This is a genomic window from Shewanella sp. DAU305 (assembly GCF_026802235.1).
GTDB classification, from domain to species: Bacteria; Pseudomonadota; Gammaproteobacteria; order Enterobacterales; family Shewanellaceae; genus Shewanella; species Shewanella baltica.
The window spans coordinates 288,358-403,700 of sequence record NZ_CP113808.1 but is presented as its reverse complement, the minus strand read 5'-3'; the positions used below and the strand labels follow the sequence as shown (position 1 = coordinate 403,700).

At 47.8% G+C, this 115,343-nt stretch carries 97 protein-coding genes and 1 pseudogene (2 of these 98 only partly in view); 43 read left to right on the top strand and 55 right to left on the bottom strand.

The features are described from left to right. A protein-coding gene (locus tag OX890_RS01690; RefSeq protein ID WP_126493317.1) for a sensor histidine kinase crosses the window boundary here: on the top strand, positions 1–86 show its end. It extends 2,068 nt beyond the left edge of the window; the window shows 86 of its 2,154 coding nt (coding positions 2,069–2,154); the start codon falls outside the window, past its left edge; the stop codon is at positions 84–86. 348 nt (positions 87–434) lie between these two features. Here OX890_RS01690 and OX890_RS01685 read toward each other — a convergent pair whose 3' ends face one another. Together OX890_RS01685 and OX890_RS01680 are read right to left on the bottom strand one after the other, a co-directional pair. Next, positions 435–893, bottom strand: a complete 459-nt coding sequence (locus tag OX890_RS01685; protein WP_259577625.1) for a GNAT family N-acetyltransferase — start codon at positions 891–893, stop codon at positions 435–437. A 100-nt stretch (positions 894–993) separates the two neighbouring features. Beyond that, entirely contained in the window at positions 994–1,653 is a 660-nt protein-coding gene (locus tag OX890_RS01680; protein ID WP_006079405.1) for a 7-cyano-7-deazaguanine/7-aminomethyl-7-deazaguanine transporter, read from the bottom strand. Between the two features lie 215 nt (positions 1,654–1,868). On the opposite strand from OX890_RS01680, the gene OX890_RS01675 reads away from it, so the two are divergent. Continuing rightward, on the top strand, positions 1,869–2,609 hold the full coding sequence (locus OX890_RS01675) for a transporter substrate-binding domain-containing protein (RefSeq protein WP_268650009.1): 741 nt from the start codon (positions 1,869–1,871) through the stop codon (positions 2,607–2,609). A gap of 12 nt (positions 2,610–2,621) precedes the next feature. Here the strand turns inward: OX890_RS01675 and OX890_RS01670 are convergent, their stop codons facing one another. Further along, positions 2,622–3,980, bottom strand: a complete 1,359-nt coding sequence (locus tag OX890_RS01670; RefSeq protein ID WP_268650008.1) for an isochorismate synthase — start codon at positions 3,978–3,980, stop codon at positions 2,622–2,624. Between the two features lie 424 nt (positions 3,981–4,404). Here OX890_RS01670 and OX890_RS01665 point away from each other — a divergent pair, with 424 nt between their 5' ends. The 8 genes from OX890_RS01665 to OX890_RS01630 all read left to right on the top strand — a co-directional run bounded on the left by OX890_RS01665 (position 4,405) and on the right by OX890_RS01630 (position 12,449). Beyond that, the gene (locus tag OX890_RS01665; protein WP_268650007.1) at positions 4,405–6,654 is read left to right on the top strand and encodes a TonB-dependent receptor plug domain-containing protein; all 2,250 of its coding nucleotides are present in this window, start codon (positions 4,405–4,407) and stop codon (positions 6,652–6,654) included. A 1-nt stretch (position 6,655) separates the two neighbouring features. Continuing rightward, entirely contained in the window at positions 6,656–8,026 is a 1,371-nt protein-coding gene (locus OX890_RS01660; RefSeq protein WP_115335866.1) for an ATP-binding cassette domain-containing protein, read from the top strand. After that, complete coding sequence (locus tag OX890_RS01655; protein ID WP_268650006.1) at positions 8,016–8,696, top strand: energy-coupling factor transporter transmembrane component T; 681 nt, start codon at positions 8,016–8,018, stop codon at positions 8,694–8,696. Before OX890_RS01660 ends, OX890_RS01655 begins: the two co-directional genes overlap by 11 nt. Further along, on the top strand, positions 8,689–9,231 hold the full coding sequence (locus tag OX890_RS01650) for a core component of ECF transporter (protein ID WP_268650005.1): 543 nt from the start codon (positions 8,689–8,691) through the stop codon (positions 9,229–9,231). The genes OX890_RS01655 and OX890_RS01650 overlap by 8 nt, the downstream gene beginning before the upstream one ends. Before the next feature lie 29 nt (positions 9,232–9,260). Next, entirely contained in the window at positions 9,261–9,998 is a 738-nt protein-coding gene (locus tag OX890_RS01645) for a DNA-binding protein (protein ID WP_268650004.1), read from the top strand. A 38-nt stretch (positions 9,999–10,036) separates the two neighbouring features. Then, positions 10,037–10,276: a hypothetical protein gene (locus OX890_RS01640; RefSeq protein WP_268650002.1), complete on the top strand. Its 240-nt coding sequence runs from the start codon at positions 10,037–10,039 to the stop codon at positions 10,274–10,276. Between the two features lie 234 nt (positions 10,277–10,510). Next, complete coding sequence (locus OX890_RS01635) at positions 10,511–11,701, top strand: HD-GYP domain-containing protein (RefSeq protein ID WP_226060140.1); 1,191 nt, start codon at positions 10,511–10,513, stop codon at positions 11,699–11,701. A gap of 112 nt (positions 11,702–11,813) precedes the next feature. After that, on the top strand, positions 11,814–12,449 hold the full coding sequence (locus tag OX890_RS01630) for a paraquat-inducible protein A (protein ID WP_126493301.1): 636 nt from the start codon (positions 11,814–11,816) through the stop codon (positions 12,447–12,449). A 74-nt stretch (positions 12,450–12,523) separates the two neighbouring features. On the opposite strand, the gene OX890_RS01625 is transcribed toward OX890_RS01630, so the two are convergent. From OX890_RS01625 to OX890_RS01610, 4 genes are read right to left on the bottom strand one after another with little or no spacing between them, the layout of a single operon-like run. Next, positions 12,524–12,829 (bottom strand): DUF3240 family protein, encoded by a 306-nt coding sequence (locus OX890_RS01625; RefSeq protein WP_006079422.1) that lies wholly within the window; start codon positions 12,827–12,829, stop codon positions 12,524–12,526. Further along, positions 12,826–15,879, bottom strand: a complete 3,054-nt coding sequence (locus tag OX890_RS01620; protein WP_268650001.1) for an efflux RND transporter permease subunit — start codon at positions 15,877–15,879, stop codon at positions 12,826–12,828. Before OX890_RS01620 ends, OX890_RS01625 begins: the two co-directional genes overlap by 4 nt. A gap of 1 nt (position 15,880) precedes the next feature. Beyond that, complete coding sequence (locus OX890_RS01615; protein WP_006079425.1) at positions 15,881–16,909, bottom strand: hypothetical protein; 1,029 nt, start codon at positions 16,907–16,909, stop codon at positions 15,881–15,883. Then, positions 16,906–18,129, bottom strand: a complete 1,224-nt coding sequence (locus OX890_RS01610; protein WP_268650000.1) for a metal transporter — start codon at positions 18,127–18,129, stop codon at positions 16,906–16,908. The genes OX890_RS01615 and OX890_RS01610 overlap by 4 nt, the downstream gene beginning before the upstream one ends. 145 nt (positions 18,130–18,274) lie before the next feature. Between OX890_RS01610 and OX890_RS01605 the strand changes: the two genes are divergently transcribed. Then, complete coding sequence (locus OX890_RS01605; protein WP_268649999.1) at positions 18,275–18,820, top strand: helix-turn-helix transcriptional regulator; 546 nt, start codon at positions 18,275–18,277, stop codon at positions 18,818–18,820. A gap of 113 nt (positions 18,821–18,933) precedes the next feature. Next, positions 18,934–19,080 (top strand): hypothetical protein, encoded by a 147-nt coding sequence (locus tag OX890_RS01600; RefSeq protein ID WP_086014207.1) that lies wholly within the window; start codon positions 18,934–18,936, stop codon positions 19,078–19,080. Between the two features lie 22 nt (positions 19,081–19,102). On the opposite strand, the gene OX890_RS01595 is transcribed toward OX890_RS01600, so the two are convergent. Further along, positions 19,103–20,053, bottom strand: coding sequence for a YeiH family protein (locus OX890_RS01595; RefSeq protein WP_268649998.1), 951 nt, complete (start codon positions 20,051–20,053; stop codon positions 19,103–19,105). Positions 20,054–20,341: 288 nt separating this feature from the next. Continuing rightward, positions 20,342–20,905, bottom strand: coding sequence for a malate synthase (locus OX890_RS01590; RefSeq protein WP_268649997.1), 564 nt, complete (start codon positions 20,903–20,905; stop codon positions 20,342–20,344). A gap of 252 nt (positions 20,906–21,157) precedes the next feature. On the opposite strand from OX890_RS01590, the gene OX890_RS01585 reads away from it, so the two are divergent. Further along, positions 21,158–22,690 (top strand): DUF3612 domain-containing protein, encoded by a 1,533-nt coding sequence (locus OX890_RS01585; RefSeq protein ID WP_259523831.1) that lies wholly within the window; start codon positions 21,158–21,160, stop codon positions 22,688–22,690. A 364-nt stretch (positions 22,691–23,054) separates the two neighbouring features. Next, positions 23,055–23,474, top strand: coding sequence for an SH3 domain-containing protein (locus tag OX890_RS01580; RefSeq protein WP_107949993.1), 420 nt, complete (start codon positions 23,055–23,057; stop codon positions 23,472–23,474). 155 nt (positions 23,475–23,629) lie between these two features. Here the strand turns inward: OX890_RS01580 and OX890_RS01575 are convergent, their stop codons facing one another. From OX890_RS01575 to OX890_RS01495, 17 genes are all read right to left on the bottom strand, one after another. Beyond that, entirely contained in the window at positions 23,630–23,956 is a 327-nt protein-coding gene (locus OX890_RS01575; RefSeq protein WP_012090624.1) for a DUF3325 domain-containing protein, read from the bottom strand. Continuing rightward, on the bottom strand, positions 23,953–25,542 hold the full coding sequence (locus tag OX890_RS01570; RefSeq protein ID WP_268649996.1) for a PepSY-associated TM helix domain-containing protein: 1,590 nt from the start codon (positions 25,540–25,542) through the stop codon (positions 23,953–23,955). The genes OX890_RS01575 and OX890_RS01570 overlap by 4 nt, the downstream gene beginning before the upstream one ends. Continuing rightward, positions 25,539–25,907 carry a hypothetical protein gene (locus OX890_RS01565; RefSeq protein ID WP_268649995.1) on the bottom strand — a complete coding sequence of 123 codons (369 nt, stop codon included), beginning with the start codon at positions 25,905–25,907 and terminating at the stop codon, positions 25,539–25,541. The genes OX890_RS01570 and OX890_RS01565 overlap by 4 nt, the downstream gene beginning before the upstream one ends. Beyond that, positions 25,900–29,079 carry an efflux RND transporter permease subunit gene (locus OX890_RS01560; protein ID WP_268649994.1) on the bottom strand — a complete coding sequence of 1,060 codons (3,180 nt, stop codon included), beginning with the start codon at positions 29,077–29,079 and terminating at the stop codon, positions 25,900–25,902. Before OX890_RS01560 ends, OX890_RS01565 begins: the two co-directional genes overlap by 8 nt. Positions 29,080–29,083: 4 nt before the next feature. Next, a complete protein-coding gene (locus tag OX890_RS01555; RefSeq protein WP_268649993.1) occupies positions 29,084–30,133 on the bottom strand; it encodes an efflux RND transporter periplasmic adaptor subunit in 1,050 nt (349 codons plus the stop codon). A 26-nt stretch (positions 30,134–30,159) separates the two neighbouring features. Beyond that, a complete protein-coding gene (locus OX890_RS01550; RefSeq protein ID WP_268649992.1) occupies positions 30,160–30,801 on the bottom strand; it encodes a nickel transporter in 642 nt (213 codons plus the stop codon). Between the two features lie 40 nt (positions 30,802–30,841). Then, positions 30,842–33,028, bottom strand: coding sequence for a TonB-dependent siderophore receptor (locus OX890_RS01545; protein ID WP_268649991.1), 2,187 nt, complete (start codon positions 33,026–33,028; stop codon positions 30,842–30,844). 402 nt (positions 33,029–33,430) lie between these two features. After that, a complete protein-coding gene (locus OX890_RS01540) occupies positions 33,431–34,678 on the bottom strand; it encodes a glutamate-5-semialdehyde dehydrogenase (protein ID WP_012588921.1) in 1,248 nt (415 codons plus the stop codon). Between the two features lie 48 nt (positions 34,679–34,726). Then, positions 34,727–35,827 (bottom strand): glutamate 5-kinase, encoded by a 1,101-nt coding sequence (gene proB, locus OX890_RS01535; protein WP_268649990.1) that lies wholly within the window; start codon positions 35,825–35,827, stop codon positions 34,727–34,729. An 11-nt stretch (positions 35,828–35,838) separates the two neighbouring features. Continuing rightward, positions 35,839–37,335 carry a sodium/proline symporter PutP gene (gene putP / locus OX890_RS01530; protein ID WP_268649989.1) on the bottom strand — a complete coding sequence of 499 codons (1,497 nt, stop codon included), beginning with the start codon at positions 37,333–37,335 and terminating at the stop codon, positions 35,839–35,841. 3 nt (positions 37,336–37,338) lie between these two features. Then, on the bottom strand, positions 37,339–37,515 hold the full coding sequence (locus OX890_RS01525; RefSeq protein ID WP_006079436.1) for a hypothetical protein: 177 nt from the start codon (positions 37,513–37,515) through the stop codon (positions 37,339–37,341). Positions 37,516–37,678: 163 nt separating this feature from the next. Beyond that, entirely contained in the window at positions 37,679–39,751 is a 2,073-nt protein-coding gene (locus OX890_RS01520; protein WP_126493268.1) for an FUSC family protein, read from the bottom strand. A 5-nt stretch (positions 39,752–39,756) separates the two neighbouring features. Continuing rightward, positions 39,757–40,620 carry an efflux RND transporter periplasmic adaptor subunit gene (locus OX890_RS01515; RefSeq protein WP_126493266.1) on the bottom strand — a complete coding sequence of 288 codons (864 nt, stop codon included), beginning with the start codon at positions 40,618–40,620 and terminating at the stop codon, positions 39,757–39,759. A gap of 6 nt (positions 40,621–40,626) precedes the next feature. Continuing rightward, on the bottom strand, positions 40,627–40,827 hold the full coding sequence (locus OX890_RS01510) for a DUF1656 domain-containing protein (RefSeq protein ID WP_006079439.1): 201 nt from the start codon (positions 40,825–40,827) through the stop codon (positions 40,627–40,629). 181 nt (positions 40,828–41,008) lie between these two features. Next, positions 41,009–42,364 (bottom strand): glutathione-disulfide reductase, encoded by a 1,356-nt coding sequence (gene gorA / locus OX890_RS01505; protein WP_126493264.1) that lies wholly within the window; start codon positions 42,362–42,364, stop codon positions 41,009–41,011. 179 nt (positions 42,365–42,543) lie between these two features. Beyond that, complete coding sequence (locus OX890_RS01500) at positions 42,544–43,107, bottom strand: hypothetical protein (protein WP_107402971.1); 564 nt, start codon at positions 43,105–43,107, stop codon at positions 42,544–42,546. Positions 43,108–43,275: 168 nt separating this feature from the next. Continuing rightward, positions 43,276–44,067 carry a hypothetical protein gene (locus OX890_RS01495; protein WP_126493262.1) on the bottom strand — a complete coding sequence of 264 codons (792 nt, stop codon included), beginning with the start codon at positions 44,065–44,067 and terminating at the stop codon, positions 43,276–43,278. A gap of 268 nt (positions 44,068–44,335) precedes the next feature. Between OX890_RS01495 and prlC the strand changes: the two genes are divergently transcribed. Together prlC and OX890_RS01485 are read left to right on the top strand one after the other, a co-directional pair. Next, the gene (gene prlC / locus OX890_RS01490) at positions 44,336–46,375 is read left to right on the top strand and encodes an oligopeptidase A (protein ID WP_268649988.1); all 2,040 of its coding nucleotides are present in this window, start codon (positions 44,336–44,338) and stop codon (positions 46,373–46,375) included. Positions 46,376–46,559: 184 nt separating this feature from the next. After that, a complete protein-coding gene (locus OX890_RS01485; RefSeq protein ID WP_006079446.1) occupies positions 46,560–47,090 on the top strand; it encodes a thioesterase family protein in 531 nt (176 codons plus the stop codon). Positions 47,091–47,115: 25 nt separating this feature from the next. Here OX890_RS01485 and OX890_RS01480 read toward each other — a convergent pair whose 3' ends face one another. Continuing rightward, the gene (locus tag OX890_RS01480; protein WP_259562723.1) at positions 47,116–47,763 is read right to left on the bottom strand and encodes a glutathione S-transferase family protein; all 648 of its coding nucleotides are present in this window, start codon (positions 47,761–47,763) and stop codon (positions 47,116–47,118) included. Positions 47,764–47,970: 207 nt separating this feature from the next. Here OX890_RS01480 and OX890_RS01475 point away from each other — a divergent pair, with 207 nt between their 5' ends. Further along, complete coding sequence (locus tag OX890_RS01475) at positions 47,971–48,660, top strand: DNA-3-methyladenine glycosylase I (RefSeq protein WP_259577588.1); 690 nt, start codon at positions 47,971–47,973, stop codon at positions 48,658–48,660. Positions 48,661–48,793: 133 nt separating this feature from the next. Here the strand turns inward: OX890_RS01475 and OX890_RS01470 are convergent, their stop codons facing one another. Next, entirely contained in the window at positions 48,794–49,540 is a 747-nt protein-coding gene (locus OX890_RS01470; RefSeq protein WP_268649987.1) for a TorF family putative porin, read from the bottom strand. A gap of 898 nt (positions 49,541–50,438) precedes the next feature. On the opposite strand from OX890_RS01470, the gene OX890_RS01465 reads away from it, so the two are divergent. The 4 genes from OX890_RS01465 (at position 50,439) to OX890_RS01450 (ending at position 55,498) form a co-directional block, all read left to right on the top strand. Further along, positions 50,439–51,584, top strand: coding sequence for an efflux RND transporter periplasmic adaptor subunit (locus OX890_RS01465; RefSeq protein WP_268649986.1), 1,146 nt, complete (start codon positions 50,439–50,441; stop codon positions 51,582–51,584). A 9-nt stretch (positions 51,585–51,593) separates the two neighbouring features. Further along, positions 51,594–54,728 carry an efflux RND transporter permease subunit gene (locus OX890_RS01460; RefSeq protein ID WP_268649985.1) on the top strand — a complete coding sequence of 1,045 codons (3,135 nt, stop codon included), beginning with the start codon at positions 51,594–51,596 and terminating at the stop codon, positions 54,726–54,728. A gap of 145 nt (positions 54,729–54,873) precedes the next feature. Then, positions 54,874–55,137, top strand: coding sequence for a hypothetical protein (locus tag OX890_RS01455; protein WP_006079452.1), 264 nt, complete (start codon positions 54,874–54,876; stop codon positions 55,135–55,137). Positions 55,138–55,174: 37 nt separating this feature from the next. Further along, complete coding sequence (locus OX890_RS01450) at positions 55,175–55,498, top strand: hypothetical protein (RefSeq protein WP_268649984.1); 324 nt, start codon at positions 55,175–55,177, stop codon at positions 55,496–55,498. Between the two features lie 74 nt (positions 55,499–55,572). On the opposite strand, the gene OX890_RS01445 is transcribed toward OX890_RS01450, so the two are convergent. Continuing rightward, the gene (locus OX890_RS01445) at positions 55,573–57,195 is read right to left on the bottom strand and encodes an AbgT family transporter (protein ID WP_012588902.1); all 1,623 of its coding nucleotides are present in this window, start codon (positions 57,193–57,195) and stop codon (positions 55,573–55,575) included. A gap of 571 nt (positions 57,196–57,766) precedes the next feature. Between OX890_RS01445 and OX890_RS01440 the strand changes: the two genes are divergently transcribed. From OX890_RS01440 to OX890_RS01430, 3 genes are read left to right on the top strand one after another with little or no spacing between them, the layout of a single operon-like run. Further along, positions 57,767–58,333 carry a LemA family protein gene (locus OX890_RS01440; RefSeq protein WP_006079455.1) on the top strand — a complete coding sequence of 189 codons (567 nt, stop codon included), beginning with the start codon at positions 57,767–57,769 and terminating at the stop codon, positions 58,331–58,333. Between the two features lie 49 nt (positions 58,334–58,382). Then, positions 58,383–59,420: a DUF3137 domain-containing protein gene (locus OX890_RS01435; RefSeq protein ID WP_268649983.1), complete on the top strand. Its 1,038-nt coding sequence runs from the start codon at positions 58,383–58,385 to the stop codon at positions 59,418–59,420. Continuing rightward, positions 59,420–60,175 (top strand): lytic transglycosylase domain-containing protein, encoded by a 756-nt coding sequence (locus OX890_RS01430; protein WP_063882133.1) that lies wholly within the window; start codon positions 59,420–59,422, stop codon positions 60,173–60,175. The genes OX890_RS01435 and OX890_RS01430 overlap by 1 nt, the downstream gene beginning before the upstream one ends. 68 nt (positions 60,176–60,243) lie before the next feature. Here the strand turns inward: OX890_RS01430 and OX890_RS01425 are convergent, their stop codons facing one another. Beyond that, positions 60,244–61,089: a 23S rRNA (adenine(2030)-N(6))-methyltransferase RlmJ gene (locus OX890_RS01425; RefSeq protein WP_006079458.1), complete on the bottom strand. Its 846-nt coding sequence runs from the start codon at positions 61,087–61,089 to the stop codon at positions 60,244–60,246. A gap of 92 nt (positions 61,090–61,181) precedes the next feature. Further along, positions 61,182–63,446, bottom strand: coding sequence for a bifunctional diguanylate cyclase/phosphodiesterase (locus tag OX890_RS01420; RefSeq protein ID WP_268649982.1), 2,265 nt, complete (start codon positions 63,444–63,446; stop codon positions 61,182–61,184). Between the two features lie 267 nt (positions 63,447–63,713). Between OX890_RS01420 and OX890_RS01415 the strand changes: the two genes are divergently transcribed. After that, positions 63,714–64,460 (top strand): class I SAM-dependent methyltransferase, encoded by a 747-nt coding sequence (locus OX890_RS01415; RefSeq protein ID WP_268649981.1) that lies wholly within the window; start codon positions 63,714–63,716, stop codon positions 64,458–64,460. A 108-nt stretch (positions 64,461–64,568) separates the two neighbouring features. On the opposite strand, the gene OX890_RS01410 is transcribed toward OX890_RS01415, so the two are convergent. The 10 genes from OX890_RS01410 to OX890_RS01365 form a co-directional block, all read right to left on the bottom strand. Further along, positions 64,569–65,375: an energy transducer TonB gene (locus OX890_RS01410; protein WP_268649980.1), complete on the bottom strand. Its 807-nt coding sequence runs from the start codon at positions 65,373–65,375 to the stop codon at positions 64,569–64,571. Continuing rightward, complete coding sequence (locus tag OX890_RS01405) at positions 65,372–65,776, bottom strand: ExbD/TolR family protein (protein WP_268649979.1); 405 nt, start codon at positions 65,774–65,776, stop codon at positions 65,372–65,374. The genes OX890_RS01410 and OX890_RS01405 overlap by 4 nt, the downstream gene beginning before the upstream one ends. Further along, on the bottom strand, positions 65,776–66,246 hold the full coding sequence (locus OX890_RS01400) for an ExbD/TolR family protein (protein ID WP_268649978.1): 471 nt from the start codon (positions 66,244–66,246) through the stop codon (positions 65,776–65,778). The genes OX890_RS01405 and OX890_RS01400 overlap by 1 nt, the downstream gene beginning before the upstream one ends. Next, entirely contained in the window at positions 66,230–67,156 is a 927-nt protein-coding gene (locus OX890_RS01395; protein WP_268650585.1) for a MotA/TolQ/ExbB proton channel family protein, read from the bottom strand. Before OX890_RS01395 ends, OX890_RS01400 begins: the two co-directional genes overlap by 17 nt. Positions 67,157–67,164: 8 nt before the next feature. After that, positions 67,165–67,533 carry a DUF3325 domain-containing protein gene (locus OX890_RS01390; RefSeq protein WP_268649977.1) on the bottom strand — a complete coding sequence of 123 codons (369 nt, stop codon included), beginning with the start codon at positions 67,531–67,533 and terminating at the stop codon, positions 67,165–67,167. Positions 67,534–67,553: 20 nt separating this feature from the next. Continuing rightward, positions 67,554–69,233 carry a PepSY-associated TM helix domain-containing protein gene (locus OX890_RS01385; protein WP_268649976.1) on the bottom strand — a complete coding sequence of 560 codons (1,680 nt, stop codon included), beginning with the start codon at positions 69,231–69,233 and terminating at the stop codon, positions 67,554–67,556. Further along, on the bottom strand, positions 69,230–69,592 hold the full coding sequence (locus OX890_RS01380) for a hypothetical protein (protein ID WP_014358124.1): 363 nt from the start codon (positions 69,590–69,592) through the stop codon (positions 69,230–69,232). Before OX890_RS01380 ends, OX890_RS01385 begins: the two co-directional genes overlap by 4 nt. Positions 69,593–69,594: 2 nt before the next feature. Continuing rightward, entirely contained in the window at positions 69,595–71,994 is a 2,400-nt protein-coding gene (locus OX890_RS01375; protein WP_268649975.1) for a TonB-dependent receptor, read from the bottom strand. A 101-nt stretch (positions 71,995–72,095) separates the two neighbouring features. Continuing rightward, entirely contained in the window at positions 72,096–73,085 is a 990-nt protein-coding gene (locus OX890_RS01370; protein WP_268649974.1) for a FecR domain-containing protein, read from the bottom strand. Positions 73,086–73,087: 2 nt separating this feature from the next. Continuing rightward, entirely contained in the window at positions 73,088–73,594 is a 507-nt protein-coding gene (locus tag OX890_RS01365; RefSeq protein ID WP_012090589.1) for a sigma-70 family RNA polymerase sigma factor, read from the bottom strand. Between the two features lie 359 nt (positions 73,595–73,953). Here OX890_RS01365 and OX890_RS01360 point away from each other — a divergent pair, with 359 nt between their 5' ends. The 5 genes and pseudogenes from OX890_RS01360 (at position 73,954) to OX890_RS01340 (ending at position 79,732) form a co-directional block, all read left to right on the top strand. Then, entirely contained in the window at positions 73,954–74,697 is a 744-nt protein-coding gene (locus OX890_RS01360; protein ID WP_259214297.1) for a substrate-binding periplasmic protein, read from the top strand. A 650-nt stretch (positions 74,698–75,347) separates the two neighbouring features. Beyond that, entirely contained in the window at positions 75,348–76,907 is a 1,560-nt protein-coding gene (locus OX890_RS01355; protein WP_063882156.1) for an ABC-F family ATP-binding cassette domain-containing protein, read from the top strand. A gap of 11 nt (positions 76,908–76,918) precedes the next feature. Continuing rightward, positions 76,919–78,073, top strand: coding sequence for an MFS transporter (locus OX890_RS01350; RefSeq protein ID WP_014620492.1), 1,155 nt, complete (start codon positions 76,919–76,921; stop codon positions 78,071–78,073). Positions 78,074–78,140: 67 nt separating this feature from the next. Then, complete coding sequence (locus OX890_RS01345) at positions 78,141–78,827, top strand: class I SAM-dependent methyltransferase (RefSeq protein WP_014358122.1); 687 nt, start codon at positions 78,141–78,143, stop codon at positions 78,825–78,827. Between the two features lie 257 nt (positions 78,828–79,084). Then, a pseudogene (locus OX890_RS01340) lies at positions 79,085–79,732 on the top strand (CatB-related O-acetyltransferase). Positions 79,733–79,778: 46 nt separating this feature from the next. Here OX890_RS01340 and OX890_RS01335 read toward each other — a convergent pair. Next, positions 79,779–80,699, bottom strand: coding sequence for a LysR family transcriptional regulator (locus OX890_RS01335; RefSeq protein WP_268649973.1), 921 nt, complete (start codon positions 80,697–80,699; stop codon positions 79,779–79,781). Positions 80,700–80,883: 184 nt separating this feature from the next. On the opposite strand from OX890_RS01335, the gene OX890_RS01330 reads away from it, so the two are divergent. The 5 genes from OX890_RS01330 to OX890_RS01310 all read left to right on the top strand — a co-directional run bounded on the left by OX890_RS01330 (position 80,884) and on the right by OX890_RS01310 (position 86,218). Beyond that, positions 80,884–81,633 (top strand): 3-oxoacyl-ACP reductase family protein, encoded by a 750-nt coding sequence (locus OX890_RS01330; protein WP_012090585.1) that lies wholly within the window; start codon positions 80,884–80,886, stop codon positions 81,631–81,633. A 196-nt stretch (positions 81,634–81,829) separates the two neighbouring features. Beyond that, positions 81,830–82,258 carry a hypothetical protein gene (locus tag OX890_RS01325; protein ID WP_310473101.1) on the top strand — a complete coding sequence of 143 codons (429 nt, stop codon included), beginning with the start codon at positions 81,830–81,832 and terminating at the stop codon, positions 82,256–82,258. A gap of 278 nt (positions 82,259–82,536) precedes the next feature. Continuing rightward, entirely contained in the window at positions 82,537–84,648 is a 2,112-nt protein-coding gene (locus OX890_RS01320; RefSeq protein ID WP_268649971.1) for a protein-disulfide reductase DsbD family protein, read from the top strand. A gap of 135 nt (positions 84,649–84,783) precedes the next feature. Beyond that, positions 84,784–85,668, top strand: coding sequence for a DsbA family protein (locus tag OX890_RS01315; RefSeq protein ID WP_268649970.1), 885 nt, complete (start codon positions 84,784–84,786; stop codon positions 85,666–85,668). Positions 85,669–85,693: 25 nt separating this feature from the next. Further along, on the top strand, positions 85,694–86,218 hold the full coding sequence (locus tag OX890_RS01310) for a protein disulfide oxidoreductase (RefSeq protein ID WP_268649969.1): 525 nt from the start codon (positions 85,694–85,696) through the stop codon (positions 86,216–86,218). 110 nt (positions 86,219–86,328) lie between these two features. On the opposite strand, the gene cyoE is transcribed toward OX890_RS01310, so the two are convergent. The 6 genes from cyoE to OX890_RS01280 all read right to left on the bottom strand — a co-directional run bounded on the left by cyoE (position 86,329) and on the right by OX890_RS01280 (position 91,900). Next, positions 86,329–87,261 (bottom strand): heme o synthase, encoded by a 933-nt coding sequence (cyoE, locus tag OX890_RS01305; protein ID WP_006079488.1) that lies wholly within the window; start codon positions 87,259–87,261, stop codon positions 86,329–86,331. A gap of 13 nt (positions 87,262–87,274) precedes the next feature. Further along, positions 87,275–87,616 (bottom strand): cytochrome o ubiquinol oxidase subunit IV, encoded by a 342-nt coding sequence (gene cyoD, locus OX890_RS01300; protein ID WP_259566140.1) that lies wholly within the window; start codon positions 87,614–87,616, stop codon positions 87,275–87,277. Continuing rightward, positions 87,616–88,236: a cytochrome o ubiquinol oxidase subunit III gene (gene cyoC, locus OX890_RS01295; protein ID WP_268649968.1), complete on the bottom strand. Its 621-nt coding sequence runs from the start codon at positions 88,234–88,236 to the stop codon at positions 87,616–87,618. The genes cyoD and cyoC overlap by 1 nt, the downstream gene beginning before the upstream one ends. Before the next feature lies 1 nt (position 88,237). Further along, positions 88,238–90,217 carry a cytochrome o ubiquinol oxidase subunit I gene (gene cyoB, locus OX890_RS01290; protein ID WP_006079491.1) on the bottom strand — a complete coding sequence of 660 codons (1,980 nt, stop codon included), beginning with the start codon at positions 90,215–90,217 and terminating at the stop codon, positions 88,238–88,240. 2 nt (positions 90,218–90,219) lie between these two features. Next, entirely contained in the window at positions 90,220–91,323 is a 1,104-nt protein-coding gene (cyoA, locus tag OX890_RS01285; RefSeq protein WP_268649967.1) for a ubiquinol oxidase subunit II, read from the bottom strand. Positions 91,324–91,510: 187 nt separating this feature from the next. Further along, a complete protein-coding gene (locus OX890_RS01280; protein ID WP_006079495.1) occupies positions 91,511–91,900 on the bottom strand; it encodes a hypothetical protein in 390 nt (129 codons plus the stop codon). 598 nt (positions 91,901–92,498) lie between these two features. Here OX890_RS01280 and OX890_RS01275 point away from each other — a divergent pair. Together OX890_RS01275 and OX890_RS01270 are read left to right on the top strand one after the other, a co-directional pair. Further along, complete coding sequence (locus tag OX890_RS01275) at positions 92,499–96,146, top strand: bifunctional diguanylate cyclase/phosphodiesterase (RefSeq protein ID WP_268649966.1); 3,648 nt, start codon at positions 92,499–92,501, stop codon at positions 96,144–96,146. A 97-nt stretch (positions 96,147–96,243) separates the two neighbouring features. Next, a complete protein-coding gene (locus OX890_RS01270) occupies positions 96,244–96,720 on the top strand; it encodes a hypothetical protein (protein ID WP_012588855.1) in 477 nt (158 codons plus the stop codon). 92 nt (positions 96,721–96,812) lie between these two features. Here OX890_RS01270 and OX890_RS01265 read toward each other — a convergent pair whose 3' ends face one another. The 4 genes from OX890_RS01265 to OX890_RS01250 form a co-directional block, all read right to left on the bottom strand. Further along, complete coding sequence (locus OX890_RS01265; RefSeq protein WP_126493216.1) at positions 96,813–98,315, bottom strand: DUF3300 domain-containing protein; 1,503 nt, start codon at positions 98,313–98,315, stop codon at positions 96,813–96,815. 148 nt (positions 98,316–98,463) lie between these two features. Beyond that, positions 98,464–99,828: an ATP-binding protein gene (locus OX890_RS01260; RefSeq protein WP_126493214.1), complete on the bottom strand. Its 1,365-nt coding sequence runs from the start codon at positions 99,826–99,828 to the stop codon at positions 98,464–98,466. Further along, positions 99,821–100,516: a response regulator transcription factor gene (locus tag OX890_RS01255; RefSeq protein WP_268649965.1), complete on the bottom strand. Its 696-nt coding sequence runs from the start codon at positions 100,514–100,516 to the stop codon at positions 99,821–99,823. The genes OX890_RS01260 and OX890_RS01255 overlap by 8 nt, the downstream gene beginning before the upstream one ends. A 2-nt stretch (positions 100,517–100,518) precedes the next feature. Further along, positions 100,519–100,809, bottom strand: a complete 291-nt coding sequence (locus OX890_RS01250; RefSeq protein ID WP_012588852.1) for a PepSY domain-containing protein — start codon at positions 100,807–100,809, stop codon at positions 100,519–100,521. A 358-nt stretch (positions 100,810–101,167) separates the two neighbouring features. On the opposite strand from OX890_RS01250, the gene OX890_RS01245 reads away from it, so the two are divergent. Both OX890_RS01245 and OX890_RS01240 read left to right on the top strand, forming a co-directional pair. Next, the gene (locus OX890_RS01245; RefSeq protein ID WP_268649964.1) at positions 101,168–102,124 is read left to right on the top strand and encodes a choice-of-anchor H family protein; all 957 of its coding nucleotides are present in this window, start codon (positions 101,168–101,170) and stop codon (positions 102,122–102,124) included. A gap of 80 nt (positions 102,125–102,204) precedes the next feature. Then, positions 102,205–102,678 carry a peroxiredoxin gene (locus tag OX890_RS01240; protein WP_006079504.1) on the top strand — a complete coding sequence of 158 codons (474 nt, stop codon included), beginning with the start codon at positions 102,205–102,207 and terminating at the stop codon, positions 102,676–102,678. A 77-nt stretch (positions 102,679–102,755) separates the two neighbouring features. Here the strand turns inward: OX890_RS01240 and OX890_RS01235 are convergent, their stop codons facing one another. From OX890_RS01235 to ompR, 3 genes are all read right to left on the bottom strand, one after another. Continuing rightward, positions 102,756–104,738 carry a methyl-accepting chemotaxis protein gene (locus OX890_RS01235; RefSeq protein WP_268649963.1) on the bottom strand — a complete coding sequence of 661 codons (1,983 nt, stop codon included), beginning with the start codon at positions 104,736–104,738 and terminating at the stop codon, positions 102,756–102,758. Positions 104,739–104,867: 129 nt separating this feature from the next. Further along, complete coding sequence (gene envZ / locus OX890_RS01230) at positions 104,868–106,184, bottom strand: two-component system sensor histidine kinase EnvZ (RefSeq protein WP_259521254.1); 1,317 nt, start codon at positions 106,182–106,184, stop codon at positions 104,868–104,870. A 42-nt stretch (positions 106,185–106,226) separates the two neighbouring features. After that, entirely contained in the window at positions 106,227–106,952 is a 726-nt protein-coding gene (ompR, locus tag OX890_RS01225; protein WP_006079507.1) for an osmolarity response regulator transcription factor OmpR, read from the bottom strand. A 358-nt stretch (positions 106,953–107,310) separates the two neighbouring features. On the opposite strand from ompR, the gene OX890_RS01220 reads away from it, so the two are divergent. The 4 genes from OX890_RS01220 to OX890_RS01205 form a co-directional block, all read left to right on the top strand. Continuing rightward, positions 107,311–112,200, top strand: coding sequence for a PAS domain S-box protein (locus tag OX890_RS01220; protein WP_310473087.1), 4,890 nt, complete (start codon positions 107,311–107,313; stop codon positions 112,198–112,200). Continuing rightward, positions 112,200–113,132 (top strand): diguanylate cyclase, encoded by a 933-nt coding sequence (locus OX890_RS01215; RefSeq protein ID WP_259574041.1) that lies wholly within the window; start codon positions 112,200–112,202, stop codon positions 113,130–113,132. The genes OX890_RS01220 and OX890_RS01215 overlap by 1 nt, the downstream gene beginning before the upstream one ends. 83 nt (positions 113,133–113,215) lie before the next feature. Further along, the gene (gene greB / locus OX890_RS01210) at positions 113,216–113,719 is read left to right on the top strand and encodes a transcription elongation factor GreB (RefSeq protein ID WP_006079584.1); all 504 of its coding nucleotides are present in this window, start codon (positions 113,216–113,218) and stop codon (positions 113,717–113,719) included. A 163-nt stretch (positions 113,720–113,882) separates the two neighbouring features. Continuing rightward, on the top strand, positions 113,883–115,343 hold the 5' portion of the coding sequence (locus OX890_RS01205) for a Tex family protein (RefSeq protein ID WP_107402935.1). 903 nt of this gene lie beyond the right edge of the window; the window shows 1,461 of its 2,364 coding nt (coding positions 1–1,461); its start codon is at positions 113,883–113,885; its stop codon lies off the right edge, out of view.

Here is a 115,343-nt window from a genome sequence, read left to right as displayed (position 1 = left end):
ACCATGAGGCGAAGGAAGATCAGCAAAACAATCCCTACGAGGGCTTACACATTGCGGGCAACTACAGCGATATGTCTGCCGATTAGCTTACCGATGAGTTTTGCCGAGTGAGATATGGCAGCTTGCCGTATTCGATTGATTACGTGACATTTAAATATGGCTGTAGTTGTTAGTTCTACTTTATGTGGCTTTGCATCACCGAATTTTAGGCAAAAAAAAGCCGGATGATGAATCCGGCCACAAAGAGTGTGTGTGAGCAATGTCGTGCTTGCAAACTCAGGAGCTCCGTAACAACGTCGATTACCAGTCATCGTTGTTAAAGATGAGTTTTGGAACGCACGTTAACGATAATCATTCTCAATTGTGTTTGCAAGCTATTTATTGAAAAAATGCACATCTTTACAAATATCGTTTCGCTCTCATCCATTAACGGTTTAGATCGACTTACGTAGATGCAGTTTATGGTCGACTAAGCTTTTAGGATCGGCGTTGAGCTCGGTAATTAAATATTGATTACTGATCAACAAATTTAGCATCGCAGGAAAACGGTTCATCGTTTTCACCTGAATATGGTTATAGCCTTGACGGCGTGCCCAGGTTTCTTGGTATTCGAGTAGACTCTGCGCTAAGCCTAAACGTCTAAAATCGGAGGCAACGCCACCTAACCAGCTATAAAATATAGCCTCTTCTTGCTCGTAACCCAGTTTAAATCCCGCCAGTTCACCTTCCACATACGCGACTAAGATCAAACACTTCTTGCCCTGTAAGCGCTGATTTAACACTTCGCTGGTGAGGGGACGATCGAGTTCAGGGATTTGTTTGCTAAGTTCGATAAGCTGAGTGGCTAACTCGGGAGTCAAACCTGACTCTGCTTTAATTTCGATAGAATACATTGCTTGCTCTCATAAAAAATCAGCCCCACTCGCGCGTTAACAGGAGCAGGGCTGAACTATTAACTGGTCAAATTATAACAGGTCTGGCCAGTTGAGTTAATCAGGAAATTGATTCTTGCGGATTGGTGCGCAAAATCTTGTCTTGTAAGACTTTTAGCAGAACTCCGTAGGCAGGCAGGAAAAGGCCTAAGCTAACGATCAGCTTAAAACCGTAATCGACAGTGGCGATTTCGGGCCAATTGGCCGCCATAAAGCTATCGGAAGAGGCGTAAAAGGCGATACTGAAAAACACTAAGGTATCGACCAGATTACCCACTAAGGTCGATGCTGCAGGCGCGACCCACCAAGAGCGGCTCATTCGCAGACGGGCAAAAACCTTAATATCCATTAACTGGCCAATCAAATAAGCGGCAAAGCTGGCGAAGGCGATTCGGAACACAAAGGTATTCCACTCTGCAAGTGAGTCAGCGCCTTGGAAGCTACCTTGATGGAACACGACTCCCATCACGTAGGAAATCATCAAAGCGGGAACCATAGCTTTGAGTATGATGCTACGTGCGGCTTGTTGGCCAAAAATACGGACAGTGAGATCTGTGGCTAAGTACACGAATGGAAAGCTAAATGCGCCCCAGGTTGTGTGGTAACCAAATAGCTGAAATGGCAATTGTACTAAGTAGTTGCTGACGCAAATAATCAGTATGTGGAATCCTACTAATAGGAATAAGGCGCGGCGAAGCTGCGCTGTGGTTAACATTAACATATGTGGCCTTTTTAGTTGTGTAGGGCGGGGTGAGGGAACCCGCTAATTTTCAATTTATTATGTTTACGACAATATCACCGAACATTACCGATCGCAGCGAGGCGAAATCGGGTCGCCATTATAGTGGTCGAGTTTTAAGATGCAAGCCTGCTGTTTAAATGTACGCATAGAATGAAAACTCTTCTACACTTTGTGTACGTCGAAGGAGGATAGCCATGAGACGATTCTTTGCTATTTTTTGCTTACTTTTAGCCATGTTACCTGTATCCATCTATGCCGCCCAGCCGATTGTCGTCAATGTAGCGACGGCATCGTGGGATGATTTTGCCAATCGTGATGAAACGGGCTATTACTTCGAGTTACTTCAGCGGGTTTTCCCTGAGCCAGAATGGCAACTCAAGGTGCAGTTTATGCCCTTTGCCCGCAGCCTTTATCTGGTTGAACATAATCGTACCGATATCACCCTCAGCGTTTATAAGGGAGATACTAAAAAGGCGCTGTTAACTGAGAATACGGTTGAAGTAGATTCTATCGATGTAGCGGTGACCGCCGAGTTAGCGGCGACTTGGACAGGACTTGAGAGTCTATCCCATAAGAGGGTTCAGGCGATGTTGGCCTATCGATACAATATGCTGACTCCCGTGCCCATGTACTACGAAGAAAGCAGCGATATGCTGACTATGCTCAATAGCTTAAATGCAGGGCGCATAGATGCCGTGCTGGATTATAAATCTAATTTGCTTATGTATGTGCCTAAGCTGAAGGTGCCACAAAATTTTGTGATTATTCAAGGCGTACTCAAGGCTGAAACCTATTTTGCCTTTGCGAATACTGAAAAAGGTCAGATGCTGAAATACCATTTTGACCTTGCACATAAACGTTTAATTGATTCGGGTGAACAGGACAGGCTTTACCTTGAAACGCTTGAAAAACGAAGGGTTGACGGTGAAAAATAGACCTTAGGCTTATTACATTTCGAACAGAATCGACATGATAGTCGCGAGTTTATTTTCAAGCTCTTGCCACTCAGCTTCGGGCTCTGAACCTGCAATAATTCCCGCCCCCGCAAATAGGTTAATCCGACCCGGTTCGATCAACGCGCTGCGGATAGCCACCGAAAACTCACTCTCATATTTATTGAAGTAACCGCAGGCACCTGCGTACCAGCCACGAGTATAACCTTCACGCTGACGAATAAAGTTCAATGCCGAATGTCGCGGCAAGCCACCCACAGCAGGGGTTGGATGCAGCGCTTGCAATAGTTGGAAGTCATTCACGCCCGGCTTTAATTCGGCTCGAATCGCGCGGTGCAAATGCTGAATATGATTCAGTTTAAAGATGGTCGCTAATTCATCGGCACCGACATAATTGCTCAGCGGCGTGAGCATATTCACTATGTGGCTACGAACGAGTTGGTTCTCTACGCTATTCTTGTTGTCTTCTAACAGTGCATTTGCCAGCGCAATATCTTCTTCTTGGCTCAGGCCGCGTATTGTCGTACCTGCTAACGCCTCAGTGAATAATTCTTGCTGACGGCGGCGGAATAAACGCTCCGGTGAGCAAGAGATAAATGTGCGTTCAGGGCTGAATTGAAAGCCAAATTGGAAGCTGTTGGGATTACGTCCCTGCCAGCACGCCAGTACCATCCAAGGATCGATAGGTTCGTTCACTTCGAGCTGGGTTAAACGGGATAACACCACTTTAGGTGTATCTTGATTGAACTTAGGCTCGACCACTTGCTCCACTAAGGTCTTCCAGCGTTCAAAATCAGGCTTGTCACTACGGCCAAGAGGAACGATTTTCTTCGGCGGCGAGAGTGGTTTCGCGGGCATCACAGCTTCGATAGCGGCGATGGCTTTGTCGATTTCGCTATGGTGATCATTCTCGGCAAAATTAAGATTCACTAACAGGCTAAACTTGCTTCCGCTGCGTCTAAATTCAATGCGCGGCAGGATAAAGCGACTATTACCGAACTCTGGCCAAGATTCTATGGTGCGATCGAAGGCAACGCCGCCGTAGTAGCGAATATTTTGATTCGTCGATAAGGCTCGCTGCTCTTGGTAGGCCATGGCCAGTTGTTGATCGTTAATGCCGGTTTCAAATCTGAAGTCTTTACATGCCCCAATCGCCGCTACTTCTTCGATTCTGTCGCGCCCATGCCAGTAGATGCGCGGAAATTGCGTCTGCGATGCCAACCATGAAATTAAAGGCATAGCGACAGTATTAAGCGACAACTGCACTATCGGCTCCGTCGGCGGAACTTGCTTTAATTGAATGAGTTTGTCGATGAGAGACTTAAGGTCTTCAGACAGGGCATGAACGGGCAAATAGAACTCCAAAGTAAAGATAAGGGATGAAGGCGAAAGCTGAAGGTCACTCTGTCAGCGTCAATGAATTCGACTCAGGTTAATGTACTCTTTTTCAAGTCATTACCTTTAGTTGATTCAGCCTGTAAATAAGAATCTTTCGCTCAAATTAAAGGCCAAGGTCTAGAGTGTCAAGATGTAAGCCCCCAGCGTGTGACTTTCGCCATAGTCTCATTTTACGCTGCTAAAAAATGTGACTTGAGTGGGTCTTTTTGTCGGATAAGTCACCCTTGGTGGACATTTTGTCTCTTGGTTACGCCATGCGCTTTCCCTTTGTTTCAATTTGTCGATCTGGGTTGGTTTTTAAACGTTTTCCGGTTGAGACAGAATAATCGCGGTTCACAATAGCGGGCACATCTTAAATTTTCGACGTGACAACAATAATATGATTACCACGAATACCCTCTTTAGAGTGTCATCTTTAGCCTTAGCTATTGGTCTTAGTTTTACTGTTCAAGCCGATGAAATCGCCCGTGATCCGCGACTCAATATCAATGAAGTGATCGTCGTGCATGGTGACGGCGGAGAAGCCAGTGAAATGGCGACGACCCATTGGAGCATTAGTGAAGAAGAGATCCGCGCAACCGGAGCGCAAAGCCTAGATCAAGTCTTAAAGAATGTGCCGGGTGTGTACATTCGCGTCGGTGGCGACGGAACGCCAAGGGTCGATATTCGTGGTTTTAAAACTCGCCATGTGACCTTGTTGGTCAATGGTGTGCCTATGAGCAGCGCCGACGATGGTCAGTTCGACCCAAGTATCATTCCCACAAGCCAAATTGCCTCGGTAGAAGTGTCTGTCGGCCCGACATCTGTGCTTTACGGTCCAAGTGGTGCGGGCGGCGTGATCAACATTATTACTAAACAGGGCAGTACGGTGCCAGCACTGGCGGGGCGCCTCGAAGCGGGCAAAGACAATACATTTAATGGCGATATCAGCGCCGCAGGTTCGGGTGACGATTGGCAAGGTTTGGTCAGTGTCAGTCGGCAGCAAACTGACGGTTTCCCTATGTCGAATGACTTTGAGCCGACACAATACCAAGATGGTGAGCTGCGCGTTAACTCGGATAAAGAAGTCACTAACGTTTATGCCCAAGGCAGTTACTGGTTATCCGACAAGACCCAATTGATTGCCAATATGGCGCTGCGCAGCGGCGAATGGGGAAAACCTGCCCGTGACGGTACTGGCAGCGGCAAGTTGAAATTCGAACGTACCGATGACTATGACGCCCATACTTTCCAACTGGGGTTAGCGCATCAATTTGATGACACTTTCACCCTACGTGGCTTTGGCTATCATAATCAAAGCGATACCTTAGAAGCCTCCTATGCCGATGAAACCTATCAGGCGGTGACGCTGTCGCAAGATGGGCGCTCGGTTGTGCAAGGCGTCAATCTGCAGTTAATCACAGACTTGCATACCGCGGGTTTATTCACGACTTCAGTCATTGCCGAGAAACAAAGCTGGAAGTCAGTCGTCGGTACTTATACGGCTAATACAGGCAGCAATAATGGTGGCACTAACGGTTCTGGCGGCGGAACAGGCACAGGTGGTGGAACAGGCACAGGTGGTGGAACAGGCACAGGCGGCGGAACAGGCACCGGCGGCGGAACAGGCACCGGTGGTGGAACTGGCACAGGCGGTGGAACTGGCACAGGCGGTGGAACTGGCACAGGCGGTGGAACAGGCACAGGTGGTGGAACAGGCACAGGTGGTGGAACAGGCACAGGTGGTGGAACAGGTACAGGTGGTGGAACAGGTACAGGTGGTGGAACTGGCACCGGCGGCGCCGAGAACTTAAATGATTCTGCCTGGTTATATACGGCCGCGGCTGAGTATCAGTACCAATCTGAGCTGCAGTACGGCTTCACCTTAGGTGGCGCTTATCATTCACTCGACACCACAGATAGTACCGATGGCAACTATTCGGCCATGGCCTCCAGTTATTGGCAGGCGGCGCAAGATTCCCGCTTAAGCTTAAGTGTGGCACGTAAAGTGCGTTTCCCGTCTATGGTGAACTTTTATTCGCAGCTATCTGGTAATCGTGATTTAGAAGCCGAAGAGTCTAAGCATGTGGAGCTGGGTTTAGAGCAGAATCTGCCGGCGAGTACCGATTTCTCCCTTTATGGCTATTACACTGATGCGAAAAATTACATCGCCAAGGATGTCGATGGTTTCTACCAAAATATGGGGCGTTATAAGTTCAAAGGGGTAGATTTCCAAATCAATAACCATACGATTGAGCACTTAGATCTGAGCTTCTCTTATAGTTTTCTCGATTCAGAAGAGATAGACGGCGACGATACCTTAGATGCCTTGCAATATCGTCCACGTCACCAGTTACGTTGGCAGATGAGTTACGAGTTTCCCTTCGAGACTCAAGTTCACCTCAACGTGGAGCGTATTTTAGACCAAGTCTATGCGACGCAGGTGAAGGTTGGCGGTCAGACCCAATATCAACAGCAGTCGTTAGATAACTACACCTTAGTGGACGTAAATCTGGTACAGCCATTAATTCGTGACAAGTTAGATGTTTACCTACGTGCGACTAACTTGCTGGATGAAAACTACTACCAGAGTGAAGCTCTGCCACAGGCGGGACGACAGATCTTCATCGGTGTGAACTGGCAGATCTAAGATGAAACTCCTAGCGCTCGAAGGCGTTAGCTTCAACTATGGTAGCCAGTTACCGACTGTATTGCAGGAGGTTAACTTGGCGATTGGCACCGGCCAATGCCATTGCGTGAGCGGTCCTACGGGCTCTGGGAAATCGAGTCTGCTAAACCTACTGGCGGGCGTATTAAATCGCCCGCATGAAGGCGACATCTGGCGTTACCCACAACTGGTTACGGGTCTGGTGATGCAAGACCCGCAAACTCAGCTACTTCGGCAAACCGTTGGCGCCGAAGTGGCTTTCGCCTTAGAAAATCTCGGTATTCCCGCCGAGAAAATGCTACCTAAAGTGCAATTGGCGCTACGGCGTGTGGGTTTGTATCTGCGCCTCGATACCCAAGTCAGCACGCTTTCCCTCGGTCAAAAATATCGTTTAATGATTGCCGCCCAACTGGTGTGCGAGCCGCATTTACTGCTGCTCGATGAGCCTTGGGCACAACTCGATGATCACGGTGTAAGTGAGCTGCTGGTCGTGCTTCACAATCTTATCCAAGATGGCATGGCGCTGGTGTTGGTTGAGCATAACGCCTCGGCCTTCGCTGAGATTATTCAGCATTACTGGCAGTTAGAGGCGGGCAAGCTATCCGAAGGCATCTATACCGTGAACGATGCGCCGCAAATTGAGGCGCCTGCGTGGCGAAATCAGCCTAAGTTTGAGCATTTAGGCAAAGTCTTGGTCAGCGCCGAAGCCTTTGATTTTGGGTTCGATGCTTGTCCTACATTATTTGCGTGTCCGCAGGGATTTCAACTGCAGGCGGGTGAGATAGTGACCTTAGTGGGAGATAACGGCTCAGGTAAAACTAGTTTGTTGAAAACCATAGCTGGCGTACTCAGTTCAAGGCAGCGTCTTCCGCTTAAAGTGCTCGGGCGAAGACCTAAGCTAGGGATTTATGGCGCTGAGCTGGGTCTGCTGATGCAAAGGCCGAGTCGACAATTATTCGAGACCAGCGTGCTGGCCGAAATGCAGTTTAGCCTTAGGCGTTTTGAACTCCCCAAAGAACGCGCGGCGCAGATGTTGGATGAATTGGATTTATTTAGCTTAGCTCAGCTGTCGCCCCACAAATTATCCTACGGCCAACAGCACTTGATTGCCTTAGCGTCACTCGCTTGTTTACGCCCTAAAGTATTGCTTTTGGACGATCCATTGGCGGGGATGGATAAGCATTATTACGGCAAAGTGTGGTACTTGCTGAAGCGGTTAAGCTCGCAAGGTTGCGCTATTTTGCTCAGCAGCCACAGAAGCATTGAACACAGCGCTGTATCACGGCAATTGAGTTTGCGTAATGGTCTATTGGTGGAGGAATTGATTGAAACAGGAGAGCGTTATGTGGGCTAGTTGTCGGCGCCTACGCGCGCTGCGGCATTGGAGTTATGAGCGGCGGGAAACGGCACTTTGTGCGTTGTCGCTGCTATTGGTGTGCGTGCTCTCAGCCTGTGCTTTTGTATTGCCCGCTGCTTTACTCTTGCCATTAGCAGGGCTTAATGGACTGCTTGTTATCCACGGTTTGCTGCGGCGCGGCAGTATTTGGGGCGTGCTAAAGCTAGGTTTAGTGCAATTGAGCATCACTTTGAGTCTGTATTTAATCCTCTATGGCGTTGAACATTTAGCCCAAGGCGCCGTGGTGGTTGCGCGTATTATTTTGGCGACCATTCCCGGGTGGTGGCTGTGTCTTACGGCAGCTCCCGAGCGAATTGGTGAAGTGTTAAGTGCGTTTTTACCGACCAAGTGGGCCTTTGTGGTCGCGGCGTCCTTAAGTTTATTGCCCTATATGGCAGATGAGATCCGCGAGATATATCAGATCCAGTGTCTGCGCGGGGCTCGCATTACACCTAAGGCGCTGCGTAACCCTAAAAATTGGTCCGAGTTGGTGTATTGCGTGTTGTTTCCCGTCTTAATCCAATTGCTTAAATTATCTCGCCAGATGGCCGTTGCAGCGCATAGCCGTCACTTTGGTTTAGCGCAACGGCCAACACATTGGCATTCACCGAGAGACAAAAATGACTAAAAAAATCCCGCTGAGTCTACAAGACTCCTTATTTGTCGGCTTTTGCGCAACCTTGCTGGTGGCATTAACGGGCATGTTAAGGCTTAAGTTGGGCTTGTCTGGACACAGCATGTTCCTGATGAGCTTCTTTTATCTGATCTGTTACGGCGTGTTAGGTCGTTTCGGCAGCATGACGGCATGCGGTGTTATCGCGGGCATAGTGGCTATGGCTTTAGGCGTAGGTAAAGGTGGGCCTATGATTTTACTGAAGTTTGCCTTGCCTGCCATAGCAATGGATCTCGTCGCCTTACTCTTGCCGCTCAGTATGAACTTGCATTGGCGCTGCGTGATCTTAGGCATTGCAGGCTGTATCGCTTGGGCGGGCAAAGTGGCACTCACCAATGTGCTCGCGGGCATGGCGCTGGATGTCGTGATGATTCAATGGGGTTTGAGTGTATTAAAAGGCGGCTTCTTTGCCACTCTGGGCGCCTTGCTTGTACCGCCTGTGCTGACGCGATTAAAAGCCCATGACCTGTTACACCGTGACAAATTTTAAAAACCTTTTTAAAGCTTTAGGAAATGCAGATGAAAAATTGGCTGATTTGTATCGACGATACCGATGATATAGGCACTAAGGGCACGGGCGAAATTGCCGAGGAAATCGCCCATCTGCTCGCCAATATGTCGGGCGGCCATGCTTCCTTTGTGACGCGGCATCAATTGTTTGTGCACCCCGATATTCCTTATACCTCACATAACAGTGCTATGTGTTTTGCGCTGCGCTCGCCACTGACGCAGGTCGAGATCCATCAACATGCCGTTGCGCATTTGGTCGCGGAATCGGCTCCTGCGGCAGACCCTGGCATCGCCATACTCGATGTTGACTCTCACTATGATGCCGCGGCTTTAATGGATTTTGGTCGCAGAGCCAAGGTTGAAGTGATCACGAAAGCGGCGGCCTATGATTTGGCTGAACAACTTAATATTCAGCTGACCGAACATGGCGGCACAGGCCAAGGTGTTATTGGTGCGTTAGCGGGATTAGGACTACGTTTAATGGGCAGCGACGGCCGGGTAAAAGGCCAGATTAAACTTGGCCAATTTGAGGATGCTTCACTCGAACTCAGCGTTGCCGATATCCTCGAACAAACCGGACTTGATGCTGTGATGAGTACGTACAAGTATCGACTTGCGCTTGATGAGCGAGTGCAGCTGAAGGGCAAAGTGAAAGCCGTATACCTTGATCACCAGTTTGTCTTGCTCGTTCATCAAGAGACAGAACAATGGCGCAATGCTGGCAAGCAAGCCCTGCAAGCCTACTAGAGCAAGTTTAGTAAAAGAGTTTAAAAAGAGAGTGCTAAATGGATCTCAACTTAGTCGAACACGCATTTGAATTAAAGGATGACCGCTGGATTTTTAAGGCGGGATTAGCTCAATATCCACAGGCGAGGCAAGTTGCCAAACTGTGCACTCGTTTTATCCCAGATGATGAAGACGAGCAGATCGACGATGAGCTCCGCTCCTGTTACAACTGCCAATATCGCCGCTGGATGGTCGCCGGTTTTGAATGCCTAGCCCTTAGGCATTTATTGAAAAAGTGAGAGTGTGAAAGAGTCTTGCTTGAGCCTTAGGCCCTTATTCCATGGCATTCTGTTTAGGGTATTTTGTTTACCAAGAAAGTCTATGGTGATTTTCTAATGCGCGGCTTAGAATGCCCCTCACGCCTGTTCTATAATAATCAAGAATAACAACAGAACATTTGAGCGTAGGTCGCTTTTATGTCGTATGGTTAAGTTGATATTTTATTCGAGCACATCATCCTTGGGGTTGTAGATATGAGTGAGTCGGCAGAATCAGTTGAGCTTATCAAATTACCTGTGTCGCAATTGACATTAGGTATGTTTGTCAGTGCCATAGACAAAAATGATAAAGGTCAACTTGCTATTGCAAATGCTGGACAAATTAAGCACAAGGATGCGATTTTAAAACTGGCCAAAAGCGGTATTAAATTTGTTTGGGTAGACGCCGAGCGTTCGGCAGAACATTGCGGTTTAAAGAAAAAAGCTACCAACGATAGTCAAACCGACAATCGAAAAGCGCCAGTGAGTCGTGATAAGCAACAAGCTCAAGCTAAGGTCATGCTGACCGAAGCGAAAGATCTTATTCGTAAAGTGTTATCCGAAACCTTCGAAGGTAAAGCCATCGAAGTTGCCCCCTTCGAAGCGTTAGCCGATACCATGATAGAGTCAGTGATGTTGGATGCTGATGCGCTTAAATGTATGTCTGCACTCCGTTCAAAAGATGCCTACCTACTCGAACATTCAGTGAATGTCGCCTTTCTGCTGGTAACCTTTGGTAAATATCTACAGCTGGATCGCGATATGCTGCGGCAAATGGCGGTCGGTGGGATTTTGCACGATATTGGCAAGATTAAAGTCGATAATAAAGTGCTGCACAAGCCGGGTAAACTGACACCAGAAGAGTTCGAACATATGAAGCTGCATCAAGTGTATGCGCTTGAAATTATGAACGAAACTACTGGTCTGTCGCAGATCAGTAAAGATATCTGCTTGATGCACCACGAAAAGTTAGATGGTCGTGGTTATCCAAGGGGCTTGAAAGACGATGAAATCCCTCGTCACGGTCGTATGAGCTGTATCGTCGATATCTTCGATGCGTTAACCGCGACGCGCTGTTACAAAGAGGCCATGAGCCCAGCCGCAGCTTTTAAAATTTTACTCAGTCTGACGCCATTTCACTTAGATCAACAATTGGTCTACGAGTTTATTCGTTGTATCGGTATTTATCCTGTGGGCTCCTTAGTTGAATTATCGGACGGCCGAATTGGTATTGTCTGGGCTTCGAAGGACAGAGATGCACTGCATCCAATCGTAAAGTGCTTTTATTCTTTAAAAGTAAAACGTTACACAGATGTCGCTATGGTGGATTTATTAAAATCTGAGCTGTATATCGAGCGCGGCGTGTCACCGAGTTCATTGGATATCGATCCAACGCCTTTCTATTAATCCTCAAATCTTGTCTCTAATGCCGGTCATCTAAGTCGATGGCTGGTGCGAACGATTGCAGAGCCTGCGCTAAAAACCGTAAACTGAATGTCTTCTCCAGTCTGGCAATGCGATGAACAGTGCTATGAAATCATTATTTCCTATTTTTATCATTCTCTTATCTTTGGCTTTATTAATCCCTGGGGTGACTCAACCTATTTTGAGTATCAGCGGCACTATCGATAAGGCCAAGCTGACCGAGCAGGGCATAGAGCAAGTTGCTCAACGTTTCGATGAAGACTCGGGGCGCGACAGCGCTCGCGGCATGCTGAGTATGGTCAGTGGTTTGCTGGGGCTCAATAGCCTTAAGGGCGAAGTTGAAGTGCTACAGAAAACCCGCAGTATTTGGGGAACGGTAACCGAACTTTATCACTCTGGGAACGGGCTCGTCGCGGGATTAGTGATGTTATTCAGTGTAGTAGTGCCAGCATTAAAGTTGAGTTTAATGCTGGCACAGCAATGTGTTAGCTCGATTGGCCTGAAACTGAGGATTAATGCCGTCGTCAATGCACTCGCTAAGTGGTCGATGGCCGATGTGTTTGTGGTGGCGCTGATCATCACCTTTATGGCGGGGAACGCCTCAGGTGGTATGGGGGAAATGCTAAAAACACAGGCGCAATTTGAAAACGGTTTTTACTTTTTTACCGCTTACTGCATTTTATCGATTTTTAGTGGTTTTTTAGTACGTCGTCCTACGCCAATTTTGTAGCGAGTTTATAAGGCATGCCGACCTTAGCGATAAGGCCGGATGCCGAGATTTAACGCGGTTAATGGTGCAGTGAGTTAGGACAAAGTGCCATTTTGATAAATGGGCATAATCCAATAGCGGCAGGGATTATGTTTGCAGACCAAAGCCAGTGCAGCGAGCAGCGCCGCTTGTTGCGCAGCGGGGTGCATGATTTCGAATTTACAAAACTCCCGATAACCTTCCACTTGTTCCTTGATATTAAAATGGCTGTGTTCACGGCTAAAACCACAAATATTCCCTAGGCTAAAGCCCGATAGAAACTCCAGCTCTATCAAGGTATCGACTATATCGTCCTTAATATCATTTTGGGCGATCAGTACTAACAGTTGTTCTGTGCTCATTTACGTTTCTCCAGCCAAAAATACAGAATTGGCAGTAAATACAGTGTGGTGATGGTTGAAGTGAGCAGACCGCCAATCACCACAATCGCTAAAGGTTTTTGAATTTCAGCCCCAGGGCCCGAGGCAAACACCAGTGGCATAAGACCAAACATCGCCGTAGTCGCCGTCATCAAAATGGGGCGTAAACGCCGCGCCGCACCTTGTTCTACCCGTTCGTGCAGGTTGCTGAACATGTGCTTGGTTTGTTCGTAATAGCTGACCATCACCACGCCATTGAGTACAGCGACGCCGAGTAGGGCGATAAAGCCAACCGAGGCGGGCACTGATAAATATTCCCCTGACAAATACAGGCTAACTATGCCGCCCATCATAGCGAAGGGAACGTTGGCGAGGATTAAGCCCGCTTTGGCAAGCGAGCCAAATGTCGTAAATAAAATCAGGGTGATCAGTGCGATAGCAATGGGGATCACTAGTAGTAAATTGCTGGTGGCCCGCTGTTGGTTTTCAAACTCGCCACCAAAACTCACGCTATAACCACTCGGAAGTTTGATTTCCTGCGCAATTTTAGCGTTGAGCTCTTCTACAAAACTCACGATATCGCGACCTTGCACGTTGGTGGTTATCACTGAAAAGCGATTCCCTTGTTCACGCTCGATAAGGATGGGGCCTTGCTTATAGCTTAAGGTGGCGACATCACTCAGGCGTTTTAAGGAGTGATCTGGCATCACCAGTAACTGATTTTTAAGCTCATTAATGCTACTTAAGTGGCTCTGATTGTTAGCAGTCAGCACGGGTGTGCGCTTTTTACCTTGTAGCACTTCGGTCACGATTACGCCTTCGAGCTGGCTTTTCAGGTAGCGGGCAAACTCCATGGTGCTCATGCCAAAGCCTCGGGCGAGCTCGTTATCTAAGGTGAGGTTGATAAAAGGACTGCCTTCGATCATCGCCATTTTCACATCGATGCTGCCGCTGGTGGCATTAACGAGTTGTTGGATTTGGCTCGTGAGCTGGCCTAAGGTGTCGATATCATTACCAAAGACCTTAATCGCCACGTCGCCAATGCTGCCGGTGAGCATTTCGGACACACGCATTTGTATCGGTTGAGTGAAGTTAAAATTAACGCCGGGATAGTCCAATAACACAATGCGGATCGCATCGATAAGCGCTTCTTTATTGGCAAAGCGCCATTCACTGCGGGGCAAAAGTTCTAAGAATACATCGGTTTCATTGAGCCCCATGGGATCTAAGCCGATTTCATCCGCGCCAGTACGCGCCACCATCTGTTTGATTTCAGGAACTTTAGCCAGCAAGGTTTGCTGAATTTGCTTGTCGATGGCAATCGAAGCTTCGAGTGAAATCGATGGGGACTTCTCCAACTGCAGAATAATGTCGCCCTCATCTAAGGTCGGCATAAAGGTTTTTCCCACTAACCCGAACAAGCCTAAGCTGACGATAAGCAAGCTAAAGGCGATCACTATAAAGCGTTTTTGATGGCTAAACGTGCCCTTGAGGCTGGCCAGATAAAGCTGTTTAAGCTTTTCAATCGCCTTAGGTTCCTTGGCGGCTTTTTCGTTGACGAGGTAAGAGGCGATAACCGGAATGACAGTTAACGACAACACCAGCGCCGATAGCATGGCAAACACGATAGTGACCGCAACAGGGGTAAAGAGTTTGCCTTCGAGCCCGCTCAAAGTCAGCAAGGGCGAGAACACTATCATGACGATCACTGTGCCCGACACCACGGGAATGGCAACGTCCTTGGTCGCGCGAAAAATCAAATGCAGCCGCGGTAATCTCTGCTTAGTAGCGATGAGATTCACCATGTTTTCGACCACGACCACAGATGAATCCACTAACATGCCGATGGCGATAACCAGCCCGCCTAGGCTCATTAAGTTCGCAGAAAGATTGAAGTAATCCATCATCAAAAACGTCATCAGCGCGGCAAGAGGCAGCGAGAGTGACACGACCAATGCGGCGCGCACGTTACCTAAAAACAACGCCAGCAAGATGATCACTAGCACTACGGCTTCGAATAAGGCATTGGAGATGGTATCAATCGCGGTATTGATCAGATTTGCGCGGTCGTAAAAGGTGTTTATCTGGCTGCCTTCTGGCAAGGTTAGGCTGATTTGATCGAGCTTTTCCTTAATGTTTTTGACCACTTGTGCGGTATTGGCGTCTTTCAGGGCGATGATTAAGGCTTCGGCGGTTTCGTTACCGTCTTTCGTGACTGCGCCATAGCGGGCTAAGTGGCCAATTTGAATATCGGCCAAATCCTGCAGTCGATACACTCGGGCATCATCGGCCTTGATCACTAATTGTTTGAGTTCGTCGATATCATCGATGCGACCTTCGGCGCGCACTATGATGGTATCTGTGCCAATGGTGAGCTTACCTGCACCTTCGTTGTGATTATTCTCCACTATCGCCTGTTGCAGTGCCGCAAAGCTCACGCCCGCAGCCGCCATGGCCGCAGGTTTAGGGGTCACACTAAAGCTTTTAGCATAACCACCTAGGATATTCACATCGGCGACACCCGCAACGGTGCGTAACAGTGGGCGGATTTCCCATTCGAGCAACTGCCGTCTTTCCATCAGCGATAGATTGGGATTTTCGAGTGAAAACATAAAGATTTCGCTGAGCGGCGTACTCATTGGCGCTACGCCGCCCGTTACACCTTCAGGAAAACTGTCCCACACGGCGGCGATGCGCTCGCTCACCTGTTGGCGCGCCCAATAGATATCAGTGCCTTCGTCGAAATCGAGGGTGATATCGCTGATGGCGTATTTAGTTGTCGAGCGCAGAATCGATTGATGGGGAATGCCTAACAGTTCGGTTTCAATCGGCACGGTAATTTGCGCTTCGATTTCCTCCGGCGTCATACCGGGCGCCTTGAGGATGATCTTCACTTGGGTGGGCGAAATATCGGGAAAGGCATCCAAGGGAATGGAAAACCAGGCTCGCGCTCCCGCTAACATAATAATCAGCGCCACAATCAGCACAAATAGGCGCTGCGTAAGCGAAAAGCGGATGACTGAGGTCAACATCTTATTCGCCTCCTAGGCCAAGCATTATGCCTTTAACTGCGGCAACCGACTGGGATAACACTTGGATTTGGCTCAGATCTTGATCGCTTTCAACGATATATTGCTCAGGGGTTGAACCGAGAATATCGATCGTAATTGAGGTGAGCGTGTCGGCGGTTTTAGTGAAGACTTGGCTATCTTGCTCCCAACTAAAAACACTATTTTTAGGCAATAAATACACCGCCTTTTGATACTCGGGTATCACAGTGATCTGTTGTCCTAACAGTAAGTTACACTCCTGCGGCACGGGTGATGACCAAGCGGTCACGAAGGCACCTTCGGCGATGGCCGACATGGACTCAATGGCGATATGGCACTGATTGATGTTCACCGCCGAGAGCGAATGTGACTGGCTCATAGGCACGCTGACTTTGACGCGAATACTGTCGCTAGGCACCAGTGAAAATAGCTGTGAACCCGCCATATAAGGTCCATTCACTTGGTTGAGTTTAACGATTCCCGCCACTGGCGTGCCTACCACTAGGGAGTCTGTGGTGGCATCTGTGCTTTTGACTATCTCCATAAAATGCTGCATGTGCTCGTATTCGAGGTGAGTGCTGAAGTAGTCTTGGCTGATCTCGCGCCATTTTTCGGCGCTGATACTGCCATTGTTTAATAAGGGTTTATTACGCTCATAACGGCTTTTTGCCAGTTGATATAAGCTGCCAGCGGCTTCGACTTGGGCAAGGTAGTGGAACACTTCTGGCCCTGTCAGTTTGACTATCGCCTGGCCTTTAGTGACGAGCTGGCCTTGGCCGACGAGGAAGCTGATCTGTTGGATATTCTCCGGCGTGCTGATCCAGTAATCATTACCGGGGAGGATTTCAACCTGCGCGGGCAATGGGCTGCCCTCATAGCTGGCGACTTTCTGTGGTTGCACATAACTCAGGTCTAAATTACCGAGGGAACTAATTGTTAGGGATTCAGCCTGCGCTAACGTGGCTACACTGGCGGATAAACAGAAAAGGCATGCGCCGTACTTGGCCATCATAATGAAATTCCTAAGGCTTGCAGTTGTTGGGAGTGCAGTTGTTGCTGGGCGACTTGGTTCAGTGCCAAGCGGGATTCGGTATCGAGTGCATCCATATAGCGGCGCAGCCAGACTTCGTAGCTAACTTGATTTTGGTCTTTGACCTTGGCCAGCTCTTCAGTAATGGTGCGGCTAAGGTGTAAGGCTTGGGTTAGCAATGTCTGTTGGTCGAGTAAGTTTTGTTGCTGTTGCTCTAGCTTTTTAAGCTGAGTTTTTAGCTCGATATAAGTACGGTCGAGGTTGAGCGTGTGCTCGGTATTGGCTTGTTGCCATTGGGATAATTCGGTTTGCGATAGGGCCGAACCTAAAGTCAGTGGCACAGAAATGGCGATGCCAAGCTGTTGATCATCAACTTGGTTATCGGCGGTATTTTTAGCCGTGAGTGAGACTGTCCAAGGGTCTTTATCCCCCGCTTGCTGGCTCTGGATGATCAGTAGCTGTTGCTGCTTCTGTAGGCTCAATAATTGCCATAATGGATGCTGCGCGAGAATGTCATTGGGTTGGCTGCTGGCTGAAAGCGGCCGTGCCGTTTCGGCGATGTCCTGCGGTATTTGCTCTTGTCCTGTCAGCTGTTGATAGAGGGCAAGCGCCTCAGCCTGTTGCTGATTAAGATCGACCCGCTCCAGTGCAATATCCACCAGTTCGCGTTCTAACAAGAGTATGTGGGCAATCGGCAGTTCGCCCGCATCTGTGAGTTGCTTCTGCTGACTATGGAGCTTGTTGAGTAATTGGCTCTTGCGATCTAGTTGGGCCAGTTTCACTGCTGCAAGACGATGTTCCCACAGGCTTTGTCGCAGTAATCCCGATAAATACAGGCCTTGCAGCGCGACTTGTTGCGCCTGAATGCTTTGGGTGAGTTGTTTAATCTGCTTGTCGCTGCTGTGCAAAGCAGGGGATTTTATTGGCAAATTGAGTGAGAGTTCCTGCTCGTAGCTGTTACCATTATCTAGGCTACCTAAGTGACTCAGGCTAATGCTCGGCAGGCCATTGAGCCAAGCTGAGCTGCTCAAGCTTATTTGTGATTGCGGTAACTGGCCGCCCGATTGAGATAGAGAATGTAATCTAGCTTGGCTGGTGGAGAGTGCTTGAGATAGCTCGGAATTCGCGGCGTGGCACAGGAAACTGCTGCTGACTAAGGTCGCCAACAGACATAACTTGATACAAGACGTACTGACAGACATAGGACGATTCTATGGTAATAAAGTGTGCTGTCAGTGTAGGGATTGGTGGGCGAAAGTCGTGGGGGACATGTATCATAAAACCGTCTATGGTACATATGTCCCATAAATTAATGGGTTGATTTTGCTTTTATTTAGGAGTTTTTCGATGAAGGATCTTGTCATTATTGGTCTGTTGGCCTTGATCATATGCTTTAAGCTTTTTGACATCTCATCCGACATTCAATTGGGCATTCCCCAATGGCATATTGCCCAGGAAGCCATGTTATTAGTGCTCACTGTGATTGGTGCCATGTACTTAAGTTATGACCTTATTCGTCGCTCCCGCGAAGTTAAAGCGTTGGCTAAACGGTTGGAGCATGCGGATAAGAAAATCGACAATATGTCGACGCAAATGCGTTCTGCCAGACAAGAATACAGCCAAGCTGTATCGCAGCAATTCGAGACTTGGGGCTTTACTAAGAGTGAGCAGCAAGTGGCATTTTTATTACTTAAAGGCTTAAGTTTTAAAGAAATTGCCGAAGTTCGCCAGACTAAAGAAAAAACCGTCAGACAACAGGCATCGACCATTTATGGCAAAGCGGCTGTGGATGGACGCCACACTTTCTGTGCTTGGTTTATGGAAGACTTTATTCAAGAACATAATCAAGATCTTGCTGCGAGTGAAGCGGCATCAAGTTCTAAGGCGGCTTAATCTGCGCTGGATTGGCTTAGCTGTTATAGCTATTTGTTATTGAAAATCGATATTTGCTGAGTTTTTAGTTCTAAACAATAATGAGCATCCCCTAAGTTTGCAGGAAGATGCAATTGAAAAACTGGCTGATTATCGTGTTTTGCCTGATTGCCTTGGTCGCTTCGACGCAAACCACAGGACTCGTGCGTTCACTTATCGAATTCTCCGCCTTTGTAGGCGTCCTCTGCTGGGCTTGGCGAATGAAGCCGACGGCAGAGTAGACTGGTTTTCCGCAAATCTTAGCTATTGAAAATAAAGAATATACACTAAAGACGTGATACCAATCGCTGCCCACAGCATCACCCCAAGCAACAAAGGTTTGGGGCCACTCGCCCGCATTTTCTGCACTGTAATTCCTGCACCAATCAAAAACAAACACAGGACTAATGCCCGTTTCGACATCATAAACAAGGCGTCATAAACAGCGTTAAACTGCGGTAACCAATGCGCCACAGCAATGGCTAAACAATAAAAACCGATAAAATACGGCAGGTTAAGTTTGCGCTTATCACCACCAAACAGCATAGCGCTGACCAGTGCGATCGGGATAATCCACAGGGCGCGGGCGAGTTTAATGGTCGTGGCGGTTTTTAAGGCTTCATCGCCATAGGCCGAAGCCGCGCCGACAACCGATGAAGTATCGTGGATGGCGATGGCACTCCACACACCAAAATCGTATTGGCTCATATTGAGCAAGTGACCGAGTGCGGGGAACAAAAACAGCGCGACTGAGTTCAGCACAAACACACAGGCTAACGCAGTGGCGGTTTGATCGTTACGCGCATTGATGGCCGGAGCCACAGCGGCAATGGCGCTGCCACCGCAAATAGCAGTACCAGAGGCGATTAAGTGGCCCGTGACATGATCAAATTTCAGGGCGCGGGTGAGCAAAAACCCTAAGCTGAGGGTGAAAAAGATTGAGCCAACTATCAAGCCGAAGTTGTGGGTGCTCGCCTCTATCGCCGCGTTTAAGTTAATCCCAAATCCTAAGCCAATGATCGAATAAGACAGGAGTTTTTTGGTGAGAGCGGCGATATTCCATTGCACTGGCACCCAGCCAAGGCTGGCTAAGGTAAAACCTAACACTAGCGCCATGGGCGACGAGATAAAAGGCGCGAGGCATAACAAGCCCGCACAGATGAAAACGATGCGATGAGTCTTATTATCTTGCTGTGATGTCGATGAAGAATTCATAACGCCTTAGGCTCGAGCGATTCGGTTTTATCGTTCCAACCATAGATCTTCACATTAAGCGACGGATACAAAATGGCGATCAATGGGGATTGATCATGGAGACAGATGCAAGGGGGCATTATAGCTGTGTGTATGAGCCTCAATAAAATCAATTAAACTTATCTAGTTCATCAGTTTTATTGACTCTTAGAAGGTTTGGCAAAGCTAGAGGTTAAATCGAAGAAGATGAACTGTTCTCAGTTCATCTTCTTAGCTGGATTATAAATGGCGAGGTTACAGAGCGTGAAATTATAAATTTACGATACTTTTCAAGTTGTAATCGCTGCCATCTTTTGCGGTAAACAACTTATCTTGGGTATCGTTAGCGCTGGACATACCCGCATGTAATAGGCTGAGCCAATGACGCGATGCGGCTGAACGTGACTCTTGTGTTCCGACGACCATGTTTAATGACGTTTCGATTTGGATATCTTCCAGATTGGCAACGTCTCTCGCCCCTATCATGCCATTGCGGTCGAAACTGAGTTCAACGTGGCAACCTAGGTCCTGCAACACTATGGCGCAAGGCGCATCTTTAGTGCCGTTAAAAGCCACGAACTGTTTTGGCTGACGTAAACCGCTGTGGCTGCCGTTGGCAAAAAAAGCCAGCAGGTGTTGGTAGTAAACCACATAGCTGCTCACATCTTGGTGTGAACCAGAGTTGAGTGGAAAGAGGCGGTCGAGGAATTGTTTCGCATTGGCGATCTTTTCGTGCTCGGCGACATTCACTTGGGCCACGGCTAGCACTTCTTCTGCGATGAGGCTGTTTAGATTCGGTTGGATCTGGTTGCTCTTGATAATTGACATATTCATCGCTCGTTCCTCTCACTCTTTCAATTTAAAAAATTCAGGGTTTTGATTTAACTTTTGGCTTATCAAAGTTTGTTTTCAACTTGGCTTGTCCGCTTTAAGTGTTTGCCCGCTTTAAGGGTTAATGGTTAAGCATTTCTTGAATTGCTGACTCCGCTGGTTTGCTTGAGTCGTTTCTTGATTGCTTAATTTGTAGTCTAGTCTTTTTTTGACTACAATTTCACAATAAAAATTTTACACTGTGAATTTTACAAAATGCGCAATGACCAGAGCTTGATGAGAAAATCACACTTCCTAGGGACAAAAATACGTAACCTACGGAAACGTAATAACTTAACCATGGAAGATTTGTCGGCACGCTGCATTCGAGTCGACGCCGGAAGTGCGCCCTCTGTGTCATATTTGTCGATGATCGAGCGTGGAAAACGAGTGCCGAGCGCCGGAATGCTGGCTGTGATCGCCGCTGTTTTTCAAAAAGATGCCGACTGGTTTCTCGACGATGTGCCCGAAGAAAGCGCTATTACGCCAGATAAAGGTCGACGTGGTGGCATAAGCGGTATGGCGCTCGAACCCAGCTTTTTGTTTTCCAATGATATTTTGCAAATCGCGATACCAGAAATGCTGTCGCAGACGGGGATTTCAGGTCGGCAGTTTGCCCATTTATTGATCCGCGCCCATCAAGAACACCATCAAAATCATTTCCCCGATCTTGAACGTGCCGCTGAAGAAGTCGGCCTCAAGCGTATGCCCTTATCTCTGGACGATATGATGGATATTGCTAAGGGCATGGGATTAAAAATCAAATGGATAGATAGCACACCACAGGAAGTGATCGACGATATGGGTGTGAGTTCACGCCAGTTAGTCACCTCATTTTTTGAGCCGCCGAGCACGATTTATGTGAATAAAATCCTTAAAAATCGTCCTAATAGACTCAAATATGACTTAGCCGTGCACATAGGTCATTGTGTGCTGCACAACAAAGACGGCCTCAAGAGTGTGATGACCTCAGGCCGTAAAGAAGAAGTGGACGAAGAAGCAGGTATGCAGTCCAATACATTGAACGCGCAGGATATTTTGCATGCGTGGCGTGATTTTGAATCGAGTTTTTTTGCCGGTGCGCTGCTGTGCCCTAAAGTGCCTTATCGCCAATTACTCGACCGCCACGGCTACGAGATTGAAGTACACAAGCAACTGCAAGTATCAGCCTCGGTCGCCATGCGGCGCATGACTGTCGTATCTCCTTATCCCCATTGGCATTATTTCGACGCTTACGCACCGGGCAAGCTCAAGGCGGTTTATCGCGGCAACGGGATCCCACTGCCTTGGGGCAATATGCGGTTAGTGGAAGATCCCTGCCAGCATTGGGCCGTCTTTAGGATGATCAGCGAGCCAACGGTTGGCACTTCGGCACAGATTTCGATTTTAAACGTAGGCAACGAACCACGCATTTACTGTTGCGAGTCAATTAAGGTCGAAGATTCGGCAGGCAATCCCCATGTGCTCTGTGCCGGCATAGATTTAAATCCAGCCATTGAAGCCCAAGGCAAAGATGCTCTCTCTATCGCCCACGATTTGAAGAATGCCTGTGTCGCCAGTGGCGGTTCTGTCACTATTCCCAAACACATTAAAAGCGATCTGGTCAGCGTCGCAAAAATCCTCAATATCAACTGGATAGAACGCGGAATTAAAAACGACGCCCGCCTTATTTGCTCCCGCGGCGCAGTATGTCCACGTCAACCGAGTTGCTATCAAGCGGGTAAGTCACAGTGTGATGGGGTTGCGTAAATCACTATATGATTTACGTTGAGTTTTGCGGCCTTACGGCCGAGAAAGTCGTGGGGCTTCACCCCACACCCGACCAAGGAGGACTGCTCGTCCTATCCTCCTTGGATGCTCCATGACGCCCCCAACGGAGTTGAAAGCCCCTTGTGCTCATTGGCAAATTTGCTATCGCTTCCGAAGGATGCGTCCATGCACCTGCGAAAGCTAGCTCGCCATCCATGGCGAGACTCACGCGAATTTACCATTCGCCCTGCGGCAACTCCGAGGGGGAATTGTATTTTGCGACATCAGGTATGAAATTTAGGCCCGAAGAGATTTGTCTGTCATGTCTTTTGGGTGTTAGGTAAGAACATTAAAGGAACTAAATATGAATAGGCTATGGGTGCTAGTGCTAGTATTTTTAATGAGTAATTTGATATCAGTTGCTTACGCTAAAAACTGTAAGAAAGGCCAACCATGTGGTAATTCATGCATTTCGTGGAATAAAACTTGCCATGTTGGTACATCAAGTCAGAGCTATAAATCGTCTACATTGTACGGCGCAAATAATATCCAATCCTCTGGTGTTAAAGGTACCAGCGAACCTACATCTGAGAATGTACAAGTATTTGAAGTTACAGTAGATAAGCTCAATGTTAGAGATAAGCCTAATCGTAATGGATATCTACTCGGCTCACTTTTAAAAGGAGAGCGTATTGAAGTTATTACCACCAGTGGTGACTGGAAGGTTTTTTTATATAAAAACCAAGTTGCTTGGGTACTTTCGGTTTATTTGAAGCCTTTGTAAGGGCGAGTCACTGGAATGTGGGTGCTTAATTAGCTATATCGTCACTCGATGTGTATATGGCTTTAAAAAAGAACTCATCTCACAATCCCTACTCTATGATTTTTTATCAATCAGCCTCGCTCATGGTTGACATGATTTTGTTTTAAAATCATTGGTTAATACAACAAACCGAGCAAACACACTACGGTGCTGGCGGGTAATATGGGCTGTAACCAGCGTGGCTTGTAGCTGAGTAAAATTACTAGGATTATCGAACTCAAACATACCCAGCCGAGCAGTAATACGCTGGCGTACGCTGGGCCGTAATGACGACTGGCAAGCCAATAGCACAGGACGAGCGTTGCAGTACCAGCGGTGCGAAATCCGCGTGCCTGTGCATCGGTTAACGGGCGGTTACGCACGGCGCGGTGGTGGCTAAAATAAGATAAGGCCAACAGCCCCATGGCGATAAAACAGGTTAACAATTCGACTGTGGCTGTCATGATTCAACTCCTAATTCTGCCGTCGCTTTGGTTACCCGTGTAGCCAGCACTTTTTTAGGGCTACGCAAGCGTTTGGCTGCTATGTAAAACAGCGCCGCAAGTGCGAGCATCATGAGATCAAATCCTGCTAAAACATAGGCTTGGCGCTGTAAATTGCTTATCAGCTGAAACTGTGAAGTCATGGCATTGAGCAGGGGTAACAGGCCATAAAGCAAGGCGGTGAGTAAAAAGAGTCGTTGCCATGTTTGTTTATCTCGTTTGAAGCAAGCGAGCAGTGCGACTAACGCCCAACTGATAAAGAAACAATGGATTTCCCAGTTCTCTCTATCAGCAAAGGTGACGGGTAAGAGTCGATTGGCATAAAAATAACAGGCTAGCGCTATGGGCAGGCCAGCAAAGGTGGCGAGATTCAACATGTTCACTAGCGTGAGCCCGCTATGATTCTTATCTTTTTTAAGCTGCTTTTGTGCCAGTTTATCGGCCCACATAATCGCGCCGCTGGCGATCATCACGCAGCCCGTTAATCCCGCCAGTAAATACAGTAAACGTAGGCCTTGGCCAGCAAAGCGGCCGCTGTGCAGGGCTATCATGGCACTTTGGGTTTGATTCGCCCCCGAAGTCACTGCCGACTGCGCCAACACAGCACCTGTCACAGTAGACAAGTGATACCAAGGCGCTTGCTGATTTAAGTTGTGCTCAGGGGCGATTTTGACTGTTACGCTGGCATTGCTGTCGTTGAGATTATCAAACTGTAAGCCTTCAATTGGTGACTCACCGACGACACTGTGAATCGCACTGAGTAAACTCTGACTATCGAGCATAGTGGCTGGCGTGCCCGTGGCGGCGGGAGTTTGGTAAATGGGTTTCCATTGCGAATAAAAGGCTTGAGTTTCATCACCATATTGCGTGTTAAGTCCCCATGGCATATACATAAACATCAAAGTCACTAGGCCGGTGTAAGTGATCATAAGATGAAAGGGCAATGCGAGAACTGAGCTGGCGACGTGGGCATCGAGCCAAGAGCGCGGGCCTTTTCCGGGTCTAAAACTAAAGAAATCCTTAAAAATCCGCTTGTGGATCACTACCCCGCTGATGATGGCGACCAACATGAACATAGTGCAAAAACCGACGATCCAACGCGCTGTGATGACGCTCATGTAGTACAAATCAAAATGCAGTCGATAGAGAAAGTCGCCCCCTCGGCTTTCCCGTGCTTTAGGTAAGGCTTCACTTGTTGCAGGGTTAATAAAGCCTTTATGATAATCACCAAATCGCTGACCTTCAGCGGCGGGATCGCTCCAAGCATAGGTCAGTAATGGCGTGCGCTGTGTGGGTAAGTAAATCCACCATGACTCAGCGTCAGGCGCTTGTTGTGCCAAGGACGTGAGGCCCTTGAGTATTAATTGTTGATTATCCGCATTGGCATCATATTGGCTGCCGTGGTTTTCGGGTTGCATCCACAGGTTGATTTCAGCACGGTAATAGGCCGCTGTTCCGGCGAAAAAAACCAGAAACAACACCCAGCAGGTGAGCAATCCAACCCAAGTGTGTAGCCAAGTCATTGAACGAAAAAAGGAGTCTTTCATAATCCACTCCCTTGAGCACTTGTTGCATCAAACGCTTTAGCGGCGAGGTAAGCTAAATACAGCAGACCGCTAAGCGCGAATAAATCCAGCCAGTATCGCCAGGTTGATTTAACGCTGAACACCCAAATCACGGCGCAGGTGTACACAGTAAATGACAGCATCATGGCGGTTAACACCCGATCAACCTGAGATAACGGCAGGATTTGCGCGAGCAAAATAGTCGCTACCGCACTTAACAAATAGCCACCAAAGGTTGCTGCGAGGCAGCGATTGCCTATGTGCAGACTATCGCGCCAAATAGTGGCTTTTTTCCAACGCGTTAGCCTTTGTATTAACGGCTGAGTCATGGCGATTTTCTCAATCATGATGGCGTGCCACTTTGGCTGAACTGGCGGTTAGATTGGCCCTGTTGGTGTAGGACAACACAGAGATTAACAGGGCGGGTAAAAAGGTTAAGCTGAGTAGCGTTGCTACGATAAGGCCTGCCAGCACAACTATGCCAACACCGCGATAGAGTTCACTACCTGCCCCAGGGAATAACACCAGCGGTAATAGACCAAACAATGTCGTCGTGGTGGACATTAAAATCGGCCGTAAGCGATTAGCGACGGCCGATTTTACGGCGTCAACGACACTAAACAGACCCGATTGTAGGTTTTTACGGCTCTGTTCCACGATCAAAATCGGGTTATTAACGACTGTGCCGAGCAGGATTAAAAATCCAAGCATGGTAATCATATCAAAGGGTTGGTGCCAACCTTGGCCGCCAAGATACGCAAATAAGCTGCCAGTATAGTTGAGAGCTTGTAAGCCGACTAAACCGCCTGCGAGCCCGAGCGGGATAGTGATCAGCACAAATAACGGATAACCCCAGTGATTAAAAATTGCGACTAATAACAAGTAGATGATCAACACGGCGACCAGAAAATTACTGGAGAGTGCCGCTTTCGTCGCTTCGAGTTGATCGGCTGCGCCCGAAATATCCAAACTGACATCTTTGCCGACAGCCCCTTGTTGATAGAGGATAGGGACTAATTCTTCCCGCACCTTAGCCACTGCGGTTTCCAACGCAATCGAACGCGGCGGAATAATGTAAAGGGTCACGGTTCTGCGGCCATCGACGCGGCGTAAACTGTCGCTATCCATTTGCTCGCTAATGTCGGCCAAGGCTTGCAGTGGCAGTACATTACCCTTAGGCGTGACTATCGGAGCGAGTGCCAATTGCGACAGACTCTGTTGATTGCCTGCCAGACTAAATAGAAAGATATCCACCTTGTTATCATTGAGGAAAAACTCGTCGACATAGGCGCCATCGCTCAGTGCCGAAACCGCATAGCCAAACTCGCTGCCGCTAAAATCTTGTTCTACAAGACGTTGCCAGCGAGGGGAAATCTGCCAAAGTGGTTGGTCTAGCGACAAGGTCGATGGGTCAGAATACAGCTGTGGTTCAGCAAATACTTTTTCCGCCGCTTGATACGCCGCTTCGGCAGCACGATAGAGGCTGGCTTGATTCGGGCCAGAAATATCCAAGGCGACAGCGCGGGTGCCACCATCGTTGCTGGAAATAATGGAACCCCGCGATGAATAGGCGCGCATGCCAGGATATTGCTCAAACAAGGCGGTGAGTGAGCTCATCATGGCATCCATATCTTGGCTGCGAACGGGCTCGCTCATCACCCAAATACTGCCGACACCCACGCTGAGGGTATAGTATTTTAGCGGCGGGATCTTTTGCTCACCACGTTCAAAGGATGCCGCCTCGGCATTGACTCTCGCGGATAGCTGAGTCGTTAATTCTTCAGCAATTTTAGCCATTTCCGATAGGTTGTAACCCGGCGGTGCGACCATAGAAGTAAAGGCTTTTGGTTCTTCGCCTTCGGGTAAATATTCGGCCGGAGGCATAAGCCAAGCTGCAAGCCCGATAGTCGAGACGAGTGATAGCACAATCACAGCGGCGCGGCGTTTGGCCGATAGCACCAGCTGGCTGACTAAGCTCAATATGCGTGATGCTTTGGGCGGCTCACTTTGGTTTGTGCTTGCCGAGCGCATCTTACCAAAGCCAAAACGGGCAATGGCGGCGGGTACGATGAACACCGCGACCAGCATAGAAGCGATAATGGATGAAGCGATGGCAATCGCGATATCCGAGTACAGTTGTCCCGCTTCTTGTTTGATAAATAGAATGGGTACAAACACTAGCACTGTGGTGAGTGTTGAGGCCAGTACCGCAGGCCACACATCATAGATGCCACCGATGGCTGCTTCGAGACGATCTAATCCGCGTCTGCGCGCTTGTTCAATACTTTCGAGCACCACAATGCTGTTATCGACTGTCATGCCTATGGCAAAGGCCACACCCGCCAGCGAAATGACATTAATAGTGCGATCAAACACTAGCAGCCCGACGAAGGCGGCTAAGGTACACAGCGGAATACCGATAACACCAATCAGGGTGGCTCGACTCGAGCGCAAGAAGAGGTACATGACCAAGGTTGCCAGTAAGGCTCCTAGGCCCAAATTCACCCACACATTTTCAACCGAATCTTGCACATAGCGCACATCATCACTGAATAACTCTAATTGCATGGCGTGCTGGGCGAGTTGATTTTGATTGATCTGCGCTACCACAGGCATCATAGCGGCTTTGATGGCGATAACGTTAGAACCGACGTCCCGCTTAACCGCTAAGCTGAGGGTACGTTCTTGTTCGGCAAATGACAGCTCACGGATCTCGGCGTGGTCGAGTTTTATCTCGGCAACGTCTTGCAGCAGAATATTAGTATTACCTTGGCGTTTTAAAATCAGTTGTTTAAGTTGATTCAAATCCTCGAAACGGCCAATCACCCGCAGTAAATAACGTTTTTTACCACTGTCGATATCGCCCGCAGAGGTGTCTTTGTTGCGATCTCTAATGGCTTGGCGTACATCCATAATGCTGATGCCGCGTTGGGCGAGTTTGGCGGGATCGAGCAGTATTTGGATTTGCCGTTCGGCGCCGCCTTGAATGGTGACGGAGGAAACGCCTTTGACGCGCTCCATTTGTGGGCGAATGAAGTCGTTAGCGAAATCGCGCATCATGTCTATGTCTAGATTCAGCGGGTTCCCCGCGACAGGCACGAGACGGAAATACATGAAAGCGTTGTCTGAATATGAACTGCTGTAAAGCCGTGGTTGGTCGACGTTTTCAGGGTATGACGACACTTGGCTGAGCGCATTGCTAACACGAATAAGCGCGTCACTGATCTCAGTGCTTTGGGGGAATTCGAGTTCTACCCATGCTGAACCGGTATCGGCCCAAGATGTCATGCGTTGTAAGTTGGGCAAAGTGCGCAGGTAGCGTTCCTGCTCAAGTAGAATTTCTTTTTCAACGTCTTGCGGCGTTGCTCCCGGCCAACCTGTGGCGACACTGATGGTGCGCACATCTAAATCGGGGATCATTTGGATTGGGATACGCAGTGCGGCAGCCGTGCCCAACACGCAGAATATCAAGACGATGACCGACAGTAAGGTGCCATGTTTAATACCAAACTTCAGCATCCCACTAACCTCCTATGACAGAGTTGAGCACAGATACTGACTGTTGGTCTTGTAAACTCTCGTTACCGCGGATCACCACTGGCGCATCTTTAGGTAATGGACTGAGGATTTCAATCCCGATGGCGCTCGTATGGCCCACTTGAACGGTATGCCGTTGGGCTATGTTGTTTTGCACGGTAAAGACGCTGAACTGGCCGTCGGGGTGACGGATGAGGGCATCTTGCGGTACGACAACACTGTGTTGCGCTCGCTGTAAGTGGAAGGTCGCAGTGGCCGATGTGCCGGGCATCAAAAGTCCATCCGCTTCGGGAATAGTCAAGCGTACCAAGAAGCTGCGAGCATTGTGGTCGCTTACAGGGACAAGGGCATTCACATGGCCGATAAACGCTTGTTCAGGCAGCATGTCGGCGGAAATGTCCACGTGAGTCGCAGTGGCTACGCTTTGGAACATTTCCTGTGGCACTTGAATGTCGAGCCAGAGCTGTTCTTGGGATACTAAGGTGAAGATTTCTGTGCCAACATTAACCCATTCACCGATTTCAGTTTGTTTGCTTGCAATCACTCCCGCAAACGGCGCGATCAGTTGGTGGCGGGCGACCACCTCTTTTTGGTGTGCTAATGCCGCCGTTAAACTTTGCAGATTGGCTTCGGCCTCGGTTAACGCCGCTTGGCGAATCGCGCGCTCCGTTTCGGGGAATAACTGCTGAGCGCTGAGTGTTTGCGCCTCGGTGAGGAGTCGCTGCTTTTCTGCCAGCATGGTCTTAGCGGCCATTACATCGGCTTGACGCTGTGCTAATTGGTGTACGGCTAAGGTATCGTCGAGTGCGAGTAAAGGCTGGCCTGCGCGGACTTGCGAGCCCGCATCGACCAGCACTTTGGCGACTAGGCCATCGGTACGTGCCGATAAGCGAGCCACCCGTGCGGATTTAATGGAGCCACTGAGTGGCAAAAGTTCATTGGTGCTGCCAGTTTGGGGCAAGGCGACTGTTACAGGTACTGCGCTTGCGTGGACTGCAAAACACAGCAGGTATAAACCTATCATTAAATACCGCACGTTAACTCCATCTCACTATAAGATTATTACTGAGTGATAAAACTCGTGGTGGTGATGTGTAAAACGCTATCAACCTCGTTGCCTGCGAGTGTTTGTTTACCTTCTGTGGTGTGATTACTGACGAGCAAATAGCGGCCTGCATCTGGGGTATCGAGGGCGAGTTTACCTTGGGCATCGGTGGTGAAAGATTTACTCCAAAAACCGGGGCGATAAACTTGTACTGGATGATTCACCAGTGGTGCGCCTTTATAGCTAAGTACAAACTCGGGAGCGCCTGACTTTACTGGCGTAAATTCAAAATCTTGCAGCGCTTTTGTGTGTTCTTGTCCCGTGCGGGCATAGAGTATTGCGGCCTGTAGTCCGGTCTCAGTTTTCCATGGTTGCCACGCGGTATCGGCATAGAAACTGATGTCACTCTTGCTATCTTGGGTTTTGACCAGTAGATGATCGGCCTGCGCTGTGGCGGTTAACGGTGTCTTGGCATTGGCGGCGAAAATACGCGCCGCGCTTAAGGATGCTAACTCTTCTGCCGAAGCTTGCTCTGAACCCGGTTCGCCAAATTGCACTTTAACCGAACCATCGCTGCTGCGCTCAAGCCACACTTCATGTGCTTGAGCCGAAAAAGCGATACCGCCGAGTAAAGTGAGTAGTACAAGTGCCTGTTTCATTTAATTATCCTTAATATTGTTTAGGGAGGCGTGCAAAATTTTACAGCGTCCAACGCAATGACAGCGTGGCATTACGTGGCTCGCCAAAGTCTGCGTAACCCCAGAGTGAGCGGTTATAGTTTTTGTCGAAAATATTGTTAATGTTCACTTGCATCGAAATCGACGGTGTTATTTGGTAGCCAAACATTAAGTCGACGAGTGAGTAGGCTGATTGTGTTTGGCGATAAGCCACATTCGGCGCGCCATCGACGCCATAAATAGTGCCTTGATAGAAGGTGCTGCTCTGCCAGCGCCAGCTTGCGCCCGCAGTAATGCCCGGCAGAATGTCTTCAAAGTTATATTTAGTGGTGAGTTTGAAAATATCTTCGGGTAGATAAGTTTGACGACGTAGGCCATCTTCATCTTCTGCATTGTTGTGGGTATAACCACCGCTGATATCCCATAAGTCGGTAAGACGTCCGGCTATTTCTAACTCATAGCCCTTGGTGGTAATCCCATCCACACTTTCGTAGATAGAGTCACCGGAAGGTAGCTGACCTTTACCTGCATATTCGGGTTCGTTGTCTTTATTGGTTTCGTACACTGCAGCTGACATGTTTAGCGTGTCATCGAACAGCGCGACCTTGACGCCGCCTTCGACGTTGGTGCCTTCTGCGGGTTCGAGCAGTTGGCCATCTTCACCAAAATAGGTGCCGGGTTTGAAGATTTCAGTACGGCTAGCGTAGACAGCGATCTGCTCGGTCACATCGTAGACTAGGCCGTAGTAGGGGATGAAAATACCGGTTTTTTCCATGGTTGCATCTGTGCTGTTACCCACGAGATCATGCTTTTCATAGGACCAGTTACTTACGCGTCCACCGACCATTAATTTCAGTGAGTCCAACAGATTGACACGGACAGTGCCGTAAACACCCGATTGGCTTTGCTCATTGGTTTGGCCATTGGTGGGTGAATTAGGAAGATTAGGCTTGGGATAATTGCCTTGATCTGCCACGTTATAGCGACGTTGGGGTGCGGAGTTCGTGTTGATGTTGTCAAACTCGTTGTCACCATAGTTAAAACCTATCACCGCGCTATGCTCACGGCCGAGTAAGTCGAAGTTACCCGTGGCGTACAGGTTGAAGCTGTTGGTATCGGATTCTCTATCATGCTGGGCGGCATAGGTATCGCCCCAAGGGCCGACAAACTCGCCGGTTGATTTGACAATATAATCGCCAGGGTAAAAGGCCAATGCGTCTATGGTGGCGTTGGCAATACGATAGGCACTGACGAGTGACCAGTCGTTATCGAATCTATGTTTAAATTCGGCCATGAGACTCTTTTGGGTCACATCCCAATGGGTCCAGTCCTGTGAGCTGGAATAGCTGCGGCCAAAATCGACAGCTGTGCCATCGGTATAAAATGCGGGATTAGAGTTCCAGTTATACACGCCGTCGGTTTGCGATTTTTGATAGTCCGCAAACAGTGACAGGCTAGTATCTATGCCGAGACTCGTTTCAACTACGCCATAAAGCACAGTGGTATCGCGTTGATAGCGGTCGATAAACGAATCGCCTTTCTTCACCGCACTGACGAGTCGACCTTTCACATTGCCCGAATCCGTGAGCCAGCCAGAAACATCGGCCTCTAATCTATAGGTATTCCACGAGGCATAACTGACACTTGCCGTGGCGCGGGTATCATCCGTTGGGCGTTTACGAATAAAGTTAACCGTGGCAGAAGGTTCACCTAAGCCGCTTAAGATCCCGGCCGCACCTTTTAACACTTCAACCCGTTCGGCAATCACAGGGTCTAAACCTTGATCAATTGAGCCGCTGTAAACATGGGATGAAGAGGTTGTGATTAAGCCGTCAATTTGGACACCGCTGTCGAGTGCATAGCCGCGCACGAATATCTGACTATTTTCAGAAGCATCGCCCACCATAGTGACGCCAGGAGTGTGATTTAACACTGACTCCATAGTGACCAAACCTTTGTCACTGATCATTTCTTCGGTAATCAAAGTGACGCTTTGTGGGGTTTCTTTGAGTGACATAGACAAACCCGTGGCGCTATTCATTGCCGCTCGGGTGTAGGTTCCTACTACGTTTAATCTTTCTATCTGTTCTGTATCTTCTTTCTCATCTTGCTTAGGGTCCGTATTGGCTTGAACCGTCAAAGTGAGTGTGCTGAGAAGTACAGGGATCAATGGCGAGCGCCAAGACGTTAAAACAGATAGGGGAGGCATGGTATTTCAATCCTTTCAGGCGATTTCAGATTAAATGATGATTGGTGATCCTGAGTGCAAATAAAGCACTTAGTTGCAAATGAGAATCGATCGCATGATAGGTTTGTTGAAAATAAATGCAATATGCCCAATGTGTAAATTGTTGAAGCGGGGTTGTAACTTATTGGCGAATAGTTTGTCAGCGAGCTGTGATAAGCGGTCGCGGTGGGAACCGCGCTTTTAGCGCATGCCTTACTATAACTCGGTTTCAGGGCATCGACTTGGAACAAAAGCTGTTGTGACTCAAGCTCCTCTAGCCAACAAAAAAGCCACAGTCGTTACCGACTGTGGCCTTTAATCTTTACAATTGAATCGAAATCCAACGGACTTGTTAAGCCTAAAAGTATGATTTACACCTTAGGTTTACGCCCGTACTTGGCCTGTGCCTGAGACTAAATACTTCTCAGCGGTCAAGGATTCGAGTCCCATTGGGCCGTAGGCATGTAGCTTAGAGGTCGCGATGCCGATTTCGGCGCCAAGACCGAGTTCGCTGCCGTCGGAGAAGCGCGAAGAAGCATTGACCATCACCACTGAAGCATCGACTGCACGTTGGAAGCGTGCGGCTGTGACTTCGTTTTCGGTGCAAATCACTTCGGTGTGCTGGCTACCAAAACGGGCAATGTGTTGGATAGCATGGTCGAAGTGATCGACTTGGCGAATGGCGATTTCGAGATCTAAATACTCTTGGCCGAAATCGTCTTCTTCCATGTAAGTACAGTTTTCGAAGTAGCCACCGGATTGGGTACAAGCATTGATTTTAACCTTATGCTCGGCCAGCGCTTTGGCCACTTTAGGCAGGAATTGCGAAGCAATTTCTTGGTGCACTAATAGGGCTTCGAGGGCATTACACACGCCTGTGCGCTGGGTTTTACCGTTGAGCAGTAAGTCCAAAGCAATATCCAGATCGGCATCTTTATCGACGTATAAATGACACACGCCTTTAAAATGCTGGATCACTGGGATTTTACTGTTGTCAGACACAAAGTTAATCAAGCCTTCGCCGCCACGGGGAATGATCACATCGATATAATCTCGTTGCTGCATCAGTTCCAACATCAGGGCACGGTCAGGATCGGGCACCACTGTGATTAACGCCTCGGGCAAGCCGTATTGTTTCAATACACTTTGCAAAATGGTGGCGATAATTTTGCTGGTGTGCAGCGCCTCTTTACCACCGCGCAAAATCACGGCATTACCGGATTTAAAGCACAGGGCACCCGCATCGGCGGTGACATTCGGACGCGCTTCATAAATCATACAAACTACGCCTAATGGCACGCGCATCTTGCTGATGGATAAGCCGTTAGGTCGTTGACCAATATAACGTTCATTGCCAATGGGATCGGGCAAGGCAGCGATGGTTTCAATCCCTACTGCCATGGCTTCTACGCGTTCTGGTGTTAGCGTTAAGCGGTCGAGCATAGCAGGGGCAACGTTATCGGCTGTTGCTCTGTGTAGGTCAATCAAGTTAGCGCTTTGGATTTCGTAGGACTTTTCACGTAATGAACGCGCCATGTCGAGGAGTACAGTATTTTTAAGCTGTTCGTCAACTTGGGCGAGAATAAGAGCCGCTTTAGCAGCTTCTTGAGATAAGTTTTTGATTAAAGTCATATTTACTCCGCTTAGATGTTTACTCGCTCATATTTATTCGGCTGATGCTTATTCGAGAATGGCGATGTTTTTCTCGGAAATGATCGGTCCAGTCTTTTGCTGAAATTCACTGGCAAACTCGCGATCGTCTTGGTCCGTAATAAAGCTAAGTAAACAACTGCTGTAATTGGATTTGGCCTTGGCCAATTTAGTACCATCACCTTTGCGTACTAGAATGGTGTCACCGGCAGAAAAGTCCCCGTTGATGGCAACGACATCGTCGCTGGTCAATTGCTCGCTATGGATATCGAGGGAGATATTAAAGTCATTTTCAACAATGACTTCGCCCTGAGCCTGCGAGGTATGTGTCATCCAGTGCAAGTGATCTTGCATTGGCTTTTCATCGGGGGTAAATAAGGTTCCTGGGTTTTGGCCCTTCAACAATTGGTTGAATGAGTCAGCATCAAAACCATTGATAATAAAGGTTTCGATCCCGTGGGAAATCGCCTTCTTGGCGGCTTGTATCTTAGTCCGCATACCACCTGTACCAACGGCACTGCTGGCGCCGCCTGCCATGGCGTAGATTTCGGCATTAATCTCGGTCACCTGCTTGATAAGCTGTGCATCGGGATTTTCATGGGGGTTTTGTGTGTAAAGCCCATTCACATCCGAACAGATTATCAGGGTATCGGCATCTGCTGCTGCGGCTACCATGGCCGAGAGATTATCGTTATCGCCAACTTTGAGCTTGTCGGCGGTCACGGCATCGTTCTCGTTGATGATAGGCAGTAGCCCATGTTCGAGTAGGCTGAAAATCGTATCTTTAATACTGATGTAACGATCTCGGTTGCGTAAATCACCGTGGGTTAACAGTAGCTGTGCGGTCGGGAAATCAAATAACTTGTTCCATGTGGCCATCATATCGGCCTGACCTGCTGCTGCCATGGCTTTCTTCACTGTGACGCTAGGTTTATCAACATCGCCAAAGTGATGCCATCCCGCGGCGACTGAGCCCGAAGAGACCAAGACAACTTGGATCCCTTGGGCACGACAATAAGTAATAAATTGGGCAATGCCGAGTAAGTAGTGACTGCTGCAACCTTGTTTGTGGGGTGCAATCAGGGCACTACCTACCTTAACGACAATGCGTTTCCAGGGTAAGTCAGTCATACCTGCGCGCCTCATCTGTCTTCGGCTAAAACACGGCCAGCCTTATGGAATAATTTAGTGGTTTTGGCACAGGGATCAGTATCGAGTAACGAGACTATCCAAATCACCACACTGCTCACGGCAAAGCCGGGGATCATTTCATACACCACTGTGGTTAAGGCTTGTCCATCTGCCAATACCGGGGCATAAATCCAAAACAACACTGTAGCTGCGCCTGACACTATGCCGGCAATCGCGGCTTTGTGGGTTAGGTTCGCTTTATACAAGCTAAACAAAACTAACGGACCGAAGGCGGCACCGAATCCTGCCCATGCATTACTCACCAGTGATAGCACACTGCTAGAACGATCGAGCGCCAGTAGACTCGCGACAATTGCTACGCCTGCTACGCCAAAGCGTCCCATTTTCACCATGTCTTTCTCGGTAGATTCTTTCTTCGACATCACGCGATAGATATCTTCCGTTAGCGAGCTTGATGACACTAATAGCTGCGATGAAATGGTGCTCATGATCGCGGCCAGAATGGCGGCCAGTAAGAAGCCACTAATGATCGGATGGAACAACAACTCAGAAAACACGATAAAGATGGTTTCAGGATCGGTCAGCTTCATACCAAATTTATTGGCGTAAGCGATACCGACAAGACCTGTTGCTAGTGCACCCACAATGGTCACTGTCATCCAGCCCATACCTATGTGTCTGGCGGCTTTAATGTCAGCTACTGAACGAATCGCCATAAAACGCACAATAATATGCGGTTGGCCAAAGTAACCGAGTCCCCAAGATAAGCTTGAGATAAGCCCTAACATAGTGACGTTTTGCATCGCATCGGTGAAGTGTGGAATCGACTGATACGCAAAGTTCAACATAGTGTCAGCGCTGGTAAATTCTTGATATGCCACGACAGGAACTAAGACTAAGGCGACAAACATAATACAGCCTTGGACAAAGTCAGTGAGGCTCACTGCCAAGAATCCACCTAACAGGGTATAAGAAACCACAACCGCTAGTGTAACGACTAAACCTATGTCGTAGTTCAGGCCAAATGCTGACTCAAACAATTTACCGCCAGCCACTAAACCTGCCGAGGTATACAAGGTAAAGAAGATCACAATGATCACGGCCGAGATAATACGGATACTGCCGTTAGCATTGCCGAAGCGTTTAGCAAAAAACTCCGGGATAGTGAGGGCGTTGTCCGCCACCTCGGTATAGACCCTTAATTTGGGTGCAACAACCAAGTAATTAATTAGAGCACCAATCAATAGTCCAAGAGCGATGTAAATGGTTTCGAAACCAACCAAAAACATTGCGCCGGGAAGACCCATTAGCATCCAGCCACTCATGTCAGATGCACCCGCTGAGAGTGCGGTGACCTGTGGGCTCACCTTGCGGCCGCCCAAAATATAGCCGGATACATCGCTGGTGGATTTTTTATAAGCGAATAAGCCAATGGCGAGCATAACGATAAAGTAGATAGCTAAGGAAATGTAAGCGAGGTAATTCATTGGTTATTTTTCTCCTAACGCTTTGTTATTTTGAATAATACTCGGTTTCAAAATGACAAAGAGATAGGTGCTTAATATTGCAAGTAAACACATAAACTGCATTGATTCCTTAGCGTGTAATCGGGTAAAGCTTGCTACTTGCGAGATGAGATTTTCCTCTGGTGGGTTCTCCGTAGACATAATTTCTCCTTGGTTGATAATTGAATTTATATCACCAATATAGTTAGTGATCTAACTATATTAAGGCATTTTATCGGCCAAATATCAAGCTTCCATTGAATTTAAATGGTTTTGGTGGCAGCAAAAGAGTGGCTTTTGGGGCGAAAAATAGTTTGAGAACTGATTATTTTTCGGAGGTGTTTTTCTGCTCGGCGATACTGTGGGCAGTGCGTTCGAAGGTTAAAGTGATGCGTTCAAACATCCCAGTAATCATAGTGAATTGTTCGTGGGGTAACGGACATTGGGCCAGCGCTTCTAATAATGCTTCGCTGCTGATGTTAAACTCTTCTGCGACTTGTCCGTGGGCGCAGGCGATAAATGCCTGACCTAAATTGTGTTGCCAGAGGTTGAGTGCATTTTCTAAGCCTAAGTTTAAGTGCGTATCTGAAATGCCCTGCAACATGCGCCGCATCCGAATCGACACATGGCCTAGATTAAGTGCAGTAAACACCAGATCGGTAAATACCCTCGAACTCTTGCCCGAGCCTTTTTCGTAACTGGCGATCCGCAGCAGTCGATCGCCCATGCGGGCGTTAAACCAAGGCTCGGGATCATCATGCTGCGCGATATGCACCAGATCTTTTTGGATGGATTGCAGCAGACGATATTGCATCAACCGCTGGCTAGGTTCGGTAATCAATTTAAACAACCAATACAGCACAGTCACGCCAACAAAAATCGCTAAGGCATTGCTGACGGTGTTTTCTATCGCAAATGAAATGGTGTTGCTGGGCTGCACTAACACAGCAAACGGCACGCAAATGCCGAGCCCATAGGGCAAGGTTGGTCGATTCGCCAAGGCGAGTAGGCCAATAAAAAACGGCCCAGCGAGCACTAAAACGAGGATTTCGAAATCGCCGCTACTCTTTGCCAGCAAAGGTAAAGCGTAAAACACTGTGAGTGGTGCCGCGATAGTGATGCCGACAAGAATACGGCGCAAAATCGTGGTTAACATCGGCAGTGGTTGGCGCGCCATCATGATGGAAAAGACCACGGGCAGCAGGATCATCATGAGGACTGCGCTCGACCCTGTGCCAATCCACAATGAAGCCCCAATGACAAACACCGCCATGCTGCGCAGGCCCGTGGTAACGCCTATTAATGGATCTCGGTGAAACTCCATCGGCGGCGCGTTGAGCTGCACCGCAGAGTGACTGGTCAGCACGTTGTAGCTCTTGAGCACCATGATCAGATCGGCGCTTAATTCCATCGCGACTTTGAGTAAGCGCGTCTCTAACGGCGCGCGGTCGCGGTATTGCATCAGGTTTTGCTGGAGTTGATACCTCAAGGTGCGCGCCATTTTGTAGCATTCTTGGTAATCACTCGATTGCGCCATCAAGGTAAAACTACTGCGCATATTGGCTAAGGATTTCGCGAGTGGTTCGCTAACAAGATGGGAATGATTACGTTGCAGCCGGCCAAATAGTTGGATTGCCGCCAATAGCGAAAGAGTCTTATTGCAGAGAAAGTTCGCCGCATGGCTCTGCCCGCGTCCTTCGGGGCCTTCATAAATCACCGCGCTGGAGTCGTCACTCAGCGCCGATACTGACTCCATAATCGTGTCGATATGTTCATGGCGACTCGCATGTTCCCCCTGTAAATCGAGTTCTAATGCAAGATAGTTAAGCGTATGATTAATGGTGTTTTTAGCATGCAATTGTAGACTATGTTTTACCTTTGTCGGCCAAAGTAGCGAGCTGACCAAGACGGCGCAAATCGCCCCGACGACAATCTCGCTGATCCTCGACTGCGCCACATCGAATATTTTTGCGCTATCGGCCGTGCTCGGGCTTGCCATCACAATGAGCACTATCAAGCAGGCGGTCATGCCCGCCATAGCAAAGGCATAGACAAAGTTTTGCTGGCGTACCATGGCCGACAACCCAGAATTTAGCCCTATCCAGCAGGCGAGTAATCCTAAGGCGAGTTCGGGATAGGGCGTAAACCAGTTGAGTATGGCAATCCCCGCGAGCGCGCCTACTAAGGTGCCGCCGATTTGGCATAAGCCCTTTTCGATCACGAGTCCACTTTCGGGGCGAATTTGCAGGAATACCGCCGACACCAGCGCCCAATATGGCCGTTCTAGATTTAAGAACATGGCCACATATAAGGCGAGCGCCATCGAGATCACGCCCTTAATCGCGAAGATGAGGGTTCGTCGGTCTGGAAAGAATAAACTCTTCAGTAACAGCGTCATAATGACTATTTGTCAGTCTGTAGCTGGATGGAAACTGTCATGCCGACGCTCAGCTCTATGTCCTTAGGAATGCTATCTAGCTGAATATCGACCGGAATACGCTGCGACAACCTCACCCAATTAAAGGTTTGGCCGATTTGCGGCAATAACTGTCCATTAGTAGTGACATTGGTGTTAGCGATTGCTTTACCTATGCTGGTCACTTTGCCATGCAAGACATGGCCGCCACTCATCAGGCTAACATCGGCGTTTTGACCTATGTGAACCAAGGGGATTTTGGTTTCTTCAAAATAGCCTGTGATATAGAGGGAGTCTTGTTTGACCAGCGAAAATACTGAGTTGCCTTTGCTGACATAGTTGCCATTGCGCAGACTTAAATTGATCAGAGTACCGTTTTCGGGAGCGTGAATTTGCGTCCGCGCTAAGTCAATTTTGGCGGTATTCAATTGCGCCTGTGCGAGTTCATAACTGGTTCTTGCCAGTTCGGTATTGATAAAGGCTTCGTCGAAGGTTTCTTTGCTGACCAAGTTGTCATTGGTCAAACCGATACGGCGTTTGTACTTATGTTTTGCCAGTTCCCATGCCAATTTTTGGCTTTCCGCTTTGGCATTCAATTCGGCAATCGTGGCCTTGTAGCGGGTATCGTCCACAGTGAACAACACATCACCCTTATTGACGATTTGATTGTCTTTTACATTCAGTTGATTCACCCAACCGGACACATCTGGCGCTATGGTAATGATTTCGGCGCGAACTCGGCCGTCGCGGGTCCAAGGAGAATAAAGGTAGTGTGACCATATCCAATGTCCCGCGATACCTGCAACCGCGACCACAATGAGGGTGAGGCAGATACGAAAGATTTTTCCCATGAACAATCAACTCCCAAGCAAGTAAATGACCAACGCCAGATAGCAGATAAACAGCCCAACTTCGAACCAAGCTTCGCGCCACAGCTTGTGATAGAGCCCAGTTTGATAGAGCACCAAGCGAGTGATGCAGGAAAGCAGAAAAGCTAAGGGGATAAAGATAATTAATGGACTAAATAACAAACCATCGAACGCGAGTTCTTTAAGCATTACGCTATTCATCCCGATTACAGTGGCGCAGCGATAACCGCGCTGTGTGTTTAAAATGCAAAGTACTCAGTCGAGATTATAGGAAAGTCGCGTGCGAGTTAATGATTTTATGCTATCTGTGATCAATTAGGGCCAGCATTAGCTGGCCCTAAATATGATGAAATCAAAGCGAAAATCGCTTTTACCTCATGGTAACGAATTCTTCAGCGCCCGTTGGGTGGATAGCAACAACCGCATCAAAGTCGGCCTTAGTTGCGCCCATTTTCATGGCGACGCCGAAACCTTGAAGGATTTCGTCCATACCAAAACCAATACCATGAATACCGACGACTTTTTCGTCCTTGCCAGCGCAGACTAACTTCATCTTACAGGCTTGGCGATGGGCCGTAACGGCGGTGTACATTGAGGTAAACGTCGAGGTATACACTTTGACGTTATCATCGCCGTATTGAGTACGGGCTTCTGGTTCGGTCAAGCCCATAGTGCCAATGGGTGGATGGCTGAACACGACCGTTGGGATCAGGCTGTAATCCATTTTGGCATCTGTCATGCCGTTAAATAAACGCTCGGATAACAAACGGCCCGCTTTAACCGCAACTGGGGTGAGCTCTACGCCGCCCGCCATAATGTCGCCGACACAGTAAATTCCTTTGTGAGTCGTATTTTGCTGCTCGTCAGTGATGACATAGCCTTTGCTATCTAATTGCACTTCGGTGTTTTCTAAGCCGATATTGCCCGTCGCAGGTGAACGGCCAATTGCCCAAATTAGGCAATCAACAGTGATGCTTTCACCGTTTTCTAAGCTCAGTGTTAGGCTGTCATCGGAATTTTTAACCACAGCTTTTGGTACGCTATGGGTGTGCAATGTAGGGCCTTCGGTCGCCATGGCCTCAACGAGGGCGTCGACTAAGATGGGGTCAAAGTTACGCAGCGGCGCATGTTTACGCACTAATAAGTGAGTTTCACTGCCCAGAGCGTGTAACACGCCAGCGACTTCAACGGCGATATAGCCCGCGCCCACAACGGCAACGCGTTTTGGTTGCTCACGCAGGGCGAAGAAACCATCGGAGTCGATACCATGCTCGGCACCAGGAATGTCCGGAATAGTCGGCGCGCCGCCAGTGGCGATAAGGATGTTATCGGCGGTGTAATGTTCGCCGTCCACTTCAATAGTGTTGCCATCGACAAAACGGCCGTAGCCATTTAATAGCGTCACTTTGTTGTTGGCAAAACCACGGCCGTAGGCATCATGAATGCGGCCAATGTAGGCTTCGCGGTTCTCGACCAAGGTATTCCAATCGAATTTATTAACAGTGACGTCGAAACCATAATCTTTGGCGTAAAGGTTCATCGCTTCGGCAACATGGGCGCCATACCACATGACTTTTTTCGGCACACAGCCTACGTTTACACAGGTGCCACCTACGTGTTTGGCTTCGATGAGTAGAACCTTAGCGCCACGCATTGCTGCTCGGTTTGCTGAGGCGATACCGCCGCTGCCTGCGCCTAGGCAGATATAGTCAAAATGTTGAGCCATGAGTTTCTCCGTCTTACTTCAAGGATGAGATGCTTTACAGCAGAAGGTCATTGTAGGGGTGTTTGCGATAACAGACCAGCCCATTGCATGACTAACGCATAAGACCGTACTTTGACTGAAAAAGATCCTGAACTTTACACTTACCCGAACTGGGCATCAGCTGTTCATCGGGTCGCCGTCTAGCGGCGATATTGGCAATTAGAGTGATCGTTTTGAGCGGGACCTTCTGCGCCACATTTCAAACATTGCCATTCCTTTTGGCGGGCGCTGAGTTCGTCGGCTTGATGCGTAGCGGCATTATCTTGTTTGCCGCCGAGTTGCGCTTCTAACTGATCCATACGTTTATCGAGCCAGCGGCAGTTGGGATCATTGGCTACGTGTTCACGGCTGGCAAGTTGTTGCTTGCGACTGAGTTTTTTACTCTTAGCGGCTTTGGTCGATTGCGTGGCTTTAGTTGATTTAGTGGTTTTGGATGGCTCGGTTGGCGTGAGAGTGGGAGCCGAATACTCGAGGCTGCTTTGCTCTTGGTCAGGCAGATTAATCGGTTTGCCCTCACTGTCGAGCAAGGTGCCTAGGGGCAAAGGCGCGGTTTGTGTCGATTGCGATAAGGACTCTAGACTCGGTTCAGATTCAGGCTCAAGTTCAAGTAATTGCCGTGCGTCAGCCGAGTATATGACTGGGAGAAAAAGCAGAAGTAAGGCAATAACGGCGGTGCGGATGAGATAAAAATGCTGGGCTAACATTCCCTGTTCCTCGGTAAAATCGATATGAATGGTGAGTCGTTCCGTCGACGTTTTGAGTGTAGTTAGTGAGTGTTATTTTGCCAAATGGAGCGGGATAAATTGACAGAGGAAGGTTGTAATACGGCGCTACAAAACACTGAGCTAAAAACCACGGCGCTAAGAATGGAGTTAAAACGTCATCGCAAAGTGGATGCCGGCATAGGTCTCATCTTGCGAACTCATATCGCCATTCGCCGTCGCTTCTTGCTCAATATCACCTTGGGCAATGCTGTAGCTGATGTGGCCATCGATACTCATCCAAGATGACAGCTGATAACTGGCTTCGAGGCCAAACTGCAAGTTATTGCGGCCATCGTGTTCTTCTGTGCGGTATTTAAAATCAAACCCTTGAGTGATGTATGGCGTGAGGATGAGCTGATCTGTGACATGCCAATAACTGTGTAAACTCACTTCAACAAAGTAACCCGCCGCCTCGGTGGAATAGACATAACTTGCCGATGGTACTAGCCAAGGTTCAGCGGTGTAAGCGAGTTCGGCAAATAGCTCGTTATCGTGGCAACGGGTATTGCTGTAGCCTTCAATGCGTTGATAACCCACATTAGCCTCTAGGTTTTCGGCCACATCGAACCCATATTCAAGGCCGATATTCCACTCAGTGTAGGCTTGGCTATCGCCGCGGCCAACTAAAGCGTAGGCGGTGATATTGTCTTGCTGGACTGCGGTATTCAGCCAATAGATGCCGCCATCTTGCAGATTATTACGACCCTGTGAGACGTATTGACTGTCCCAACCTAAATCCAGTGTTACTGCTAAGGCTTGGCTATTCTGGCTGGACAATCCGGCGCTTGAAATGCTCTCGATGCTTTCTAGGCTCTCATTGGCGAATGCGTTGTAGCTAAGGCCGTTGATGCCTAAAGTGCAGAGGATGCTCGCCATCAGTTTTACTGAGTGTGTTGCCATATTTTTGCTGATTTAGGTAGAAATGCGTTTGTTAGGGCGAGAATACCTTTCCCACAGGTAAGTGTTAATGCGAATTGATTCGATTTGCGATCAAGCCGACAATAATGCTTAGGTACATTAAGCGTAAATGCTAAATGCGAACGAGTTCACTTTTTTTAAGCAGAAATAGCGTTAGCAAGGCGTTCGAAGGGGGCAATCGGTTTTCTCGCCTTGATAAATAGCCCGTTAGCCCTTATCTATAAGTGATACAGATTGTTGAGGAGTCAATATGAGCAACCCTTTGCTTAGCGGCGCAAAATTACCGCTTTTTTCACAGATTAAACCGGAACATATTCAAGTCGCCGTTGAGCATGCCATTGCTCAGTGCCGCACTAAGATTGATGAAGTGCTGCAGAATCAAGGTCCTTACACTTGGGACAACTTGGTCGCGCCACTAGAACAGGTTGACGATGAGCTAAGCCAAATTTGGTCGCCCGTTTCTCACATGAATTCAGTGACCAGCACCGATGAATGGCGCGCTGCTCATGATGCTTGTTTGCCGCTATTGTCGGAATACGGCACCTATGTTGGTCAACACCAAGGTTTGTATCAAGCCTATAAAGCCCTGCGTACATCGAATGAATTTACACAATTAAGCCAAGCCCAGCAGAAGGTGATTGAACACAGCCTGCGCGATTTTGAACTATCGGGTATTGGCTTAGATGACGCGCAAAAAGTGCGTTATGGCGAAATGGTAAAACGTCTTTCTGAACTCACCAGTGGCTTTTCGAATCAATTACTGGATGCGACCCAAGCTTGGACTAAGTTGATCACAGATGAGGCTGAGCTTGCTGGCCTGCCAGAGTCTGCCAAAGCCGCCGCTAAGGCGATGGCCGATGCGCGTGAGTTAGACGGTTGGTTGTTTACCTTAGATTTCCCTTCTTATTTACCTGTCATGACTTACAGCGAAAACCGCAGTCTTCGCGAAGAGTGTTACCGCGCCTTCGTTACTCGCGCCTCGGATCAAGGCCCCAATGCTGGCGAGTTTGATAACAGCCCGCTGATGGACGAAATCCTAGCACTGCGCCACGAACTGGCATTGTTACTTGGTTTTGACAGTTTTGCCGACAAATCACTCGCCACCAAAATGGCTGAAACCCCGGCGCAGGTGATGGCATTTTTAAACGAGCTAGCGCTGCGCTCAAAGGATCAGGCTAAAGCTGAATTGGCCGAGCTGAGAGCGTTTGCCGAGACGGAATATGGCGTGAGCGAAATGGCATCTTGGGATTTAAGTTTCTATGCCGAGAAGTTGCAGCAGCATAAGTATGAGATTTCACAGGAAATCCTGCGTCCGTACTTCCCTGAAGATAAAGTGCTCTCGGGCTTGTTCTACACAGTATCGCGTTTGTTCGGCCTTAAAATCGTTGAGCAAAAAGACCTTGATCGTTGGCATAAAGACGTGCGTTTCTTCGATATTTTCGACGAAACTGACGAACACAGAGGCAGTTTTTACCTCGACTTATATGCCCGCACAGGTAAACGTGGCGGTGCTTGGATGGATGACTGCCGTGTTCGCCGTCAAACCGCCCATGGATTGCAAAAGCCAGTGGCTTATTTGACCTGTAACTTTAATGGACCGGTCGATGGCAAACCTGCGCTATTCACCCACGATGAAGTGACGACCCTGTTCCACGAGTTTGGCCATGGTATCCACCACATGCTGACCAAAATCAATGTTGCAGGCGTGTCGGGTATCAATGGTGTGCCTTGGGATGCGGTCGAGTTACCGAGCCAATTTATGGAAAACTGGTGCTGGCAGGAAGAAGCCTTGGCCGAAATTTCTGGCCACTTCGAAACGGGTGAGCCATTACCTAAAGCCTTGTTAGATAAGATGCTGGCGGCGAAGAACTTCCAATCTGGCATGATGATGCTGCGCCAACTTGAGTTCTCGTTGTTCGATTTTAGAATGCACCACGAATACGACCCCGCTAAAGGCGCGCGCATTCAAGAAACCTTAGACGAAGTGCGTCGTCAGGTAGCCGTATTAACGCCGCCAGACTTTAACCGTTTCCAACATGGTTTTGCCCACATTTTTGCGGGCGGATATGCTGCGGGTTATTACAGCTATAAATGGGCAGAAGTGCTGTCGGCGGATGCGTTTTCCCGCTTCGAAGAGGAAGGGATTTTCAACCCTGAAACGGGTCGTCGTTTCCTGCACAATATCCTCGAAATGGGTGGCTCAGCCGAACCTATGGACTTGTTCAAACAGTTCATGGGACGCGAGCCTAATATCGATGCCTTGTTAAGGCATTCAGGCATTGCTGCATAAGCTAGATAAGCAATTGTTCACCTTGATAAATCTGCCCATTATAACGGGCTGATTTTCTCTGAGCATTTAGTTTTGCTAAACGATAAAAAGGCGTCATCTGACGCCTTTTTTGTGACATAGATCCCGCTTGCCCTGTGGTATGACCTCTGTTAGCCTGTGGCTCTTATTCCAAGGGCGACTCGTTATGAATCTGTATTTTCGTTTGTTTTGGTTGTTATTTTGGCGCACACGCCATTGTCGTAAGATCGATTTTCTAGGGACAAGCCGTATCACGTATCGTGCTTTACCGAGCGACTGCGATATCAATTTCCATCTGACTAACTCCCGCTATCCTGCGTTTATGGATCTGGCGCGGACTTATATGTTGGCCGAGATGGGTCTATTGAAACGTTTCTTAAAGTTGAAGTGGATGCCGATAGTTAACGCCGCCGAATTTACCTATATTCGCGATATCAAGCCGCTAAAAACCTTTGAAATTGAAACCAAAGTTGTCGGCTGGGATGAGAAATATTTCTATATCGAACAACGCTTTGTGAGCGAGCGAGGCTTACATTGTATTGTGCATGTGCGCGGTGTGTTCGTGTGCAAAGGTAAGCAAGTGCCGCTAGATGTGTTAGTGAAAGAGGCGGGTTATACCGATGCTGCACCTGAGTTGCCGCCCGAAGTCGTGAAGTGGAAAGCGTTTTTGCAGTTGAAGAAAGAACGCAATATGTGATCTTGTTGAGGCATGACTTACCCCGCTAAGGTATGCCTCTTATTCCCGCCGTTTCCTCCATTTCAGCCAGCAACACCTCTTCTTGTACTAACATCCAAGCGCCGCGCAATTGTGCCTGTTGCCAATAGCGCACGATTTCATCCAAATCCAATAGATTTAAGTGTTGAAAGCTATAACTTAAACAAGGGATTAGGGCGCAGTCGGCTAAGGTAAAACTGTCGCCACAAACCCAATGGTGTTGCGTGAGTTGCGTGTCTAAGCGTTGAAATTGTGCCAGTAGTTGTTTCTCTAATTGTTTGATTTCGAACTCGTTGCTGTCCTCGGTATGCATCAACTTTTCTAATTGAAATAATGGGTTATTAATATCATTGTCTATGATGCGATCGAACAAACGCACCTGTAAGTTGCGTTGCGGTTCTTGGGGCAGCAGCTGGGTACTGTTATTAAAATGCCTATCTAAGTATTCAATAATAATGCTGGATTCGGGAACAAGCAGCTCATCGTGGGTTTTTAGCAGGGGAACTCTTGCCTGCGGATAGGTTTGGTGAAATTCCTTGCGTGAAAAAGGGTCGCGCAGATCTATGATTCTGGGGTAGAAATTGGCCTGCTTTTCATAAAGTGCGATCAGCACCTTTTGTGAATAGCGAGATAAGGGGTGATAAAAAAGCTCCATAGGCACTAACTCCAAACCCTGAATTTTACTGACTTTACGCCTTAACTTTAGTCGTAATTAAGGTGCTTGCTGTAGGAGTTTTTCTAAAAAATGCAGGGATAAACACAATTTTTAGCGGCAAAGCCAAATGATCCATCAAGGATAAAAATCGGTATTATTAACGACATATTAAAAGTGTCGGGATTTAATCATTTTAAAGGTAATAATATGAGCCAGTTAGAGCGTTTTTCATCTATTTATGCCAGAGCCAGTGAGCGCAAAGGCGGACCTGCTGGACTCGAAGCATTATTGTCTGGTTGCCTGTCTGATGATGAAATTCGCCAATATCGGGATGCTGAATTATTGTCGGCGATGAGCCGTCAGGTGTTTCAAAGTGGTTTTGTATGGCGGGTGGTTGTTAACAAATGGCCCGAGTATGAGAAGTCTTTCTTTGGGTTCGAACCGCATAAAGTATTAATGTTATCGCCTGAGCAAATTCAAGCGCGGGCAAGTGATGCGACCTTGATTCGCCATCTTAAAAAGACTCAAGCCATTTATGATAATGCTCTGATGATCCACGATGTTGCTCGCGAACATGGCAGTTTGGCGCAACTGATCGCCGCTTGGCCGACACAGGATATTATTGGTTTGTGGGCGTTGTTGAAGAAACGCGGTACTCGATTGGGCGGCAATACGGGTCCCTATTTTCTGCGGGGTATTGGCAAAGATACTTTTTTGTTAACCGATGATGTGCAAGGCTATTTTAAAGCGCACAAATTAGTCGATGCGGGGTTTACGTCGCAGACAGCGCTTAAACAAGTACAAGCTGTATTTAATCAGTGGCAACAGGAATCAGGGCGTTGTTTGGCCGACATCAGCCGTATTTTGGCCTGTAGCGTAGGGGATAATCGAATTTAGGATATTTAGATTTAGCATTTGTAAGCGCAACATAAAAAAGACCAGCCGCGGGGGCTGGTCAAGGCTCTATTTATCAAGCCACTGGAGTGCCGCAGGGAAGCAGCGGATGAGCGGGTAACGCGACTAACTACACTTAAAAACTTTTGCTGATGCCCACGACAAATCTGTCATCGAAGATTTCAGTCTGAGTACCATAGACCTTGTGGTCGTTATCCACTGTGCTGCCGTGGTAACGGACATCAAAATTCAACCCGTAGAATACTTTGCTTAGACCTAAGTTCCAGTGTCCCCAACCTTCGGCACCTTCACCGCTCAAGTCTTGATAACCGACAGAGCCTGAGATTTTTACGCCATTATCGAAGTTGTAGCTTGGGTGCAAGGCGTAGTTCACGCCGTGCCAGCCATCGACACCAAACCAGTCATCGACTGTGGGTGTGACTTCTAATTGTAAATTGGTGCGGCCAAACTGTTTGCCCACTTTGAGCCAGAGTTCTGTGTAGTTTGAATAGGATGCACCTGGGTAGAGGTATGAAAACAGCATCACATCATAGGTAAATCCTGAGTCGCCAAATTCACCGGCTTTGCCGATAAAAGGCGCGGTAACGATCTCTAAATTAGGATCGGCAAACTTAATGTTGGAGCTAAATACCCCAGCATACCAACCTTCATTGTGATTCCAGCTTAAGGTGCCTTGCACTACGGGGATATCGCCGTCTAAGGTTTCAGATTCACCGCGGAACACATAATCGGAGGCAAAGTTAACATTGGCATTAATCGTACCGCCAAAGAGCTGGTTGTCATCGGCCGCTTGAGCAGTCATAGCAAGGGAAAGTAACGCCCCACTGAGCAGAAATTTAGTGCGTGTCTTCATAATCATCATCTCAAAATTATTTCAAATTATTGGGAGTTGTTAGCGCACCATTATCGTAAAAATAACTTGTGAATAGCCGTGATGCTTGGAATGAACCAATCACGAAAATATGTGAATGAATATGAAAAAATGCGTTTTTAAGCGAGGAATTTTTAGCTTTGTAAGCAATATTCGTCATTAAAGAAGTGTTAATTGTGGGAGTCTGAGTTTCATTTAATGGGGTATTAAACTGGATTTCGGGTTTGCTCCGCCTATGGCTAACCACTAAAATAACCCGCTCAGTATAATTTGAGACGGTTACTTTTATTGTTGTGGGTTTGACTCAAACCATTGGCGCCGTATTTCGGCCATATGTTTGAGGTAACAAACTGCACATTAATCCGCTAAATGATGTTTTTTACGCGCAGGCAGTCTGAAGCCAATTCCTTGTTTACTCTCTTTCGGTATTGTCAGTCTTGATAGGTCGTTTTGAGCGACTTGATGCTGAGAGTGGCCTGAGTAAAAACAACAGCGCTGCGTTTTTGTCTCTATGTACAAATTATTGCAACAAGTGGCGGTTAAGCTAACGCCATTGAGCTGTGGGCCTTGGCCTATGACAAGTTTAGAATATGAACAGATTTGCAACATATTCAATATGGAGTAGGCTTATTGGGTGTTTTACGGCATATCCCTCTAACAATGTTACCCAAAGTTAACAGGCTTTTTAAATCGAATAACAATTCGATGAATATAGTAATGCCGAATGAGTGAAAATTTTCATTAGTTTACAATTTAGTTTCGTTATCTTCCTTGTTGATTCATATAGGCTATGAGATAAATAACGGATTTGATTTTAGTTACAATTACGGCTCGTGTCAGCGCAATAAGTGTACTGGTATGTGGGCAGTTAATATTTGAAGGAGTTCTCATGCGGCAGACAATTAAACTTGCCTCAGTTATAAGCGTGGCGTTATGGATGGCAGCTTGCAGCCCTCAAGAAGAGAAAGCTCAGGCGGGCGCTGGCCCACGTAGTATGGAAGTGGGAATCCTTAATATTGTTGCCCAGCCACAAGTGATTCAGGTGGAGTTACCAGGACGCAGTAAAGCTTTCCTCGAGGCCGAAGTTCGTCCACAGGTGAGCGGTATTATCACTAAGCGTAGTTTTGTTGAAGGTGGCAATGTGAAACAGGGTGAATCCTTGTATCAAATCGACTCTGCAACTTATAAAGCCGCGTTAGTGAGTGCCAATGCCGATTTAGCCAGAGCCAATGCGGGTTTAGCCTCAGCAAAAGCTAAGGCTGCACGTTATCAGCAACTGGTGAAAACCAATGCCATCAGTAAGCAAGAATTTGATGAAGCTGAAGCGGCATATAAAGAAGCATTAGCGAATGTCACCGTGGCAGAAGCTGCGATTAACACCGCTAAAATCAACCTGCAATACACTGAAGTATTAGCGCCTATCTCTGGTCGTATCGGTAAATCGAGTGTGACTGCGGGTGCGTTAGTGACAGCGAACCAAAGCCAAACGCTGGCGACGATTCAACAACTTGATCCTATCAATGTGGATATCGCGCAATCGAGTGCGCAGTTGTTACGTCTTAAAGCTAAGTTGAAGCAAGGTAAGCTACAAGCTTCAGAAAATGCTGATGTGCAGCTGTTACTCGAAGATGGCACACAATACAGCCATCCAGGTAAGTTACAGTTCGCCGAAGTGAGTGTGGACCCAAACACTGGTTCAGTCATTCTGCGCGCTGAATTCCCTAACCCTGAAGGTATCTTGTTACCTGGTATGTATGTTCGCGCTATGTTGAATGCGGGTACTGATCCACAGGCTATCTTAATTCCACAAAAAGCCATCACGCGTAACTCTAAGGGTCAAGCAGTGGCTATGGTTGTGAATGACCAAGGTGTCGTTGAATCGAAAACTGTAACGACCGCTGAAGTGATTAACAACCAATGGCGAGTCACTTCTGGTTTAGCTGTGGGCGATAAATTAATTGTGGAAGGATTACAGAAAATTCGTCCAGGCGCTCCAGTAACCACCAAAGTTATTTCTGAAACGCAAGCACAATAGGGCATAGCTATGGCACGTTTTTTTATTGATCGCCCCATATTTGCGTGGGTGATCGCCTTGATTATCATGCTGGCAGGGGTCCTCTCGCTCCGCTCGCTGCCAGTGTCTCAATATCCTAACATTGCACCACCGACCGTGGTGATCAGTGCTAACTATCCTGGCGCTTCCGCTAAGATTGTTGAAGACTCTGTGACTCAGGTGATTGAGCAACGTATGACGGGTATTGATAACCTCCGTTATATCTCCTCAACCAGTGATAGTTTTGGTAATGCGTCTATTACCTTAACCTTCAACGCCGAAGCCGATCCGGATATTGCACAGGTTCAAGTTCAGAACAAGTTACAGGGCGCTATGACCCTGTTACCGCAAGAAGTGCAGTCGCAAGGGGTTAACGTTAACAAGTCGAGTTCAGGCTTCTTAATGGTATTAGGCTTCGTATCGACCGACGGTTCGTTAGATAAAGGCGATATTGCCGACTACGTTGGTGCTAACATTCAAGATCCTATGAGCCGTGTTCCGGGCGTAGGTGAAATTCAGCTGTTCGGTGCCCAATATGCAATGCGTATATGGCTAGATCCGTTGAAGTTGACTCAATACAGCTTAACCAGCTTAGATGTTATTGCGGCGATTCGTTCTCAAAACGCTCAAGTCTCCGCTGGACAGTTAGGTGGCGCGCCATCTGTGGCTGGCCAAGAGCTGAACGCGACCGTATCGGCTCAAAGCCGCTTACAAACGGCGGAAGAGTTTCGCAAGATTATCCTTAAATCGGATATTTCAGGTGCAAATGTCTTCCTCGGTGATGTGGCGCGAGTTGAGTTAGGTTCTGAAAGTTATGCCGTGGTGTCACTGTATAATGGTCAACCTGCAACAGGGTTAGCGATTAAACTGGCAACGGGTGCTAACGCGCTGGATACCGCATCAGCGGTTCGTGAAAAAATTGCTGAAATGAAGCCTTTCTTCCCGCAGGGGTTAGAAGTGGTTTATCCATACGATACAACACCTTTCGTAGAGCAATCTATCGAAGGTGTGGTGCATACCTTGCTTGAAGCGATCGTACTTGTGTTCGTTATCATGTACCTCTTCCTGCAAAACTTCCGTGCTACCTTGATCCCGACTATTGCGGTACCTGTGGTATTGCTGGGTACCTTTGCGATTCTATCCATGGCGGGTTTCTCGATTAACACCCTAACCATGTTCGCTATGGTGCTCGCCATCGGTTTGCTGGTGGACGATGCGATTGTGGTGGTGGAAAACGTCGAGCGGGTGATGTCCGAAGAGGGCTTAAGTCCACTCGAAGCGACGCGTAAGTCGATGGACCAAATTACCGGTGCCTTAGTCGGTATTGGTCTGACCCTATCCGCTGTGTTTGTACCTATGGCATTTATGTCAGGTTCAACGGGTGTGATCTACCGTCAGTTCTCGATCACTATCGTCTCTGCGATGGCGCTGTCTGTACTGGTGGCGTTGATTTTAACGCCAGCACTGTGTGCGACTATGCTCAAGCCAGTCAAGAAGGGCCATGGTCACATAGAAACAGGCTTCTTCGGTTGGTTTAACCGTACTTTCGACAAGCTGACTAACCGTTATGAGTCGAGCGTGGCTGGTATCATCAAGCGCAGCTTCAGAGTCATGACGATTTACGTTGTGCTGGTTATTGCAGTGGGTTGGATCTTCATCCGTATGCCTACCGCCTTCTTGCCAGACGAAGACCAAGGTATTTTGTTTACCCAAGCTATTTTGCCGACTAACTCAACCCAAGAAAGCACCCTAAAAGTATTGGAGAAAGTTTCTGATCACTTTATGGCTGAAGAAGGCGTGAGATCGGTATTTAGCGTGGCGGGCTTCAGTTTTGCGGGTCAAGGGCAAAACATGGGTATCGCCTTCGTTGGCTTGAAGGATTGGTCTGAGCGTGAAGCGCCTGGCATGGACGTTAAGTCTATTGCGGGTCGTGCCATGGGTGTGTTCGGCCAGATGAAAGATGCCTTAGTCTTTGCCTTCGTACCGCCTGCGGTTATCGAGTTGGGTACGGCTAACGGTTTCGACATGTACTTGCAGGATAAGAACGGCCAAGGTCACGAGAAGTTAGTGGCGGCACGTAACCAACTGCTGGGCATGGCGGCACAGAATCCAAATCTGGTGGGCGTGCGTCCTAACGGTCAAGAAGATGCGCCGATTTATCAATTACATGTAGATCACGCTAAGTTAAGCGCGTTAGGCATTGAAATCACTAATGTGAACAGTGTGCTTGCCACTGCTTGGGGTGGTTCTTATGTGAATGACTTTATTGACCGCGGCCGCGTAAAGAAAGTGTATGTGCAAGGTGATGCCCAGTATCGTATGCAACCAGGAGACTTAGACTCTTGGTACGTGCGAAACAACAAGGGTGACATGGTGCCATTCTCTGCCTTTGCGACGGGTACATGGGAATTCGGTTCACCACGTCTAGAGCGCTTTAACGGCTTACCGTCGATGAACATTCAGGGTGCTACGGCTCCTGGGTTCAGTACCGGTGCGGCGATGGAAATCATGGAAGACCTTGCTAAGCAGCTTCCTCCTGGTTTTGGTGTCGAGTGGAACGGCTTATCGTACGAAGAGCGTTTATCGGGTAACCAAGCGCCTGCGCTGTATGCACTGTCGATCTTAGTGGTGTTCCTCGTACTGGCTGCACTCTATGAGAGCTGGTCTGTGCCGTTTGCTGTTGTGCTTGTGGTGCCACTCGGGATCATCGGTGCCTTAGTTGCAATGAACGGTCGCGGCTTGCCAAACGACGTGTTCTTCCAAGTGGGGCTGTTAACCACAGTGGGCTTAGCAACCAAGAATGCCATCTTGATTGTGGAATTCGCGAAAGAGTTCTATGAGAAAGGTTCGGGCTTAGTCGAGGCGACCTTGCATGCTGTACGTGTACGTTTGCGTCCTATTCTGATGACGTCTCTTGCCTTTGGTTTAGGTGTTGTGCCATTAGCCATTAGCTCGGGTGTGGGTTCTGGTAGCCAAAACGCCATCGGTACTGCGGTACTTGGCGGTATGATGAGCTCGACTTTCCTAGGTATCTTCTTCGTACCATTATTCTTCGTGATAGTGGAGCGTATCTTCAGTAAGCGTGAGAAGAAAGGTAAAGAAGAGAAGCCAAGCTCAGCTGAATAAGCTCAGTCGTTTCTAAACTAAAGCCCTGCAATTGCGGGGCTTTTTGTTATTTAATTTTGCGATTTAATGCTGTTAGTTATAAAGATGGATAGGCACTGTGCGCGAGTTCTGGCATATTGCGCTTAGGCCGTTAAGAGGACGAAACATGGATGATGCAGCATTGCAATTGCAAAAACTAGATGCACTACTTGCTAAGGGGAAGATGTACGTCATTTTAGTCTTTGGCGTATTTTTCTGGGGTATGTTGGTGTCCCTCATGGTCGCCTTAATCCATTATTTTATCTTGGGCGATCCATTCTGGGCGGAACTGCAAAGAGCGCTCTATATTTATCCCATTAGCGGCATTTTATTTGGTTGGTTTACGTGGGTGCAGATTCATCGTAAGCGAGATAAACTGCGCGCCCAATAGCATCAATAGTTCTGGTTAAGCTGAGTGTAGGGGTGACATGGTGTTTTCGTGGGGTAATCTTGCAACTAAGCAACTTATCGTGGGAATGATATGCTATAGCATAGCGCTGGCGTTTTTGGCCTATGGTGTATATGCGTTTTACTTGCCGGCGCTTGCTGTGCCCGAGTTAACCCGCTGCGTCGGTGCTGCCGTGTTATTTGTCGGCATGGGGTTAACCCCGCAGTTATTTTTTATGTCAGTGAGCCAAATAGCGTCGCAAGCCAAGGACACGCCAGAAAAATCCACACTGCAGACCTATGTGTTTAATCTAGGTATGTTTTTGCTCATTTGCAGTATGTTGATGGAATGGTTATACGACTAAATCTACGGGTTTTAGTGGTTCAACCCGATAAAGCAAGGGTGTCGACTTCATCATCGACGCCCTTTTTATTGAGGTTAAGGCGTGTAGTAAGTCGCTGCGCCTGGCCCGACGGGCAGACCAAAGCCAAATACCCACAGGAAGAAGAATGCTGTCCAACCCACGAAAAACACCAGGGTGTACGGCAGCATAGTGGCGATCAGCGTGCCTATACCGAGGTTTTTCTGGTAACGACAGGCGACCGCTAATATCAAACCAAAGTAGCTCATCATAGGCGTGACTAAGTTAGTCACTGAGTCCCCAATACGGTATGCCGCTTGAATTGTTTCGGGGGCATAACCGACCAGCATCAGCATAGGCACGAAAATCGGGGCGGTAATGGCCCACTGTGCCGAGGCGCTGCCGAGCATCAAGTTGATAAAGCCGCAAAGCATAATAAAGAACAGGAACACGATAGGGCCAGTCAAGCCTATAGATTGCAGCCCATCGGCCCCTAACACTGCGAGTACCGCGCCTAAATTACTCCAGTTAAAGAAGGCGACAAACTGCGCGGCGAAGAAGACGAGGACGATATACATGCCCATAGTGCTCATGCTGTGGGACATGGCATTGATGACATCTTTATCATTTTTGATGCTGCCCACTATTTTGCCGTAAATAAAGCCCGGTATGGCAAAACAAATAAAGATGAAGGCGACTATACCCTTAAGGAAGGGCGAACCTGAGATAAGGCCAGTTTCTGGATGACGCAGCGGCGCACCTTCGGGGACGACTGAAAGCGCTAGGATAACGGCGAGCACTAACATAGATAACCCCGCCCATTTTAAGCCACGCTTTTCAATCTCACTAACGCTCTCCATCGATTGCAGTACGGTTTCATCCGCATCATCACCTTGGTATTTGCCTAACTTAGGCTCGACGATTTTCTCGGTGACAAAGGCACCAAGGAAAGTGATCACAAAGGTGGAGACAAACATGAAGTACCAGTTCACTTCTGGGCCGACGTTGTACTCAGGATCTATCATGCGCGCCGCAGCTTCGGTTATGCCCGATAATAAGGGATCGACAGTACCTAGTAACAAGTTAGCGCTATAGCCTCCTGAAACCCCTGCAAAGGCGGCCGCTAAACCCGCCAGTGGATGGCGACCAAGAGAGTGGAAAATCATCGCCGCCATAGGGATAAGCACCACATAGCCAAGCTCGGCGGCCGTGTTGGACATAATGCCGGCAAAGACTATGGTCACAGTAACCAATCGCTTTGAGGCGCCCATGACTAAGGCGCGCATAGCGGCGGATAATAAGCCGGAACGTTCTGCAATTCCGACGCCGAGCAGTGCGACGAGCACAGTGCCAAGCGGCGTAAAGCCAGTAAAGTTAGTCACCAGATGCGAGACTATCATCCGCAAGCCTTCGGCGTTCATTAGGCTTACTACATGGATTAACCCGTCTGCACTGCGGCCGTGGGAACCAATGGGTCTTGGGTCAACAACGGTCAGGCCAAAGTAACCTGCGATGCCTGAAATGACGACCACAGCGACACAGAACAGCGCGAATAGGGTGATTGGGTGGGGGAGAAGATTACCTAAGCGTTCAACAATATTGAGAAAGCGTACAAACCAACCACTGGCACTGATATCGCCATGTTGTGGATCTGGCTCCGAGGCCTTTTTTGGGGGGATATCGCCGGAATTGAAACTCATCGTTCTTCCTTTATGTCGACCTTTGCGCAGCGCACTATCTTTGACCCTAGAACAGACGCGAGGCATTGCCGACGGCCGACTCTGGATAAGGTGGCTGAGGGATGACTCTGGCAGCAAGTATTCTGGGGGAAAGCTAAGGTAAAAGTTAAAAAATTAGCCGGAAAGTATGATTGTTAAGTTTTAATTGAAACTTAAATGTTGCGATTGGCGGCGTGGAAGTGATGTGGGCAAAATGGGGATAAAAAAATGGACTCTCGAGGAGTCCAGTATTCACGAGCAAAATTGGATGCTCTAATGTTGTGCCAATACACTATAGACCTTGTTTGCTGTATCGGAGCTGAAGATCGTTAAATTTATATTTTAATTGCGCTTTTTAATGTGCCGGATCACAGTTTACCGCCTAAAGAGGCGAGTTTTGCTGGTGGTTGAAGCTCCGGATAGCCACTTTTACCATTGCCAGCTCTGACCAGCGAATAATTTAATCGCCTTAACCTGTGCCATAGGTGAAATTTCCACTCATTTATGATTAGCTGTATCCTGTTAACAAGAATAAGAAACCTAAGGATGGAAGATGGAAAAATTGTTATTGGGATTAACGCTGATTTTTATCGTTACCTATCTTTGGTACGTCAGCCTAGTCAAAAAGCGCAATACTGCACTAGAGGCCCTGTCGGGTATCGATGTACAGCTAACCAAACGTGCCGATCTTGTGCCTAATATTCTAAAAATCGCCAAACGATTTATGGATCATGAAAAGTCGCTGCTCACTGAAATCACCGAATTACGTACTCAGCTCAGCCATAATTACAACAAGGCCGATCCGAGTGCCGTTAAAGAACATTTAGTTCAAGCTGAGCGGTTGAACGACAAAATGGGTGCCTTAATGGTGAATGTGGAGAACTATCCCGAGCTCAAGTCCGACAACACTATGTTGCAGGCGATGCAGACCTATAACGAGGTCGAAGCGCATATCTCCGCTGCGAGGCGTTTCTATAACTCGGCAGTGTCAGAGCTTAATACTGCGGTTGAAATCTTCCCAGGCTCGATTATCGCTTCTATGGCGAGTATTAAAGTGATGCCATTCTATGAGGTGAGCGAAGCGGCAAAAGCGCCCGTAGATGCGGCCGAATACTTGTAAGCTTAGTTGCGCAGGGTGAGTGTTCACCCTGCAATACTATGATATCAATATGAATATTCTCACCTTTATTTTAGGTAGCCCGATTCGGACTTATCGGGGTCATGTTGGTTTGTCTGCGGATTTGGATGAACTTCCTCAACTCGAAGCGTATTACGAAGAACACCTAGCCCCCATTAGTCGTAAATATGAAACTAAGCGCGTGGCCTGTCTTAAGGCGGCGCGTAAACGTTTATATTTGAGTTTGATGATAGTACTTGGGCTGACCTTACTCACTGTGATTGGCTATTACAGCGGCGTTGCTTATTTCCCACCCTTACCCTTGCTTGCCTTAGTTGGGTTGAGCTGGTGGAGCTTTGCGCCGACTCGAGATTTTAAACATCTGGTTCAACGGGATATTTATCCATTGATGTTTAAATATTTCGGTGATGATTTTGTTTATAGCCGCGAAATGCGCCTCGATATGAATCGACTCGTTGCGGCTAAAGTATTACCGCAATACGATAAAGTCAGTTTCGGTGACTATATTCAAGGCCGCTATAAAGGCGTTGAGCTAACTGTAAATGAACTCACCTTGACCAAGAATGTGCAAGCCGAAGAGCTGGATGCCAGCACCAATAGGCGCAGAACCGTTACCCGCACCGAAACCCAGTTTAGTGGCTTAGTGGTTGAGCTGAGTAGCCATAAAGCGTTTATCGGCCACACTGTGGTGCTGAGGGATCGCGGTGGTTTAGCGAATTTCCTGTCCGACAGCCATGCTGGACTGGTGCGAGTGAAACTTGAAGATCCGCAATTCGAAAAAGAGTTTGATGTGTTTTCAACGGATCAAGTAGAGTCTCGCTATTTGCTCAATACGGCATTTATGGAGCGCTTACAGGAACTAGCCAAGCATTTTGGTGGAAATATTCAATGCGCTTTCTTTCGCAACAAGTTGATTATGTTCCTGCCAAATCGCAGAACGCGTTTTCAAATGCAGTCCATTTTTAATGGCGCGACCTTTTCAGCAGAATTTAGTCAGATAAACCGAGAGATGAAGCAACTCTTTGCTATTATTGAAGTACTTAAACTTAATCAGCACACGGGACTTTGATGTTGCTCACTCGCTCAGCACCGACTCGTACACAAATGGCAGCGGCCTTTTTATCGCCTCGCAGCCTTGTCGTGTTGGGTCTGTGTTTATGGCTGATATCGAGTCTGATGATGAGTGTAAAAGCGGAGGAGGCAAGCGTAAAACCTAAGCCGCGTATCGTTGCCAGATATTCAGAGAGCGGCATAGTCAGCCGTGAAGGCTTAGAAAAACTCAAGATTTATCAATACCAACAAGCCAATGGCGTCACTGTATTTACCGATAAAGCCCCTGCCAATAACCCGTATCAAATTCTGTTGTATGACTGTTTCGCCTGTCGCCCCGACTCGACCATAGATTGGAATGGTATCCGTTTATTTACCGCCAATTACGATGCCCTGATCACCCGTGCTGCCCATAAACATCAACTTGACCCCGCCTTGATCCGCGCCGTGATCCACGCAGAATCAGCCTTTAATGCGCGTGCATTGTCGCGTACTGGCGCGATGGGATTGATGCAATTAATGCCTGAAACGGCTAAAGAAATGGGTGTAGCAAACGCGTTTTTACCCGAAGAAAATATCTTAGGTGGCAGTAAGTATCTGGCGCAAATGCTAAAACAGTTTAACGGGGATGTGGCCTTGGCCTGCGCGGCCTACAATGCGGGGCCAACAACTGTGGTGCAGTACAATGGCATTCCGCCCTATCCTGAAACCCAAGCCTATGTTGAGCGTGTTAAAATTCTATTGAAGCGATATCGCGAGCAGAAGGGCGTTTAGCTGTAGGCTTTGTGAGCTTAAATTAAGCGGCGAAAACCTGAGATCATCGCCGCCATTTGAGTAGAAGATTATTCGCCGACTTCCCATTTTACTGTGATGTTACCGTCCGCTTGTCCGAGCGTCTTACCTAAGTAATCCATTAATTCGGTTGCGATTTCATCTAACTGCCAAGGCGGATTGATGATCCATAACCCTGCCGCTGTCATGCCAAACTCATCCGAATCGGGTTTAATCGCCTGCTCAATTCTCAGCTGACGTTTAATACCACTGCTGGCGAGGCGCGATAACATGCCTTCGGTCTGAGCGCGATTTACCACGGGATACCAAAGCATAAACACGCCTGTAGCAAAACGTTTATGCGCTTTGATCAGGGTTTCGGCTACATCTTGATAGTCGGTTTTCATCTCGTAGCTAGGATCGACGAGCACCAGAGCGCGGCGCTCTAAGGGTGGCACTGCGGCGATAAGGCCTTTTAAGCCATCACCTTTGATCACTTTTACTTGCCTGTCTTCGCAGAAATAATCGTCCAGCAACACATAATCAGTGCTGTGCAGCTCGTGCAGCACCATGCGATCTTTAGGCCCCAATTCCATGTCTATAATGGCAGGCGAACCTGGGTAGAAGTTGAGTTCGTCAGGATTTTCTTCATTAAAATGACGCACGGCGGCGACATAGTCCTGCAGCGATTGCGGCAGATCAGTTTTATCCCAAAGCTTAGCTACACCTTCGAGGTATTCACCGGTTTTTTGTGCAAATTCATCGCTTAAAGCATAACCACCCGCACCCGCATGGGTATCGATATACACGAGTGGTTTGTCTTTCTTGTGCATCAGCTGCAAGGTTTGAAGCAAGATGGCGTGTTTCAACACATCGGCATAATTGCCAGCGTGATAACCATGGCGGTAACTTAACATGGGGGATCCTAGTAATTTGCAAACAAAGCAAAGAGAGGCAAATGCCTGACGCCAATTATACCTGCGATGCTTGTAGGCGTAAATTTAATGCCTTAGTTGGCGCTCTTTTTATTGGCGAACCAGTGTGTGGGTGTTTGCATTTGAAAGGTTTTCAGCCATAGATTCGCGGGTGCGGGTTTACCGAATAGATAGCCTTGAAATTGTTCACATCCTAACGCCGTGAGTTGCAATAACTGGGCTTCGGTTTCGATACCTTCGGCAATGACGTTGAGTTTTAAGCTCTTGGCTAACAGGATGGCGGCGTTGACAATTTGGGTATGGCGTTCACTAATGCCCATTTGACTGACAAAGCAGCGGTCGATTTTTATCGTGTCGGCACTGATATCAATGAGTTGGCTTAATGACGCATGGCCAGTACCAAAATCGTCAATGGCGATAGACACTCCCATACGAGCTAAGGTGTTTAGGCGTCGGCCCGTTTCTTTATGGGTTGAAAATACTGAGGTTTCAGTAATCTCAATTTCTAATAATGGGATGAGTTCGGGGTGATTCATATAGGTTTGGATCAACACCTTAAAGAAGCGATCCGACAAAATATCTTGCCCAGATAAGTTGAAGGCAATCCTGACCAGAGGCACGTTTTTCGGCCAAGAACGGATCAGTTGTAGTAATTGCCTGAAGACTTTTATCGCAAAAATCGCCTGTAATTGGGATGACTCTATGATGGGAATAAACGTGTTCGGCATAATCATAGTGCCGTCTTCATCGAACATTCTTGCCAGCGCTTCAAAGCTAATAATGTGGCCATCTGCCCTTACTTTAGGCTGTAGCCACATTTCCAGACGATTGTGTTTCAATGCGTCGCGAATTTTGGCTTTCTGCGATGAGGCTTCGAGAAGATTATTAATCAAACCAATGTAATACACCATGACTGGGCTAGCTTGGGTGGTTTGCTTAATGGCAATTAAACATTGCTCTGCGGCTTGCTGCGGTGAAGCTTTATTACCCGAACTGCAACCGACTCGGCACTCGAGATGATATTCAATCTGTTGTTCATGTTTAAGCTGCAGGTTTGTTGGAATACGCTCGCGTAATTGTAGCGCGAGGTTTTCGGGGGAGATCAGCGGCAGGCTGGTAAACTCAAGCGCAAACGAGGCTCCCCTAAACCGGTATATTTTTGCGTGATGCCCAAAGCGATTTTTGAGTTCGGTCGCAAAGGCTTTTAGGATGGCATCCCCGACGCTGATACCGAAGGCGGCATTGATTTGACTCAGATTATCAATTTTGACTAAGGCGACTGTCATATCCAAATGGATTGTGCTTGGGGCTGGGTTATACCAGTGATTCTCGTTGGGTAATCCGGTCACTAAATCATAGAAATGTGTGCTGATATGGTGCTTTTTAAGTCGGCTTAGTTCAATCGCATGGTTGGCCTGTTCTGTGACATCGTGGCAGTGAAACAACAAAGTGTCATGGTGCTCTAATGAGGCTTTCTGCAGCAGATATTTAGTGCCGTTGTTGTTCTTTAAATGGGTCGGAAACGCGGCCGCCAGTAAATTTGTGCTGGTATCTTCGGTAAGTTCAAAAATGTCACATAGGCGAGTGCGGTTTAGTGTGACCTCTCCGGCGATTTCTTTGGCCGCATTATTCAGGTTGAGAATCACGCCGTCCTCATTACAGAAGAAGGAAGCGGTGCCATTATTTTCAAAGATTTCAGCATATTGATCTAAGGTACGCTGCAGAGCATTTTGATGCTGGATCATTTGCTGCGCATGGACTTTCTGGGTTTTTAGCAGGCGCATTGCTGACAAGGGAATACAGATATTAAAAAAGACAAACAGTAAACCATTCAGATAAGCGTGGGTCGCAGGCAGACTGATATCAATATCAATAATCGGGGGAATATTTTGGTTACGCAGTAGCAGTAAAAAAGGCAATACATTAAAAAACATCATAATAACGGCTACTTTTCTGCCAAATAGAAAAAGCGCCATTAAGGGAAGGGTATATAAGAAGGTAATCCCTGCCTGGGATAAGTTAAAATCTGGGATAAACAAGAGTATAGAAATACAGGCGGCAATGACCATAGCCAGCAGGCTTATTGAACTGGCGAGTAAATATTTGCGGGTAAACCATAGAGCCAAAAACAGCACAGTTAGAAAACTGACCGTAATGCTGATAATAAAAGCTAGGTTTAACTCATACGCAATTAAAGAGCTATGCAGCACTATGCTAGTGGTCAAAATCGCGCCACTGAGCAGAATAATCCGCAATAAGCTGGTTTTTAATATTGTTCTATCAGGATTTAAAAAGTCTTGATCCCTAATAAACAAAAAACCTTTTAGCCATTGAAGCAAAAAGAGTCCTTATCCCATACGGAAGTCACGCAGGTTGACTGGGGGATATAACATATAACATAAATCACTAAATTGTTATACAAATAGATTACTACCTTTATAAATCAGTGGATTACAATGTGATGCCTGTTTGAATCGTTAAGGGGACACTGCGACAAATTGACTAAGACAGTGATGAGTTTGGTGATGTGATTTGCTGACTAGCATATTCATAAACGAGATTTTTAGGCATAATGGCCATCATTTTCGTTGGTTAGAAGACAGCCTGTGACCCCGATTTTTTTCAATCAGCAATACCCAACACTTGTGGATATTTGTGCACGTTGGCAACTCGTCTACGATGCGAATGCGACCTTCGAATTGCGTTTTGAATCAGATACTTTATCACTGCATAAACGTGATGAGCCTAAGCTCGATGGCATAGTGGTGGACTTTGTGACTGGCGCCGTCGCCCATAGACGTAAGTTCGGTGGTGGTCGCGGCCAATCCATTGCTAAAGCGGTGGGATTAAAGCAAGGGGTAACACCGAGTGTGGTTGATGGCACTGCGGGTTTAGGGCGCGATGCCTTTGTGCTTGCAAGCCTTGGTTGCACTGTGACTATGGTTGAACGTCATCCTGTGGTTGCGGCATTGCTTGAAGACGGCCTGCGCCGCGCCTATCAGGATGCTGAAATCGGCGATTGGATGCGTGAACGTATGCGCCTGTTCCATGGTTCGAGCCTCGAAGCCCTATCGAAATTGGCACAAGAAGTAGATGTGGTGTACCTCGACCCTATGTATCCCCACCGCGATAAATCGGCCCTTGTTAAAAAGGAAATGCGTGTATTCCAATCCTTAGTTGGTGCCGATTTAGACGCCGATGGTCTACTCGCCCCCGCTTTAGCCTTAGCAACTAAACGTGTCGTCGTTAAGCGCCCAGATTATGCCGAAGATTTGGATGGGTTTAAGCCAAATACGGTTATCGAAACTAAGAAAAACCGTTTCGATGTCTACGTAAAAGCCGCGATGAAATAGGGTCTCTGCCTATTTACATGATTGCTCAGACAAACAAGCAAGGTACTCATTAAATATGATGACCATGTAGACAACTTGTCCGCTGGATGTCCCATTTCACGGCGCAGCTTAACGTAAGAAAAACTGCACTGGCACAACAAGTTCTAACGTCTCGTTTGGCATTGTATCGGGTATGGCAGGTAAGGGCTGGGCTCGCTCCAACATTTTTAGTGCTTCTGCATCTAATGTTTGATAGCCCGAACTTTGCTCAATTCGACTCGCGCTGACTCTGCCTTGGCGATCTAACACAAAATACAGCATTACTGTGCCTTGCTGTCGTCGATTACGTGCCGTACGCGGATATTCCTTATGTTGCTCTAACCAGGCTAATAAAGTCGCAGTGTAGTCCTGGGTATCGCCAAGCAAACCTCCGCCAGTCATGTTATCGCCGCTAGCCGCCTTATTCTGTTCTGCGGAATCAGCTTCACCGTTTTGACCTACTTCGTTGGCAGACGCTGCTAACGCTGTCGGCGATGGGGTTTCGGTTGGATTGCTATGCTGCTCATTCACCTCGGACTGAGTTGTTAGCTCATCTTGAGGTGTTGGCGCTATGGGTTTAGGTTTGGTACTTAGTGTGGGAGTTACTTTCTTTGTTATGGGTGGCAGTCGTGCTGGTTTATCGAGTTGCTCTTTAATGGGCTCAGATTTTTGCTTAGCAACTGGCGCCGTCGTTTGTGGCAGAGTACTCGCTGCGCTACCTGCAGGCCCTAAGGAAATTTCAATCCCTCCGTTGCCAACCGCTTTAGCCTGACCCGAGGGCGTTATTACTGCTGGTGACCAAAACACCGCAGCCGTTAAGGCGATGTGCAAAAAAGCCGCTAACAGCAAAGCTATACCGCATTGCGCTATGTTCGGCGCTAACTCTTGGTCTGTCATTTGGCCCCCAGCTCAGTTAATAAACGCAGCTTTTTAACGCCTACGCCATACAAGGCTTGGGTAAAATGTACGAGCTGATTTCCCGATAACTCACCATCAACTTTTAGCGTGACTTGGGTTTCTGGCTCGGCGGACAGCAGCATATCGATGCGTGCTAACAGTTCTGCTTCCGTAATCGGTTCATTATCGAGTGCGAGTTTGTTGTCACGGCTTATTAGGATGAGCACGGCATCCGGTTCATCTACGCCATCACTTTGCGAGACCGGTGGAGTGACATCAAACGGTGCTGTCACGGAAAGGCTACCTGCGATCATAAAAAAGATTAACAGCAAGAACACCACATTAATCAGCGGCAAAATACGTTCTTCTGTTTGGTCCGGCCGATGTTCAGGAAAATGCATTAGTGGTTGTTCTCCATGTTATTGCCGCCCGCTTTCGTCGCAGGTGCGGGTTGCCAATTGGAGTCCTCTACCAGTGTTAGCGGCGCAATCCCTGCGGCATTAAGTGCATCTAATACCTGTACTAACCTTTGTACTGGAGTATCCGCCTGCGGCTGTAGGCTCACCATTTGGCTTGCAGGCTGGCGCCCTTGTGCTTTTTGCTGTAATGCTTCCAGTGTGATCGTTTCGCCGTTTAGTTGTAGTTGGTCTGCGCTAATTTGTACTAAAAATGGCGCTTGCTCAGCGGGAGCGGGGCTACCTGCCGTGCTGGTATCGAGCGCCACAGTGCGCCAGTCTAGAAAACTGGAAGACAGCATAAAAAACACCAATAGGATAAAAACCACATCAATGAGTGGCGTTAAGCTAATCACAGCTTTACGTTTTGAAGGATGAGCCGTGAGTCTTGGTCGTTGACTAAATGGCGCTTGCATGGAGTGCCTGTTTGTTATTGGCTGTGAGTGGTGTAACCACAGTGCTTGGTGCTTGATAAGTGCTGGCCGCCGATAACTCTGGGGTAAACAGTTGCGTCACTAAGTTATCCATTTCATGTGCGAGGTGATCGACGCGCCGTTCTAGATAGTTCAGCAATGCCACCACTGGGATAGCGACACATAAGCCCACCGCTGTGGTGAGCAAGGCTTCCCAGATCCCGCCTGACAGAATCGCTGGATTCACTTTATTACCCGCCGCTTGCAGTTGTTGAAAGGCGGCGATCATTCCCATTACCGTGCCCAGTAATCCCAGTAGTGGTGACAATGAACCTATGACCTCTAGTGGGCGCAATCCGCGTCTTAACTGAAATAGCGCATTACAGCCATAACGCAGCACTTCTTCGCGCACCAAAGGTTCAGGTAGTTGGCGTGTGATGCCACGAATTGCTTGTGCCATTGCTTGTGCTGTGGGATTGCGGCTTACCGCAGCAAGCTGTAATGCTTCTTCCTGCTTGCCTTGTTGCCATAGTGCCAATGCCTGCCTTGCGGGTTTACGCTGCCACAGACCTGCTCGCTGAAACTGGATAAGTTTCATCAGCACAATCGTCATCGCAACCAATGACATCAGCACCAATATCACCACTACTGTGCCGCCCGTCTCCAGCAGTGCGAGGGCATCGTTCCACCAAGTCGATGTTGCTAACACATCTGTAGCGGAAGCTTCCTCCGTTGGCTGTTGCACACCCGAAACTACCGTTTCAGGTACTGAAGACAATTGTTCAATGGCATGAGTTTCAGTGTTGAGCGGTAACGTGGCTTGGCTGTTATCGGCGCTGGCATTTTCCTGCGCCCAACTGGCGAGTGGTACAGCAAGTAATACCAATGAGAGTAAAACGGCTTTCAATATCATCAATTTTATCAACCTTTAACTTGATTCATTTTATGGTTAACTCGCCCTGTATCTGGGTAAGTGAAGGAGAATAATTTACCTGCAGGCCGTAACCAGCGAGGTCGCCAAGCTAAGGTTAAAGCAACGGCAAGTGCAGCTATGCCAATCATTGTTATCCAGAGCAGGCAGCCAAAGCTGGCACCGTCGCGCACCAGCGACAGTGCTAAAGATATGCTTAGCATCAAGATGCCTAGGCTGCGTAGGAGCAACACCTCCCTTTGCGTGGGTAGCGCCTTATCGAAAACAACGCGCCAATGCCGTACTTGGCTCAGGGCGAACAAAGCAAAACTAAGGTAGGCCGCGCTAAATATGGCGACTAACAGCAGGTCTTTAGGCATTAATCCTCTCCTTTTAACATCTAACTCTCACGGATAACGGATAGTTTCCGCGCTGCGTAAATGGCCATCACTGCACTAGTAACAAGCACTAAGTCTTGGGTCGCAACGGGCCAATAGGTATGGGTGAATAGGGTCTTAAGCAGATGGTCGCCTGTGGTTATCCAGTTCAGTCCCACAGCTGAGATAGCAATCAGAGCAATCGCCCAGCATTGTTCAGCCCAAGCCTTTCGGTAACCATGCTGTTTGTTTAAAAACACTCTGACCAATGCATGAAGTAAGCAAGCTAACCAGACACCAAAGAAGGCATATACCTCTAAATCGCGGCTGGAGATACCTGCAAATTGTTCTCTATTATTGAGCAAGCGATTGACCACTAAAAAAGCCCCGGTCGCAGAAATAATGCCAGTGATCGCAGCGATGTTATGTGCATTCATAAAAGATACATTGAAGCCAGTGCTGCCTTGCTTTTGGTTACGTGCCTGAGTCCAATGCAGTAGGCCAGTGGCGATTAACGCGCAAGCACCCAGCCCTGCGATAAAATAAAGCCAGCGCAGTGGCCAGTGTTTAAATTTGATGTAATGCATACCAGCAATAAAGTTAAATACATTGGTCGTCGAGGATGAGTTGAAATGTGCTAGTTCCTCTCCAGTGGCGGTAGAAAATCTCCTATTATCAATATTCTGAGATACGCTGTTATCGCCATTTAGCCTGAGTGCGACGACACCACCTGCATCTCCAGGATTGCTAACCCGAATCATATAGACAGCCCCTTGACCTAGTTCGTTTTCGGTCGCCGCAATCATAGGATCAATTGCGACAACATTGGCGGGTTGGCCTATTGCTTGTGGTCTAACGCGCCCCTGTGATTCGGCGATAAAACGGCTCCGAGCTGGACTATTGCGTGAGCCTTCTCTGGCATCGGTAATTTCGTCTTCATTTTCACTGCTAACATCTTGCTCACGTTTGCGTGAAGCTTCTCTTATTTTGGATTTGGGTCGTTCCTGCGTCACGGATGCTGGGTTGAGCTGTGCGAAAACGGCATCGGGCGCCTTGGGGAAATAGATCAAGTGCGCAATCATTAGCCCTGATAAGGTGATGACGATAGTGAAAGGCAGCAGCACAACGCCTGTGAGGTTATGAATATCGAGATTGGCTCTGCTAAAGCCACGAAGCAGCCTAAGGGTAAAGAAATCGGCAAATATTCTACGGTGTATGACAATGCCGGAAATTAACAGGCAAAGCATACCCATGCTCGCAATGCCAACCAGCAGAGCGCCAATGTTATTTTGGCGTAAGGTTAAATTGTGATGGAAGGGATAAATAAAGTTACTTGCACCTCGGGTGTTTGGAGCTGGAAGTGGTTCGAGCGTGATTGGGTGGAAACTATTTCGCTGTGCTATGTGTGACTTTGCAGAATCATAAGCCAATGTCAAAAAAGGTCTGCGCTCAGCAGGTAGCACGATAGTCCAAGCTTTTGCCCCCTCAGCTCGCTCTGCCAGTAAAGGTATAATCTCGCGGTCTACCGATAATGGCCTTGCTGTATCCATGTGGATTCGAGTGTGTGGCATCATCCAGCGATCGATTTCTTTATCGAATACTGACAGCGTGCCGGTCCAGAAAATGGCGAACAGCAAGCCGCTTAACATTAATCCTGCCCAAGTGTGCAGGAGACTCATCCGAGTACGGAATCCATCTTTCATACTAATGCTCCAATTATCCAAGCCATGAAGATGGAGAGGCCAGTCAGGCTGCTTACATTCAGCCAAGTTCGCAGGACGCCGTTACGGGAAAATGCCCACAATAGAATGAGCACTAAGTAGATAAACCCGAGCATACTGGTGACGACCACGGCATCCGTCCATGGCATGCCCATGTGGTAAAGCAGAGCTCCTGTTGTATTAACAAATTGGCCACTGGATAAATAGCACAATAAACAGATGGCGATTGAGTGTGCCACCATCCCAGTGGTGAACAGCCATTTGCCAACGGCGCTTTGATTGCCGCGCTTCGATTGATGGGACAATCGTGAGTCTTTTTCGAGCATGATATGTAGGCCCATATTCAGAATTGCGTCTTAACGCTAACGAAATAGCTACGTCCGCGCTCTGAATAGCGGTAGGCCCCAGTATCGTTATTCACTTTAAATCGTGTAGCGTCGGTGATGTTGTCTATCCCGACGTTGAAGCTAATATAGCGGTTCAGCGAATAGTTCAGACCTGCGTCCAGCGTGATCAAATCCTTGTCGCTCTTATCGACCGTGTTGCGTTCGAAGCTGACTCGGGTAATTTCGCCCTCATAATTACCTCTCAGGAATGCCGAGAGTGCATCTGTAGGTTGGTAGTCGAGCGTTATTGAGCCGTTATGATTTGGAATGCCGACGAGCGAATTTCCGTCCAGCAATGCCAAGGTGTCACCGAAAGGGCGTGGACCCGCGGGGGTATTGATGATCACGTTGTCTGCGTCAATTCGTGAATCGGTATAGGTGTAACTCGCTTTGAGCGCCAAGGTATCAGTTATGTCCCAGTGACCTTCAAGTTCGACACCGCGGATCTGTGCTCCCTTGGCATTTAGCCAAGTGGCCCAAGCTGGGCAGTCTTTGGTGCCAACGTCACCTGAAATGCAATAGGCTGGAATATATCCACCGTTACCATCGTCGAAATAGAAGGTGTTGGTGTTGAGGATTTTGTTGGAAAAGTCATTGAAAAATAGCGTTGCGCCGATATTTAGCGTGTCATCTTTAGTGTAAAGCGCGCCGATTTCATAATTCGTGCTTTGTTCTGGCTCTAAGTCCGGATTACCAACAATGACAAACTGACTCGTACCGCCGCCGCGTTGAGAGCCTGTGGTGTTATCAATCTGGTCAATCTTCGGGCTCTTGTAGCCAGTGGCGATGCCGCCTTTGAAAGTCCAGTGATCGTTATGATTGAAAACAAGATATGCTCTAGGTGAGACATGATGACCAAAGAATTCGTTATCCGTTAGTCGCGCACCAAGGGTGAGATAAAGTTTCTCTGTGAGCAGCTCCCATTCGTCTTCAGCAAAAATACTGAAATCGCTGACAGAGTGGGTGCCAAAGCTTCGGGGAGAGCCATTGCCTAAATCACCGTTAGTTAGTTTGTCGTTAGTCCATTGACCACCGAAAGTCAGAGTATGGCTATCCACACCTGTAATGAAGCGTGCATCGCTGACTTTGTTTGTTGATCCTGTAGTGAAATCAGCTGCAGCAGGATAAGTCAGTCTTTCATAATCTTCTTCATAGTATTTCAGTTCTAGTTCGCCAAGATCGAACAAGGCATTGTAGGCAATGCTCCATGCATCTCGGGTCCATTCGCGGTCAATGCTACCTCTGGCATTAGGCAGTAGCACGCCGCCAGGATTGCCAATGTAGCGCTGACTCGCCTTTGAGTAGTCGAGGATAAACTCGTGGTCGCGATTAGGCGTGATCCGCAGCTTACCGCCTAGGGTTCGCTTAGTGGATTCCTGATATCCACCGTAATATTTGTCTTCGTCCTGTACGGCTTGATTTCCCCAAATGGAAGCACCAAGCAGATCTTTAACCAGTGGCCCCGAAATATAGATATCCTGTTGGTTTTGATTCCCCATAGCGCTGCTGTCTGGCACGCGCAAACTATAGCCCGCGCTGGCACTCCAATGTTCGGGTGTTTTTTTGGTAATGATATTGATGATGCCGCCCATTGCATCGCTACCGTAGAGAGAACTCATAGGTCCACGAACCACTTCGACGCGCTCAATCGACGCAACGGGAGGGATAAAATTGCTATCGAGATCTTCGTTGTTCAATCCTCGCGGATTTCCCGTGTCCGAGCGTACCCGCTTGCCGTCAACGAGCACTAACGTATAACCCTTCTCCATGCCGCGTATGGATATTCCGCTCTGTGCGCCAGAGCCAATCACATTGACACCGGGAATTTCCCGCGCGATATCTTGCAGTGAATTAAATTTGCGTTGCTCTAGATCCTTGCCTGAAAGCACACTAATGCTCGCTGGCGCATTTTTGATATCCTGTTCATAACCCGCAGCGCTGATAACCGTTATGGGTGCCAACACTATTGCGGCGGTCGCCTTGCCGAGAATATATTGCCCCTCAAGGCGCGATGTGACCTGTAAACCCGTCCCCGCCAGTATCTTTTGCAAGCCTGCTTCAATCGAGTATTGTCCCTCTAGCCCTAAGCTGGTTTTACCCCGAGTGAGTGCTGAAGATATCGATAGATCAATATTCGCGGCTAGAGCAAAGCTGTTGAGTACAGCATCGAGCGTACCCGCTTTAATTTGATAATGTTGTAGCTTGTTGATTTGTCTTGCATCAACATCGACAGTTTGAGCCTGTGATGGCTGTGATGCTGTAATGCTTAAGATTACGGTGAAGCTCAGGCCCATAAGGGACAAGTAGTTAGCGCGGTATTTTTTTGGTCGCGAACGGCCAAATTCAACGGAATGCATAGAGAGTCCCAAGGGGGAAAGTTAATAGGTTCTATCTACTATTCCGAACGAGATCGCAAAACCCGTAAAAATTTTTGAAAATAATTTTCAGCGTTAAGGTTTTAGCGGGCTGGGATCACTTTGACCCAGTAAGCGGTGCGATATTGCAGTTCTACTGACAGGCTGCTTGCAAGGCTTTGTAGGGCAAGGTCGGTATCTTGCAGAGAAAATACGCCGCTGATGGTCAAATTGGCCACGGCACTATCGTATAGCGTGAAGCCGGGTCGATAGCGGCCGATCTCCTCGATAAAATCCGCTACCCGCATCCCTTCTGCCACTAGCTTGCCATGGCGCCAACTGATGGCTGCGTTTTGTAGCGGTTTAGGAGGCGCAATCATTGTCTTATCAAATCGAGTTTGTTGGCCTGCATCCACTCGTTGTGGCTTACCACCACTGGCAGCATAAGCTTCTACTGCGCCGTCGATTACGGCTACACGGGCATAGTATTCGTATTGGCGGATGCAGAACTCAGTACCTAACGCGATTAGTTGGCCAAAGTGAGTGGTGACTAAGAATTGGCGACGGGGAGATTCATGACCCGTTTTGATCAAAATCTCTCCTTGATGGAGTTGTATTTGCCGTTTCTCTGCCGAGAAATCCACATCCACCGCAGAATCTATGTTCAGTGTTAAGCGGGTGCCATCTTCAAGAGTAAAGGTGCGAGTCTCGTTTGCGCCAGTGCGGTATTGAGCCTGCAGGCTCCGGCCAAGTCGAGTCTGTGACGCGCCAAGCCAAGTCGCGGTGACGCCAATCCCTGCCAGCGCTAAAACATTGAGGAAACGCCGACGTGATACGACGGACTGGCTAACTTTTTCAAGCACTTGGATGCCTGTACCCTTAGGTAAGGAGGCGAACTTGCCAGTGATCTGGCACATGCGTTGCCATGCTTGTTCGTGAAGTGAACTTTGGTCACGCCATTGTTGGCAGTTAATACTATCCTGCTCGGTAGCGTCATCCGCCAACAGGCGGGCCATCCATCCAGCCGCCGCTTCAATGGCATTGCTGTCGTTTTCCTGCCCGATATTCTCGGCCCCGGATTGATTGGCAGGCATGACTAATAGGATTCCAGCGCGAGGCAGCAGGCCGCTAAGCCTCGCGCAACATACTTTTCTACCGATGAAACAGAAACTGATAGTTGCTTAGCAATGTCGGCATAGCTTAAACCCTCTATCTGGCGCAGTAACAGCGTCAAGCGCACATTATCCGGCAAGTTATCGAGCATAACGGCAATTTCAGCGAGTGTTTCAATGATGACATGATGGATTTCTGGCCCAGGAATGAATGTTTCTGGCATCAAGCTCAAACTTTCTAGGTAGGCTTCTTCAATCTTCTGCCGACGATAAGCGTCAATCATCAATCCTTTGGCAATGCGGGTTAAAAAACGCCGAGATTCGCCTGAAGGCGGTAAATTTCCGGTTTTTAACAAACGTAGAAATGTATCTTGGGCTAGGTCGGCCGCTGTTTCTGAACAACCCACGCGTGAGTATAGCCAGCCGCGTAGCCAAAACTGGTTATCTCTATATAGGTTATTGATAGGAGAAGAAATATTGACCGACGTCATACGGTATAGGCAAGAATATTAATAATGCTGTAATGATATTGATTATCATTTGGTAGGTCAAGTTTTGTGTCATTACGCCCATGAGATTACCTGCTTATGCATAGCGAGAATCATGGCGGAAATAAGCTGTAATCCTGTTTTATGCAACTTTCGATCAAAAGGATTCGCCTATCTTTTTGTGTTTTTGACTGGCTCAACTAAACTTGAGCCTTATCTCTATAGGACTACCGATTATCTTTTTGAAAAATATGGTGATTCATTAATTGATATAAAAACATCTTGTTAGGTTTAGCTTGCTGGTGGTTTGACTTAGTTTCTAAGTGAATAAAAAGAAAGTTGGAATATTTTAGGAGAAATTGATGAGTAAGTTTCTGCTGTTCCTGATTTTAACTATGAGTGCCTTTGTTTCGGCTGCAAACCAAGATGTTCTTATCGGTAGCGGAGAATGGTCTCCGTATGCTGGCGCTAAATTGAAAGGATTGGGTTTTTTAAACGATGTGGTCACAATCGCTTTTGAGCAGGAAGGAATTACCGCAAAATTCGAGTTTAAACCTTGGGCTCGTATTGAAGTCGAGACCGGTAATGGGTATTTTCTCGCGTCACCCGGTTGGTCCATTCAAGAAGATCGTAAAGCCCAATATCTGTTCAGTAAGAAACCGATAATCGTTTCTCGCAGCGTATTTATTGAACGAATAGATAGTCAGTTTGATTGGAAGATCATGAGTGATCTTAAACAATTTACTATCGGGAGCAACCGAGCCGATTACTATGTTAAAGCATTGACTGAGATAGGAGTTAAAGTTCAAGAGTTAAACGAATACCCACAGGGAATCAAGATGCTACTTGCTAAACGTTTTGACGCGTTCCTTGTAAATGAAGCCGTGGGGCTGAAACTGATACGCGATTTATCTGCTGAAGAACAAGCTAAAATTCAAATTCACCCTTTAGCGTATGATGAAAATTTCTCCTTCCTCATGTTTTCTAAAAATTACCCTAATGTCGAAGCTCTTGTCGAAAAGTATGATTCTGGCTTTGAAAAAATACAGAAATCAGGGCTATATCAAACAATGGTTCAAGATTTATATAAAGGTAAATATGATTGATTAGATTGGTATTTTCGTAAAATCCATCAAGGAATATAGGGTAGAGTAGTTCATTGAGCCTATTTGCTAATGTTACTTTGATAATTGTTGTATTTTTTCATGTTCCGCATAAAATTTAAGTTGCGATTGACGTGTTTTCACTATTTAAACTTATATACTGACCTTTAATTACAGCGTCGGCTTTATTCATTTTTCAGTGGTGGGTATTGTTGCCGATAAAGTTTAATCAATAATATTCAGTTGGTTAGGTGTCAATCCCCAATATTATATTCTATTAATCGCAAATATTGTTATGTTTGACTACAATTCTCGACTTCGCTAAAGTCGCCATCTGATTAGATTTTTGGTTATCTGCAATGTTGTACATCCTATTCAAGAAATTTGTCAGGAGACTGTGCTCCGCGCACTAACACGATGAAGTGTTGCTCGGAGCTTGATGTTTTCTGAATCTTCATCAGCTACAAGGTGATTCCCTGTCTTTAAGTGGAAGGGGTTCTTGTATCTGAACATTGCAGAAACTTGGCCGACGATGATGCTTCATCGTCGGCTTTTTTGTTTCTGATAAAAATCAGAAGCAAAGTTTCAATGTTTCTTGAAACGAGGGGCCGGTATATCAACTGCCGCCCCTCGTTTTTTTTGGATGTAATACAATGAGTTTACTCAAAGTTCATAATCTAACTTATCACATTGGTGATAAAACCTTGTACCAGAATGCTGATTTCAATCTCTTTCCCGCTGAGCATGTTGGGGTAACGGGGAGTAATGGCGTCGGTAAAAGTACCTTACTTAAATTACTGCAAATACAGTTACTGCCAGACGGTGGCGATATCATTTGGCAACCCTCTGTGAAAGTGGGGTATCTGGACCAACACGCCCAAATGGATGCCCAGTTTCGGGTACGTGACTACCTCAAAACCGCCTTTTCTGAGCTGTACTTACTTGAAGCAGAAATGATGGCGATATACGCCTGCGCCGAAAAAAGCGCAGATGATAGCTACCTTGTGCGCGCCGCTGATATTCAGACCCAGCTCGAGAGCCAGTCATTTTACCAAGTTGATAACCATATCGACGCGGTCGCAGACGGACTCGGCATCACTCAGTTTGGTATGCACACAAGGCTTGGCGAGTTAAGTGGTGGACAGCGTCATAAGGTGATGTTGGCGTCGTTGCTGTTGATGTCACCGGACGTGTTATTACTGGATGAGCCAACCAACTATTTAGATAGTGTTCATATTCAATGGTTAGCCGACTACCTTACTGATTTTAATGGTGCCTTTATGGTGGTGTCGCACGATCACGCCTTTTTGAATCGTATTGCCACTAGTATTTGCGACATAGATAGACAACAGATCCGCAAATACAAAGGTAATATCGATAAGGCTATGGCGCAAAAAGTTAGCGATGGTGCGGCTCATGCTAAGCAATATCTGGCGCAGAAAAAACACATCGATAAACTGGAGCAGTTCATTGCGAAAAATGGCGCTGGCGTCAATGCCAGCATTGCCAATGGTCGTAAAAAACAGCTAACCCGCATAACGAAGCTCGCCGCGCCGGAATTAGATAAGCCAATATCGATAGCGTTTAAACATACGACCCATAATGCCCAGCAAGTGCTGAGTGCAACTGACCTGCTAATTGGTTATTCGCGGCCACTGCTCCCCACCATCGCACTTAACATTAGCCGCGGCGAAAAGGTGCTGATCACAGGTTTTAACGGCATAGGTAAATCTACTTTGTTGAAAACCTTGGTGGGTGAGTTGGCGCCAGTTGCTGGGCAGATAGCAATTTCTACGGGGGTCAAACTTGGCTATTTTGAGCAGGAATTACATTGGCCATATCCAGACGCCACAGCAGCCAATCTCATTAAATCTGCATGTGGTGGGCTCGATGATAAAGCGGTCAGACAACAATTAGCCCAGTTTGGGGTGTCAGGAAAACTCGCTATGCAGCCTATTCGTACCCTTAGTGGCGGTGAGCAAACGAAGGTTAAGCTTTGCCGATTGGCACAAAATCCGACTAACTTGTTAGTCCTGGATGAGCCTACAACACATTTAGATGTCACTGTAAAAGCAGCACTTAAGCAGGCCTTGATTGAATACTCCGGGACTATCATTGTGGTGTCTCATGAGCGTAGTTTTGTCGCCGACTGGCCAGACAGAATTGTGGACATTCAAGCCATTATCACCGCACAAGATGCTGAAACTATTTAGGTTATCAAACCATGTTATTAAAAGTTTTATTATTTTTCATTGCTTTTTTAGTCGGTGCAGATGAGCTGATGCTAGGGCCAATCTTAGTACCTATTGGTTATGATTTAGGAGTTCAACCTGAACGCGTGACCTTATTCATTACCGCCTATAGCGTGGCGCTGGCGATAGTGGCACCAGCACTGGGCGTGTTATCTGACCGCCTTGGACGCATGCGAGTGATGTTACCTGCAGCCTTATTGTTTGGCGCGGCTTCTATCGCAACCGGATTGGTTAGCTCATTTGAGTGGGGGCTGACGACACGGGTACTGACGGGTATTGCTAGCGCAGGCATGTTACCGATTGCTTTTGCGATGGCCGCAGATGCTTCAACTAACGCTAGTAATGATGCGATGACGCGTATCGCATGGGTTCAATCAGGGCTGACGCTTGGTATGATCTCTAGCCCAGCGCTTGGGGCATTATTGGCTGAATGGCTCTCTTGGCGCGCCGCGTTTATGGTACTTGGCGTGTGTGCTTGGTGTGTGGCTGGGGCGCTCGCCGTGGTTTTCGTTAGTAGTAAAACTGTTGAAGCTCCCGCTATCCATGATGGCGATGAAAAGGTCACTAAAATCTGGGCTATTCCGGGTGCTACTGGCGCCTTGCTGGCGATGTTTTTCGGCCTTGGCGGAGGCATCGGGTTATTCAATTTAATTGGGCAGCATTTACGCGACACGTTAGGCATGAGTATTTGGTCCGTGGGTGTTATGTATGCTGTGTTAGGGGGGAGTAGCGTTATCGGCAATATGTTAATGCCGCGCGTGGCGGGCCGACTTGAAAGCGGCCGCCAAGTTATGCGACTGGCGTTAATTGTGTGCCTTATTGTCAGCATTGGGTTTTATCTGTATCCCGCGCAGCAACTATTAGTGCTGATATTACCGTTAGTCATGTGGTCGCTAGCGGGTGGCGTCGGTTCGCCAGCATTACAGAGTTATATTGCGCAACTATCTAACGCGCATCGCGGCATACTGATGTCGCTCGCCATGACTATGATGCACCTCGGGGTGGCTATCTGGTCTGGCGTAGCGGGATTTGCTTATAGTGTTGGACCAATAGGTATGGCCATTCTTGCTACTTTGTTATTTGGTGCCGCCATCGCTGTGTTACGCCCTGTGAAACAGGCTCAATAGCCGCGAATAAAAAGACGCACTAATTTTTATCATGGTTTACAACCGATTGATTATGGATAGTTTAAAAATGAAACAAGTACACTTTGAAAATCCTGATGTAGTCCGCCGTTATGCCCAGGGCCCAACGGCATTTGTGCCAGCCTATGAGCAGATGCAGCGCATGACGGCTCAGCTTATAAAAGAAGGTATAGGTGAAGTTGGCGAGCTGCTTGTGCTTGGCGCGGGCGGCGGATTCGAGCTCGAGGTCTTTGCTTCGCTACAATCTCAATGGCGTTACATTGGCGTAGATCCAGCTGCAGAAATGTTAAACGCTGCCAAGGCGCGCCTCGCTGCTATCGATGCGAGTGAGCGAGTGAATTGGCATCATGGTTATATTACAGATGCCCCAGAAGGTCCATTTGATGCTGCAAGCTGTTTGCTCACGCTACACTTTGTCGCTGACGATGGTAGTAAGTTGCAAACTCTGCTAGAACTTAAAAAACGCCTAAAGCCTGGCGCGCCGTTTGTGCTGGTCGATTGTTGTATTGATATCTCATCACCAAGCGCTGAATTAATGTTGGCACGCTATCGAGATTTTGCGCTGGGTTCTGGTGCCGATCCGGAGCAGGTCAGCACCACCTGTGATCGCTTAGTCAATGTGCTAAAAATGGTCAGTCCGGCGCGTAACGAGGCGCTACTTAAGAGTGCGGGCTTTACCGATGTAGAGCTTTTTTATGCGGGCCTTTCATGGCGTGGTTGGCGTGCAACGGCTTAGTCATTTTCTAAACGTGTAACTTAACTAACCATCATAGCTTTGCAGCGGCGGGCTATGGTGGTTAACATGTCGGCTGGCATAGCTCATATCGATATTTCAGCTTTATGGGCTATTTTCTTTTTGATACCCACTTATGACTTTTATATGAAACTCATTCCTCTGCTAAAACAACCGCGTATTCACTGACTATTCTAATGTGAAACTTCTCATAACATGATGTCTTATATTTATTATTTTGTTTATAAAGAGGATTTGCAATGCAGAACAAGCATTGGTCAAAAGTTCAGTTATTGCATGAGGTGGTCACCAATCCCAATATCATAGTCAAAGGTCAGCATAGCTATTACAGTGATTGCTGGGATGCTGGCTTTGAGGGATCCGCAGTGAGATATCTTCATGGTGATGAAGTGAGCCGTGAGTGGGAGCCTAAGTGGCCTATCGATAAACTATATATCGGGAACTATGTGTGTATCGCCGCCGAAGTTGTGATCTTAATGGGTGGAAATCATACGCATAGAGCGGATTGGTTTTGTTTATATCCCTTTATGGATTTCATCGAGGAGGCCTATGTAGGCAAAGGCGATACTCATATTGGTGATGGGGCTTGGTTAGGTATGAGATGTATGCTGATGCCTGGGGTGACGATAGGTGAAGGTGCGGTTGTTGCCGCAAATAGTGTCGTCACTTAAAATATCGAACCCTACAGTATTGTGGCGGGATCACCTGCGAAATTAATCAAGTATCGGTTTGATAAAGACGTCAGTACTGAGTTACTGGCGTTAAAAATCTACGATTGGCCTGCCGAAAAGTTTGAAAGCTTAAAGCGGTATTTGTGTTCGGCGGATTTTGACGCGCTCAGCAAAGCGATCACTCTCTATGACCAATCCATACATCAAAGCAAATAACCGTTAGTCCCAAAGTGAAAGGTCGCGCTCAGTCGAGTCCTTTCACTTATTCTGCCTTAAATCTACTTTTTGGCGTTTTGGCTAATTCGGCCAGTTCTTCGATGATCACCCGTAGCTTGGGTTGGAGGTAAGGGGTTTTAAGCCAAATAAGGTGGATAGGTGTGTCGTCACTGGCGAGTTCGTCCAGTACTGAGATGAGTTCACCGGTTTTAAGATAGTCCTCAACTAGCCATATAGGCACTTGCGCTAAACCTACTCCCGCCAGTGTGGCCGCTAAAATGGCTTCGCAATCAGCGATTTCGTGGCGCACTGGAATATCATAGGCCTCGATGATCCCATCCTCATTTTTAAGTAACCAGCGATGTTGCTGCCCGAGCGGCCAGCCAACAATGCATTGGTGCTGGCTAAGATCTGCTTTGTCTTTTGGTGTGCCAAGTCGAGCAAAATAGGCAGGAGATGCGCAGATCACTCGGCGTTGTTCCCCTAATCTACGGGCGACTAAATCCACAGTGTCGCCGAGTTGTCCGACACGCACTGCCAAATCAATGCCGTCACTGAATAAGTCGGTCGTTCTATCGTTGAAGGTGATAGATAACTCGAGCTTGGGATATTTTTGCGATAGTGATAATAGGGTTGGCAGTATATATCGCCGCCCAAAAGTGACGGGTAAATCCACTCGCACTCGACCTGAGGGAATTTGTTGTTCGCTGCCGAGTCGGCTTTGTGCATTGTCTAGGATTGCCATGGCATTTTGGCAATCTGTGAGGTACGAATCGCCATCATTGGTTAAGCTCACCCGCCTTGTGGTGCGATGCAGCAGCTTAGTGCCTAAGCGGTTTTCTAATCGCACTATGCTTTTACTGAGCGCCGAACCTGTCATGCCTAACGCCTGCGCCGCTAAGGTAAAACTGCCGAGTTGTGCAACTGTGACAAAATGACGTATCTCAACAAATTGATTATTTATCACGGCAATTAATTCCTTCAAGGACTTAGTGATGGTCATTTTAGTGACTTAATCATGGGAAGTGAATCGCGTAAGCTACTACCACAGTATGAAAATGAGCGTTAATAACTGGTCAATGGCTAATTTATGATTGATAAGTAACGTTTTCTATACCATAAATTTTTTATCCCTATTGAGTGAGCTAACTATGAAATCGTCGAATAATCTGCAAGGTAAAGTGGCTTTTGTACAAGGTGGTAGCCGTGGTATCGGCGCTGCCATCGTTAAAAGATTGGCGAGTGACGGCGCCGCAGTTGCCTTTACCTATGTGTCATCTGAAGCCCAATCACAATTGCTGGTGGATGAAGTTATATCGCAGGGTGGTCAAGCCATTGCCATTAAGGCTGACAGTACTGAGCCAGAGGCGATCCGTCGTGCCATTCGCGAGACCAAAGCACATTTCGGTGGCTTAGATATAGTGGTTAATAATGCGGGCACGCTGATTTGGGATAGTATCGAAAATCTGACGCTAGAAGACTGGGAACGAACAATTAACACTAACGTGCGCAGTGTGTTTGTGGCGAGCCAAGAAGCCGCGCTGCACATGAATGACGGCGGCCGCATCATCAATATCGGTAGCACTAACGCTGAGCGTATTCCGTTTGTAGGTGGTGCGATTTACGGCATGAGTAAATCGGCATTAGTCGGTTTAGCCAAGGGATTAGCGCGGGATTTAGGCCCACGTGCGATTACGGTGAACAACATTCAGCCAGGCCCTGTGGATACCGATATGAATCCTGATAACGGCGATTCATCTGAGCCAATCAAGGCGATGGGTGCTCTGGGTCGTTATGGTAAAGCCGAAGAGATCGCCAGCTTTGTCGCCTTTATCGCGGGTCCAGAAGCGGGTTACATCACTGGTGCGAGTTTGATGATTGATGGTGGGTTTTCAGCATAAGCTTTGTCTGTATCTATTTTTCAGGCAAGCCAAAATAATTTGCTTGTTGATGAACTATTGTTACAATCCGCCGGTCTTATCTTCAGCTATCTGTTGAAAGACACTCATTTTTTATCTTTATTATCAAAGAATAAGACGAAGAGAAATCCAAATTTTTACGTTATTGACTAAGAAAACAGGCAACTTATGGGGCGTGATGGTGTTTACCATTCTGACCTTGTTCTGTTTGACTCAAAACAGTGGAATACTTAACTTGTTGCTCAAGGAGTCGAGCGCGCAAGCGATGTCGGCTACGTCTTTTTCTGGTGCTGGTTTTGGTGCCAACTCAGTTTTAAACTCAAGTTCAGCTTTAAACAGCAGCTCAGCTTCAAGCAATATGGCGAGTCACGTCGATGCCCAAGTGGCGGGTACTGAGCTGGTCAAAAGCGAGTCTAAAAAATGTGAATTGTCTGAGAAATCGATCCGAACCTGTATCGATGCTCCGAGTTCCATTCCATTTCTTATCCTGTTGTTCCTGCTGCCGTTACTTCCCCGCGCCTCCCGCGTGATAACACTGTTACCCATACAAGGTTATCAGGCTAAACCTAGGCGAATACACCTCACTCTCTGTCGCTTTCAAGAATAGAAATAATTTACTTATCAAACTGATAGGTGAGTTTATTCTGGCGCCCATTCTCTAGCTCGATAGTTGGCTTTTCTTACCCGTTTACCGGTTGAAAGGACCATTACCCAGCTGCAGAACGTCCGCTTTACATATCCTATCTCAGATCAAATTTCTTGAATTAAGCCTGCTATCACACTGATTTTTCTTAAGCCATCACGCCCTTTGTAATGGGGGCAGAGTTAAGCAGTAAAGCAAGCATTTACAGGGCATAACGAACGGTTCATGCCAATGGGGACAAAATGAGTACATTAAAATCCATGTTAACCAGATTCTGGATACTCGCCTTGATAGTGACGAGCCCGTCGCTCATGGCGGCATCGACAGGATGGTTAGTTAACGATAATCACCCGCCAGCCAAAGTACGTTTTATGCTGACGGGCGAAGTTGATCCCGCAACGAACACTTTGCCCGCTGTGCTTGAAGTACAACTCGAGGGCGATTGGAAAACCTATTGGCGCAGTCCTGGGGAAGGCGGTATCGCGCCTACCATCAAGTGGGATGGCTCTCGCAATCTACAGCAAGTGGATTGGAGGTGGCCTGCGCCAGAGGAATTCTCATTATTGGGATTACAAACCTTTGGTTACAAAGGTAATACCACCTTTCCCTTAACCTTGAAAGTCGATGATATCGCTGCCCCAACCCAGTTGCGTGGCAAAGCGACCTTGTCGACTTGTACCACTATCTGTGTTCTGACGGATTATCAGATTAGTCTTGATTTCACGCCCAATGCGCTGCAAGCAGATACCGATGCCATGTTGGCTTACAACAAGGCTGTGTCACTTGTGCCACAAAAAGTGTTGACCCAAGAGGGCCAGAATCCTGCCATGACAATGGGTTGGGATGCCGCCAAAGGTCAACTTGAAGTCAGACTCAATGATGCCAACTGGCAGAGTCCAACCGTGATTATCGATGGCGAGCCAGATACCACATTCAAGCTAGTGAGCTTAAAACCAAACGAAAGTGATGCTAACGGCAAGCAATTGGTCGGTATTTTCACTGGTCAAAGTTGGCTGGGTGAGCCTGAAGTTTTGGGTAAATCGCTGAACATGACTGTCGCCGATAGCGAGCGAGCGTTGGAATACAGCGCCGAAGTTAAGCCTGTGGTGATTACCCAAGCAAGTACCTCGATATTTGGCATGATTTTGTTAGCGCTTATCGGTGGTTTGATCTTAAACGTCATGCCCTGCGTGTTACCCGTTCTCGGCATGAAGCTCAGTTCAGTGGTTGCTGCGCCTGATCTGAAGCGTAATCAAATCCGCCAACAGTTCATCGCATCAGCGCTGGGGATATTGGCCTCATTCTGGTTACTGGCTGGCTTTATCTTAATGCTTAAGCTCACGGGTCAAGCGATTGGTTGGGGTGTGCAGTTCCAAAGCCCTTGGTTTATCGGCTTTATGGCGCTGGTGACCACAGTGTTTGCCTTCAATATGTTAGGTGTGTTTGAGATCAACTTACCCTCTAACGTGCAAACCAAGTTGGCGACAACGGGCGGCAATAATAACAGCGGTCATTTTTTACAGGGCATGTTCGCCACGCTGCTGGCGACACCGTGCAGTGCACCATTTTTGGGGACTGCGGTCGCTTTCGCCTTGGGCGCCGATGTACTTAGCCTGTTTGCCATCTTTACCGCGTTGGCCGTGGGTATGGCGTTCCCTTGGTTGATTGTGGCGGCATTTCCGCAAGTGGCGGGTTATTTCCCTAAACCCGGTCGCTGGATGAATACAGTCAAAGTGTTTTTCTCCGGCATGTTGCTCATCACCAGTTTGTGGCTCATTAGCCTGTTGGCCAGCTTTATTGATGTGCTCTACCTGTGGCCGTTAGCGGGTGCCATTACACTGATATTTATGGTGTTTATGGCTAAAAAATATGGCGCGATTGCTATTGTGAGCTGCTTAGGTATCGGCATTTTACTGTCGGCGGTTATTGCATTTATGACTGCGAACCAGTGGGCTAAACCTTTACCTGCGGATCTTGCTTGGACGCCATTGGATCAAGCATTGATTAATCAGCAGGTGGCTCAGGGCAAGACAGTATTTGTCGATGTGACGGCTGATTGGTGCATTACCTGTAAGGCCAATAAAGTTGGCGTGATCTTGCAAGATCCAGTCTATAGCCTGTTGCAACAGCCGCATATTTTGCCGATGAAGGGCGATTGGACTACGCCTTCTGAGCCCATTACTCACTACCTGCAAAGCCATAATCGTTTTGGAGTGCCATTCAACGTGGTTTACGGCCCGGGTGCGCCGCAAGGGATTGAGTTACCGGAAATTCTATCGACTGACCTTGTGCTTGCTGCGATTGAACAGGCCTCAGCGTCCCCTGAAAAGTCATCCGTAGCGGCAGGGAAATAACGCTAACGACCAGCCATTCACTCGGATATATCACTCGGCAATATCACTGGCGAGTCTCATTCAATAGCGAGTCGAGTGACACTCAACAAATACTCAGGTCAGGAAGCCCCTGACCTGAAACAATGGACATCGATTATGAAACAGACAATTGAAGCACACAACATCACTGAATCAATGCAGAATACTCAAGTCAACGGAGGCACCAAAATGTCGAAATTTAGTTCTTTATTCAAACATCGCAAGTTGCAGATGTTTGCTGTCTCGGGTGTCGCCAAGGCCATGCTTGTGGTTTCCTTGCCTTCGGTGAGCACTATGGCCTATGCCAAGGACAGCAGTTTATCGGCGGCGCAGCAGCAAGAGGTGCGAGCGATTCTTAAAGATGCCTTGATCAATGATCCTGACCTTATGAGGGAAGCGATTATTGCGTGGCAAGCAAGGGAGCAAGAGGGGGCAAATACAGCCATGCAAACCAATCTTGTGACCCATCATAAAGCTATGTATGAGACCAAAAGCGATCCGTGGAAGGGCGCTGCGACACCTGAGATTGAGATGGTGTACTTTACCGATTTTAACTGCCCATACTGCAAGAAAATCGAGCCTTCGCTGAACCAGCTGATTGAAGAATTTCCTCAGTTAAAAATCATAGTCAAAATGGTGCCGCTGCAGGGCGAAGGCTCCAAAATGGCGGTCGATTTTGCCCAAACGGTTTGGTTAAACGAGCCTGAAAAGTATCTTAAGGTGAAGGATATGTTGATGTCGAGCCCGCGTGGACTCGATGCCGCCGCCATCGCTAAGGTCGCTAAACTGACGGCAACCGAGCGCTGGGTGGGTAACACAGATGAGCGCGTCGCTAAAATGGTCGATGATAATGTTAATTTAATGAATGAGTTAGGCATAGGTGGCACGCCAAGTATGATAGTGGCCGATACGCTTATTCCAGGATTAGTGCCTTACGAAGTGTTAAAAGAGCAGCTTGAAGCCGCGATTGCCGCTAAAGATAAGACGCAGAAGAGCAGTTAAGATGCAGCCAAAGGAAACTGAAAATATGAGCGCCGAACAAGTTTCGATATCTTTACCTAAACGCATATTGGGCTGGATTAAGCAGCTGGCACTTTTGCTGCTCATTGTCATTATCGTGACCAGCGTGATGGACATCTGGCGTGGCAAAGATATCCCACGGGATAATTTGCCGCAGCTACAAGGGACGACCTTGGCTGGGGAGACGCTTGATATTGCCATGCTCAGCCAAGATCAGGCGGTATTAGTGTACTTCTGGGGCACTTGGTGTCCTGTGTGTAATTTTGTCAGCCCAGCGGTCAATCAAATGTCGGCCTATTACCCTGTGGTGACGGTTGCCATGAGTTCGGGTGAGGATGAGAAACTGAGAAAATATCTTCAGCATCAGGATTATGGCTTTGACACAATTAACGATAGTGACAGCAAGATTGCCCGTGATTGGTCATTGCAGGCGACGCCAACCATTATGATCTTTAAAGATGGCGAGTTAAAACACTACACGACTGGCTTTACTAGTCTGCCCGGTATGTGGTGGCGAATGATGTTCACTTAGAAGTTATACATCAGGGGCTGTTTTAAGGGAGAAAAAAAGCGCTAATCTAGGTTAGCGCTTTTTATTATCAACTTATTTCAGGACTAGGCAACTAGCTGAAAGCTTAGGGTTTACTTCACTAAGGTGAGCAGTGGCGCCTGACTCACGACTTGGAAGTCGAGCGCCATAGTCACACTGAGCGCCGTAATAGTGATGATTGAAAAACCAAACACTTGGCGAGCCCAGCGTTGCATGTCGACGCCGTGGCGATAACCTTTTAATGCCATGGCAAGCCACCACAGGCTGGTGGCGCAGGTGACCGCCATAAAGGCAATACCTGTGTAACCCGCGAGTGGCAACAGTGCACTGACTAAGGCGAACACGGCAATATAAAGCACGATATGCAGTTTTGCTTTGGTCATGCCTTCTGCAACCGGTAGAACAGGAATATTGGCTGCCGCATAGTCATTAAAACGGAAAATCGCGATGGCGTAAGAATGTGGCATCTGCCATAGACTGAACATCAACAGCAAAATAGCCGCGCCCATGTCCATTTGCCCTGTCACACTGCAATAGCCAACCACGGGCGGTACTGCGCCCGAGAAGCTGCCAACTAAAGTGCCATACACTGAGTTACGTTTCATGTAGAGGCTATAAACCCCCACATATACTATGTAACCAATAACGGCAAATAGCAGGGCTAATGCATTGGTAAACAAGGCTAAGATGCTAAAGCCCAACACGCCTAAGGCGAGTCCAAACGCGAGTACGTTACCCACGGCAATTTCGCCCGTGACGGTCACGCGTTTGCAGGTTCGCTGCATCTTGGCGTCGATATCACGGTCAATACAGTTATTGATTGCGCAACCCGAGGCTACGACCAAGGACAATCCTACTAAGCTCGCTAGCATCAAGACCAGATTTACGTCGCCTTTGGCGGCTAATAAAAAACCGCCAGCAACGGAAATCAGATTCCCGAAAATGATGCCAGGCTTAGTCACCTGTACATACCCTTTGAAGCGTGCTTTCCATTGCGGTGACATAAATCTGTCTTGTATTTGCATAGACTGTTTCTCGTTACATCATCAAAGCGTTGGCTTCGAGTATGATCCACACCGACAGGCCGACTACCATGACAATAATCAGGGCAGTAAACAGGAAGGAGAAGGTGTTTACTTTGCCTTCTTTCGAGAAATCTAAGTGTAAGAAGTACTTAAGATGTACCACTATCTGCACTATCGCCATCACTAGCACTAAGCTAAGGGTGGTCGCTTTCTCGAAGTGATGGGTCATTACGGCCCAAAACGGAATGGCGGTTAATACCACTGACAGCACAAAGCCCATTAGATATGACTTAATGCTCGCGGCCAGATCGTCAGTGCCATGGTTAGGCTTATCAGTATGACTATGTGCGCTCATTAAAGTGCTCCCAATAAATACACGACCGTGAATACACAAATCCACACTATGTCGAGGAAATGCCAGAACAAGCTTAAGCAGCTCAGGCGGGTGATGCTGCGATTACCTAAACCGGTTTTCGCCACTTCAATCATCATGATCGCCATCCAAATCAGACCTGCGGTCACGTGCAAGCCGTGCATACCGACAAGGGTGAAGAAGGACGACAGGAAAGCGCTACGCTGTGGGCCATTGCCGTGTTCAATCAGGTGATGGAATTCATAGACTTCCATCCCGATAAACACGCAACCGAGGGCGAAGGTGACGAGTAACCAAGCCAAGGTCGCGGCTTTGTTGTGGCGCTTAGCAAAAATCAGCGCCATGCCATAGGTAATACTACTAACGAGCAGGGCGGCAGTTTCAATCAGCACAAAGTCCAATTCGAAAATGTCTTTACCCGAAACGCCACCGTCCGTGTTCATGTAGAGCACGGCATAGGTTGCGAAAACCGAGGCAAACAAAATGCAGTCGGTCATCAGGTAAATCCAAAAACCAAACAGAGTGTTGCCACTCGTGTCATGGTGTTCGTGGTGATCTTCTGCGTGAGCTACTTCTACATCTGCTGGGATTGCAATACTCATATCAGCCCCTTACTACATTGTTTAAGTGGGCATTTTCAATGCGGGCCACTTCATCGGGTTGCACGTAATAGTCGACGTCATTGTTATAAGCACGGAACAGGAACACCACGAAAGCGCCCACTAAACCCACAATGGCTAACCACAGGATGTGCCAAATAGCGGCAAAACCAGCGGCAGTGATCCCCAGCGCCATTAAGATACCGCTTGGGGTATTTTTCGGCATATGGATAGCTTGGTAGTGTTTTTGACGTTGATAAGCCACGCCTTTTTCTTTCGCATCGGTAAAGGCATCGATATCAGCAACCTGTGGCAGCTTAGCGAAGTTATAGAACTGTGGTGGAGAAGCGGTTGACCACTCTAAAGTATGGCCATTCCATGGATCGCCCGTGGTGTCGCGGTTTTGGTCGCGGTCACGGATACTCACGTACAGTTGGATAAACTGCAGAATGATACCGACCATGATGATGCAAGCACCCACGGCGGCTAAGTAGATCCACACGTTCCACGCTGGGTTATCAATGTGGTTGATACGGCGTGTCATACCCATAAAGCCCAGTACGTACAGCGGCATAAAGGCCACATAGAAACCGATTTGCCAGCACCAGAATGACGCTTTACCTAAACGCTCATTCAGGTGGAAACCTGTCGCTTTCGGGAACCAGTAAGCAAAACCTGCTAAGTAACCAAATACCGCACCACCAATAATAGTGTTATGGAAATGCGCGATTAAAAACAAACTGTTATGTAGAACGTAGTCGGCACCTGGTAAGGCTAATAACACACCTGTCATGCCGCCTATGGTGAAAGTCACCATAAAGCCTAACGTCCACAACACAGGTACCGTTAAACGTAGGCGGCCACGGTAGATAGTGAACAACCAGTTAAACAGTTTTACCCCGGTTGGAACCGCAATCACCATAGTCATCACCCCGAAGAAGGCGTTGACGTTGGCACTTGAGCCCATGGTGAAGAAGTGGTGTAACCAAACGATGAAACCTAGAATTGAAATCGCACCACTCGCCCACACCATAGAGGTGTAACCGAACAGACGCTTAGAGGTAAAGGTTGAGATCACATCGGAGAAAATACCAAAAGCAGGCAAAATCAGGATGTAAACTTCAGGATGTCCCCACGCCCAAAACAGGTTGATATACATCATGGCGTTACCGCCACCGTCATTGGTGAAGAAGTGGAAATCCATGTAACGGTCGAGTGTCAGCAGGGCTAACACAGCGGTTAAGATTGGGAATGACGCGACGATCAATATGTTCGCCCAAGTACAAGTCCAAGTGAAGATTGGCATTTGCATCAGCTTCATGCCTGGGGCACGCATCTTCAGTACGGTGGCGATAAAGTTCACCCCGGTTAAGGTCGTCCCTATGCCCGAAATCTGCAGTGCCCAGATATAGTAATCGACCCCAACTCCCGGACTGTAAGCCAGCTCTGAGAGTGGTGGATACGCTACCCAACCTGTTTTAGCAAATTCACCTAAACCCAAAGAAATATTGATCAACACAGCGCCAGAGGCGGTAAGCCAGAAGCTGAGGTTGTTCAAGAATGGGAAGGCAACGTCGCGGGCACCAATTTGCAGCGGCAACACTAAGTTCATCAGACCTATCATAAATGGCATCGCCATAAAGATAATCATGATCACGCCGTGGGCGGTGAAGATTTGGTCGTAATGTTCAGGCGGCAGATAACCTGCGGCGCCGTTGGTGGCGAGTGCTTGCTGGGTACGCATCATAATGGCATCGGAGAAGCCACGAATGAGCATCACCAAAGCTAACACTATGTACATGATACCGAGGCGTTTATGGTCAACTGAGGTTAACCAGTCGTTCCAAAGTACGCTCCATTTTTTGTGTTTAGTGATCAAGGCTGCGATATACAAACCTACCACTGCGACGACCGCTAAGGTCACCATGATGATAGGCTCGTGATACGGAATCGCATCTAAGCTTAATTTACCGAGAAATGACATGATTACTCCGCCTCCACTTTTTGAGTGGATGAGTGCTCTAAGGATAAAGGTTCTGTGGATGAGTCCTGTGTTGATGACGGTACAGAAGGTGTTGAGCTATCCATGTCGGCCATGTTCTGTGTATTTTCCATCGCGTGCTCGCCTGCCATATGTGCCATGTCGTGCATACCTTTCATGTCTGCCATGTCAGATGTATGCTCAGTGCCCATAGGTTCCATGCCTGCGTGCATGTCCATTCCTTCGTGACCTTTCATGCCGTCATGTGAGTCCATGTGCATGTATTGCATCACGATTTGGTCAAACATCCCTTTGCTCACTGAGCCAAAGTATTCAACCGGATTGTATTCACTCGGTTTAGCCAGTGTGGCGTAGGCCGCTGAGTCCAATGTCTTGCCCTGTTGTTTTAACTTGGTAACCCATGCATCGAAGTCGGCAGGTGTCTGAGTGGCAATCGCTTTAAACTTCATGCCCGCAAATCCGGCGCCGCTGTAGTTAGCCGAGATACCATCGAAGGTGCCTGGCTCGTTAGCGATCAAATGCAATTTAGTGGTCATGCCCGCCATAGAGTAAATCTGGCTGCCTAACTGAGGGATGAAGAAGGAGTTCATCGCAGTGTCAGAGGTGATCTTAAAGTTCACTGGCACATTGGCTGGAAACGCCAACTCATTGACCGATGCCACGCCTTGTTCTGGATAAATGAATAACCATTTCCAGTCCAGCGACACCACTTCAACCGTGACGGGTTTAGCTTCGTGCACTAAAGGCTTATATGGATCAAGATCATGGGTCGAACCCCAAGTGATCACACCTAGCACTATTACGATCACAATCGGCACTATCCACACTACGGTTTCAATCGCCGTTGAGTGTGCCCATTTAGGCGCATAGATTTCTTGATCACGGCCATCGCGATATTTCCACGCGAAGTACAATGTCATGGCAATCACAGGGATAACAACAATCAGCATGAGTAGGGTGGCGACGATAATCAGGTGTTTTTCATCGATACCGATTTGGCCCTTAGGGTCCAACACACCGCCATCACAACCCGCGAGCGTGAATGCTATTGCCGCGATTGCCGCTTTACTTAATTTTCGAATTAACAAAGGAAGATTCCTCTAACCCTAAGGTTTACAACTCTGCCAAGCGTGAACCGGCAGTCGCACTAAGCGGCGTTATCTGAGCGCAAATCCTGAAACCCAAGAGGAATGACACAAAATGTGCCGCCATCCCGACGAAATCGAAGAGCAGCTTTCAGCGCTTAATGCTTAATTTTAATTTAAAAACAGAGGGTTAAAATGGCGGGGCGCGACAACCGTGGGCGGTATGTTCGAGTGATTTTAGCCTTGGGGGTGCTAAAAAAAGTGAAGCGTTAGTTAAATCGAGATTATTGAAAAATTTGAAGCAGCAGTCGATTAAATGCCATAACTGCAGAATAACGAGGGGGTTGAGCAATAACAGGCTGAGCAGACTGGCGCCGATAAACTCGACTAAAAAGCCATTGCTGAGGCTGATGAGTTCACTAATATCGACACAACCGCCGATCAATACGTACAAAACGTCAGCTACAGGCAGCACAAACAATAACCCGAAAAACAGGGTTAGGTTTGTCATGCTAAAGGTTGAAAACCGAATAATCAGGTTCAATCTTTCAGCAATGAATTGGCTAAGAGCTAATTTCAATTAACGGGTCCGGTTGAACGGGAAAGGGAGTCAGTTGGCAGAACAAAAAATATTCAGCATGCAACTTTTTTATGCGGCAGGAGGATACCAAGAAGCGGCTATTGAATGAAAGCGGATCCCCGCGGTAAAAGGGCTTAAGCGTTAAAAAAACCTTAATTAAAACCAAATAAAATCAATAAATTTACAAAATTAACCAAAATTTAACTGATTTGGTTCTCATAAAATAAAAATGTGTGAGGCGCTTCATTTATTCGCTTTGGCTAAAGTTGATGTGTTGGCGACGGTATGGCGTGGATTGATCCCCCATAAGCATGTGGGTTTTAGCCAACAGTCGCTTTTATCGCATACGAATGACACTGCTATTTACCCTTGCTCGCCGCACATTTTTGCATGCTGATTTTTGATGCGAGTTAAGTGTCGTGGAATGGATTTTAGCTGGGCATATCAAATAAAAACATCAAGTTAAAACAGCGACAATGTCAGTCATTTACGCTATTTACATTAGATAAAGCGATTATTAAACTGTGATTTCATCACAACCTTGATATCTGCTTGAGATTGATCGAGTGAGTAGGGCATGATACTTGTTAACATTTAGATGTGCCAGCTTGAAGGACTACACATAAAGTCATTTATTCCATACCTTAAGGTAAATATTTTCATCGCCTTAGCTTACATTGTTGTAGGTAAATTAGGCTTGATGATTGCTTTGCCGCCTGGATATTCTGCGGCGATTTGGCCTGCCGCAGGGATTGCTATTGCCGCATGTATCCTATGGAAAGAATATGTCCCTTGGGTTGGCGTGTTTATTGGTTCGCTGCTGATTAACATCAATATTGGCGGGCATATCCATTGGGGCTGGTTACCCTTTGCTATCTCGATTGGATCTTGTATACAGGCTGTGCTTTCAGCCCATGTTCTTGGGCGAGTCGATCATTTATTCACCTTAGATAATCCTAATACCGTCATTAAATCCTGTTTGAGCTTAGCCTTAACTTGTATTGTGGCGACCGTTTTTGGCAACAGTGCCTTAGTGATCAACGGTACGATTCCACCATCCGATTTACTGGGTAGTTTAGTGAATTGGTGGACGGGGGATTTGCTCGGCGCCGTGATCTTTATCCCTTTGACTATGTTGCTATTTGATAAGCGGACTATCTGGCGTGCTCGCCGCATTCAGACGGGTGTTCCCCTGCTGGTGGGCTTTTTATTCTGCGTGGGGATTTATTACTACTCGGATATGAACCAGCGCCAACAGTTGCAGGATAAGTTTCAGATCCAATCCAATGCCGTGATTAGCAATATTGAAAGTTTTCAAGAGGCTAATCTGCAGCAAATCATCGCCTTAGCGAGCTTGTTCGATAATAGCGATCAGGTTTCTGAGGATGAGTTTGTGCAGTTTGGCAAACGTAACATGCTGCAGCAAGATGGCTTTAGAGCTTGGTCTTGGTCGCCGTTAGTGGCGGCCGCCGATCTACCCAGTTTTGAGGCATCGACCCGCTCAGCTATTGGCGCTCCCTACAAAGTCACGCGGCCTCAAGGCTGGCAAGCTAATGCCGATGGCTGGTTAGTGCCAGTGATGTATATTCAGCCACTCATAGGTAATGAAGCGGCATTGGGATTAGATCTCAATAGTGAACCAATACGAGCCGCTGCCATTGCTAAAGTGCGCGCGACCTTAGCGCCTGTGATGACGGCGAAGATCCAATTAGCACAGGATCCCAATGGCCCAGGTGGCACCTTGCTTCTAGCGCCCTCGTTCGATCGGCTGGGTAAAATCTCAGGATTTTGTTCAGCTGTGATTGATCTGCAAAGCATTATTAATGATGTTGAGAGCGTAAAGGGATTGCAGTGGAAACTCTCCGACATGAGTGCGGGCGGTGCATTGCTTTACAGCAATACCCAGAAGTCATTTCCCGCATTTAGCAGCAAGCTATTTAGCGATAAAACCGGCCAGTATTTTCAAGCAAACCTGCTGCTTGCAGATAGGCATTGGCACATAGTGATTTATCAATCCTATGCAGTGCTGATGGGCGATACTTTTAGCTTATCGCTACTTATGCTGCTCCTCGCCTTTATCACTTGTGCTGTTGTGGGTGGTATGACGCTGGTTTCCTCCGGCGAGCGCCAACGTATTGCCGAGAAAGTGACTGAAAAAACCATGGCCTTGTCGAAGGAAATTGCCCGCCGTCAGGCTTTTCAGGCCACCTTGGTACAAAGCGAGCAAAGATATCGTAATTTGTTTGATAAGGCGCCCGTGGGGCATGTGCTTAAACGTTTAGATGATGGTCAGTTTGTGGCGATTAACCCCGCATTCGAAGCCATGACGGGTTACTCACTCGATGAGTTAAATCAGCTTGACCCTTGGGATCTCACGCCAAAGCGTTATCAATTAAGTGAAACTGAGCAATTAGAACGCCTAAAGCAAACCCGTCGTTATGGCCCCTATCAGAAGCATTATGTGCATAAGAATGGCCAGTTAGTGGCAGTGCGCCTTAATGGTGCGTTAGTCACAGGCGCCGATGGTGAGCAGCTTATTCTCTTTATCGTTGAAGATATTACCGAGCAGGAGCGCACCGTTGCGCGGGTAAATCTATTGGCGCAGGTGTTCCAGCAGAGTGGTGAAGGCATCACTATCATGGATGCCAACGATATTATTGTGGATGTGAATAGTGCGTTTTCTCAGATAACCGGTTATTCCCGAGAAGAAATCATTGGTAAAAACTGTCGCTTTTTAGAGGCCGAGCGTACCGACAAAGGTATCGATCCTCAAGTGCGTGCAGCCCTAGAACAAACAGGTTTCTGGCAAGGTGAAGTTTGGGACAGGCATAAGCATGGTTACGATTTCCCTAAATGGTTGATGATGTCTGTGGTGCGCGATGACGCAGGTGCGGTGAGCCATTACATCGGCAGCTTTACCGATATCAGCGAGCGTAAAGTCAGTGAGGAACGGATTCATTTCCTCGCCCACCACGATTCTTTGACGCTACTGCCTAATCGACTCAGCTTGCAGTCGCGCCTCGAAGTGGTATTTAGGGAGGCGCTGGCATCCGACAGCCAAATTGCGGTGATGTTTATCGACATGGACCACTTTAAAAATATCAACGATACCTTGGGCCATCATGTGGGCGATCAACTGTTGTTAGAAGTTGCGCGTCGTTTGAAAAACATCGTTGGTGATACTGACACTGTGGCGCGTCTGGGTGGCGATGAGTTTGTGGTTGCCTTATCTGATACGAACCATGATGAGGTGGCCAGTTTAGCCGAGGCGCTGCGCAGTGGTTTGAGTCAAACCTATATCATTAATAATCAAGCATTACATTCATCGCCAAGTATAGGTATCAGTTTATTCCCGACCGATGGCGACAGTGTCGAAGCCTTGATGAAAAACGCCGATATGGCCATGTACCGCGCCAAATCGGCGGGACGCAATAACTATCAATTCTTTACTGCGGCGATGAATACCTTGATCACTGAGCGCCAGCAAATTGAAACTGGCCTCAGGCAAGTGCTCGCCAACGATGAATTGCGGCTGCATTATCAGCCACAAATTGATATCCGTACTGGGCAAGTGGTCAGTGTCGAAGCCTTAGTGCGCTGGCAACATCCCGAATTTGGCATGGTAGCGCCAGACCGCTTTATCCCCATAGCTGAAGAGATCGACATGATCATTCCTATCGGCCAATGGGTGTTAGAAACCGCGATGGCGCAGCTTGCCGCTTGGCGCGCTGCGGGTGCGACCGAGCTGCGAATGGCGGTGAATCTGTCGGCGCATCAACTCCGCAAAGATAGCATTGTCGCCGATATCACCAATGTGCTTTTAAAGCATAAGTTAGGCAAAGGTGCACTGGAGCTCGAAATCACCGAGAGTGTGGCGATGCAATATCCGGAGCAGAATGCGCGCCTGTTAGCGGAATTGCGCCAGCATGGTATCGAACTTGCGATTGATGATTTCGGTACGGGTTATTCCTCGTTATCCTATTTGAAACTCTTGCCCTTAGACAGATTGAAGCTCGACCGCTCCTTTGTGAAGGATATTGAAAGCGATCCGAACGATGCTGCTATCAGTGCTGCGACCATTTCTATGTCCCATGAGTTGGGGCTAACTGTGGTGGCCGAAGGGGTTGAAAACGAGGCGCAATTGGTATTATTGTCGAGTATGGGGTGCGACTTAGTGCAAGGGTTTTATTTTAGTAAACCCTTAGCGGCAGAAGAGTGTTTCCGCTTTATCCAGCGTAATTTATAACGGCAGAGTGTTGCTGTTTTTCTAATGCTGGCGCAGAGTTGGACTATACTTGAGTTCGCATTATGTATGCGTTAATCGAAATACTAAGGATGGTTTTATGCAAGTCATCTTCACCAAAGGAACCCAGCGTTATGGTCAGCTGCGCTGCGTGCGCATGGACGGTAGTGCGACCCAAACCCAAATGCCAGAACAGGGCATTGCTCCCCACGATATGATCCATTATGTTGTTGAAAAACGCCTGCATATTCAAGGGGCTTTCTTCTCGCAGGTCAGAGCTGGCGCCGATATCAGCTTCGCCTTAGAACATAACGAAACCTCCCGCGCCATCGCAGATAAAACGGAAGTGTGGCAAACCGAATCCATAGTCGAAACCTTGCAGTCGCTACTCTGGTCGGGCGAAACGCCAACCTATGACGGCTTTATTTATCTGTTAGAGCAAGCCTGCAACAGCCGCGACTTAGCCGTTCCAACCGTTAGCCAATCGGACTTTGAGCATATTCTTAATGAGATTATGGAGTTGAGTATTGAGTGGCAGGGAATGGGTGAAGGTCAGTCCCTGACCTTGAAGTTTTAAGCGGTTTAAAAATAAGCCATTTAACAACAACTGATTTAAAAAAAAAGAGCGCAGTTAACTGCGCTCTTTGTGTTACTGCGGCCATAGCGGGATCATTCCCTATGACGACGTTCTTGGCTTTGAGTTGAGCGACCTTGGTTATGTTCTACCGAGCGAGCGGTTTGCGCATTTTGGCGTGGCTCACTTTGTCTTACTCTCACGTCTTCGCGTTGTCTTGGCGCCGCTTGCCTTGGCTGTTCAATACGTTGCGGTTCTGCGCGTCTTATCTCAGGTCGTGGCGTTTCAACTCTTGGGGTCGCAGCCCTTGGATTTTCTTGTCTTTGTGGCTGCGTCCTTTGTTGATCGATATTACGCTGCTGTGACTCCCGAGTTTGATATTGCCTTTGCTGAGACTCCTTCGATGGCATTGGCTTTGACTGCACGGGTCTCGATTGCGCGTCATTACGCTCCTTGTGAGTCGGCGTTTGTACCATAGTCGCGGATCGACGTTCCTTTAACTCGGCCTGTGTTTTTTGATAACTCGGTACGCGGTTATCACGTTCACGACTGGCGTTGTGATAGTCCTTATTGTCACGACTCTTATTCCCCTGATTACTCATATTACCTTGATTGCTATGAGTATCTTGGCGTTCTTTTGATTTCGAGTATTGGCTATTAAAGTGCTGCTTGCTGCCGCTAGAGTGTGAATCTCTACCGCGATACTTGTCTTCGTTGTAATAGCGTTGCTTCACGACGGGGTTGTGGTAACTCACGCCACGTCTATGTTCGGGTTTATGTTTCCAAGGCTGAGCACCATAACTGACCGTGTATCTTTCACGTGGGCGATAACGATGCGAATGGCGATAGTCGATCACGACCACTTTATGGTTGTGCCAGTGGAACGAGCTGAAGAAGTAGTTAAAGGAAATATGGATGCCTGGTGACCAGTAGAAATGGTTATGACTCGGACGATAGGGATAGCCAGCATAGCCGCCAAATTCCCAATACACGGGTGGATAAGCCACACCCCAGCGCCATGTGCCATAAACCACACGCGGATCGTAATAGGGCACGTACACAATTTCTCGCTTAGCGGGTTCTATGATGATCTGATTGTTGGCGCGGGTGATCGCCATGTTATCCATGTCTGCTAAGCTGTTCGCTTTATCAGCCTGTTGCCTTAGGGATTGAATGCTGTTCATCACTTGGCCTTCATCTTCTAAGAAGGCTTCACCGAGTCTTTGAGTCCAGTCGAGATCTTCACTCATTTTTTGCAGCAGCGTCGGGAAGGCCAGCAAGGCTTTGACGCTCGGGTCCCAATCTTGATCTTCGGCCTGCGACATCAGTTGATCGACTGATGATTTGGGGCGCTGGGTTAACCAACGTTGTGCCTGCACGATTTCGAGTGGATAAGTTGAGGCAATAAGTATGTGGGTCAATAAGCTATCGGGATACAGGGCAATAGGCGCCAGCATTTGTTCGAGTTCGGCTTGGCTTGCCGCAGCGCTCGAGCCTTGGCTCACAGATACGCCCGCAGCTTGTGCTGTAGTAGTGAAAGGCAAGGCCACTAATGCCGCCGTTAACACTAGCCAATTCCATCGATGTTGTCTGTTCATGGTTTGCTCCAATAATCCTGTTCGAGGATGTTATGGGCATCATAGGCGTTTGAATATGAACATAAGCTGAAAGCATTTTACGGTTAAAAAGTTATTTTTAACCGCAATTTAGGTGGGAATTTAAATCTATGGTATTGAAACTAAATCATTAAATTGAGTGCACAAAGCTGATGCTGAACTTGGCGCCGCCCAAGGTTTCTGAACGTGAGACTGAAATTCTGCCGTTATAGCTGTCGACTAAATCGCGCACGATCGCAAGCCCAATACCATTACCTTGATGATAGGAATCGGCACGAATACCGCGTTCAAAGATTTGATTTTGCAGCGCTTCACTGATCCCTGGCCCATCATCTTCGATGCAGATCAGCAATTGATAGGCATCGCCGGTCACGGTTAATTTAACCGTGGACTTTGCCGCTTTGCAGGCGTTGTCGAGCACGTTACCGAGAATTTCCGTGAGATCCGCTTCATCACCTTTGAATACTGCTGCGTCCGCCATCTCGCCGCTGAGGTTGATTTGCGGCTCACGATAAATTTTAGCTAAGGTGCGTAATAACTTAGCGGCGACGTCATCGACGCGAATACCTAAGTGCCACGAGGCTGCCGCTGCGGTTTGGGCACGTTTTAGCTGGTGGCCAATAATGCGGCTGATCACCGACACTTGCTCGCTGGAGGCTTCGCTTAAGTCGGCCTGACTCTTAATCACCGCCAGCGGTGTTTTGAGGCTGTGGGCAAGATCGGCCAAGGCATTACGGTAGCGTTTGCGTTGGGTTTGCTCGGTATTGAGCAAAATATTGAGCTGCCGCGCAACGGCTTGTAATTCAGTGGGGTACTGACTACTTAGCTGCATCGACTTACCTTGCTCGACGGAATGTAATTCTTGGGTAAAGCGCGCCAATGGTTGCAGCGTCCACACTAGCCAGCTCAGTTGGAACACGAGCATGACGAACATGAGGATCAGCAGCCAAGTCCAAAGCTGCTGGTTAAATTGATCGATTTGCTGCTGAAATTCGCGCTCGTCCTTAATGATGTGAATCGTCACAGGCACGTTTTGATTTTGGCTGGCAAAACTGACGCTAAAGCTATAAATCAAATGGGGTTGTTCGGCGAGCTCGATTTGCTCAAAGGCACTTTGACCTGTTGCTGGGATGGTAAAATGTGGCGGTGGCACCATGCCCATAAAAGATTGCGAGTGCCACACGATCGTTTGTTTGCCGCTGGCATCTTCAGTGGTCGCAATGGCATACAGCCCAGATTGAATAAGGTTAAAACGATTTTCGAGTACTAATTCAGGGATAGATATTTGTTTATTCTCGACTTCCGTCACCGCGAGTATCGAATAGACATAGGCGCTGAGTTCATTTTTGGTCGCGCTTTTAACTTGCTCGGTAAAGGCATCGTTTAAGGCGACGCCGATTAAAGGTAATAACACTAAGATAAACAATAGCGCGCTAATCACTAAGCGCGCTTTAAGGGAGTTCAATACTTGCCACACAATGGCACGTTTACTCATCGATGGCTTGCTCGGGCGTTAACGCTTTTAGGCGATAACCTTGGCCGCGCAGAGTTTCAATCAGGTTGTATTGATTATCAGGGTCGAGTTTTTTGCGTAACCGGCGGATAAAGACTTCGATGACGTTTGAATCTAAATCAAAATCCTGATCGTAGATGTGCTCCGTCAATACGGTTTTAGATTTCACTTCGCCCTGATGCAGCATAAAAAATTCGAATAACTTGTATTCAGAGCCGCTGAGGTTAACCAACTCTTCACCTTTACGCACTTCTAAGCTGCTGGTATTCAAGCTAAAGGGCCCGTTATAAATCAAAGGGCTGGCCTTGCCGGCAGAGCGACGGATCAGGGCTTTTAGCCGCGCGACCAGTTCTTGGGGATGAAAAGGTTTCGTCAGGTAGTCGTCGGCACCAGCGTCGAGTCCTTCAACCTTATCTTGCCAGCTGTCCCTCGCGGTTAAAATTAGGATTGGGAAGTCGCGTTCCTGTTCGCGTACGCTGCGGATAAGCGCGATACCATCAAGTTTAGGCAAACCGACATCGATTATCGCCGCATCATAGCTGTATTCGAGTGCTTGAAATAAGCCTTCTTCACCATCGCTCGCCACATCGATACTGTAATGGGCATCGAGCAGATGTTGTTTTAAGTTCGCCTGCAGTTCTAAATCATCTTCAACCAATAACAATCGCATAGTTAGTTCCTCGACACTCGGCCAGTTGCGGCATCTACTGAGACTGAAAACACTTGGCCATCATTATTGAGGAGCTTAACCCGATATCCTGAGCCGCTGGATTGCACGCTCAGTACCTTGCCTTGATATTGGCGTTGCACCATAGCCACAGCTTGATCTGGGCTATTGACCGCCAGACGGCGCTGCTCATTCTTCGCACCTTGGTTGCGATCATTCTGTCTATCATTGCCTGCCATGCTGCCAAAGGAGGCCAATAAGCAAGCGATTAGGGCCAATGTCAAACCAAGTTTCATATCTGGTACCCGCAATGTTCGGCGATCTTAAGTTAATGGGTGAGATGGATAACTTATCGAGTCGACTAAGAATACCTCATCACCTTAACAAACACATAGAGATCAGCCAATTGGTTGGCACAATTCCATCAAAATTAACTTTGGTAGTCATTTTGTTATTCGTGACAGAACTGAAGCTCTGTCAGCGAGTCTATTCCTATGCTCGCATTCAATATGCCCTAGTGTCGACTAATCCAGATGAACTAAGGCTGAACGTATTGTCGCGCTAAGAACACTAAATGTTGATGTTCAGCTTATGTTCACCTTCATTGCACTTTAATGGCTCCAATTTGAACGGGTTATCCATGGGGTATTCAAGATGAACACACTCAATAAACAAGGTATGGCAGCCACAGTTAACTGTCGGGTTAACACCCATTTCGTTAAAGCGACGGCCATTGCTGCGCTGTTTTTAGCATCTTCTGCTGTTAACGCTCAGCCCCGCGAACTGGAGTCATCGCAAAGCTTAACGCCATTTACTGCGGCCAGTGTCGGCATTGCCAAAAAAGCTGAAAACAGCGAGCAAGCAGCCGAGCAGGAACAGCAAGCTTTAGCCCTGTTACAACAAGCTGCGCCCGCAAAAAATGTCACTGAAGCCGCTGCTGCAGCCGTTAAATCCTTGGCGCCCGCGTTATCCTCTAAAGCGCCGACGGCAAACCGCGTGCAACTAATGGGCGCCTCGCCGATGACGCGTGAGCAAGTGACTGCGAAACATGCGAGCCAAGGCATGCCGAGTTCGAGCGCGACCAGTGAAGATCCCTATCGCGCCCCTGTGTATCACAGCTTTTCGATTTTTGATGCCAGCAGTCGTTTGTTCGAAGACTTTGACTACGATGGGTTTTATCAAACCTTTAGCGTGACCTTCGACGTCGATGTTAACGGCGCGTATCTTAATGAAAGAGCTGACTTATTTGCCGAGCTGTATCTCAGTCGTAATGGCGGCCCTTGGGTGCATTACTACACCACGGACGTGTTTACTATTTATGGCGATTCAACACAGGACGACTATGAAGTGCTGACCACGCTCTACACGGGTTATGCGACGGACCACTACGATGTGTTAATCGATGTGTACGAAGTGGGTTACAGCGACATTGTCGCGACCATTAGTGCCGATGAAACCGATGGTTTGTATGCACTGCCACTGGAAAGTAGCGATCGAGACCGAGAGCCTGAAGTTATCGTCGTCGAAGAAAGTGGCGGTAGCTTATCGGTATTGGGTCTGTTGTTCCTCGGTTTGTGTGCTGGGTTGCGGATGAATCGCACTCGCGGCTAATCACCCTTTTTTCTCTCTGTGTTTATCTCAGGTAAATAGGGCTAGTATGGTCAGGTTAATTTAACTAAATGGAGATAAATATGATTGCTCAAGGTCAAACATTACCAGCAGCTACATTAGGCCAACTAACGAAAGATGGCATGGTGAATCACCAAGTTACTGAACTGTTCGCTGGTAAAAAAGTGGTATTGTTTGCTGTACCCGGTGCTTTTACTCCGACCTGTTCTGAAGCGCATTTACCTGGCTATGTCGTATTAGCCGATCAATTTAAAGCGAAAGGCGTGGATTTGATTGCCTGTGTTGCTGTGAACGATGCCTTCGTGATGAAAGCGTGGGGCGAAGCGCAAAATGCCTCTGAATTGATGATGCTAGCCGATGGCGATGCCAGCTTTACTAAAGCGTTAGGCTTAGAAATGGACACTGCTGGTTTTGGTGGCGTGCGTTCACAACGTTACGCCATGATCATAGATAACGGCGTAGTGACTCTGCTGAATGTTGAAGAGCCAAAGGCTTTTGAAGCCAGTAAAGCCGAAGTGGTTTTAGCTGCACTGTAATGATTAAGGTCCGAACGTAATCGGACATCAAAATAAATGGGAGCTTAGGCTCCCATTTTTATTGATATTTTAGCGGGTTAAGCGGCCCGCGACTGTGGTGCTAAGTTACCAGTATCGGCAATGCCTAAACTGTTTTCAATGTCTTCGACGCTCTGCTGTACTTCTTGGGCGATGACTTCACTCTGTTGTGAACTGGTTTGTGCCTGCTCTTTTAAGCTATCCATAGTGCGCACAAATTGATCGAGATAATCGACTTGCTCCTTGGCATTGAGCGAGCCTTGTTTAGCGGTATTGGCCATGTCGCTCGCTTGGTTTTGCACCGTTTGCGCCACTTGCCATAGGCTTTGAGCGCGCAGTTTTTGACTGCTGGTGGCCTGTGCTATGCCATCGACACTCTCACTGAGGGCATGATTCGATTGGGTCAGTTGCTGCAGAATCTTCACGATTTCGTTTAAGGACACTTGGGTGCGCTGACTTAAATTTCGCACTTCATCGGCAACCACGGCAAAGCCGCGACCTTGCTCTCCCGCCCGCGCAGCTTCAATGGCGGCATTGAGGGCGAGTAAGTTAGTTTGTTCGGCGATATTGCCAATTACATCAATGATTTTCGACACATCCGTCACTGAGTTATTCAGGCTTTCAAGGGAAGCATGGCAAAGGCCAACAGCGGTTTGCGTCTGCTCAGTTGCGCTGAGTACGGCCTCGGCTTCAGTTTGGCTCGACTGCATTTGGCGCATGGTTTCGGCGGCGCTGTCTTCCACGAGTGCCGAAGTGTGGCTCACCTCATTGGCGAGGCTGCGGATATGTTCGGTCTGTGTTTGCGTATCGGCCACAATCGTCTGAGTGTGCTCTGTGTGCTGCGATAGCTGAGTAATGCGCGCAACCAGTTGGCTTAATGATTGAGAAACCTTAGTGATTTGCTGGCGCTGTGCCTCGTCTTCTTGTTCAAACCTTTGCAGCAACTGGTTGAAATGACCTGCGATTTGGCCCGTCTCGCAGCGACGATTAATGTCTAAACGCTCGCGGCTGTTCGATTCGCTTAATTTCATAAAGGCTTGATTAAGACGTTTCAGCGGTTTGACGACGCGATTTTGCTGCAGAATTAAATAACCTATAGCAAACAAGGCCATGATCGAAACCATAGTGTAGAGGATCAGTTGTAGCTCATATTTAAGCTGTTGATTCTTCGCTGCCTGAGCCTCACCTAAGCCAATAAGCTGTTGTTCCACATTGCTAATCGCTTGAATGAGTTGATCTTGCATCTCTTGGTTGGCTTGCAGCAATTGGTGGGTATTGGCGACTTCTTTGTTGTATCGATTGGCGAGACTCAGCAGTTCACTGCGGTCACTTTCGCCGACTTCAATCTGTTCTGGTTCGCTGGCACCGAGGGCAAACTCATCGGCTTCTTGCTGCTCATATACACCGATTAACGGCAGTGCGCTGAGGGCGTCGTGCCATGTATTTAGCTCTTTGCTGGTGCTGTCTAAAATGCCCTTGAGTTGCTGATTTTTGCCGATCAGATAGCCATCGGTCAGCTGGGAAAGTTGATAGACGATGGAAGGTAAATCGCGGCTCAATTGCAGATATTGTTCGGCGATCTCTGCATTTGTGGCTAAGCCTTTATCGGCATAATTGCCTAAACGACGGTTATAGTCGAGCATTTCAGATTCGGCGTGGGCCAGCAGTTGCCTGGGGTTGCCAGCGAGTTTACCCGCGGCGCGGTACTTGGTATCTAAATCTTGAATGAAGCTGCTGAGACTTGCTTGCAAGTCATTATCGTTAGCGCCCATGGTGGCGAGATTAAGTTCTGTGAGCTGGTTCTTAATGGCGCTGAGTTTAGTTTTAGCTTGCTCAAGTTGGCTAGAATTGCCGCTGGCGAGATAGCCGTCGAGATCGCGGCGTACGCCGACGAGGAAGTCTTCTTGTATGCTTTGTAGTGTGAGTGTTTGCTGTTCTATATTTTGTCGCTGATCACTACTCCACAGCACTACGGCCGCTAATAATCCCGCGAGCAATAACAACAGGGCAGAAGCAGAGAGCGACAGCGTTGAAATTTTCATTTTGCAATCTTCATAATTGTCAGAGCCAGTTAACTGTTCTGAGTTTATGAATTTAGCGTGACATTAATATGACAAGCGCCCACATGAATGTCAGCGTTGTCATTTGATTTGCCGATATGTGATCTCGCGTTATTCCAGCGGCAGCCACACTTGGGCTCTTAAACCGCCTTCGGCGCGGTTGGAGAGGGTGACTTGCCCTTGGTGTCTATCAATGATCCGTTTGATGATGGCGAGACCTAGGCCTGAGCCGACACTGCCTCGGGCGATATCACCTTGGGTAAATGGTTGAAATAGTTTGGTTATTTGCGACTCGTCAATGCCTGGACCATTATCTTCAACAGTAAAACCGATACGTTTGCCGTCGAACTGCGAGCTAATGCGGATCCAGCCAGAACCATAGCGAAAGGCATTTTCGACTAAGTTGCTCAGTACCCGTTTAATGGCAATTGCTTGGAATTGGGCTTCTGGGCAGTCAGTTAACACTACTTCAATTTCGCCGGCGCGATTGGCCTCTGCTTGAGCGACATCTTGAATGAGTTTATTGATTTGCCCTAGCTCACGGCTGGTTTCCTGATCTTGGCGAATATACGCAATAAACTGGCTGATGATGGCGTCCATATCTTCGATATCGTTGACTATGCCATCTTTAAGATATTGATCTTCCTCAACCATCATCTCAGATGCGAGACGAATACGGGTGAGCGGCGTGCGCAAGTCGTGGGAAATCCCCGCCATCAATAGCGCTCTGTCCTGCTCCAGTTGTTTCATGCTGTGCGCCATCTGGTTGAAGGCGTTGGTCACTTCGACAATTTCACTCGAACCATTCAGCGGCAAGGGCTCGGGGAATTCACCGCGGGAAACGGCAATCGCGGCTTTTTGTAGTCGTCTAAGTGGGCGGTTTTGTTGGCGGGCAAACCACCAACCCCCGGCGACGCTGAGGGCACCAATGACCATTAAATAGAGGGTGAGCGGCGAGAGATCTGAAACATTTTGGCCAATCAGCGGCACTTTTATCCAAATCGAGGGCGCCTGTGGTGGACGGATCCAAATCTGCAATACGCTGCCGTGGGTGACACGCACTTCGGCGTCGCCGCCGAGATATTCCGACATCTGCGCCGACCAGAAACCATAGTAGGTCGCTTGCTCAATGCCAGCTTCACGCGCTTGCTGTTGATTGTAGATCTTCATGCCATCGTCGTGGACTTTGGCATTGAGGGCATCGACTATGGTTAAGTGTTCGCGGCCAATATCTATGCCATCGACAAACAGCAATTTGACTTGGCGAGCGATTAACTGATTGATTTGCTGGTAGCTTGGCTTAAGCACATAAACGGCAACTGTGACGTAAGACACCAGCTGATTGATCAGCAATAGACAACCAATCAGCATCACGGTTTGGCTAAACGCGCTGCGAGGCACAAACCGCCACCAAAACTTAGCTTTCATCGGGGGCTCAATAACCGCAGCAGATTAAGATGGCAGCGCGGCTCATCGACGCGCGGCGCCATCGGGCACAAACACATAACCTAATCCCCACACAGTTTGAATGTAACGCGGATTCGCAGGATCTTTTTCGATTAAACGCCGCAGACGTGACACTTGCACGTCGATGGAGCGTTCTAGCGCCGAATAATCGCGGCCACGGGCGAGGTTCATCAATTTATCCCGAGACAAGGGCTCGCGTGGATGGGTAACGAGCACTTTAAGCACGGCAAACTCACCGCTAGTGAGCGCAATCGATTCGTCGCCGTGGTACATCTCACGGGTGGCTAAATCTAGCGAAAACTCACCGAAGCTGATCTGCGCTTCCTGCTGGGCGGGCGCACCAGGCACATCTTGGGTTTGGCGACGCATCACGGCTTTGATCCGTGCGAGTAATTCCCGTGGATTGAAAGGTTTTGGCAGATAATCGTCGGCGCCTAACTCTAGGCCAATAATACGGTCGACTTCATCGCCCTTGGCCGTCAGCATCACGATCGGAATAGGATTACCTTGCTGGCGCAAACGGCGGCAGATAGATAGGCCATCTTCACCGGGTAACATCAAGTCGAGCACGAGTAGATGGAAGTTTTCGCGTTCTAATAGGCGGTCCATCTGCTCGGCATTGGCCGCGCTGCGCACCTGATAACCTTGCTCCATCAGGTAACGCTCGAGTAACGCTCGCAGGCGCATATCATCATCGACGACGAGGATTTTCGAGGTTTCTTGTCCCATGGGATGTCCTTTAATTGCTCAGATTGGTGCTTATTCTACTGACGAGAAACAGTTAAGATTAACCAACTGGCTGAAATTGAAAACGAATCTGCCTAATATAGCCGCATTCAACCAAGGCGACTAGCTCACCTTAGTAACTTGAATGCGATAAATGCTGATATTGATTGCCCAATGTTAATTCTAAGCAAATGAAATTGCATGGGAATACTCGCGTTTATTCACGCTATAGCTGAAATTGTAACTAAATGGGCATCAGCAACTTTTGGCGCATTTATCGTTTGTTGCCACTCGCTGAGTGGCAAAAGAATTTTTATTAGTCCAAAATCATAACTCTCTGATTAAAAATTATTAGGCGTTTATGCACTTGTCCATGAGTTATAAAAATGCTTCGAAATGGGGCTTATTAGTCCTGTTGATTGGATTGGTGCTAAGCGCGTTATTAACAGGGTTGACGGGGCGCATGAACGCCCAAAAGATTGAGCAAGCCTTGCGCGAGGACGCGGAGCAAATCAGTGAGAACGTGATTAACCGTATCACCTTATATCAATATGGTTTACGCGGTGCACGCGGCACGATAGTCACTGCGGGTGAGCATGATATTAGTCGTGCTAGCTTCCATCGTTATAGTTTAACGCGGGATGTGGACCATGAGTTTCCCGGCGCCCGTGGATTTGGCTTTATTCGTCGAGTACCCAGTGCCGATGAAGCGGCATTTATAGCAAGAGCTCGTCAAGATGATTGGCCTGACTTTAATATTCGCCAACTTAACGCTCATGATGGCGAAAGATACGTTATTGAATATATTGAGCCAGTAGACCGCAATAAAGCTGCCGTTGGCTTAGATATTGCCTCAGAGGCACATCGTAAAGCCGCTGCCGATGCGGCTATGTTATCCGGTGAAGTGCGCTTATCTGCACCCATCACATTAGTGCAGGCTACGGGTAGGCCGCTACAATCATTCTTAATTCTGCAGCCTATTTATCGCACGGGTTTAGTACCTAAAACACAACAGGATAGACTGTCAGCCGGGTATGGTTGGAGTTATGCCCCCTTAGTGACGAACGAAGTTCTAATGGGGTTAGCGTTGAATCAGAAGATGACTAAGCTGTTGCTTAGCGATATCACCCAAGCTGAGCGTCCCATCAGTTTTTTTGAAACACACCCTGATGAGGCGTCTCCACTATCTGCATATCGCCATAAAATGACGAAAGACATTTTTGGTCGTAAATGGCAGATAGAAGTTATCGCTTATCCATCCTTTATTAAGTCATTGCATCTTAATCAACCCAGTTTAGTGCTGTTGAGTGGCAGTTTGTTTAGCCTGCTTTTAGCTGCGTTAATTGCCATGTGGTCCATCAGTTTGCAGCGTAAGCAGCAGGTGCTGCTTGAACAGGCTAGGCGCGCCAGCATGCTGGAGCATTCTCTCGATGGCATTATCAGTTATGACACTAAAGGCCAAATTACCAGTTGGAACCAAGGTGCGGAGCAGCTATTTGGCTATACCGAGGCGCACGCTCTTGGCCAGTCGTGTTGTAAATTGATTGTTCCTGCCAGCATAGTGCAGGAAGAAAGAGCATTATTCGCCGAAGTGTTAGCGGGGAAAACCTCTTTAAATCGGATAACTAGCCATCAACGGCAAGATGGTAGCCATTTATCGACCTCGACTACAGCCGTACCTATTTACGACGAGCACGGCAAGATTGCTGGCATGAGCCAAACGATCCGCGATATTACAGCGCAGCTTGAAGCTGAACGACATATTTTAAGCTTGAATGCGAGTCTCGAACGGCAAGTCACCAAGCGTACCCATGCGTTGCAGCAGGCGTTACTCGAAAACCAAACCTTGCTCGACACTATTAATCAACAGCTACTCTATTCCGTTACTGACCCCAATGGCGTCATCTTAGAGGTGAATGATAACTTTTGCCGCATTAGTGGCTATTCGCGTGAGCAACTTGTGGGGAAAACCCATGCAATACTCAAGTCGGGTGAACATGATGTGTCTTTCTGGCGATCTATGTGGCAACAGATAAACTCGGGACAGTCTTGGCACGGTGAAATCTGCAACCTTGATAAGCATCAAACGTTGAAATGGTTCGATACTGTGATTGGTCCAGTATTTGATGAATACGGTAAAATTGAACGTTTTGTGGCATTAAGGATTGATATTACCGACCGTAAGTTGACACAGATTGAGAAAAATAACTTAGGGTCATTACTGACTAACGTGCTCGATGCCGCCTCTGAAATGTCCATTATAGCCACTGATGTGCAAGGGAATATCACCATTTTTAACCGTGGAGCAGAGCGCTTACTTGGTTATTCAGCCGAGGAAATGATAGGCCAATCTACCCCTGCGCCTCTGCATTTGCTCGAGGAGGCGATGATAAGATCTGCAGAGTTATCCGCTGAATATGGTAAAGACATTCAAGGCTTTGATGTTTTCATCTATAAGGCAAGAGCCGAAGGTTCGGAAACCCGCAATTGGACCTATGTGCGTAAAGACGGCAGTCAGTTCCAAGTGTCACTTTCTGTCACTGCGATGCGTGACAGTGTTGGCGAGATTATTGGTTATTTAGGCATTGGCGTCGATATTTCACTGATGTTACTGCAGCAACAAGCACTGATGACGGCCAGTAACCATTTAAGTAAGGCCGCCGAAGTGGCTCAATTAGGTATCTGGACTTGGAATCTGCTCGGTAATTCGCTTGAATGGAATGAACGTATGTTTGCGATTTACGATCAGCCTGAAAGTCTTCGGGAACAAGGATTAACCTATGAGCACTGGTCGATGCGGGTCCATCCTGACGATATTGCTTTTGCTGATGCTAAATTGAAAGGCGCTGTGGAAGGAACGGCGCAATATGACCCTATTTTTAGGGTGGTAAGGACAGATGGCTCGATTCGCTACGTTCAGGCAGCCGCCCAAGTAGAGCGCGATAAACAGGGTCATGCTATTAGAGTGATTGGGATTAATTTAGATATCACTGAACAGCAACAATTGGAAGAAAGCTTGCGAGAGGCTAAGCAGGAGGCCGATACGGCGAGTGCGGCTAAGTCTGCATTTTTAGCCAATATGAGCCATGAAATTCGCACTCCAATGAATGCTGTATTAGGCATGCTGCAATTAATTCAATACACCTCTTTGTCTAGGCAGCAGCAAGATTATGTTAATAAAACTCAAACGGCTGCTAAGTCCTTATTAGGACTACTGAACGACATTCTCGACTTTTCTAAAATTGATGCAGGCAAGTTAGTACTCGATCTTCATCCTTGTTCGATTGAATTGCTGATGCGGGACCTTGCCGTTGTACTGTCGGGTAACCATGGTGATAAAGATGTCGAGGTGATGTTTGATCTCGACACGGCTTTACCTCCTTGGTTATTAGCAGATCAACTTAGATTGCAACAGATCCTCGTTAACCTCGCGGGCAATGCCCTTAAATTCACTCACCACGGTCAGGTGATTGTCGGCATTGAATGTTTACGCCATGAGGCAGATACAGTCACAGTACAAATTTCAATTACCGATACGGGTATTGGTATCAGTGATGAGCAGATTGAGCGGATTTTTACCGGATTTGAACAGGCAGAATCCTCAACATCACGCCGCTTTGGGGGCACAGGGCTCGGGCTAGCAATAAGCAAAAGGCTTATCGGCCTTATGGGCAGTGAGTTACATGTGACCAGCAAGGTGGGTGTTGGAAGCCGTTTCTGGTTTGATATGACGTTTCCTATTATACAAGTCGAAGAAACTCGGCACACAGACCTTAGCGGATACCGTGTGTTAGTGGTTGACGATAATGAATTGACGACGGAGATTTTAGAGAAAATTTTGACCGGATTTGGGTGTGAGGTTGAAACTGCCTTAGGCGGATATTCGGCTCTAGCGAAGGTTAAACAATCACATGAAAAATCGACACCGTTTGATGTGGTGTTGATGGATTGGCGTATGCCAGACCTTGATGGGCTGCAAACCGCCGAAATGCTGCGTAACTCAGACGCGAATAACCAGACTCCGCTGGTGGTGATGTTAACGGCTTACGGTCATGAAGTGATTGCCGAGAGTCAGCAGATTAGACATGTCCCTTTCGTTAATTTCCTCACTAAACCTGTGACATCGCAGATCTTGGCAGAAGCTGTGTTGAATGCCATCGAAGGTAAGACAATGGAGGCGCACCCTCAGCCGCGTTCACAGCGATTTTTAGCAGGGCTAACCATATTAGTGGTGGAAGATAATCAACTCAATCGACAAGTTATCGATGAGCTATTGAGTTATGAGGGCGCGAATGTCGTATTGGCAGAAGGCGGCATGGAAGGTGTTTCCTTGGTGCTCGAGAGTGGTGACTTATTCGATATTGTCATCATGGACATGCAAATGCCCGATATGGATGGATTGGAGGCGACTCGACGTATCCGCGCTGATGGACGTTTCGCAGCATTACCGATACTTGCGATGACAGCTAATGCTTCACAGTCCGATAGGCAAGAGTGTCTCAATGCGGGTATGAATGACCATGTTGGCAAACCCATCGATATGCCACTATTACTACCGAGTATTTTGCGCTTAGTTGGCCGTGAGGATATGACCTCTGCTGAATTTGAAGGGCACTGGCCTGAAGCGACGCAGGAGCAGAGTGATGAGCAATTACTCGATGATATTCGCCTGATCCTGCGTCGTTTTGGGGGTAATCAGTCTTTCTTCCAAAAAATGGCCAAAAGTTTTGCGCCTGAAATGATGAAGCAACTCGCGCTCTTTAAGCAGTCGACTAAGATATTTGATCACTCAACGGCGGCGGCGATTAGCCATGGTATTAAAGGCATTGCCAGTAATTTTGGTGCTCGGCGTTTAGCTGCGCATGCGGCTTACTTAGAGAAACAGTTTAAGCAAGAATGCCCTGAACTGATTGATATTAAGCGCTGGACGGATACGTTAGAGGAACTCATTAATCAGAGTAGTCAGAAGCTTTCAACCTACTTTGAGGTGGAAGAATTTAATGCAGTTATTAGCGATAATGTAGAAAAAGCCGTGTATTCTTCGGTATCGGTGCAAAGTGTTAAGACGGATCTTAATACCCTAATGACCCTATTAAAAGAGAACAATTTAGAGGCTATGGCCTTAACTGACCAGTTAGCTGAATTGCTGTCAGGCCATCCACAATGGTCCATATTGCATGGGCAAGTGCAAGCGCTCGATTTTAATCAGGCATTAGATACGCTACGGATTATCATGTTGGAGGAGGCGTAATGCATCTTGCAGAATTAATTGCTCGGCCCCAAAGTGAGAAAGGTAAGATCCTTATCGTTGATGATCAGCCGCTCAATATCAAAATACTGCATCAACTCTTCAATGAAGAGTATGAGTTGTTTATGGCGACCAATGGTGAGCAGGCGATAGCCATATGCCAGAAGGTACAGCCAGATTTAGTGCTGTTAGACATTGAAATGCCTGGTATGTCGGGTTTTGACGTTTGCCAACATCTTAAAGCCGATCCTGAAACCGCGACTATTGGAGTTATTTTTGTTACGGCTCATTTTGATGAAGTGCAAGAAGTTAAAGGTTTTCAGCTGGGAGCAGTCGATTTTATCCATAAACCTATCAATCCAATTATCACCACTGCGCGGGTAAAGAATCAGTTTACCCTCAAGCGACAATCCGATCTGTTGCATTCCATCGCGCTGCTTGACAGTTTAACGGGTGTCGCCAATCGACGTCAGTTTGAGCAGCGACTTCCTGAAATATGGAAACATTGCTGCCGCAACGAGTTAGCCTTATCTGTGGTGATGCTAGATGTGGATTTTTTTAAACGTTTTAATGATCGTTATGGTCATCAGGAAGGCGACCAATGTTTGCGACAAGTTGCAAAAGCCATTAGTGATGCTCTGCAGCGCGCGACTGACTTTGTTGCACGTTATGGCGGGGAGGAGTTTATTTGTATTCTGCCAGAAACCAAGCTTGCCGGTGCCATTCATACTGCACAGAAAATAGTGAATGCAGTACAAGCTTTGCATCTTGAACATCTCGAGTCGAGCTTCCAAGAAGTGACGATTAGTGCGGGTGTTGCGAGCGTGCTGCCCAAAAGTGATTTGACTTGGCAAACACTGATCGAAACAGCGGACCAGCAATTGTACTTGGCGAAAGAGAGTGGACGTAACCAAGTAGTAGGCCTAGGGCTTTAGCCTGTGAGTTTGTATGTGATTTTTAGCGTGCATTTTGTGAAATTGCCGCTGTTTTTTGCTCAGCATGTGGATAATAAAGAGTTATGAAAGCGCATTTGATCACCCGACAGGGTTGGCAAACTTTAGATAAAGAATTGAAGTATTTGTGGAAAGAATATCGGCCGCAAATCACCCTTAAAGTCCAAGAGGCGGCGGCGCAGGGCGACCGTAGTGAGAACGCTGATTACACTTACAACAAGCGTTTGTTAAGACAAATTGACGGCCGAGTCAGGTACTTAGTTAAGCGGCTGGAAGAGTTAAAAATCGTCGATTACTCACCGCAGCAGGAAGGTAAAATATTCTTCGGCGCTTGGTTTGAGCTCGAAAATGAAGCGGGTGATCGCGTGCGTTACCGGATCGTCGGTAAAGATGAACTCGATACCAAATTGGGCTACATCACCATCGACTCGCCCATGGCGCGTGCCTTAATCGGCAAGCAAGTGGACGATGAGGTGGTAGTGCAAACGCCATCGGGTCCAAAAGAGTGGTATATCAATCAGATCCGTTACACTCCTTTTGAAACCACTCTCGCCAGCGAGGCAGATTAGCGACAGGGTTGCCGCCGTGACAACCGCTGCGGTCACCATGGCATGACGGGGAAAGATCAAAGACTCTGCTTTGACCTAGGCTTTAGCATGAAACATACGGGGCGCCTGTGGTATCTTTGGCGCAATAACGACTTACTTTACAGTTAGGCACGACACTTTATTTATGCAAACTAATGCACATAACATCGCTCAGATTATCGCTCAAGAACTGAATGTTCGTGAGCAACAAGTTGCCGCAACCATCACTCTGCTTGACGATGGTGCGACGGTTCCCTTCGTTGCCCGCTACCGTAAAGAAGCCACGGGCGGATTAGACGATACGCAACTGCGTACCTTGTACACACGTTTAGGTTACCTGCGTGAGCTGAACGACAGACGCCAAGTGATCCTGTCTAGCATCCAAGCTCAGGGTAAGTTAACGCCAGAATTACAAAGGGCTATTGACGACGCAGACAGCAAGACACGTCTCGAAGATTTGTATCTGCCATTCAAACCTAAGCGCCGCACTAAGGGCCAAATCGCTATCGAAGCTGGGCTTGAACCATTAGCCGATGCCTTACTGGCTGACCGTAGCGCCGATGTCGAAGCCAAAGCTGCAGATTATATCAATAGCGAAGCGGGTTTCGCCGATGTGAAAGCTGTGCTTGAAGGCGCGCGTTATATCCTGATGGAGCGCTACGCCGAAGACGCGGAATTACTGCGTAAAGTGCGTGAACATTTAAGCCAAAACAGTGTGTTAGAAAGCCGCTTAATTGCAGGTAAAGAGAAAGAAGGCGCGAAATTCCGTGATTATTTCGAGCATACCGAACAGTTAGCTAAGATCCCTTCTCACCGTGCGCTGGCGATGCTGCGTGGCCGTAACGAAGGTTTCTTATCCTTATCTATGAATGCCGATCCTGCTGCCGAAGTGGGCCAAGGCAGTTATTGCGAAGTAATTATCTGCGATCACTTAGGGCTGAAATTGGGTGATAGCAGCGTCGACCAATGGTTGAAAACCGTGGTGACGGCGACATGGCGCATTAAGATTGCGCTACAGATGGAAACCGAGTTTATCTCGCAAATGCGCGAACGCGCCGAAGCCGAGGCCATTAAAGTTTTCGCCCGTAACTTAGGTGATTTATTGATGGCCGCTCCAGCGGGCGCGAAAGCGACCATGGGACTCGATCCAGGTTTACGTACTGGCGTGAAAGTGGCTGTGGTCGATAACACGGGTAAGATGTTGTGCCATGCGACGATTTTCCCGCACGCACCGCAAAATCTGTGGGAAAAGTCGATTCGTACTTTGGCTAACTTAGTCAAAATGCATAAGGTTGAATTGATTGCGATTGGTAATGGTACGGCATCACGGGAAACCGACAAGCTAGCCGCTGAGCTGATTGCCGCCGTGAAAGATACCCATCCACAGTTGACTAAAGTGATGGTCAGCGAAGCGGGCGCGTCTGTGTATTCAGCATCGGAATTGGCGGCGCTGGAGTTTCCTGATCTCGATGTCTCGATTCGTGGTGCTGTGTCTATCGCGCGTCGTTTGCAGGATCCGTTAGCCGAACTGGTGAAAATTGAGCCTAAATCTATCGGTGTGGGCCAATACCAACACGACGTGAGCCAAAGCCAATTATCGGGTTCG

What these genes read in the sequence shown, in the direction of transcription:
- OX890_RS01685 (WP_259577625.1), bottom strand. Translation starts at nt 893, where the DNA reads ATGTATTCTATCGAAATTAAAGCAGAGTCAGGTTTGACTCCCGAGTTA.
- OX890_RS01680 (WP_006079405.1), bottom strand. Translation starts at nt 1,653, where the DNA reads ATGTTAATGTTAACCACAGCGCAGCTTCGCCGCGCCTTATTCCTATTA.
- OX890_RS01675 (WP_268650009.1), top strand. Translation starts at nt 1,869, where the DNA reads ATGAGACGATTCTTTGCTATTTTTTGCTTACTTTTAGCCATGTTACCT.
- OX890_RS01665 (WP_268650007.1), top strand. Translation starts at nt 4,405, where the DNA reads ATGATTACCACGAATACCCTCTTTAGAGTGTCATCTTTAGCCTTAGCT.
- OX890_RS01660 (WP_115335866.1), top strand. Translation starts at nt 6,656, where the DNA reads ATGAAACTCCTAGCGCTCGAAGGCGTTAGCTTCAACTATGGTAGCCAG.
- OX890_RS01655 (WP_268650006.1), top strand. Translation starts at nt 8,016, where the DNA reads ATGTGGGCTAGTTGTCGGCGCCTACGCGCGCTGCGGCATTGGAGTTAT.
- OX890_RS01650 (WP_268650005.1), top strand. Translation starts at nt 8,689, where the DNA reads ATGACTAAAAAAATCCCGCTGAGTCTACAAGACTCCTTATTTGTCGGC.
- OX890_RS01645 (WP_268650004.1), top strand. Translation starts at nt 9,261, where the DNA reads ATGAAAAATTGGCTGATTTGTATCGACGATACCGATGATATAGGCACT.
- OX890_RS01640 (WP_268650002.1), top strand. Translation starts at nt 10,037, where the DNA reads ATGGATCTCAACTTAGTCGAACACGCATTTGAATTAAAGGATGACCGC.
- OX890_RS01635 (WP_226060140.1), top strand. Translation starts at nt 10,511, where the DNA reads ATGAGTGAGTCGGCAGAATCAGTTGAGCTTATCAAATTACCTGTGTCG.
- OX890_RS01630 (WP_126493301.1), top strand. Translation starts at nt 11,814, where the DNA reads ATGAACAGTGCTATGAAATCATTATTTCCTATTTTTATCATTCTCTTA.
- OX890_RS01625 (WP_006079422.1), bottom strand. Translation starts at nt 12,829, where the DNA reads ATGAGCACAGAACAACTGTTAGTACTGATCGCCCAAAATGATATTAAG.
- OX890_RS01620 (WP_268650001.1), bottom strand. Translation starts at nt 15,879, where the DNA reads ATGTTGACCTCAGTCATCCGCTTTTCGCTTACGCAGCGCCTATTTGTG.
- OX890_RS01615 (WP_006079425.1), bottom strand. Translation starts at nt 16,909, where the DNA reads ATGATGGCCAAGTACGGCGCATGCCTTTTCTGTTTATCCGCCAGTGTA.
- OX890_RS01610 (WP_268650000.1), bottom strand. Translation starts at nt 18,129, where the DNA reads ATGTCTGTCAGTACGTCTTGTATCAAGTTATGTCTGTTGGCGACCTTA.
- OX890_RS01605 (WP_268649999.1), top strand. Translation starts at nt 18,275, where the DNA reads ATGAAGGATCTTGTCATTATTGGTCTGTTGGCCTTGATCATATGCTTT.
- OX890_RS01595 (WP_268649998.1), bottom strand. Translation starts at nt 20,053, where the DNA reads ATGAATTCTTCATCGACATCACAGCAAGATAATAAGACTCATCGCATC.
- OX890_RS01590 (WP_268649997.1), bottom strand. Translation starts at nt 20,905, where the DNA reads ATGAATATGTCAATTATCAAGAGCAACCAGATCCAACCGAATCTAAAC.
- OX890_RS01585 (WP_259523831.1), top strand. Translation starts at nt 21,158, where the DNA reads ATGCGCAATGACCAGAGCTTGATGAGAAAATCACACTTCCTAGGGACA.
- OX890_RS01580 (WP_107949993.1), top strand. Translation starts at nt 23,055, where the DNA reads ATGAATAGGCTATGGGTGCTAGTGCTAGTATTTTTAATGAGTAATTTG.
- OX890_RS01575 (WP_012090624.1), bottom strand. Translation starts at nt 23,956, where the DNA reads ATGACAGCCACAGTCGAATTGTTAACCTGTTTTATCGCCATGGGGCTG.
- OX890_RS01570 (WP_268649996.1), bottom strand. Translation starts at nt 25,542, where the DNA reads ATGAAAGACTCCTTTTTTCGTTCAATGACTTGGCTACACACTTGGGTT.
- OX890_RS01565 (WP_268649995.1), bottom strand. Translation starts at nt 25,907, where the DNA reads ATGATTGAGAAAATCGCCATGACTCAGCCGTTAATACAAAGGCTAACG.
- OX890_RS01560 (WP_268649994.1), bottom strand. Translation starts at nt 29,079, where the DNA reads ATGCTGAAGTTTGGTATTAAACATGGCACCTTACTGTCGGTCATCGTC.
- OX890_RS01550 (WP_268649992.1), bottom strand. Translation starts at nt 30,801, where the DNA reads ATGAAACAGGCACTTGTACTACTCACTTTACTCGGCGGTATCGCTTTT.
- OX890_RS01545 (WP_268649991.1), bottom strand. Translation starts at nt 33,028, where the DNA reads ATGCCTCCCCTATCTGTTTTAACGTCTTGGCGCTCGCCATTGATCCCT.
- OX890_RS01540 (WP_012588921.1), bottom strand. Translation starts at nt 34,678, where the DNA reads ATGACTTTAATCAAAAACTTATCTCAAGAAGCTGCTAAAGCGGCTCTT.
- proB (WP_268649990.1), bottom strand. Translation starts at nt 35,827, where the DNA reads ATGACTGACTTACCCTGGAAACGCATTGTCGTTAAGGTAGGTAGTGCC.
- putP (WP_268649989.1), bottom strand. Translation starts at nt 37,335, where the DNA reads ATGAATTACCTCGCTTACATTTCCTTAGCTATCTACTTTATCGTTATG.
- OX890_RS01525 (WP_006079436.1), bottom strand. Translation starts at nt 37,515, where the DNA reads ATGTCTACGGAGAACCCACCAGAGGAAAATCTCATCTCGCAAGTAGCA.
- OX890_RS01520 (WP_126493268.1), bottom strand. Translation starts at nt 39,751, where the DNA reads ATGACGCTGTTACTGAAGAGTTTATTCTTTCCAGACCGACGAACCCTC.
- OX890_RS01515 (WP_126493266.1), bottom strand. Translation starts at nt 40,620, where the DNA reads ATGGGAAAAATCTTTCGTATCTGCCTCACCCTCATTGTGGTCGCGGTT.
- OX890_RS01510 (WP_006079439.1), bottom strand. Translation starts at nt 40,827, where the DNA reads ATGCTTAAAGAACTCGCGTTCGATGGTTTGTTATTTAGTCCATTAATT.
- gorA (WP_126493264.1), bottom strand. Translation starts at nt 42,364, where the DNA reads ATGGCTCAACATTTTGACTATATCTGCCTAGGCGCAGGCAGCGGCGGT.
- OX890_RS01500 (WP_107402971.1), bottom strand. Translation starts at nt 43,107, where the DNA reads ATGTTAGCCCAGCATTTTTATCTCATCCGCACCGCCGTTATTGCCTTA.
- OX890_RS01495 (WP_126493262.1), bottom strand. Translation starts at nt 44,067, where the DNA reads ATGGCAACACACTCAGTAAAACTGATGGCGAGCATCCTCTGCACTTTA.
- prlC (WP_268649988.1), top strand. Translation starts at nt 44,336, where the DNA reads ATGAGCAACCCTTTGCTTAGCGGCGCAAAATTACCGCTTTTTTCACAG.
- OX890_RS01485 (WP_006079446.1), top strand. Translation starts at nt 46,560, where the DNA reads ATGAATCTGTATTTTCGTTTGTTTTGGTTGTTATTTTGGCGCACACGC.
- OX890_RS01480 (WP_259562723.1), bottom strand. Translation starts at nt 47,763, where the DNA reads ATGGAGCTTTTTTATCACCCCTTATCTCGCTATTCACAAAAGGTGCTG.
- OX890_RS01475 (WP_259577588.1), top strand. Translation starts at nt 47,971, where the DNA reads ATGAGCCAGTTAGAGCGTTTTTCATCTATTTATGCCAGAGCCAGTGAG.
- OX890_RS01470 (WP_268649987.1), bottom strand. Translation starts at nt 49,540, where the DNA reads ATGATGATTATGAAGACACGCACTAAATTTCTGCTCAGTGGGGCGTTA.
- OX890_RS01465 (WP_268649986.1), top strand. Translation starts at nt 50,439, where the DNA reads ATGCGGCAGACAATTAAACTTGCCTCAGTTATAAGCGTGGCGTTATGG.
- OX890_RS01460 (WP_268649985.1), top strand. Translation starts at nt 51,594, where the DNA reads ATGGCACGTTTTTTTATTGATCGCCCCATATTTGCGTGGGTGATCGCC.
- OX890_RS01455 (WP_006079452.1), top strand. Translation starts at nt 54,874, where the DNA reads ATGGATGATGCAGCATTGCAATTGCAAAAACTAGATGCACTACTTGCT.
- OX890_RS01450 (WP_268649984.1), top strand. Translation starts at nt 55,175, where the DNA reads ATGGTGTTTTCGTGGGGTAATCTTGCAACTAAGCAACTTATCGTGGGA.
- OX890_RS01445 (WP_012588902.1), bottom strand. Translation starts at nt 57,195, where the DNA reads ATGAGTTTCAATTCCGGCGATATCCCCCCAAAAAAGGCCTCGGAGCCA.
- OX890_RS01440 (WP_006079455.1), top strand. Translation starts at nt 57,767, where the DNA reads ATGGAAAAATTGTTATTGGGATTAACGCTGATTTTTATCGTTACCTAT.
- OX890_RS01435 (WP_268649983.1), top strand. Translation starts at nt 58,383, where the DNA reads ATGAATATTCTCACCTTTATTTTAGGTAGCCCGATTCGGACTTATCGG.
- OX890_RS01430 (WP_063882133.1), top strand. Translation starts at nt 59,420, where the DNA reads ATGTTGCTCACTCGCTCAGCACCGACTCGTACACAAATGGCAGCGGCC.
- OX890_RS01425 (WP_006079458.1), bottom strand. Translation starts at nt 61,089, where the DNA reads ATGTTAAGTTACCGCCATGGTTATCACGCTGGCAATTATGCCGATGTG.
- OX890_RS01410 (WP_268649980.1), bottom strand. Translation starts at nt 65,375, where the DNA reads ATGACAGACCAAGAGTTAGCGCCGAACATAGCGCAATGCGGTATAGCT.
- OX890_RS01405 (WP_268649979.1), bottom strand. Translation starts at nt 65,776, where the DNA reads ATGCATTTTCCTGAACATCGGCCGGACCAAACAGAAGAACGTATTTTG.
- OX890_RS01400 (WP_268649978.1), bottom strand. Translation starts at nt 66,246, where the DNA reads ATGCAAGCGCCATTTAGTCAACGACCAAGACTCACGGCTCATCCTTCA.
- OX890_RS01395 (WP_268650585.1), bottom strand. Translation starts at nt 67,156, where the DNA reads ATGATATTGAAAGCCGTTTTACTCTCATTGGTATTACTTGCTGTACCA.
- OX890_RS01390 (WP_268649977.1), bottom strand. Translation starts at nt 67,533, where the DNA reads ATGCCTAAAGACCTGCTGTTAGTCGCCATATTTAGCGCGGCCTACCTT.
- OX890_RS01385 (WP_268649976.1), bottom strand. Translation starts at nt 69,233, where the DNA reads ATGAAAGATGGATTCCGTACTCGGATGAGTCTCCTGCACACTTGGGCA.
- OX890_RS01380 (WP_014358124.1), bottom strand. Translation starts at nt 69,592, where the DNA reads ATGGGCCTACATATCATGCTCGAAAAAGACTCACGATTGTCCCATCAA.
- OX890_RS01375 (WP_268649975.1), bottom strand. Translation starts at nt 71,994, where the DNA reads ATGCATTCCGTTGAATTTGGCCGTTCGCGACCAAAAAAATACCGCGCT.
- OX890_RS01370 (WP_268649974.1), bottom strand. Translation starts at nt 73,085, where the DNA reads ATGCCTGCCAATCAATCCGGGGCCGAGAATATCGGGCAGGAAAACGAC.
- OX890_RS01365 (WP_012090589.1), bottom strand. Translation starts at nt 73,594, where the DNA reads ATGACGTCGGTCAATATTTCTTCTCCTATCAATAACCTATATAGAGAT.
- OX890_RS01360 (WP_259214297.1), top strand. Translation starts at nt 73,954, where the DNA reads ATGAGTAAGTTTCTGCTGTTCCTGATTTTAACTATGAGTGCCTTTGTT.
- OX890_RS01355 (WP_063882156.1), top strand. Translation starts at nt 75,348, where the DNA reads ATGAGTTTACTCAAAGTTCATAATCTAACTTATCACATTGGTGATAAA.
- OX890_RS01350 (WP_014620492.1), top strand. Translation starts at nt 76,919, where the DNA reads ATGTTATTAAAAGTTTTATTATTTTTCATTGCTTTTTTAGTCGGTGCA.
- OX890_RS01345 (WP_014358122.1), top strand. Translation starts at nt 78,141, where the DNA reads ATGAAACAAGTACACTTTGAAAATCCTGATGTAGTCCGCCGTTATGCC.
- OX890_RS01330 (WP_012090585.1), top strand. Translation starts at nt 80,884, where the DNA reads ATGAAATCGTCGAATAATCTGCAAGGTAAAGTGGCTTTTGTACAAGGT.
- OX890_RS01325 (WP_310473101.1), top strand. Translation starts at nt 81,830, where the DNA reads ATGGTGTTTACCATTCTGACCTTGTTCTGTTTGACTCAAAACAGTGGA.
- OX890_RS01320 (WP_268649971.1), top strand. Translation starts at nt 82,537, where the DNA reads ATGAGTACATTAAAATCCATGTTAACCAGATTCTGGATACTCGCCTTG.
- OX890_RS01315 (WP_268649970.1), top strand. Translation starts at nt 84,784, where the DNA reads ATGAAACAGACAATTGAAGCACACAACATCACTGAATCAATGCAGAAT.
- OX890_RS01310 (WP_268649969.1), top strand. Translation starts at nt 85,694, where the DNA reads ATGAGCGCCGAACAAGTTTCGATATCTTTACCTAAACGCATATTGGGC.
- cyoE (WP_006079488.1), bottom strand. Translation starts at nt 87,261, where the DNA reads ATGCAAATACAAGACAGATTTATGTCACCGCAATGGAAAGCACGCTTC.
- cyoD (WP_259566140.1), bottom strand. Translation starts at nt 87,616, where the DNA reads ATGAGCGCACATAGTCATACTGATAAGCCTAACCATGGCACTGACGAT.
- cyoC (WP_268649968.1), bottom strand. Translation starts at nt 88,236, where the DNA reads ATGAGTATTGCAATCCCAGCAGATGTAGAAGTAGCTCACGCAGAAGAT.
- cyoB (WP_006079491.1), bottom strand. Translation starts at nt 90,217, where the DNA reads ATGTCATTTCTCGGTAAATTAAGCTTAGATGCGATTCCGTATCACGAG.
- OX890_RS01275 (WP_268649966.1), top strand. Translation starts at nt 92,499, where the DNA reads ATGTGCCAGCTTGAAGGACTACACATAAAGTCATTTATTCCATACCTT.
- OX890_RS01270 (WP_012588855.1), top strand. Translation starts at nt 96,244, where the DNA reads ATGCAAGTCATCTTCACCAAAGGAACCCAGCGTTATGGTCAGCTGCGC.
- OX890_RS01265 (WP_126493216.1), bottom strand. Translation starts at nt 98,315, where the DNA reads ATGAACAGACAACATCGATGGAATTGGCTAGTGTTAACGGCGGCATTA.
- OX890_RS01260 (WP_126493214.1), bottom strand. Translation starts at nt 99,828, where the DNA reads ATGAGTAAACGTGCCATTGTGTGGCAAGTATTGAACTCCCTTAAAGCG.
- OX890_RS01255 (WP_268649965.1), bottom strand. Translation starts at nt 100,516, where the DNA reads ATGCGATTGTTATTGGTTGAAGATGATTTAGAACTGCAGGCGAACTTA.
- OX890_RS01250 (WP_012588852.1), bottom strand. Translation starts at nt 100,809, where the DNA reads ATGAAACTTGGTTTGACATTGGCCCTAATCGCTTGCTTATTGGCCTCC.
- OX890_RS01245 (WP_268649964.1), top strand. Translation starts at nt 101,168, where the DNA reads ATGAACACACTCAATAAACAAGGTATGGCAGCCACAGTTAACTGTCGG.
- OX890_RS01240 (WP_006079504.1), top strand. Translation starts at nt 102,205, where the DNA reads ATGATTGCTCAAGGTCAAACATTACCAGCAGCTACATTAGGCCAACTA.
- OX890_RS01235 (WP_268649963.1), bottom strand. Translation starts at nt 104,738, where the DNA reads ATGAAAATTTCAACGCTGTCGCTCTCTGCTTCTGCCCTGTTGTTATTG.
- envZ (WP_259521254.1), bottom strand. Translation starts at nt 106,184, where the DNA reads ATGAAAGCTAAGTTTTGGTGGCGGTTTGTGCCTCGCAGCGCGTTTAGC.
- ompR (WP_006079507.1), bottom strand. Translation starts at nt 106,952, where the DNA reads ATGGGACAAGAAACCTCGAAAATCCTCGTCGTCGATGATGATATGCGC.
- OX890_RS01220 (WP_310473087.1), top strand. Translation starts at nt 107,311, where the DNA reads ATGCACTTGTCCATGAGTTATAAAAATGCTTCGAAATGGGGCTTATTA.
- OX890_RS01215 (WP_259574041.1), top strand. Translation starts at nt 112,200, where the DNA reads ATGCATCTTGCAGAATTAATTGCTCGGCCCCAAAGTGAGAAAGGTAAG.
- greB (WP_006079584.1), top strand. Translation starts at nt 113,216, where the DNA reads ATGAAAGCGCATTTGATCACCCGACAGGGTTGGCAAACTTTAGATAAA.